This window comes from Methylocaldum gracile, assembly GCF_053646815.1.
Genome location: NZ_CM132196.1, coordinates 670116 through 785458 on the forward strand (window position 1 = coordinate 670116; position 115343 = coordinate 785458).

91 protein-coding genes and 1 tRNA gene (2 of these 92 cut by a window edge) are annotated in these 115343 nt (G+C 57.1%); 58 read left to right on the forward strand and 34 right to left on the reverse strand.

Annotated features, from left to right (window positions below; translation table 11 throughout):
* From ACWJJK_RS02960 to lpxC, 12 genes are all read left to right on the forward strand, one after another.
* Positions 1-275: the final stretch of a UDP-N-acetylmuramoyl-tripeptide--D-alanyl-D-alanine ligase gene (locus ACWJJK_RS02960; protein ID WP_434110199.1), read on the forward strand. The gene continues 1099 nt to the left of window position 1, outside the view; the window shows 275 of its 1374 coding nt (coding positions 1100-1374); its start codon lies off the left edge, out of view; it ends in the stop codon at positions 273-275.
* A complete protein-coding gene (gene mraY / locus ACWJJK_RS02965; protein ID WP_077728486.1) occupies positions 266-1348 on the forward strand; it encodes a phospho-N-acetylmuramoyl-pentapeptide-transferase in 1083 nt (360 codons plus the stop codon). The genes ACWJJK_RS02960 and mraY overlap by 10 nt, the downstream gene beginning before the upstream one ends.
* A 3-nt stretch (positions 1349-1351) precedes the next feature.
* Positions 1352-2737, forward strand: coding sequence for a UDP-N-acetylmuramoyl-L-alanine--D-glutamate ligase (gene murD / locus ACWJJK_RS02970; RefSeq protein ID WP_156880268.1), 1386 nt, complete (start codon positions 1352-1354; stop codon positions 2735-2737).
* Positions 2734-3933: a putative lipid II flippase FtsW gene (gene ftsW / locus ACWJJK_RS02975; protein ID WP_454128632.1), complete on the forward strand. Its 1200-nt coding sequence runs from the start codon at positions 2734-2736 to the stop codon at positions 3931-3933. Before murD ends, ftsW begins: the two co-directional genes overlap by 4 nt.
* Positions 3918-4994: an undecaprenyldiphospho-muramoylpentapeptide beta-N-acetylglucosaminyltransferase gene (gene murG / locus ACWJJK_RS02980; RefSeq protein WP_086135153.1), complete on the forward strand. Its 1077-nt coding sequence runs from the start codon at positions 3918-3920 to the stop codon at positions 4992-4994. Before ftsW ends, murG begins: the two co-directional genes overlap by 16 nt.
* Positions 4995-5016: 22 nt before the next feature.
* Positions 5017-6426, forward strand: coding sequence for a UDP-N-acetylmuramate--L-alanine ligase (murC, locus tag ACWJJK_RS02985; protein WP_454129031.1), 1410 nt, complete (start codon positions 5017-5019; stop codon positions 6424-6426).
* A 56-nt stretch (positions 6427-6482) separates the two neighbouring features.
* Positions 6483-7355 (forward strand): UDP-N-acetylmuramate dehydrogenase, encoded by an 873-nt coding sequence (murB, locus tag ACWJJK_RS02990; RefSeq protein WP_077728481.1) that lies wholly within the window; start codon positions 6483-6485, stop codon positions 7353-7355.
* Complete coding sequence (locus ACWJJK_RS02995) at positions 7356-8312, forward strand: D-alanine--D-alanine ligase (protein WP_077728480.1); 957 nt, start codon at positions 7356-7358, stop codon at positions 8310-8312.
* Positions 8299-9081: a cell division protein FtsQ/DivIB gene (locus ACWJJK_RS03000; protein WP_156880264.1), complete on the forward strand. Its 783-nt coding sequence runs from the start codon at positions 8299-8301 to the stop codon at positions 9079-9081. The genes ACWJJK_RS02995 and ACWJJK_RS03000 overlap by 14 nt, the downstream gene beginning before the upstream one ends.
* A 28-nt stretch (positions 9082-9109) precedes the next feature.
* Positions 9110-10345, forward strand: coding sequence for a cell division protein FtsA (gene ftsA, locus ACWJJK_RS03005; RefSeq protein ID WP_077728478.1), 1236 nt, complete (start codon positions 9110-9112; stop codon positions 10343-10345).
* A gap of 49 nt (positions 10346-10394) precedes the next feature.
* On the forward strand, positions 10395-11540 hold the full coding sequence (gene ftsZ, locus ACWJJK_RS03010) for a cell division protein FtsZ (RefSeq protein WP_077728477.1): 1146 nt from the start codon (positions 10395-10397) through the stop codon (positions 11538-11540).
* A 132-nt stretch (positions 11541-11672) separates the two neighbouring features.
* On the forward strand, positions 11673-12587 hold the full coding sequence (lpxC, locus tag ACWJJK_RS03015) for a UDP-3-O-acyl-N-acetylglucosamine deacetylase (protein WP_077728476.1): 915 nt from the start codon (positions 11673-11675) through the stop codon (positions 12585-12587).
* Positions 12588-12768: 181 nt separating this feature from the next.
* Here the strand turns inward: lpxC and ACWJJK_RS03020 are convergent, their stop codons facing one another.
* Positions 12769-13236: a DciA family protein gene (locus tag ACWJJK_RS03020; RefSeq protein ID WP_077728475.1), complete on the reverse strand. Its 468-nt coding sequence runs from the start codon at positions 13234-13236 to the stop codon at positions 12769-12771.
* A 177-nt stretch (positions 13237-13413) separates the two neighbouring features.
* Here ACWJJK_RS03020 and secA point away from each other — a divergent pair, with 177 nt between their 5' ends.
* The 8 genes from secA (at position 13414) to ACWJJK_RS03060 (ending at position 25937) form a co-directional block, all read left to right on the forward strand.
* Positions 13414-16137 carry a preprotein translocase subunit SecA gene (secA, locus tag ACWJJK_RS03025; protein ID WP_077728474.1) on the forward strand — a complete coding sequence of 908 codons (2724 nt, stop codon included), beginning with the start codon at positions 13414-13416 and terminating at the stop codon, positions 16135-16137.
* Positions 16138-16148: 11 nt separating this feature from the next.
* Entirely contained in the window at positions 16149-17360 is a 1212-nt protein-coding gene (gene argJ / locus ACWJJK_RS03030; RefSeq protein WP_454128633.1) for a bifunctional glutamate N-acetyltransferase/amino-acid acetyltransferase ArgJ, read from the forward strand.
* A gap of 20 nt (positions 17361-17380) precedes the next feature.
* Positions 17381-18328, forward strand: coding sequence for a Nudix family hydrolase (locus ACWJJK_RS03035; protein ID WP_077728473.1), 948 nt, complete (start codon positions 17381-17383; stop codon positions 18326-18328).
* 166 nt (positions 18329-18494) lie between these two features.
* On the forward strand, positions 18495-19904 hold the full coding sequence (gene glnA, locus ACWJJK_RS03040; protein WP_454128634.1) for a glutamate--ammonia ligase: 1410 nt from the start codon (positions 18495-18497) through the stop codon (positions 19902-19904).
* A 423-nt stretch (positions 19905-20327) separates the two neighbouring features.
* Positions 20328-21401, forward strand: a complete 1074-nt coding sequence (glnL, locus tag ACWJJK_RS03045; protein WP_133717633.1) for a nitrogen regulation protein NR(II) — start codon at positions 20328-20330, stop codon at positions 21399-21401.
* Complete coding sequence (gene ntrC, locus ACWJJK_RS03050) at positions 21394-22803, forward strand: nitrogen regulation protein NR(I) (protein WP_077728470.1); 1410 nt, start codon at positions 21394-21396, stop codon at positions 22801-22803. Before glnL ends, ntrC begins: the two co-directional genes overlap by 8 nt.
* Positions 22804-22950: 147 nt before the next feature.
* Entirely contained in the window at positions 22951-25455 is a 2505-nt protein-coding gene (locus tag ACWJJK_RS03055) for a glycogen/starch/alpha-glucan phosphorylase (protein WP_077728469.1), read from the forward strand.
* Positions 25456-25463: 8 nt separating this feature from the next.
* The gene (locus tag ACWJJK_RS03060; protein ID WP_077728468.1) at positions 25464-25937 is read left to right on the forward strand and encodes a tRNA (cytidine(34)-2'-O)-methyltransferase; all 474 of its coding nucleotides are present in this window, start codon (positions 25464-25466) and stop codon (positions 25935-25937) included.
* An 11-nt stretch (positions 25938-25948) separates the two neighbouring features.
* On the opposite strand, the gene ACWJJK_RS03065 is transcribed toward ACWJJK_RS03060, so the two are convergent.
* The 4 genes from ACWJJK_RS03065 to ACWJJK_RS03080 are packed head-to-tail and all read right to left on the reverse strand — an operon-like array spanning position 25949 to position 28269.
* Positions 25949-26953: an NAD(P)H-dependent glycerol-3-phosphate dehydrogenase gene (locus ACWJJK_RS03065; protein WP_156880256.1), complete on the reverse strand. Its 1005-nt coding sequence runs from the start codon at positions 26951-26953 to the stop codon at positions 25949-25951.
* A 23-nt stretch (positions 26954-26976) separates the two neighbouring features.
* Positions 26977-27438 carry a protein-export chaperone SecB gene (secB, locus tag ACWJJK_RS03070; protein ID WP_077728466.1) on the reverse strand — a complete coding sequence of 154 codons (462 nt, stop codon included), beginning with the start codon at positions 27436-27438 and terminating at the stop codon, positions 26977-26979.
* Between the two features lie 50 nt (positions 27439-27488).
* Positions 27489-27938 carry a rhodanese-like domain-containing protein gene (locus ACWJJK_RS03075; RefSeq protein WP_077728465.1) on the reverse strand — a complete coding sequence of 150 codons (450 nt, stop codon included), beginning with the start codon at positions 27936-27938 and terminating at the stop codon, positions 27489-27491.
* A 19-nt stretch (positions 27939-27957) separates the two neighbouring features.
* Positions 27958-28269 carry an ArsR/SmtB family transcription factor gene (locus ACWJJK_RS03080; RefSeq protein WP_077728464.1) on the reverse strand — a complete coding sequence of 104 codons (312 nt, stop codon included), beginning with the start codon at positions 28267-28269 and terminating at the stop codon, positions 27958-27960.
* 283 nt (positions 28270-28552) lie between these two features.
* Between ACWJJK_RS03080 and gpmI the strand changes: the two genes are divergently transcribed.
* The 3 genes from gpmI (at position 28553) to ACWJJK_RS03095 (ending at position 32642) form a co-directional block, all read left to right on the forward strand.
* Positions 28553-30094, forward strand: a complete 1542-nt coding sequence (gpmI, locus tag ACWJJK_RS03085; RefSeq protein WP_156880254.1) for a 2,3-bisphosphoglycerate-independent phosphoglycerate mutase — start codon at positions 28553-28555, stop codon at positions 30092-30094.
* A gap of 194 nt (positions 30095-30288) precedes the next feature.
* The gene (locus ACWJJK_RS03090; protein ID WP_454128635.1) at positions 30289-31260 is read left to right on the forward strand and encodes a murein hydrolase activator EnvC family protein; all 972 of its coding nucleotides are present in this window, start codon (positions 30289-30291) and stop codon (positions 31258-31260) included.
* Between the two features lie 59 nt (positions 31261-31319).
* On the forward strand, positions 31320-32642 hold the full coding sequence (locus ACWJJK_RS03095) for a S41 family peptidase (protein ID WP_077728461.1): 1323 nt from the start codon (positions 31320-31322) through the stop codon (positions 32640-32642).
* Between the two features lie 84 nt (positions 32643-32726).
* On the opposite strand, the gene ACWJJK_RS03100 is transcribed toward ACWJJK_RS03095, so the two are convergent.
* Together ACWJJK_RS03100 and ACWJJK_RS03105 are read right to left on the reverse strand one after the other, a co-directional pair.
* On the reverse strand, positions 32727-33209 hold the full coding sequence (locus tag ACWJJK_RS03100; RefSeq protein WP_077728460.1) for a DUF934 domain-containing protein: 483 nt from the start codon (positions 33207-33209) through the stop codon (positions 32727-32729).
* Complete coding sequence (locus ACWJJK_RS03105; RefSeq protein WP_086135162.1) at positions 33196-34845, reverse strand: nitrite/sulfite reductase; 1650 nt, start codon at positions 34843-34845, stop codon at positions 33196-33198. The genes ACWJJK_RS03100 and ACWJJK_RS03105 overlap by 14 nt, the downstream gene beginning before the upstream one ends.
* Before the next feature lie 314 nt (positions 34846-35159).
* Here ACWJJK_RS03105 and nhaD point away from each other — a divergent pair, with 314 nt between their 5' ends.
* Positions 35160-36518, forward strand: a complete 1359-nt coding sequence (gene nhaD, locus ACWJJK_RS03110; RefSeq protein WP_133717643.1) for a sodium:proton antiporter NhaD — start codon at positions 35160-35162, stop codon at positions 36516-36518.
* Positions 36519-36552: 34 nt separating this feature from the next.
* Here the strand turns inward: nhaD and ACWJJK_RS03115 are convergent, their stop codons facing one another.
* Positions 36553-37863: a dicarboxylate/amino acid:cation symporter gene (locus tag ACWJJK_RS03115; RefSeq protein WP_077728457.1), complete on the reverse strand. Its 1311-nt coding sequence runs from the start codon at positions 37861-37863 to the stop codon at positions 36553-36555.
* 296 nt (positions 37864-38159) lie between these two features.
* Between ACWJJK_RS03115 and ACWJJK_RS03120 the strand changes: the two genes are divergently transcribed.
* On the forward strand, positions 38160-38642 hold the full coding sequence (locus ACWJJK_RS03120) for a PepSY domain-containing protein (protein WP_133717645.1): 483 nt from the start codon (positions 38160-38162) through the stop codon (positions 38640-38642).
* 184 nt (positions 38643-38826) lie between these two features.
* Here ACWJJK_RS03120 and ACWJJK_RS03125 read toward each other — a convergent pair whose 3' ends face one another.
* Together ACWJJK_RS03125 and ACWJJK_RS03130 are read right to left on the reverse strand one after the other, a co-directional pair.
* Positions 38827-39804, reverse strand: a complete 978-nt coding sequence (locus ACWJJK_RS03125; protein ID WP_077728455.1) for an FAD-binding oxidoreductase — start codon at positions 39802-39804, stop codon at positions 38827-38829.
* Between the two features lie 29 nt (positions 39805-39833).
* Positions 39834-40202, reverse strand: coding sequence for a group I truncated hemoglobin (locus tag ACWJJK_RS03130; RefSeq protein ID WP_077728454.1), 369 nt, complete (start codon positions 40200-40202; stop codon positions 39834-39836).
* A gap of 349 nt (positions 40203-40551) precedes the next feature.
* Here ACWJJK_RS03130 and ACWJJK_RS03135 point away from each other — a divergent pair, with 349 nt between their 5' ends.
* Both ACWJJK_RS03135 and fdxA read left to right on the forward strand, forming a co-directional pair.
* The gene (locus ACWJJK_RS03135) at positions 40552-41052 is read left to right on the forward strand and encodes a cytochrome P460 family protein (protein ID WP_240502385.1); all 501 of its coding nucleotides are present in this window, start codon (positions 40552-40554) and stop codon (positions 41050-41052) included.
* Positions 41053-41270: 218 nt separating this feature from the next.
* Positions 41271-41594 carry a ferredoxin FdxA gene (gene fdxA / locus ACWJJK_RS03140; RefSeq protein WP_077728452.1) on the forward strand — a complete coding sequence of 108 codons (324 nt, stop codon included), beginning with the start codon at positions 41271-41273 and terminating at the stop codon, positions 41592-41594.
* A 333-nt stretch (positions 41595-41927) separates the two neighbouring features.
* Here the strand turns inward: fdxA and ACWJJK_RS03145 are convergent, their stop codons facing one another.
* Positions 41928-42179 (reverse strand): hypothetical protein, encoded by a 252-nt coding sequence (locus ACWJJK_RS03145; protein WP_139841142.1) that lies wholly within the window; start codon positions 42177-42179, stop codon positions 41928-41930.
* A gap of 291 nt (positions 42180-42470) precedes the next feature.
* On the opposite strand from ACWJJK_RS03145, the gene cysB reads away from it, so the two are divergent.
* A complete protein-coding gene (gene cysB / locus ACWJJK_RS03150; RefSeq protein ID WP_077728450.1) occupies positions 42471-43445 on the forward strand; it encodes an HTH-type transcriptional regulator CysB in 975 nt (324 codons plus the stop codon).
* A gap of 46 nt (positions 43446-43491) precedes the next feature.
* Here cysB and ACWJJK_RS03155 read toward each other — a convergent pair whose 3' ends face one another.
* The 13 genes from ACWJJK_RS03155 to ACWJJK_RS03215 form a co-directional block, all read right to left on the reverse strand.
* Entirely contained in the window at positions 43492-44229 is a 738-nt protein-coding gene (locus ACWJJK_RS03155; protein ID WP_077728449.1) for a phosphoadenylyl-sulfate reductase, read from the reverse strand.
* A 162-nt stretch (positions 44230-44391) separates the two neighbouring features.
* Complete coding sequence (gene groL, locus ACWJJK_RS03160) at positions 44392-46020, reverse strand: chaperonin GroEL (RefSeq protein WP_077728448.1); 1629 nt, start codon at positions 46018-46020, stop codon at positions 44392-44394.
* Positions 46021-46062: 42 nt separating this feature from the next.
* The gene (groES, locus tag ACWJJK_RS03165) at positions 46063-46353 is read right to left on the reverse strand and encodes a co-chaperone GroES (protein WP_077728447.1); all 291 of its coding nucleotides are present in this window, start codon (positions 46351-46353) and stop codon (positions 46063-46065) included.
* A 235-nt stretch (positions 46354-46588) separates the two neighbouring features.
* Positions 46589-47860: an NAD(P)/FAD-dependent oxidoreductase gene (locus ACWJJK_RS03170; protein ID WP_156880252.1), complete on the reverse strand. Its 1272-nt coding sequence runs from the start codon at positions 47858-47860 to the stop codon at positions 46589-46591.
* Between the two features lie 50 nt (positions 47861-47910).
* On the reverse strand, positions 47911-48231 hold the full coding sequence (locus ACWJJK_RS03175) for a c-type cytochrome (protein ID WP_077728445.1): 321 nt from the start codon (positions 48229-48231) through the stop codon (positions 47911-47913).
* A 355-nt stretch (positions 48232-48586) separates the two neighbouring features.
* The gene (locus ACWJJK_RS03180; protein WP_077728444.1) at positions 48587-48802 is read right to left on the reverse strand and encodes a DUF2905 domain-containing protein; all 216 of its coding nucleotides are present in this window, start codon (positions 48800-48802) and stop codon (positions 48587-48589) included.
* Positions 48803-48805: 3 nt separating this feature from the next.
* A complete protein-coding gene (locus ACWJJK_RS03185; protein ID WP_454128636.1) occupies positions 48806-49726 on the reverse strand; it encodes a vWA domain-containing protein in 921 nt (306 codons plus the stop codon).
* A gap of 2 nt (positions 49727-49728) precedes the next feature.
* Positions 49729-50289 carry an MxaK protein gene (locus tag ACWJJK_RS03190; protein ID WP_143735051.1) on the reverse strand — a complete coding sequence of 187 codons (561 nt, stop codon included), beginning with the start codon at positions 50287-50289 and terminating at the stop codon, positions 49729-49731.
* On the reverse strand, positions 50277-51260 hold the full coding sequence (locus ACWJJK_RS03195; RefSeq protein ID WP_156880250.1) for a vWA domain-containing protein: 984 nt from the start codon (positions 51258-51260) through the stop codon (positions 50277-50279). Before ACWJJK_RS03195 ends, ACWJJK_RS03190 begins: the two co-directional genes overlap by 13 nt.
* A complete protein-coding gene (locus ACWJJK_RS03200; RefSeq protein ID WP_156880248.1) occupies positions 51257-52168 on the reverse strand; it encodes a hypothetical protein in 912 nt (303 codons plus the stop codon). The genes ACWJJK_RS03195 and ACWJJK_RS03200 overlap by 4 nt, the downstream gene beginning before the upstream one ends.
* A gap of 12 nt (positions 52169-52180) precedes the next feature.
* A complete protein-coding gene (locus ACWJJK_RS03205) occupies positions 52181-53023 on the reverse strand; it encodes a DUF58 domain-containing protein (RefSeq protein ID WP_156880246.1) in 843 nt (280 codons plus the stop codon).
* Positions 53020-54048: an AAA family ATPase gene (locus ACWJJK_RS03210; RefSeq protein ID WP_077728438.1), complete on the reverse strand. Its 1029-nt coding sequence runs from the start codon at positions 54046-54048 to the stop codon at positions 53020-53022. Before ACWJJK_RS03210 ends, ACWJJK_RS03205 begins: the two co-directional genes overlap by 4 nt.
* Positions 54049-54218: 170 nt before the next feature.
* On the reverse strand, positions 54219-54560 hold the full coding sequence (locus tag ACWJJK_RS03215; protein WP_077728437.1) for a hypothetical protein: 342 nt from the start codon (positions 54558-54560) through the stop codon (positions 54219-54221).
* A gap of 413 nt (positions 54561-54973) precedes the next feature.
* Here ACWJJK_RS03215 and ACWJJK_RS03220 point away from each other — a divergent pair, with 413 nt between their 5' ends.
* Positions 54974-55807 carry a RibD family protein gene (locus tag ACWJJK_RS03220; RefSeq protein ID WP_077728435.1) on the forward strand — a complete coding sequence of 278 codons (834 nt, stop codon included), beginning with the start codon at positions 54974-54976 and terminating at the stop codon, positions 55805-55807.
* A 26-nt stretch (positions 55808-55833) separates the two neighbouring features.
* A complete protein-coding gene (locus ACWJJK_RS03225; protein WP_156880244.1) occupies positions 55834-56565 on the forward strand; it encodes a pteridine reductase in 732 nt (243 codons plus the stop codon).
* Here the strand turns inward: ACWJJK_RS03225 and folK are convergent.
* Together folK and folB are read right to left on the reverse strand one after the other, a co-directional pair.
* Entirely contained in the window at positions 56558-57055 is a 498-nt protein-coding gene (gene folK / locus ACWJJK_RS03230; protein WP_454128637.1) for a 2-amino-4-hydroxy-6-hydroxymethyldihydropteridine diphosphokinase, read from the reverse strand. The genes ACWJJK_RS03225 and folK overlap by 8 nt on opposite strands.
* The gene (gene folB / locus ACWJJK_RS03235; protein WP_077728432.1) at positions 57048-57413 is read right to left on the reverse strand and encodes a dihydroneopterin aldolase; all 366 of its coding nucleotides are present in this window, start codon (positions 57411-57413) and stop codon (positions 57048-57050) included. Before folB ends, folK begins: the two co-directional genes overlap by 8 nt.
* 83 nt (positions 57414-57496) lie before the next feature.
* On the opposite strand from folB, the gene plsY reads away from it, so the two are divergent.
* Positions 57497-58087 carry a glycerol-3-phosphate 1-O-acyltransferase PlsY gene (plsY, locus tag ACWJJK_RS03240; protein WP_077728431.1) on the forward strand — a complete coding sequence of 197 codons (591 nt, stop codon included), beginning with the start codon at positions 57497-57499 and terminating at the stop codon, positions 58085-58087.
* 22 nt (positions 58088-58109) lie between these two features.
* On the opposite strand, the gene tsaD is transcribed toward plsY, so the two are convergent.
* Positions 58110-59147 (reverse strand): tRNA (adenosine(37)-N6)-threonylcarbamoyltransferase complex transferase subunit TsaD, encoded by a 1038-nt coding sequence (tsaD, locus tag ACWJJK_RS03245; RefSeq protein WP_454128638.1) that lies wholly within the window; start codon positions 59145-59147, stop codon positions 58110-58112.
* A 114-nt stretch (positions 59148-59261) separates the two neighbouring features.
* On the opposite strand from tsaD, the gene rpsU reads away from it, so the two are divergent.
* From rpsU to ACWJJK_RS03340, 19 genes are all read left to right on the forward strand, one after another.
* On the forward strand, positions 59262-59495 hold the full coding sequence (gene rpsU, locus ACWJJK_RS03250; RefSeq protein WP_026609693.1) for a 30S ribosomal protein S21: 234 nt from the start codon (positions 59262-59264) through the stop codon (positions 59493-59495).
* A 12-nt stretch (positions 59496-59507) separates the two neighbouring features.
* Positions 59508-59957 (forward strand): GatB/YqeY domain-containing protein, encoded by a 450-nt coding sequence (locus ACWJJK_RS03255; RefSeq protein ID WP_077728429.1) that lies wholly within the window; start codon positions 59508-59510, stop codon positions 59955-59957.
* A 63-nt stretch (positions 59958-60020) separates the two neighbouring features.
* Positions 60021-61748, forward strand: a complete 1728-nt coding sequence (gene dnaG / locus ACWJJK_RS03260) for a DNA primase (RefSeq protein WP_077728428.1) — start codon at positions 60021-60023, stop codon at positions 61746-61748.
* Positions 61749-61832: 84 nt separating this feature from the next.
* Positions 61833-63626, forward strand: a complete 1794-nt coding sequence (rpoD, locus tag ACWJJK_RS03265) for an RNA polymerase sigma factor RpoD (RefSeq protein WP_077728427.1) — start codon at positions 61833-61835, stop codon at positions 63624-63626.
* A gap of 12 nt (positions 63627-63638) precedes the next feature.
* Positions 63639-63715, forward strand: a tRNA-Ile gene (locus ACWJJK_RS03270).
* 428 nt (positions 63716-64143) lie between these two features.
* Entirely contained in the window at positions 64144-64647 is a 504-nt protein-coding gene (locus ACWJJK_RS03275; protein WP_077728426.1) for an RNA polymerase sigma factor, read from the forward strand.
* A 234-nt stretch (positions 64648-64881) separates the two neighbouring features.
* Complete coding sequence (locus ACWJJK_RS03280) at positions 64882-65886, forward strand: FecR family protein (RefSeq protein ID WP_454128639.1); 1005 nt, start codon at positions 64882-64884, stop codon at positions 65884-65886.
* A gap of 367 nt (positions 65887-66253) precedes the next feature.
* Positions 66254-66499: an MbtH family protein gene (locus ACWJJK_RS03285; RefSeq protein WP_077728541.1), complete on the forward strand. Its 246-nt coding sequence runs from the start codon at positions 66254-66256 to the stop codon at positions 66497-66499.
* 54 nt (positions 66500-66553) lie between these two features.
* A complete protein-coding gene (locus ACWJJK_RS03290) occupies positions 66554-67540 on the forward strand; it encodes a 4'-phosphopantetheinyl transferase superfamily protein (protein ID WP_434110173.1) in 987 nt (328 codons plus the stop codon).
* Positions 67528-68508, forward strand: coding sequence for a cupin-like domain-containing protein (locus ACWJJK_RS03295; protein ID WP_454128640.1), 981 nt, complete (start codon positions 67528-67530; stop codon positions 68506-68508). Before ACWJJK_RS03290 ends, ACWJJK_RS03295 begins: the two co-directional genes overlap by 13 nt.
* 53 nt (positions 68509-68561) lie before the next feature.
* Positions 68562-78773, forward strand: a complete 10212-nt coding sequence (locus tag ACWJJK_RS03300; protein WP_454128641.1) for an amino acid adenylation domain-containing protein — start codon at positions 68562-68564, stop codon at positions 78771-78773.
* A gap of 203 nt (positions 78774-78976) precedes the next feature.
* Positions 78977-81643, forward strand: coding sequence for a TonB-dependent siderophore receptor (locus tag ACWJJK_RS03305; protein ID WP_454128642.1), 2667 nt, complete (start codon positions 78977-78979; stop codon positions 81641-81643).
* Positions 81644-81851: 208 nt separating this feature from the next.
* Complete coding sequence (locus ACWJJK_RS03310; protein WP_086135180.1) at positions 81852-83264, forward strand: cytochrome P450; 1413 nt, start codon at positions 81852-81854, stop codon at positions 83262-83264.
* A gap of 49 nt (positions 83265-83313) precedes the next feature.
* Positions 83314-84531 (forward strand): PepSY-associated TM helix domain-containing protein, encoded by a 1218-nt coding sequence (locus tag ACWJJK_RS03315; RefSeq protein WP_077728419.1) that lies wholly within the window; start codon positions 83314-83316, stop codon positions 84529-84531.
* A complete protein-coding gene (locus ACWJJK_RS03320; RefSeq protein ID WP_454128643.1) occupies positions 84528-90461 on the forward strand; it encodes an amino acid adenylation domain-containing protein in 5934 nt (1977 codons plus the stop codon). The genes ACWJJK_RS03315 and ACWJJK_RS03320 overlap by 4 nt, the downstream gene beginning before the upstream one ends.
* Before the next feature lie 46 nt (positions 90462-90507).
* Positions 90508-91533: a CapA family protein gene (locus ACWJJK_RS03325; RefSeq protein ID WP_454128644.1), complete on the forward strand. Its 1026-nt coding sequence runs from the start codon at positions 90508-90510 to the stop codon at positions 91531-91533.
* Between the two features lie 12 nt (positions 91534-91545).
* Positions 91546-93249, forward strand: coding sequence for a cyclic peptide export ABC transporter (locus ACWJJK_RS03330; protein WP_454128645.1), 1704 nt, complete (start codon positions 91546-91548; stop codon positions 93247-93249).
* Between the two features lies 1 nt (position 93250).
* Positions 93251-95707, forward strand: coding sequence for a penicillin acylase family protein (locus ACWJJK_RS03335; protein WP_454128646.1), 2457 nt, complete (start codon positions 93251-93253; stop codon positions 95705-95707).
* 127 nt (positions 95708-95834) lie between these two features.
* Positions 95835-97286 carry a diaminobutyrate--2-oxoglutarate transaminase gene (locus tag ACWJJK_RS03340; protein ID WP_077728414.1) on the forward strand — a complete coding sequence of 484 codons (1452 nt, stop codon included), beginning with the start codon at positions 95835-95837 and terminating at the stop codon, positions 97284-97286.
* An 85-nt stretch (positions 97287-97371) separates the two neighbouring features.
* Here ACWJJK_RS03340 and vapC read toward each other — a convergent pair whose 3' ends face one another.
* Positions 97372-97767 carry a type II toxin-antitoxin system VapC family toxin gene (vapC, locus tag ACWJJK_RS03345; RefSeq protein WP_077728413.1) on the reverse strand — a complete coding sequence of 132 codons (396 nt, stop codon included), beginning with the start codon at positions 97765-97767 and terminating at the stop codon, positions 97372-97374.
* Positions 97767-97976 carry a type II toxin-antitoxin system VapB family antitoxin gene (locus ACWJJK_RS03350; protein WP_156880216.1) on the reverse strand — a complete coding sequence of 70 codons (210 nt, stop codon included), beginning with the start codon at positions 97974-97976 and terminating at the stop codon, positions 97767-97769. The genes vapC and ACWJJK_RS03350 overlap by 1 nt, the downstream gene beginning before the upstream one ends.
* Before the next feature lie 245 nt (positions 97977-98221).
* Between ACWJJK_RS03350 and ACWJJK_RS03355 the strand changes: the two genes are divergently transcribed.
* The 4 genes from ACWJJK_RS03355 to dhaK all read left to right on the forward strand — a co-directional run bounded on the left by ACWJJK_RS03355 (position 98222) and on the right by dhaK (position 104561).
* Positions 98222-98569: a hypothetical protein gene (locus ACWJJK_RS03355; protein ID WP_434110159.1), complete on the forward strand. Its 348-nt coding sequence runs from the start codon at positions 98222-98224 to the stop codon at positions 98567-98569.
* Positions 98570-98755: 186 nt separating this feature from the next.
* Positions 98756-100030, forward strand: a complete 1275-nt coding sequence (locus ACWJJK_RS03360) for an efflux RND transporter periplasmic adaptor subunit (protein WP_240502382.1) — start codon at positions 98756-98758, stop codon at positions 100028-100030.
* Positions 100011-103385 carry an efflux RND transporter permease subunit gene (locus ACWJJK_RS03365; RefSeq protein ID WP_156880214.1) on the forward strand — a complete coding sequence of 1125 codons (3375 nt, stop codon included), beginning with the start codon at positions 100011-100013 and terminating at the stop codon, positions 103383-103385. Before ACWJJK_RS03360 ends, ACWJJK_RS03365 begins: the two co-directional genes overlap by 20 nt.
* A 186-nt stretch (positions 103386-103571) precedes the next feature.
* Positions 103572-104561 carry a dihydroxyacetone kinase subunit DhaK gene (gene dhaK / locus ACWJJK_RS03370; protein ID WP_086135188.1) on the forward strand — a complete coding sequence of 330 codons (990 nt, stop codon included), beginning with the start codon at positions 103572-103574 and terminating at the stop codon, positions 104559-104561.
* Positions 104562-105061: 500 nt separating this feature from the next.
* Here the strand turns inward: dhaK and dhaL are convergent, their stop codons facing one another.
* On the reverse strand, positions 105062-105700 hold the full coding sequence (gene dhaL, locus ACWJJK_RS03375; RefSeq protein WP_086135189.1) for a dihydroxyacetone kinase subunit DhaL: 639 nt from the start codon (positions 105698-105700) through the stop codon (positions 105062-105064).
* Between the two features lie 119 nt (positions 105701-105819).
* Here dhaL and ACWJJK_RS03380 point away from each other — a divergent pair, with 119 nt between their 5' ends.
* On the forward strand, positions 105820-106611 hold the full coding sequence (locus ACWJJK_RS03380; protein ID WP_077728404.1) for an HAD-IIA family hydrolase: 792 nt from the start codon (positions 105820-105822) through the stop codon (positions 106609-106611).
* Between the two features lie 149 nt (positions 106612-106760).
* Positions 106761-107399: a transaldolase family protein gene (locus ACWJJK_RS03385; protein WP_077728403.1), complete on the forward strand. Its 639-nt coding sequence runs from the start codon at positions 106761-106763 to the stop codon at positions 107397-107399.
* A gap of 24 nt (positions 107400-107423) precedes the next feature.
* Here ACWJJK_RS03385 and ACWJJK_RS03390 read toward each other — a convergent pair whose 3' ends face one another.
* Together ACWJJK_RS03390 and uvrB are read right to left on the reverse strand one after the other, a co-directional pair.
* Positions 107424-107612 carry a hypothetical protein gene (locus ACWJJK_RS03390; protein WP_143735050.1) on the reverse strand — a complete coding sequence of 63 codons (189 nt, stop codon included), beginning with the start codon at positions 107610-107612 and terminating at the stop codon, positions 107424-107426.
* 116 nt (positions 107613-107728) lie between these two features.
* Positions 107729-109783: an excinuclease ABC subunit UvrB gene (uvrB, locus tag ACWJJK_RS03395; protein ID WP_156880314.1), complete on the reverse strand. Its 2055-nt coding sequence runs from the start codon at positions 109781-109783 to the stop codon at positions 107729-107731.
* Between the two features lie 50 nt (positions 109784-109833).
* Here uvrB and ACWJJK_RS03400 point away from each other — a divergent pair, with 50 nt between their 5' ends.
* Both ACWJJK_RS03400 and ACWJJK_RS03405 read left to right on the forward strand, forming a co-directional pair.
* A complete protein-coding gene (locus tag ACWJJK_RS03400) occupies positions 109834-111018 on the forward strand; it encodes a pyridoxal phosphate-dependent aminotransferase (protein WP_454128647.1) in 1185 nt (394 codons plus the stop codon).
* Positions 111019-111274: 256 nt separating this feature from the next.
* Positions 111275-113641 carry a PAS domain S-box protein gene (locus ACWJJK_RS03405; RefSeq protein ID WP_454128648.1) on the forward strand — a complete coding sequence of 789 codons (2367 nt, stop codon included), beginning with the start codon at positions 111275-111277 and terminating at the stop codon, positions 113639-113641.
* Positions 113642-113662: 21 nt separating this feature from the next.
* On the opposite strand, the gene ACWJJK_RS03410 is transcribed toward ACWJJK_RS03405, so the two are convergent.
* Both ACWJJK_RS03410 and ACWJJK_RS03415 read right to left on the reverse strand, forming a co-directional pair.
* The gene (locus ACWJJK_RS03410) at positions 113663-114031 is read right to left on the reverse strand and encodes a hypothetical protein (RefSeq protein ID WP_454128649.1); all 369 of its coding nucleotides are present in this window, start codon (positions 114029-114031) and stop codon (positions 113663-113665) included.
* 193 nt (positions 114032-114224) lie between these two features.
* Positions 114225-115343, reverse strand: partial view of a spermine/spermidine synthase domain-containing protein gene (locus ACWJJK_RS03415; RefSeq protein ID WP_454128650.1) — the final stretch only. Its footprint extends 1359 nt past the window's final position; the window shows 1119 of its 2478 coding nt (coding positions 1360-2478); the start codon falls outside the window, past its right edge; its stop codon occupies positions 114225-114227.

The window sequence follows — 115343 nt, forward strand, 5'->3', positions numbered from 1 at the left end:
AACTGGGTGAGGCGAGCGCGGAGTTGCACGCCGAGATCGGCCGCCAAGCGAAAGCGATGGGCGTGGCTCGGTTATTTGCCGTGGGCCCGAATGCGGACCGGGCGGCGGAGTCTTTCGGCGAAGGTGCTCTGTATTGCCAAGAGCAGGACCAGTTGATTGAACAAATACGACAGCAGATTAACGAGAACGTTGTGTTATTGATTAAAGGTTCACGCAGTCAACATATGGAGCGGGTAGTAGAGGCATTGCGGGAGCGGAGCGATCTATGCTGCTGATACTGGCAGAGGCTCTCCAAAAGTACTTCGACGTTTTTCGCGTCTTTCAGTATCTGACGTTACGAGCCATTTTGGGCGTGTTAACCGCCCTGATCATTTCATTCATTGTCGGACCGGTGATGATCCGACACCTCAGTAAATATAAAGTCGGACAGAGTATCCGGAGCGACGGGCCGCAGAGCCATTTTTCCAAAGCAGGAACCCCGACCATGGGCGGGGCGCTCATTCTGGTGTCGATAGCGATCAGCACCCTGCTTTGGGCCGATCTCAGCAATCGCTATGTGTGGGTCATTTTGCTGGTCACGCTGGCATTCGGCCTGGTGGGTTTCGTCGACGATTACAAAAAGCTGGTACTGCGCAATAGCGACGGCTTGGCCGCACGACACAAGTACTTTTGGCAGTCCGTGGTCGGTATGGCGGCAGCGGTGTTTCTTTATGGCACTGCCACGGTCTCGACCGAGACTCAGTTCATTGTGCCGTTCTTCAAGCAGGTTGTGCTGAACTTGGGTTTCGCCTATCCAATTCTGGCCTATTTCGTGATCGTAGGTTCGAGCAATGCGGTGAACCTGACCGATGGCCTCGACGGCCTCGCCATCATGCCGACGGTGCTCGTGGGCGGTGCTCTCGGCATCTTTGCCTACGTCTCGGGCAACGTGAACTTTGCCGAATACCTAGGCATTCCGTTTATACCCAAGGCGGGCGAGTTGGTGGTATTTTGCGGCGCCTTGGTGGGGGCCGGGCTCGGATTTCTTTGGTTCAACGCTTATCCGGCTCAGGTCTTCATGGGCGATGTTGGTGCCCTGGCGCTGGGCGCCGCTCTCGGAACACTCGCTGTTTTGGTCCGGCAAGAGATCGTGCTGATGATCATGGGCGGCGTGTTCGTCATGGAGACCTTATCGGTGATGCTTCAGGTCATTTCATTCAAGCTCACCGGTCGCCGTATTTTTCGCATGGCACCTATTCATCATCATTTCGAGTTAAAGGGATGGCCGGAACCGCGCGTGATCGTACGCTTTTGGATCATCACCGTGATTCTGGTCTTGATTGGACTCGCGACCTTGAAGTTGAGGTGAAAGATGGCGGCAAACGCAGAGGTTTATCTTGATGCCGTAAATCCATTGGACAAACTCGGATTGGACCGCCGCTCCGCGCGTGTTCTGATTTTCGGGTTGGGCAAGACCGGTCTTTCGGTAGCGCGTTTTCTGGCAGGCCAAGGTATCGAATTTGCGGTGACCGATACTCGGGAATGGCCCCCGTGTCTGGCAGAATTGCGCGAGACTTGCCCCGACGCCGGAGTCTTTCTGGGCGGCCTTCACAGTGCGGCATTCTCGGCCGCTACCCATTTGATCGTTAGCCCGGGCGTGCCGTTGGACCAGCCGAAAATCAAGGAGGCTCAACGGCGGAAGATACCGGTATTCGGCGATCTCGATCTTTTCGCATGCATGGCGAAAGCGCCCATTCTGGCGATCACGGGAGCGAACGGCAAAAGTACCGTAACGACACTAGTCGGCCTGATGGCGGAAGCCGACGGCAGGAATGTGCGAGTGGGGGGGAATCTCGGTACACCGATGCTGGAGCTTCTGGACGACCGAGCGGAGCTTTACGTTCTAGAGCTGTCGAGCTTTCAGTTGGAGCGTTCCTCGCTTTTAAGGCCGGACGCAGCGACCGTTCTCAACATCAGCCCCGATCATATGGATCGCTATCCGGACATCCAGGCTTATGCCGATGCCAAGCGACGAATTTTTCGCGGGCAGGGCGTAATGGTGCTGAATCGCGACGATCCTATGGTTGCGGCGATGGTGGAACCGGATCGACGCTGTGTGTGGTTCGGCTTGCGAGAGTCGGGTGTCGATTACGGCATTTCGGTCGCCGACGGAGCGGAGTGGCTGACAAGTCACGGCGAGCCGCTGATCCGGACTGAGAAAATCGGTATTCAAGGACGCCATAATGTATCCAACGCCCTGGCTGCCGTCGCGCTGGGAGAAGCGATCGGCTTGTCGCAAGCGGCCATGATCAATGCGCTCGAAAAGTTTGAGGGGCTGGCGCATCGCATGCAAACGGTGGCGGAAATCGACGGCGTCACGTGGATTAACGACTCCAAAGCCACCAACGTCGGTGCGTGCATGGCGGCCTTGGCCGGGTTGCATTCCAAGGCAATACTGATTGCGGGGGGGGATGGTAAGGATGCAGAATTCTCCGTACTCAGACCCGTAGTCGCCGAAAAGGTGCGGGCGGCGGTGCTGATGGGCAAAGACGCCCCGTTGTTGGAAACGGCGTTGAGAGATGTCGTTCCCACGGTCCGCGTCGAGAATATGCGTCAGGCGGTCCGGGCTGCACGGTCCTTGGCGCAGCGTGGCGATTCGGTTCTGCTGGCTCCGGCATGTGCCAGCCTCGATCAATACAAGGACTATCAGGAAAGGGGACGGGTGTTCACGGAAGAAGTCATGGGGCTTTCGCCATGAGGGCGAAAGTGACGGTCCGCGGCCGCGGGTTGGTGCTGCATTGGGGGGACCGGCGCTTTTATTTGGACACTGTCTTATTGGTTGCGTCCTTAGGGCTTCTGCTCCTCGGTTTCGTAATGGTTGCCTCGGCCTCTCTGCACCTCGGGGAGAAACTCGCCGAGGACAGTTTTTATTTCCCCCGACACCAGCTAGTCCACATCGCTCTCGGTCTTTGCGCCGGTTGCGCCGTCGCCTCGGTCAAGTTAGAGTCATGGCAGAAATCGTCGTTGAGCTTGTTCCTGTTTGGGCTCATTCTACTGGTCGTGGTTTTGATGCCCGGCGTCGGCAAGGTCGTGAACGGGAGTTCGCGCTGGATCAACTTATTCGGCATACGGGTTCAGGTTTCCGAGGTATTCAAGCTCATCGCCGTCATTTATACGGCAAGCTATATCCACCGTCATCTCCACACGGTGCGCGACTCGGTTCAAGGAATGATCCGGCCTCTGGCGCTGCTATCCATAGGTGCATTACTGCTGCTCATGGAACCCGACTTCGGTGCGACTGCGGTAGTCATGGCGACGGCACTGGGCATGTTGTTTCTGGGTGGTGCGAGATTATGGCAGTTCGGCGTACTGCTCGGCCTAATGACATTTGCCGGGGTTGGGCTGATTTACAGCGCTGAATACCGTTTGAAGCGCGTACTCAGTTTTACCAATCCCTGGGAACATCCGCTCGATACCGGTTTTCAGCTTACCCAGGCCCTGATCGCGTTCGGTCGCGGCGAGTGGACCGGGGTGGGTTTGGGTTCGAGCGTGCAAAAGCTGTTTTATTTGCCGGAGGCGCATACCGACTTTCTCTTTTCCATCATTGGCGAAGAGTTGGGATTGGTCGGTACCACCGCTGTTATCTCGCTGTTTATGCTGATTGTTTGGCGTGCGCTCGTAATAGGTCAGCTGGCCGACCGGGCTGAGAACCGCTTTGGTGCGTTCGTTGCTTACGGCATCGGTATTTGGTTTGGACTTCAATCGTTTATCAATATGGGAGTGAATATGGGCATGTTGCCCACGAAAGGACTGACCTTGCCGCTGATGAGTTACGGCGGCGGAAGCATGATGGTTATGTGTGCGGCATTAGGACTTTTATTTCGGGTTCGGAGCGAAGCCCTCGAGGCTTATGCCGCGGCGCCCAGGGTTAGGGCCAAATGGGCGCACGTCTGATGATCATGGCCGGCGGTACCGGCGGTCATGTGTATCCGGCCTTGGCGGTCGCGCGGGAGCTTTTGGCGCGGGGGCACGAGGTAGTCTGGATGGGGACTCGGTCCGGGTTGGAGGCTCGAGTTGTGCCGGCGGCCGGTATCCCCGTGGAATGGTTGTCGGTGTCAGGTTTGCGCGGCAAGGGCTGGTTAGCCAAGTTGAGTTTTCCGTTCATGCTGACGAAAGCTTGCTTGCAGGCATTGTTCATTTTGCGTCGCGTCAAGCCGAGCGTGGTTCTCGGGATGGGGGGATTCGTCTCGGGGCCGGGGGGGCTTATGGCGCGTCTGCTGGGTATCCCCTTGGTGCTTCATGAGCAAAACCGCATTCCAGGAACTACCAATCGCTGGCTCGCCCGGAGGGCGCAAGCGGTATTGGAAGCTTTTCCCGATAGTTTCGCACCCAAGTTGGGAGCGCTCTGTACCGGAAATCCGGTACGGCAAGAAATTGTTTTTCTTAAACGAGAAATCGGGGCCGGATGGGACGAGCCCCTTAAGATTTTGGTTCTCGGAGGTAGCCAAGGCGCCAGGGCTTTGAACGAGATCGTGCCGGAGGCCCTCGCGAGGGTTGAGATGCCGATTCGCGTTTTTCATCAGACCGGAGAGGCGATGCGGGCAAAAACAGCGGTCCGGTACGCACAATTGAGACTGTCGGCGCGGATCGAAGCATTTGTCGAGGACATGGCCGAGGCTTACGCCTGGGCAGATTTGGTGGTTTGCCGTTCGGGAGCGATGACGATCAGTGAGCTGACCGCGGCGGGGTTGCCGTCGATCTTGGTTCCGTATCCATACGCCATAGACGATCATCAGACTCACAATGCCCGGTACCTCGTCGATAATGGAGCGGCCGTGCTGATTCCTCAGGCCGAGCTGTCCGCGGAGCGTCTTGCCGAAGAAATCACCGCCCTGATGCAGGAACCGGCCCGACTGAAGGCCATGGCGGAGCGCGCATCGGCCCTGGCGAAGCCGGATGCGGCCCAGGTGGTAGCCGAAATCTGCCTGAATGAGGTCGACCGTGAAGCTGCCTGAGCAAATCGCGGGACAATACGGCATGAACCGCATCCGTCGGATTCACTTCGTCGGGATCGGCGGCACCGGCATGTGCGGCATTGCCGAGGTTCTTCTAAATCTCGGGTATCAGGTCTCGGGCTCGGATCTTAATGAAAATGCCAATACACGGCGCTTGGCTGAACTCGGCGCGAAAATATTCTTCGGTCATGCGCCCGTGCATATCGCGGAATCCGAGGTCGTGGTCGTATCCAGTGCCGTCAATCGATCCAACGTGGAAGTCGATGCTGCACGTTCCCAGAAAATTCCGGTCATTTCGCGGGCGGAGATGCTCGCCGAACTGATGCGGTTCCGCTACGGCATCGCCGTAGCCGGCACCCACGGCAAGACCACGACGACCAGCCTGACATCCAGCGTACTTGCCGAAGCCGGACTCGATCCTACATTCGTTATCGGAGGGCGCCTCAACAGCGTAGGCACCAACGCTCAGCTCGGCAAAGGCTCCTATCTTGTCGCCGAGGCGGACGAGAGCGATGCCTCTTTCTTATATTTGCAGCCCATGATTGCCGTGGTCACCAATATCGACCGGGACCACATGGAGACCTATAGCGGTGATTTCAGCAGACTGAAGAGGGCCTTCGTCGAATTCTTGCATCATGTGCCGTTCTACGGTCTGGCCGTGCTGTGTCTGGACGATCCGGGCGTCAGGGATATTCTGCCGGAAATCAGTAAGCCGATGAAAACCTACGGTTTCAGTCCGGAAGCCGACATCCGGGCCGTGAATATCCGTCAAGACGGATTGCGTTCGCATTTTTCGGTGCTTAGGTCGGGGTGCGATGAACCGCTCGACGTGAGCCTAAATCTCCCGGGGCGGCATAACATATTGAATTCATTATCAGTAATTGCCATCGCTGGAGAATTGGGTATTTCCGACGAGATCATACAGCGTGCTTTGCTGGGATTTCGGGGTATTGGACGGCGTTTTCAGATCAATGCCGAGGTACCTTTCGGCGGCTCCTTCGTCACTTTTGTCGACGACTACGGGCATCACCCGCGAGAGATTGCGGCGACCCTCGACTCGGCGCGCCAAGCCTGGCCGGACCGGCGGCTGGTATTGGTGTTTCAGCCGCATCGCTATACGCGGACGCGCGATCTGTTCGAGGATTTTGTGCAGGTTCTGTCCAAAACCGACGTTCTGGTGCTACTCGATGTCTATGCCGCCGGCGAAGCGCCGGTAATCGGCGCGGACGGGCGGGCATTATCGAGGGCGATCCGGGTGCGAGGCCAGATCGATCCGGTTTTCGTCGAAAAGGTAAGCGACCTGGCTGAAATCCTTCCGGGCATAGTCGAGCCGGGCGATGTCGTTTTGACGCTCGGGGCCGGAAGCATCGGGCAAGTTGCTGTCGAATTGCCGTTGTGCTTGACCGACATGCCGGTCGGAGCAGTCCAGTGACTGCGGTCTGCGAAGATGGGATAAGCGCGGTCAGTTCGCTCGGTTTAAGGGGCGAGATGCGCTATAACGAGCCACTGGCGAACCACACCTCCTGGCGCGTCGGTGGACCGGCCGATCGCTTTTACTTGCCGGCCGACGCGGACGATTTGGTTCTGTTTTTGCGTTCGCTGCCTCCCAATGAACCGGTTTTCTGGCTGGGCCTGGGCAGTAATCTGCTGGTTCGGGACGGCGGAATCAGAGGTACGGTTATCTGTACCCGAAATCGTTTGAGAGTACTCCGGCGTTCAGGTTCCGGACGCATTTATGCCGAGGTGGGCGTGCCTTGCGCTCACGTGGCCAGATTTTGTTCGGAACAGGAACTGACCGGCGCCGAATTCCTGGCGGGAATTCCGGGCACCATGGGCGGCGCCCTTGCAATGAATGCCGGGGCATTCGGCGGCGAGACATGGCCCCTGGTGGCGCGGGTGGTGACGGTCGACCGTTCCGGTACGTTGCGGGACCGCAGCGGGGGCGACTTTCTCGTTGGCTACCGCAGCGTGAAGGGGCCAGAGAACGAATGGTTTTTGGCTTGTGAGCTCCGGCTTCAGTCTGGTGATGCGGTTGCCAGCCGCGAACGAATCCGGGCGTTGCTGGCTAAACGAAGCGCATCGCAGCCCATCAATCTGCCGAATTGCGGCTCGGTGTTCCGGAACCCGGTGGGCGATCATGCTGCGCGCCTTATCGAAGCCTGCGGGCTCAAGGGGTATCGCATGGGCGATGCATGCGTTTCCGAAAAACACGCCAATTTCATCATTAACACGGGTGCGGCCAGGGCGGCCGATATCGAGGCTCTGATAGGGTTCGTCCAGACGACCGTTGAGCAGACATTCGGGCAGCACTTGATTCCCGAAGTTCGGATCGTGGGCGAAAAATCGACGAGGAGAGATTGAATGAGCAAGCGAATCCTGAAATCGGCTGAATTTGGACGTGTTGCCGTGTTGATGGGCGGTGCCGCCGCGGAGCGCGAAATTTCTTTGAAGAGCGGTCAGGCGGTTTTGGCGGCCTTGTTGAAAAATAACATCGATGCGGTCGGCATAGATGTAACGAGAAATCCGATACAGCCGCTGCTCGAACAACATTTTGACCGCGTGTTCAACGTGATCCATGGAAGGGGTGGCGAAGACGGCGTTCTTCAAGGGGCTCTGGAAGCCTTGGGACTGCCCTACACCGGAAGCGGTGTCCTGCCGTCGGCCTTGAGCATGGACAAGCTCAGGACCAAGCTGTGCTGGCTCGGAGCGGGATTGCCGACGCCGCGCTGGATGAAACTTCAAGGGCCGGAGGACGTAGACCGGTGCGCCGATCTGCTGGGATTCCCGGTCATCGTGAAACCCGCTCAAGAGGGTTCCAGCATCGGAATGGGGCGGGCCGAAAATAAAATCGAATTAATGGAAGCATGGGAACGCGCTTCACACTATAATTGCGCGGTTTTTGCGGAGGCTTGGATTGTCGGTCGGGAATATACAGCCGGCGTGCTCGACGGCGAGCCGTTGCCGTTGATTCGCTTGGAAACGCCCCATTCTTTTTACGATTTCGATGCCAAATATCGCGCCGAGACCACTCGTTATCACTGTCCGGCCGGACTTCCCCGTGAAGAGGAGGCCGCTCTCCAGAAATTGGCTCTACAAGCTTGCGATACGCTCGGCGTGACCGGCTGGGCTCGGGTGGATCTTTTGGTCGATCAAGATAACCAGCCGTGGTTGATCGAGGTCAACACGGTTCCCGGCATGACCGACCACAGCTTGGTTCCGATGGCGGCGAAAGTGGCGGGCTTATCGTTCGAGGACTTGACGTGGCGAATATTGGAAACGAGCTTCCCGCGTCGCGGAGAGGGCGATGCCGAGGCCTAAAGCGGTGCCCGTCAGGGCATTGTTCTTTTTTGGGGTCGTGGCTCTCTGCGGTCTGGCTGCCATGAGTGTCGATCTCGGGCAGATCAAGGGTTTCATGCCCATACGTTATGTGCGCGTGGAGGGGGAGATTCGGAATCTCGATGCGGCAGAGTTCACGAGGACCTTGCTGCCGTTGACCCAGGTTGGATATTTTCTAGTGGATACGCATGGCATTGAGGAAGCCGCCAAATCATTTCCTTGGTTAGACAGCGTTCAGGTTGCTCGACTCTGGCCCGATACCTTGCTGCTGAAAGTCGTTGAACAAAAACCGGTTGCCCGCACCAGCGACGGCGGGCTGATCAACGATCGCGGGGGGCGGTTTTCGCCCGGAAACATCCAGTCCTATGTTAAGTTGCCGATCCTCGACGGCCCACCGGGACAGGAAAAGCAGCTTTTGAGCATGCTTTATCTATTGAACGGGAAGTTAAAGCAGAAAGGTATGCGAATCGATTCCTTGAAGCTCACGGGGCGGCGGGCGTGGAGCGCTCGTCTGGCCAGTGGCGTGGAAATCGAGTTCGGAAAACAAGATCCGGCTCTTGCGCTGGAACGTTTGCTGACGTTATTGCCGCGCTTGGGCGAAGCGCGAATTGCGGCGCTCCAGAAAGTGGACTTGCGCTATCCGAACGGGTTTGCAGTGATTTTCAGACCGCAATCCCAAGCGGATCTTGTTTCTCTGGCCCAACCCGATTGCATCGCGCGCGGCCGAATTCGGAGCAGGATATATACCTGACGTGAATTAAAAACAAAGATTCATTGCAATGGCTAGAAAATCAGATCGGAATCTCATCGTTGGCTTGGATATCGGTACCTCCAAGGTGGCTTGCATCGTCGGTGAGATAAACGAGGACGGTGAAATCGAGGTGGTCGGTATCGGTACCCATCCGTCCCGCGGCCTGAAAAAGGGTGTGGTGGTCAACCTGGAGACCACGGTTCAATCGATCCAGCGTGCCGTCGAGGAAGCCGAATTGATGGCGGGATGCCGGATTCAGTCGGTCTATGCGGGCATCGCGGGCAGCCATATCAGCAGCATGAATTCGCACGGCATCGTCGCCATCAAGGAGAAGGAGGTAACCCAGAGCGACGTGGATCGCGTAATCGATTCGGCGCGCGCGGTTGCTATCCCGGCGGATCAGAAAATTCTTCACATCCTGCCGCAGGAGTTCGTGATCGATAGGCAGGAGGGTATCAAGGAACCGGTCGGGATGTCGGGAATCCGTCTCGAAGCCCGGGTGCATATCGTAACCGGCGCGGTCAGTGCGGCGCAGAACATCATCAAATGTATTCGTCGGTGCGGCCTGGACGTCGAGGACATCATCCTGGAACAGCTTGCGTCTTGCACGGCGGTGCTGACCGAAGATGAGAAGGATCTCGGCGTATGCTTAGTAGACATCGGTGGAGGAACCACCGATGTGGCCGTATTCACCGACGGAGCCATTCGCCATACGGCCGTCATTCCTATTGCCGGAGATCAGGTAACCAACGACATCGCGGTGGCGCTTAGGACGCCGACCCAGTTCGCCGAAGAAATCAAGATCAAACACGCTTGTGCGTTAACCCAATTGGCCAAGCTGGAGGACACCATCGAGGTGCCCAGTATCGGCGACAGGCCGGCGCGCCAGATTTCCCGTTTGAATTTGGCTGAAATCGTCGAGCCTCGCTACGAGGAGCTGCTGTTGCTGGTGCAGCAAGAGCTGCGTCGGAGCGGTTTCGAGGACTTGATCGCGGCGGGAATTGTGCTGAGTGGCGGCAGCGCCAAGGTCGAGGGATTGGTGGAGTTGGCGGAAGAAATTTTCCACATGCCGGTACGCCTGGGTTTGCCGCAGTATGTCACCGGTCTGACGGATGTGGTTCGAAATCCGATTTACGCGACGGGCGTCGGACTGCTTCTATTCGGCAAGCAGCACCAGACGCTGGCGGGGAGGTATATGCCCTTGGGAACGGGCTTTAAAGGGTTGTGGGCAAGGATGAAGAGTTGGTTCACGGGTAATTTTTAGGATCGAAAATTCCCCGGAGTGGAAATGCAGTTAAGACGGGGTGGAAACAATGCAATTCGAACTAGTGGATTCTTATAGCCAAAACGCGGTTATCAAGGTAATTGGCGTCGGGGGCGGTGGTGGAAATGCTCTCAACCACATGGTCAACAGCCATGTCGAGGGCGTTGAATTCATATGCGCCAATACCGATGCGCAAGCTTTGAAGAACATTCGGGCCAAGTCGGTCATTCAGCTGGGAAATGCACTGACCAAGGGGCTTGGAGCGGGAGCGAATCCGGAAATCGGCCGACAGGCCGCCTTGGATGATCGCGATCGCATCATGGAAGTTCTGGAAGGTGCGGACATGGTGTTTATTACCGCCGGCATGGGCGGCGGAACCGGGACTGGAGCGGCTCCGGTGATTGCCGAGATTGCCAAGGAAGCGGGTATTCTTACGGTTGCCGTGGTCACCAAACCGTTTCCGTTCGAAGGCAAGAAACGGCGTAGCGTGGCGGAAAGAGGCATCGAGGAGCTCGGTCAATTCGTCGATTCGCTGATTACGATTCCGAACGAGAAGCTGTTGCCGGTATTGGGCAAAGACGTCAGCTTGATCAATGCCTTCGCTGCCGCGAACGATGTCCTGCTCGGCGCGGTGCAGGGCATCGCCGATCTCATTACCCGGCCGGGGCTCATCAACGTGGACTTCGCCGATGTGCGTACGGTAATGTCCGAGATGGGCATGGCGATGATGGGTACCGGTGTGGGTACCGGCGAGCACCGTGCCCGCCAGGCAGCCGAAAAAGCCATCGCCAGTCCCTTGCTCGAAGACATCAATCTTCAGGGCGCGCGTGGCGTTCTGGTCAACGTTACGGCCTGCCAAACTCTCTCGATCGGCGAGTTCAGCGAGGTGGGCGACGCCATAAGAGACTTCGCTTCGGATGACGCGGTCGTCGTGATCGGTACGGCCATCGATCCGGAGCTGGACGATGAAGTGCGCGTTACGGTGGTGGCGACGGGACTAAACAACCAGCGGCAGGCGAACGAAGCGACGATCAAGTTGGTGCATAAGCACACGGGTGAGATCGATTATGATCAATTGCAGCGTCCGACTGTAATTCGCAAGCAGCCCAAGCATGATGTTCGGGCGGAAGCGAAGAAGGATATGGATCTCGATTACTTAGATATTCCGGCGTTCTTGCGCCGTCAGGCCGATTGAGAAAGTAGCGAGGACGCTTCGGTCCGCCCCCACTGGTCTGAGCCCTGCGTAGTTCGTATGCTTGGGCGGTTTAAACTGTGCAGGGCTATATGAGGGATTTTTGGGGATAGTCAGACAAGATAGGTGAGTCGAATGATCAGGCAAAGAACACTAAAGAACGTTATTAGAGGTACCGGAGTCGGGTTGCACACCGGAGAGAAGGTCTATCTGACCCTCCGTCCGGCTGCTCCTAACGCGGGTATTGTATTCCGGCGCGTGGACTTGCCTGAACCCGTCATCATCGAGGCAAGGCCGGAAAATGTCGGCGAAACCACCCTATCGACAACCCTCGTCAAGGGGGACGTGAAGATTTCCACCGTCGAGCATCTCCTATCGGCGTTCGCCGGGCTCGGAATCGACAATGCCTATGTCGATGTGAGCGCGCCGGAGGTACCCATTATGGACGGCAGCGCCGGCCCATTCGTGTTTCTCATTCAGTCGGCGGGCGTGGAGGAGCAAAACGCACCGAAGCGTTTTATTCGGATAAAGCGCAAACTTAGGGTTGAAGACGGTGATAAGTGGGCTAGTTTTGAGCCTTATGACGGCTTTAAAGTTACCTTTACGATCGATTTCGAACATCCGGCTTTTCGCAAGGATGTGCAAACGGCCAGCATCGATTTTTCATCGACATCTTTTGTTAAGGAAGTGAGTCGAGCGAGGACCTTTGGCTTTATGCGCGATATCGAAGCCTTGCGCAAACGCAGGCTGGCCCTGGGAGGCAGCATGGATAATGCGATAGTGGTGGATAACTACCGCGTCTTGAACGAAGATGGGTTGCGTTACGCCGACGAGTTCGTAAAACACAAGATTCTGGATGCGATCGGGGACCTTTATCTCCTCGGACACAGTCTGATCGGTTCGTTTACCGGCCATAAATCCGGCCATGGTTTGAACAATCGACTGCTGATGGAGCTGCTCAAGCAAAGGGATGCCTGGGAATCGGTGACTTACATGGAAGACGACGTTCTGCCGATTTATTTCATGAGGGCGGCGCAGGCCGCTGGCTGATTCCTTTTCTCTCTGGACTGGTCAGGTCCAGGCGAACGATCGGTGTTAAATCCTTATCGAAATGCGGCAGGGAAGCCGATTCTTATCCAGCCGCCGGGTTGGACTTCTCTCGCGTGCCCGTAATTTGGGCATCAGTCCAGGGGCAAACGATCTCTGTCGGCTGAATTTTCGACGCTGTTTTTTATTGATTTTCTTTTCCGGGGTCGGCGTTCCTCAGTGCCTGCACTGTTGCGCTCAGCCGCAGCAGCGCTTCCTTAAGTTCCCCGGAAGATGTCGACAATGCGCTATTTTTCAGTACCTCGGCGGCGAAGCCGGATGGCAAGGCGAGAACTGGTTTGTCGAGAGGTCTTGCTGCGGCAGGCAGTGCGTTACGAATCAGTAAATCGTTGAACCGGTATCCGGTCGATTGCTGAACCTTGGATAAGAGGTGCAAGGCATAAAAGCGTATTTGTGAGGCCCAAGCCGGCGAGTCCACGTAAAGAATCAGGCGGTCCGGCTTGACCACGCAGTCTACACAATGGTCCGCAAGAAAGCCTGGCAGTGCTCTTTTTGCCACATCGAGTACGCGGCGGTGTTTTTCTACCTGGATCAGGAGCCCTTGGATCGCGGCGCCTTGAAATAGACCGGCAACGGATTCTGGTTGGCGCATCTTCGAAATCAGCCCTCCATGGTAGTCGCGGTTAGCCGAATCGAACCCAGCAAACCTGTTCGAATTTGCCTCAATTTCTCGCCAACGTCTGATATGGCCCTCGACTCATTATAAATACCATGGTTTTGCGGTATCATCGTTGGATTATTTTTCGTTTGGACTCGGAATTAAACCGCAATGCTAGGCAAGCTAGTAAAGAAAATCGTTGGCAGTCGCAACGAGCGAATCATCAATAGAAAAAGAAAACTCGTCAAGAAGATCAACGCGCTGGAACCTCAGTTCCAGAATCTATCCGATGAGGCGTTACGAGGGAAAACCCAAGAATTCAGAGACCGCCTGAACGAGGGTGAGATGCTCGATGCGTTACTCCCAGAGGCTTTCGCCGCCGTCAGGGAAGCATCTCGCCGCGTTCTGAACATGCGCCACTTCGATGTTCAGTTGATAGGCGGGATGGTGCTCCATGACGGGAAGATCTCGGAAATGAAAACCGGCGAGGGCAAGACGCTGGTCGCCACCCTGGCCGCTTATCTGAATGCACTGCCCGGTAAAGGCGTACATGTCGTCACCGTCAATGACTATTTGGCGCGCCGAGACTCCGAATGGATGGGCAAGCTCTATAACTTCCTCGGACTCTCCGTGGGCGTCATAGTCAGCAGTCTGAACGCGGAGCAGCGCCGGGAATCCTACGCGGCCGACATTACCTACGGTACCAATAACGAGTTCGGCTTCGATTACCTCCGGGACAATATGGCATTTTCCCGCGACCAGAGGGTGCAGAGGGAAAAATATTTTGCGATCGTCGACGAAGTCGACTCCATCTTGATCGACGAAGCCAGGACGCCTCTCATTATTTCGGGGCCGACCGAGGACCGCAGCGACCTTTACCATAAGATCAACGCCTTTATTCCTCATCTCAAGCGTCAGGAAAAAGAAGGCGCTCGCGGCGATTACAGCGTCGACGAAAAATCCCGGCAAGTCTACCTCACGGAGGAGGGGCACGAGCGCATCGAGCAGTTGCTGGTTCAGCAGGGATTGATCAATGCAGACGAAAGCCTGTACGACGCCGTCAACATCAGGCTCATGCATTTCATCAATGCCGGATTGCGGGCTCACGCGCTGTTCCAGCGGGATGTCGACTATATCGTTAGGGAAAATCAGGTCATCATCGTGGACGAGTTCACCGGCCGCGCGATGCCGGGACGTCGTTGGTCCGAAGGGCTGCATCAGGCGATCGAGGCTAAGGAGAACGTTCCGGTTCAAAACGAAAACCAGACGCTGGCCTCCATCACGTTTCAGAACTATTTCCGCCTGTATGAAAAACTGGCCGGCATGACCGGTACGGCCGATACCGAGGCCCCGGAGTTTCATCAGATTTACGGCCTCGAAGTTGTCGTCATCCCGCCCAATAGGCCCATGGTCCGCCAAGATCTCGGCGATCTCGTCTACCTCACCGTTCGTGAGAAATACGGCGCCATCATCGAGGATATCCGCGAGTGCGTGAAACGCGGCCAACCGGTGCTGGTGGGGACTACATCCATCGAAAACTCGGAACTCTTGGCGACTTTCCTCCGTAAGGAAGGCATTCCGCATCAGGTGCTGAACGCCAAGCATCACGAGCAGGAAGCTCATATCATTGCGCAAGCCGGTCAGCCCGGTGCGGTCACTATTGCGACCAACATGGCGGGCCGCGGCACCGACATCGTTCTCGGCGGCAGCCTGGAAGAGGATTTGGCGGCTATCGATCCCAGCGATCAGGGGTCCGTCGCTCGCTTGAAAGAGGAGTGGAAAGTCCGTCACGCTCAGGTTGTGGAAGCAGGCGGCTTGCACGTCATCGGATCGGAGCGGCATGAATCTCGGCGCATTGATAACCAGTTGCGGGGACGGTCCGGACGGCAGGGTGACCCCGGCTCATCACGGTTTTATTTGTCCTTGGAAGATCCCTTGATGCGGATTTTCGCTTCCGATCGGGTGGCCGTGCTCATGCAAAAGCTGGGAATGAAGGAAGGCGAGGCGATCGAACACCCATGGGTGACACGGGCGATCGAGAGCGCTCAACGCAAGGTTGAAGCGCGCAACTTCGACATCCGCAAGCAGTTGCTGGATTACGACAACGTCGCCAACGATCAGCGCAAGGTGGTTTATCACATGCGTGACGAACTGATGGAGGCGGACGATATTTCCGAGGCGATCACGAACATGCGTCGGGACGTTGTCGGCCAGATATTCACCCAGTTCATTCCGCCGCACACCCTGGAAGAGCAGTGGGACGTCAAGGGTCTGGAAGACACGCTATTGCGGGAACTCGGATCGAAGCTGCCGGCGCAACAATGGCTGGATGAAGATTCGCGGCTGGATGAGGACCGCCTGCTCCAGAAAATCATCGATCAGCTGGATGCGGTTTATCAGGCAAAGAGTGCCGTTATAGGCGAATCGGTCATGCGTCATTTCGAGAAAACGGTGATGCTGCAAGTTCTCGATAACGCCTGGAAAGAGCATTTGGCGGCCATGGACCATCTGCGCCAGGGCATCCATCTACGCGGTTATGCGCAGAAGGATCCGAAGCAGGAATACAAGCGCGAAGCGTTCGAGATGTTCACCTCCATGCTGGACGGGATTAAACACGAGGTGATCGGCATCGTATCCAAGGTTCAGGTGCACAGCGAAGAAGAAGTCAATGTCATGGAGGAACAGCGCCGCGCCGTACCTCAAGAAATGCATTTCGAACATGCCGAGGCACACGCACTGACTGCGGAACCTGAAGAGGCGGAGGTCGAGGAAAAGCCGGTTAAACCACGGCCCGCACAGCCTTATATCCGGGACGTCGCCAAAGTGGGCCGTAACGAGCCTTGCCCTTGCGGTTCCGGGAAGAAATTTAAGCACTGCCACGGCAAATTGGATTGAAATCGCCGCGTATGAGCGTCTTGAGCGAAGAGTTGACCCTGGCAACCGTAAAAGGCGTCCGGCTCGGTGCGGCCTGTGCCGGCATCAAGCGGAACGATCGTGACGATATCGTGGTGATCGAAGCAGCCAAAGGGTCTACCTGTGCGGCCGTTTTTACCCGAAATGCCTTTTGCGCCGCGCCGGTGATCGTGGCGAGAGATCATCTCGGACACCATCCACGCTGGCTCTTGGTCAATTCCGGGAATGCCAATGCCGGAACCGGCCAGCGAGGGCTGGACGATGCTCGTCGGACCTGCCGGACGCTCGGCCGGCTGACCGGCGCGGCGGCCGAGCAGGTGCTTCCTTTCTCGACCGGTGTAATCGGCGAATATCTTCCGGTGGAAAAGATCGAATCGGCTTTGCCCAAAGCCCTGAGCGCCTTGGACGAGGCGGGATGGACGCGCGCGGCAAGGGCCATCATGACGACCGATACGCGGCCTAAAGGTGCAAGCCGGACTGTCAATCTGGCTGGAGTATCGGTGACCGTCACTGGCATCGCCAAAGGCGCCGGCATGATTCACCCCGATATGGCCACCATGCTGGCCTTCATTGCCACCGACGCGAAGGTTGAACCGGCTAGTTTGCAGGCTTGCTTGAGCGACGCCGCCGACGGTTCTTTTAATTTGATCACGGTGGACGGCGATACCTCGACTAACGACGCCTGCGTTCTGTTCGCAACGGGCGGAGCCGGTAATCCCGAACTTAGCCGGCAAAGCGTGGATTTCCCTCTCCTGGCCCGAGCGGTTCGGGAGGTTTGTGAAGACTTGGCTGAAGCCATCGTGCGGGACGGCGAAGGCGCCACCAAGGTGATGCGGATAGAGGTCCAAGAGGCCAGGGATGAAACCGAAGCGCGGAATGTGGCCAAGACTATCGCCCATTCGCCTCTGGTCAAAACCGCTTTTTTCGCCAGCGATCCGAACTGGGGCCGGATTTTGGCTGCGATCGGTCGTTCAGGCTGCGCCGATCTCGATATATCGGGCGTTTCTATATGGTTGGGGAACGTGCTGATCGTGGAAAATGGAGGACGCGCCATGGGCTACACCGAGGAGGCCGGGAGAGCCGTGATGTCTGAGAATGACATCCTGATTCGCGTTGTGCTGGGGAGGGGGAGCGCGCATCAGCGTGTCCTGACGTGTGATCTCTCTTACGATTACGTCCGCATCAACGCGGAATATCGAACCTAGTCGAGGCTGAACGTATCCCGGTGAGCGGTTGCTCCGAGTTGCATGTAGCCGCCGGTGTCATCCGGAACGGACTCGGCCAAATTCTCATTGCGCGGCGCCTCGCCCACGTCCATCAAGGGGATCTTTGGGAGTTTCCGGGAGGCAAGCTGGAAGCCGGCGAAACCGCAAAGGAAGCTTTATCCAGAGAAATCCGCGAGGAGCTTAACCTCGAAGTGATAGAGGCATCGCCCTTGATTCGGATTCGTCACGCTTATCCGGAGCGTTGCGTACTGCTGGATGTGTGGCGGGTGGACCGGTTCGAGGGGACGCCAATCGGCATGCAGGGACAGCCGATTCGTTGGGTTTCGCCAGACGAATTGCCCGGCTTCGCATTTCCGGCCGCGAATCGCCCCATCGTAACGGCTGCCAGACTTCCCGATCAGTATGCGATTCTGGACGATGAATCGGGCGATGAGGCGCTTTTGCGCGAGCGTTTGCACCATCTGGTGTCGCGCAGAGCCGGTTTGATCCAATTACGGGCGCGCCGATTGGGTGTGCACCAATACGAGGCGTTGGCGCATTATGCTGTGGAGTACTGCCGGGAACGGGGCGCGATCCTACTTCTGAATGCGGATCCGTGCTGGGTGGTCGGGACGTCCGCCGCGGGGCTTCATCTTACGGCACAAAGACTGATGAGCTTGAGTGAACGGCCATTGGAGAAAGCCCGGTGGGTTGCCGCATCTTGTCACAATCTCGGTGAACTGAAGCACGCGGAGCGAATCGGCGTCGATCTGGCCGTTCTTGCCCCTGTGCTGTCCACGCCCACCCACCCCCATGCCGTGCCGCTAGGATGGATAACTTTTGCCGAGTTGGTGGATCAGGTAAATATTCCGGTCTTCGCTTTGGGGGGGGTGTCTCCAGCGGATGTGGACGTTGCAAAGTCCCATGGGGCTCAGGGCGTGGCGGGAATTCGCGGATTTCTTCCGTAAACGGCACTGAAATGGGTCGTATGCACATTAATGGTGCGTTTTTGTTTTGCGAACAAGTTGTTGCACTATTGTAATTCCGGGAGATAACAGCGTTTTTCTATTGGTACAATTTTTGTTTAATTACCCGCTTGAGATTTTTACAACCCTAATATTCGGGAGATAAAGAATGACGCCACAAGATGTACTTCAGCTGATGAAGGAAAAGGAGGTCAAATACGTTGATTTGCGGTTTGCCGACACTCGGGGCAAGGAACAGCATGTTTCCATTCCGGCGCACAGTGTGGACGAGGACATGTTCGAAGACGGCAAGATGTTCGACGGTTCGTCTATTGCGGGCTGGAAGAGCATCAACGAGTCGGACATGATCCTGATGCCTGATCCGACGACGGCGGTTATCGATCCGTTTTTCGACGATCCAACCCTGATTTTGCGCTGCGATATCGTCGAGCCCTCTACCATGCAGGGTTATGAGCGCGATCCTCGCTCCATCGCCAAACGTGCTGAAGCTTACATGAGATCCACGGGCATCGCGGATACCGCGCTGTTCGGGCCAGAAAACGAATTCTTCGTATTCGACGATGTGCGCTGGGGCGTTTCCATGCAGGGTTCGTTCTATAAAGTCGATTCCGAAGAAGCCAGTTGGAACACCGAAAAAGTTTACGAAGACGGCAACATCGGCCATCGTCCCGGCATCAAAGGCGGCTATTTTCCGGTGCCGCCCGTTGACTCCATGCAGGACTTGCGCGCGGCCATGTGCAATACGCTGGAAGAAATGGGGCTGATCGTCGAGGTTCATCACCACGAGGTGGCGACCGCCGGACAGTGCGAAATCGGCGTCAAGTTCGGTACGTTGGTCCGGAAGGCGGATGAGGTGCTTACCCTCAAATACGTGGTACACAATGTCGCTCACGCTTACGGCAAGACCGCGACCTTCATGCCGAAGCCGCTGGTCGGCGACAACGGCAACGGCATGCATGTTCATCAATCACTGTCCAAGGGTGGCGTGAACTTGTTTACCGGTGATTTGTATGGCGGCCTTTCTGAGTTGGCGCTGTTTTACATCGGCGGCATTATCAAGCATGCGAGAGCTTTGAATGCCTTCTGCAACCCGTCCACCAACAGCTACAAACGCTTGGTGCCGGGGTTCGAGGCGCCGGTCATGTTGGCTTATTCCGCCCGCAACCGATCGGCATCGATCCGCGTTCCGTATGTCACTAATCCGAAAGCGCGCCGCATCGAGGTTCGTTTCCCCGATTCCACCGCCAATCCATATTTTGCTTTCGCAGCCATGCTGATGGCCGGTCTCGACGGTATCCAAAACAAGATTCACCCGGGCGACGCCATGGACAAGGATCTTTACGATTTGCCGCCGGAAGAGGAGAAGAGCATTCCGCAGGTTTGTCATGCGTTTGATATGGCGCTGGATGCATTGAACGCGGATCGCGAATTCCTGACCCGCGGCGGCGTCTTCACGAATGATGCGATCGATGCGTACATCGACCTCAAGATGCAGGAAGTCACCCGTCTGCGCATGAGCACGCATCCGGTTGAATACGATATGTATTACAGCCTCTAAACGGCTATTCGGCCCGAATCTGAAAACGCCCCTTTATGGGGCGTTTTTTTTTGTTCGGGTATTTTCCAAATCCGAGACGCTATAGAGAGCTCGCGTAAAGAGTAGTCTGGCGATTCATTCGGCTAAACAAGGCTGTCTATCCCAGTGACAAGTCCGAAAGGGCGAATGTGAAGCTCAAAAGTGACTGGCTCGGGCAGTAGCGCCTTTGTCGAGTGTTGGATTATCTATATTGGTCAATTCCGAAATAACTTCAAATGGAACAGATGTTTCAGCAAATCGGTCTAATATGCACCAAAATGGTGCGCATTGCCTGAGGTTCTGTGGCCGCGAGTGTCCGCTGCTGAGTTCTATAGGTCTTGAGGCACCTACAATCAAGCGCAGCTTGCATGGACAATTGGCCTCCATCTTGCTTTTCAAATCGTAATGAATAACCCAGATCCCATTCCACTATATCAACGCATCCTCGATCATTTAACGGACGCCGTGTTGGTTTTCGATCCCGCGTACCGCCTGATTTATATCAATGTGGCCGGGGAAATGTTGTTCGCAGTGAGTGCACGACAGGTTCTGGGTTCGGGGGCCAAAGAGCTTTTCTTTCTATACGATCAGAACATCGAGAAAGATTTGAAACGAACCTTGCAACAGGGTGAATCGTTGACCAAGCGAAATTTGTCGTTGGGTCTTCCGTCTCAAGCTATTACGGTCAATTTCACGATCACGCCGATGCTGGAGCAGGATAAACCGGTCGCCGCATTGGTGCAGATTGAACAGGTGGATCGGCATTTGCGCATCTCCATGGAAGAGCAGCTTCTGGCGCAGCAGAACGCCGCTCGCATGCTTTTGCGGGGATTGGCCCACGAAATAAAGAACCCTTTGGGCGGTCTGCGCGGTGCGGCGCAGTTGCTCGACAGGGAGTTGGTCGAAGAAGAGATGCGGGAGTATACGAAAATCATCATGGAGGAATCCGACCGCCTGCAATCGCTGGTCGACCGGATGCTTGAGCCCAACAAACCGCCGCGGAAAAGCCGGCTCAATATCCACCGGGTACTGGAGAGAGTGCGTCAGTTGGTGCAGGTGGAGGCTCCTCCAAGCGTCGTCATCGAAAGAGACTACGACCCGAGTTTGCCGTTGGTGAATGGCGATAGCGATCAGCTGATTCAAGCGATCTTGAACATCGTGCGCAACGCGGCGCAGGCGGTAGGGAAGAAAGGGCACATCCTGATTCGCACGCGCATCCATCGCCAGGTGACCATTGGTCATAGGCGCAACCCGATGGCCGTCAAGATCGACATCATCGACGATGGTCCGGGTATCAAGCCGGAGTTGCTCGGTCAGATTTTTTACCCGATGGTAACCGGGCGCGCTGACGGTACCGGTTTAGGCCTGTCGATCGCACAGTCCTTGATCAATCAGCATGGTGGATTGGTCGAGTGCTCGAGTTCCCCGGGCAACACGGTTTTTTCTATTTTCCTGCCTTTGGAGAAGGACCATGAGTAGTTCAGCCCAAGTATGGGTGGTTGATGATGATCGCTCGATCCGCTGGGTCTTGGAAAAGGCCTTGCAAAAGGCATCGATACACGCGCGCTGTTTTTCGAACGCCGGCGGATTGCTCGATGCTCTCGATCAGGGCAAGCCCGATGCCATATTGACCGATATTCGGATGCCGGGCATGGACGGGCTGGAGCTTTTGCGGCAGCTGCAGATCAAGCATCCGCAACTTCCCATCATCATCATGACGGCGCACTCGGATCTGGAGAGCGCGGTCTCGGCATTCCACGGCGGCGCGTTCGAATATCTGCCGAAGCCGTTCGATGTGGACGATGCCGTTGATCTGGTGCAGCGTGCATGCGCACAAAGTCAGCGCGCGCGGCAAGAGCAAGGTCCGCCCGAGGTGGCCGAGGAAACGCCCGAAATCATCGGGGAGGCGCCGGCCATGCAAGAGGTTTTTCGCGCCATCGCGCGACTCGCCCGCTCCCACATCACCGTTCTGATCAACGGCGAATCGGGGACCGGGAAAGAGTTGGTTGCGCGGGCGCTGCACCGCCATAGTCCACGGGCCGACAAGCCTTTTATCGCCCTCAATATGGCGGCGATCCCCCGCGATCTGCTGGAATCCGAATTGTTCGGCCACGAACGCGGTGCGTTTACCGGCGCGCAGGCTCGCCGCGCCGGGCGTTTCGAACAAGCCGACGGAGGCACGTTGTTCTTGGACGAGATCGGCGATATGCCCGCGGATTTGCAGACCCGTTTGTTGCGCGTGTTGGCCGACGGCGAGTTTTTTCCCGTTGGTGCGCACGCACCGGTCAAGGTGGACGTCCGCATTATTGCCGCCACTCATCAAAATCTGGATACGCTTGTCGCCGAAGGCCGTTTCCGGGAGGACTTGTTCCACAGATTAAACGTCATCCGCATTCACCTCCCGCCCTTGCGGGAGCGTCGCCAGGATATTCCTTTATTGCTGAACCATTTCCTCAAGGAGGCCAGTCAAGAGCTGAAGGTGGAAACAAAAGTCTTGTTGCCGGATGTGGAGGACTATCTTTGTCGGCTCGATTGGCCGGGCAACGTGCGTCAGTTGGAGAATACCTGTCGCTGGATCACGGTTATGGCGGCGGGCAAGGAGGTTCATCTGGACGATCTGCCGCCGGAATTACTGAGTGTTAAGGCGAGTACCTCTACTGTCGTCGACAGTTGGGAAGATTGTTTCCGGCAATGGGTCGATAAGCGCTTGAGGCGTGGGGATAGAAATGTCGCAAAGGAAGCTATAGATTCAGCCGAAGGGATTTTGATCGCCACGGCGTTACAATTCACCCGCGGGCGTCGCCAGGAAGCAGCAAAGTTATTAGGTTACGGCCGCAATACATTGACACGAAAGATCAGCGAGCTGAGTCTGGACGTGTAGGAAATCGAGTACCGGCAAGCTTATCGTCAACAGCTCCGGCTTTGATGCGATAATCGCCCCTTTCCGGCTTTGTCGTCTGCGGACAGCCGCAGAGGAACGACGAGCTTTTCGTGCCCAATCTGAAATTGCCAAATAAGCGGACCGACTATGCCAAACCGAAGTCTTGTGAATAGTAAGCGAAAACCGTGGTTGACCGAGCTGCCTGCCTTGGGGTTGAAGGCCAAGGATTTGGCCGTGGACATCCGCCGTCATTTCAGCTACACGCTCGGCCGCGACAAGTACTGCGCATCCGCGCACTATGCCTACACGGCGGTCGCTTTGACGGTCCGCGACCGCTTGATGGAGCGGTGGAAGAATACGCATTACGCCTATGAGGAAGCGGACTGCAAGCGTGCTTACTATTTATCCATGGAATTCTTGATGGGGCGGACCTTGAGTAACGCCACGCTCAATCTCGGGATCGACGATCCTCTGCACGAAACTTTACACGACCTGGGGCTGGATCTAGAGGAGATCGTCGAGAGCGAGCAAGATGCCGGATTGGGTAACGGCGGGCTGGGTCGGCTGGCTGCTTGTTTCGTAGATAGCTGTGCGACGCTGCAGTTGCCGGTGATGGGCTACGGCATCCGTTACGAATATGGCATGTTTCGGCAAAACATCGAGGATGGCCATCAGGTCGAGGAGCCCGATCATTGGCTGCGGAACGGCCACGTCTGGGAGCTGGAGCGTCCGGAACTGACGGTGCGGATACGTTTCGGCGGGCGGACGGACACTTATGGCGGCGACGAATCCCACCCGAGGAGGCGCTGGGTGGATACCCACGATGTGCTCGCAGTTCCGTACGACATCCCGATTCCCGGTTACAAGAACGGTACGGTTAACACGCTGCGCCTGTGGAAAGCGGCTGCCACGGATGAATTCGACCTACAAGACTTCAATGCCGGAGATTACACCGAAGCGGTCCGTTCCAAGAACATGGCGGAAAACATCACCATGGTGTTGTATCCCAATGATGCAAGCGAGAACGGAAAGGAGTTGAGACTACGCCAGCAATACTTTTTGGCTTCGGCCAGTCTTCAGGACGTCATCCGCAAATGGGTGCTGGTGCATGGCGAGGACTTCAGTCGGTTTGCGGAAAAGAATTGTTTTCAGCTCAACGACACCCATCCGAGTATCGCCGTGGCCGAGCTGATGCGCCTTTTGATGGATGAGCATGGGTTGCATTGGGATGAGGCTTGGGCCATCACCTCGCGTACCATGGCTTATACCAATCACACACTGCTTCCGGAAGCCTTGGAGAAATGGCCGGTGCGCCTGTTCCGGCAATTGTTGCCGCGGTTGCTGGAAATCATTTTCGACATCAACGCGCGATTCTTGGGTGAGGTCGCCAACCGCTGGCCGGGCGATCTGGACCGATTGGCGCGGATGTCCCTGATCGAGGAAGGCTGGGAGCAACAGGTTCGCATGGCTTACCTGGCCATCGTCGGGAGCTTTTCGGTCAACGGGGTGGCGGAGCTTCACTCCAATCTGCTCATGCAAGGGCTGTTTCGCGATTTTTACGAACTGTGGCCGAATAAGTTCAACAACAAGACCAACGGTATTACGCCTCGCCGCTGGCTGGCCGGGTGTAATCCCAAGCTTGCCTCGTTGATCACGGAAACGATAGGCGAGGGTTGGTTGACCGATCTGTCCCAACTCGGCAAGCTGGCCGCATATGCCGATGATTCTGCGTTTCGCCAACGCTGGAGGGAAATCAAGCGCCATAACAAGGAGCGTCTCTTACGCTATAAGAAAGCGGAGCTGGGCGTGGATATCGAACTGGATGCGCTGTTCGACGTTCAGGTTAAACGGATACACGAATACAAGCGCCAGTTGCTCAACGTACTTCATGTCATTCACCTCTATGACCGCATTAAGCGCGGCGATACGGCCAATTGGACGCCGAGGTGCGTCCTATTCGGCGGCAAGGCGGCACCGGGCTATGCCATGGCGAAGCGAATCATCAAATTGATCAGTAATGTGTCCAATGTGATCGATCGCGATGCTGCGGCCGGCGAGCTGCTCAAGGTGGCCTTCCTGCCCAATTACCGGGTGACTGCGATGGAATACATTTGTCCCGGCACCGATCTTTCCGAACAGATTTCGACCGCGGGTAAGGAAGCGTCCGGTACCGGCAACATGAAGTTCATGCTGAATGGGGCGCTGACTATCGGTACTCTCGATGGCGCCAATATCGAGATTCGTCAGGAAGTGGGGGCCGAGAATTTCTTCCTGTTCGGCCTCACCGCCGAGGAGGTGGAGGCGAAGCGAGGCCAATACGATCCCGAGTCCGTCATAAACGGCAATGACGACCTGCGCCGGGTGATGCATCTCTTGGAAAGCGGGCACTTCAACCAATTCGAACCGGGAATTTTCGATCCCATCATCCATGCCATAAAAAGCCCGCACGATCCTTGGATGACGGCTGCCGACTTTCAAAGTTACGTAGAAGCCCAGAGGCGCGCGGCCGCTGCTTACCTCGATCAAGAGCAGTGGGCAAGAATGAGCATCCTAAACTGCGCTGCTGGCGGCAAGTTTTCCACCGACCGCACGATTTCGGAGTACAACCGCGACATTTGGAAACTGGAGCCGATCCGCCCTCGGTGTGAATAAGTCCTAACGTGTTCCACATCGTCCTTTACGAGCCGGAAATACCGCCGAACACAGGGAATATCATCCGTCTCTGCGCCAACACGGGCGCTTGGCTGCATCTCATCCATCCCTTGGGCTTCCGGCTTGATGACGCCAGGTTGCGGCGCGCCGGCCTCGATTATCGGGAATGGGCAGATGTGCGGGAATACGGGGGACTGGATGAATTCTTGGAACGGGTTCGGCCGGAGCGGCTGTTCGCGCTCAGCACCAAAGGGCGGTGCTGCTACGCGGATGCCGACTTCCGCCCGAATGACGCCTTGCTGTTCGGTCCGGAGTCCAGGGGATTGCCGGAAACCTTGCTGGCTTCCTTGCCGAAGCCGCGCCTTCTTTACGTGCCTATGAAACCGGAAAGCCGCAGCCTGAATCTGTCCAATACCGTAGCGTTGGTGCTTTACGAAGCATGGCGGCAGAACGGCTTTTCGGGAGCGATTGAACGGGTTTGACCGAAGCAGGCTCAACCGGCCAAGGCTTCCGGCTTCTGTTCTCTCAGGAGTAGATTGTTGACGGCCTCTAAAGGCGCGAGCCCTTCGTAAAGGATTTTGTAGGTCTGTTCGGTAATCGGCATCTCGATCCCGAGACTTTGCGCCAGCTGGTAAATAACCTTCGTAGTAAGAATCCCTTCGATTTCTTGGCCGATTTCGGCCGCGACTTGCTCTCGCGGGAGCCCTTTGCCGAGCCCGAGGCCGAAGCGCCGGTTTCGAGATTGATTGTCGGTGCAGGTCAAAATGAGATCGCCGACACCGGCAAGTCCCATGAAGGTTTCCGGTTTGCCACCCAATGCCAAACCCAAGCGCATCATCTCTGCGAGTCCGCGGGTTATCAGCGCCGCACGGGAGTTGGCGCCGAAGCCCAGGCCGTCGGCGACCCCGGCGGCGATAGCCAGTACGTTCTTGGTCGCCCCGCCCAACTGAACGCCGATGATGTCTTCGGTGGTGTATGCGCGGAATCGGTTGTTATGAAGCAGCCCCGCCAGCATTTTGGCGAATTCGATCTCCCGTGACGCTACCGTAATGGCGGTCGGGAGATTGGCGGCCAAGTCGCGGGCGAAGCTTGGGCCGGACAGCACGGCGGCGGGAATGTCGGGTCCCAGAACGTCCTCCGTGACTTGGTGCAAAAGCTTTCCGCTTTGCAGTTCCAGACCTTTCGTGGCCCATGCGATCTTGGATTCCGGGGTGAGATGCGGTGCCAGGTCCATCAGGAGGTTTCTAAATGCATGGCTGGGCACCGCAACTACGAGAATTTCCGCGGTCTTAACGGCTTCTTCCAGATTCGCGACGACCCGGAGGTTGTCGGGAAAGCGCGCACCGGGTAAATAGCGCTCGTTGCACCGGGCGGCGTTGAGTTTGGCCAAATGTTCGGGGCGATGCCCCCAAAGCACAGTGGGATGGCCGTTGCGGGCTATCAAAAGGGCTAGGGCTGTGCCCCATGAGCCCGCGCCGAGAACTGATACAGCTGTCATGTGGGCGATTGCGGACTATCCCGTTAATGGCTTGTGGGGGCGGAGCCCTGCTGCTGTTGCATCTGCTGCATGTACAAGGCGTCGAAATTGATGGGGGCAAGGAGCATGGGCGGGAAACCGCCCTTGGTCACGAGATCGGAAACGGCCTCGCGCGCATACGGAAAGAGAACGTTCGGACAGTAGCTACCGATCAGAGGGCCGAGTTCTTGGTCGTCGAAGCCCGCCATCGCGAAAATCCCCGCTTGGCAGACTTCCACCAAATAAGCGGTTTTTTCGCCGAGTTTAACGGTTACCGTCGTGGTGAGACTGACCTCGTACAGATTTTCCTGAAGCTTTTGCGCATTGCTCGACAGGTTGAATTCGACCTTCGGTTCCCATTTGAGCGTGAATACCTCCGGCGAATTCGGCGTCTCGAAAGAGACGTCCTTAACGTAAATCTTTTGCAGGACGAACTGTCTTTCTGGCTGAGTGGTTTCTTCGGCCATGGATAATCCTTATTTGTTTCGTAAGCTTGGAAAAATCGGGAGAGGGCGAATTACTTGTTATTCCGCTTCTTAACGACAGGGTATTTTTGGTCTTCCCATGCGAGCATGCCGCCTTTCATTTCAAACACTCGGGTGAAGCCTAAACCGGTCAGTTTCTTGCAGGCCTGGGGAGATCGCGTGCCGGACTGGCAGGTTACGATAACGGGATTTTGTTTGTATGCCTCCAATTCCTGTGCTCGTTCCTCGAGTTTGCCCAAGGGAATGAATTTCGCATTTTCGATATGGCCGTTGGCATGTTCGTGCGGTTCGCGGACATCGATAATGATGGTGTTTTCATCATTCATCAGGTTTACGGCTTCCGTCGGCGAGATTACTTTGTGTTTACGGAAGGCGCTGTCGATAAAATCCTGAATCAGCAAAATCGTAACAATGAGCAAACCGCTGGCCATGATCCAGTGATTGCCCAGGAATTCCAACAGGCGGTCGGGTGTGACAGTCATAGAGAAAATTCGGCTCCAACTAATGATGACAAAATACTTCTTTCATCAGCTTGATCAGCTGCAGTGTGCGCTCGTCGTCAACGTAATAGTACACGCGGTTAGCGTCTTTCTTACAGGCGAGAATACCTTTATCGCGCAGAATGCCCAGATGCTGAGAGATATTGCTCTGAGTCGTGCCGACCTGCTCGACGATGTCCTGAACGCTGACTTTATTGTTCCCCAAAGTGCATAAAATCTTGAGTCGCAGCGGATGGGACATGGCTTTCAGGCAATAGGCAGCCTGCGCGATATCGGCATCTTCCGTAATCAGTATCTCGTTTGGTTTGGTCATCGGAGGCTTCGCATTGTAAGAGTTTGTGCGCTCTTTAGCCGCGATTGCTCGAGCAACACGGGGTTGCAAAAAAAAGTTAAAATACTACTCCGTTTTTCCCTTTGCCTAAGCCCATGGCGCCTCATTCTCAAATTCATATTTATCCGGCGATATTGAGTTCGAGGTCTTTTCCTTTCCGCGAAAGCGGCCGCTTGGCCATTGGGACATACTGATTTTTTCTGCGGGAAGCAACAAAGCCTTTATTGCCAGGCAAACGCGCAAAAACCGAGAGGGAGATTATACTTTGAAGTTGAATCGTCCTAAACCTGTTGTCCTCATCATTCTGGACGGTTTTGGTTACAGCGAAACCAAAGACCATAACGCTATCGCTCTTGCAAGAACCCCGACATGGACGAAGCTGTGGAATACTTGCGCGCATACGTTGCTCGATTGCTCCGGTGAAGTCGTCGGCTTGCCCGACGATCAAATGGGCAATTCCGAGGTGGGACATTTGCATTTAGGGGCGGGTCGACTTATCAATCAGGATTTTACGTTGATCAGTAAAGCGGCTAGGGACCGTTCGTTTTACACCAATCCCGTTCTGCGCGAAGCCGTGGACAAGGCCCTTCGGAACGATAAGGCACTCCATATTTTAGGACTGCTGTCGCCCGGCGGCGTTCACAGCCACGAAATTCACATTCATGCAATGGCGGAGCTCGCGGTTAGGAAGGGGCTGAGAAAGGTCTATGTGCATGCCTTTCTGGATGGGCGAGATACCCCACCCAAGAGCGCAGGCGACCCGATACGCAGAATGGATTCGAAGTTCGAAGAACTGGGGGCAGGGCGGATTGCATCCATTATTGGCCGTTTTTACGCGATGGATCGCGATAATCGCTGGGACCGTATCCAGCAGGCATATGACCTTATCGTGCAAGGAAAAGCCGATTACCGCACGGAAACGGCGATCGAGGGCTTGACGCTGGCTTACGAGCGGGGTGAGTCCGACGAGTTCGTCAAAGCGACTTCAATCGTTCCGGACGGTGAAGCGCCGATTACTCTCAAGGACGGCGATGTCGTGATATTCATGAATTTTCGGGCCGATCGCGCCCGAGAGCTGACGCGCGCACTCAACGAGGCCGATTTCGTGGGGTTTCGACGCGAGGTCGTTCCGAAGCTGGGTGGGTTTGTTACATTGACGGAATATCACCAAGACTTTACGTTTCCCGTCGCTTATCCGCCGCAAGACGTGACCAACAGCCTGGGCGAAGTCTTGTCGAAGCATGGTCTAAGGCAGTTGCGGTTGGCCGAGACTGAAAAGTACGCTCACGTTACGTTTTTCTTCAACGGCGGAGTAGAAACGCCCTTTCCCGGAGAAACGCGCATCTTGGTGCCGTCGCCCAAGGTCAAGACCTACGATCAGAAGCCGGAAATGAGTGCTCCTGAAGTGACGGATGAATTGGTCAAGGCGATCGAGTCCGGCGAGTACGACGTCATCATCTGTAACTACGCCAATGGGGATATGGTTGGTCATACTGGTAACCTGGACGCATCGATTCGGGCGGTGGAGGCTTTGGATGAGGCATTGGGTCGAGTCGTCGAGGCTCTCGACAAGGTCGGAGGCGAAATGCTGATTACGGCAGATCATGGCAATGTCGAGCAAATGATCGATCCTTCGACCGGCGAAGTTCAGACCGCGCACTCGGTTAATCCCGTGCCGCTCGTGTATAAAGGCAAAGCCGGTAGGTTAAGCGACGGAGGCGGTCTGGCCGATGTCGCGCCGACATTGCTCGCGATTATCGGGCTTGAAAAGCCGGCGGATATGACGGGGCGATCGTTGCTGATTTGAGGTTTGCCGTTTTGTCCTGTCACCGAGTCGCGCGAGTTTTCTGTCTGGCTCTGGCATTCAAAATGCCTTTCGCGGCGGCGGTCTCGGAACCAAAGGATCGTTTGGATGAACTAACTACGGTTCGGGAGCGTATTAAGACGGTCCAGAAGTCCAGGGACGCTCTAGAGTCGCGCAGACGAGCTCTGGTCGGGCAATTGAGCGGTATCGAGCGGGACTACGGACGTCTGGCAAAACGGCTTAAAGAGCTCGAGATTCAAGCGCAAGCCCAATTGCGGCATTTGAACGATTTGGAACGCCAATGCAGTGAGTTGCGGGCGGCAGTGAAAGCGCAATATAAAACATTGACAGGACAAGCTCGTGCGGCCTATGCCGCCGGCCGGCAAGATTGGCTGAAGCTGGTGTTGGATCAGGAAGACCCACGCCAGCTCAGTCGCGTGCTGGCTTATTACAATTATCTGAGTCAAGCTCGATTCTCGCTGCTGAGGGAGATGCAAAAGGATTTAACAACCGTTTCGCAATTGCAGCAGCAAGCGTCGGCCGAAGCGGCGAAGCTTCAATCCACTCGTGAGCAGGTAGCAAAAGATCGCCTCGAGTTGGATAAGTTCCGACAATCCCGACGCGAGGTTTTGGCCGACTTGGAACATAGCCTTCAGGATAAGGACACCCAGCTGAGGCGGCTCCAGGAGGATGAAGAGCGCCTGCAAGATCTGGTTGCCGCCATTCGGCCTTTGTCGGACGACTCGGCGCGAGATCGGTCAGTCAGCAAAGGACCCTTTTCCGCCCTTTATGGTCAGTTAACATATCCGACGAAGGGTTCACTGCTTGAGTCGTTCGGCAGTCCGCGAGCGAGTGGCCGTTGGGATGGTGTCGTTATACGAGCACCGGAGGGCGCGCCGGTGCATGCCGTTGCGGCGGGGAGGGTGGCATACTCCGATTGGTTGCGGGGCTATGGCTTGTTGACCATTATCGATCACGGCGAGGGATATATGAGTCTCTACGCTTTCAATCAGAGTTTGTATAAGAATGTCGGGGACTCGGTGAACGGCGGTGATATCATCGCTACAGTCGGTGCCAGCGGCGGTCGTGCGGAGTCCGGACTTTATTTTGGCATTCGCGAAAAAGGAAGACCGGTGAATCCTATGTTATGGTGCAGTCACAAAGACTGACTTTTTACGGATTGATTTATGAGGCCTTATCCAGGGCGTTTTTGGTTGTAGGAAAATCTATGTTGCGACAAAGAAATTTTCTGGTTCTTATCTTTGGCGTTCTGCTCGGCATTTTGATCAGTACGGGCAGTAGCGTCCTCGCCGAGCGGGAGGCCAGTGGCGATACAAATGCAATCCCCTTCGAAGGATTGAAAACCTTTTCGGAGGTTTATGGACGCATACGCCAGGATTACGTAGAGCCGGTAACGGACCAGAAATTGTTGGAAGACGCCATTCGCGGAATGCTCGCTGGTCTCGATCCGCATTCAGCGTATTTGGATCAGGAGCAGTATAACGAGCTGAAGGTCGGTACTACCGGACAGTTCGGCGGCTTGGGTATCGAGGTCGGAATGGAAAACGGTTTCGTGAAGGTCATCGCGCCTATCGACGATACCCCCGCGCAGAAGGCTGGCATAAAAGCCGGCGACCTCATTATCCGGTTGGACGACAAGCCGGTAAAAGGCATGAGCCTGAACGACGCGGTTAAAATGATGCGTGGCGAGCCGGGTAGCGAGATCGTGTTGACCATAGTTCGCGAGGGTGTCGAGCAGCCGCTGAAGGTTAAAATCGTACGCGACGTCATCAAGGTCAAAAGCGTAAAGAGCCGGCTTCTTGAGGAAGGATACGGCTATGTTCGCATTACGAGCTTTCAGTCCAAGACTGGAGACAATGTCATCGAAGCCATCAGCGAGCTCAAAAAGAAAGGCGACTTGAAGGGCGTTGTGCTGGATCTTCGCAATAACCCCGGCGGAGTTCTCAATGCGGCGGTGGCGGTTAGCGATGCCTTCTTGGAGAGTGGCCTGATCGTTTATACCGATGGTCGTGTCGAAGACGCCAAGATGAGGTTCAGTGCGACTCCGAATGACGTTCTGAACGGTGCTCCAATCGTAGTGCTGATAAACTCCGGCTCCGCTTCGGCCTCGGAGATTGTGGCCGGTGCTTTGCAGGATCATGGACGCGCCATCATCATGGGCGAAAAGACCTTCGGCAAAGGTTCGGTGCAGACAATCTTACCGACCAGCAATGGCGGCGCGGTCAAACTGACCACGGCGCGCTATTACACGCCTTCCGGACGCTCCATTCAAGCGGAGGGCATCGCGCCGGACGTACCGATCTCGAAGGTGAAGTTGGAAATGGCCGCCCAATCGGAGTTTTCTCCGATCAAGGAAGCCGATTTGGTAAACCATCTCGAGAATGGAGCCGAGAAACCGCTCAAGAAGGACGAAACCAAAGCAGGGGATAAGAGTGAAGAGGCCTTGGCCCTGCAGGATTATCCGCTGAACGAAGCCCTTAATCTTCTAAAGGGTATCAATATCATGAGATACGGCCATAAAAAGAACTAGGCCGTGTCGGAGAATTGAAGCACACCCCCGGCTTGACCGGGGGTATTGTTTGTCGAGCGTATTTGAGTTGCCCGAGCTTCCCAGCTATTTACGCCGCCGATAAAGTGGTTCTTTAACGTCTACGGCGGCTTGATATTTCACCGTGAACTCCTGCAATGCGGGCAGCAGTTCTTGCGCATTCGCGGAGCCGTTCGGTTCGAAGGCGTTTACGCCTACCCGACTCAGAAAAAACATTTGATCCCTGAGAAAATCGCCGCGGGCGCGAAGCTCGCCGTTAAAACCGTAACGTTCCCGCAAAAGCCGAGCCAGAGAAAAGCTTCGGCCGTCTGTGAACTGGCGAAATTCCAAGACGATTATCGAGAAGTACTTAAGATCATCTGCAATTTCTTCGAGACTGTCGTCGCTGTTTAGGCGCAGCCCCAAGGGGACGCTGCAAGCGAGCAGGCGATCCCTTTCGTTCTTCCAGCGGAGCAGCGAAACCGTTACAGCCTGTTCCGGCAAGGCTTCGTCGTCGCTCAAGTGCCGCCAGTCGTTTGCGACGATATGGCCGTCTTTAATTATCTCCATAAACTCGCCCCTGGAATGGTCGCATACCGATACGTCTAACCGTTTCAAGAAATGCCTCGTCTTCCAGTCGATGCTCTCGGTAAGTTTGGAAGATGGCTTCTATCGCATGGCAAACCTGGTCCTTGGCTACGGAGGGACCTAGGCGTTCACCGAGGGAAGCATCCTTTCCGGATGAGCCGCCCAGGGTAATCTGGTACCACTCTTCCCCTTTTTTATCGACGCCCAGAATGCCGATATGACCGACGGTATGATGTCCGCAACCGTTCATGCAACCCGAGACATTGATCCGGATATCGCCTAGATCGTAGAGATAGTCCAAATTGTCGAAGATCTGCTGAATGCCGTTAGCGATAGGAATCGATGTCGCATTTGCCAATGAGCAAAAGTCGAGGCCGGGGCAGCAGATGATATCCGTCGCCGTGCCGATATTGGGTGTCGCCAGTTCAAGAGATTTAAGGCGCTGCCATAAGTCGTGCAAATCCGCCTGTTTAACGTCGGCCAGAACGAGATTCTGGGTGTGGGTGACTCGAATTTCGCCAAAACTGTAATGGTCGGCTAAATCGGCAATTACATCCATTTGGCTTGCGCTGAGATCTCCTGGAGGTTTTCCCGGTGTTTTCAGGGACACGAAGACAACCCGATAACCCGGCATTTTATGAGGGAAGGTATTATGGCGGAACCAAGCGGCAAACTGGCTGTCGTGGGCCGTTTTTTCCGCTAACAAGGGATTGTCGGCTAGCGTCTCGTAGGGCGCGGGTTGGAAGAACGTCTTGATCCGCTCGATTTCTTCGAGATCCAGGAGCAGGTCGTCCTTTATTGCAGCCCACTCGGCTTCGACCATTTCGGTAAACTTTTCCTTTCCCAGCTCTTTCACCAGGATCTTGATTCGCGCCTTGAATTTGTTGTCGCGACGTCCGAAGCGGTTGTAAACGCGGAGAATCGCTTCCAGATAAGACAGCAGGTGCTTTTTCTCGAGAAACGGGCGGATTGTCACGCCGATGATCGGTGTGCGCCCGAGGCCGCCGCCTACCAGAACTTCGAAACCTATCTCGTCCCGATCGTTCTTGACGAGCTGCAAACCGATGTCGTGTAGCTGGGTTGCGGCTCTATCCTTTGCCGCACCATTGACGGCAATCTTGAACTTGCGCGGCAGAAAGCTGAATTCCGGATGGAGGGTGGACCACTGCCGGATAATTTCGCAATAAGGGCGTGGGTCCTCGAGTTCGTCTCCGCCGACTCCCGCAAGATGATCGCTGGTGACGTTGCGGATGCAGTTGCCGCTCGTCTGGATCGCATGCATCTGTACCGTAGCGAGTTCGCTCAGAACATCCGGCACGTCCTCGAGTTTCGGCCAATTGAACTGAATGTTCTGTCGCGTCGTGAAGTGGCCGTAACCCTTGTCATAGGTTCGCGCGATATGAGCCAACATCCGCAGTTGGCGCGACGAGAGCAGGCCATAAGGAATGGCAATGCGCAGCATCGGCGCGTGTTTTTGGATGTATAAACCATTCATCAAGCGAAGAGGCCGGTACTGATCTTCGCTGAGTTCTCCCTTCAAGAACCGCTCTGTTTGACCCCTGAATTGAGCGGCGCGCTCATTCACTAAGGTCTGGTCGTAATTGTCGTACTGGTACATATATGGAAGAAATCCGTCTGCCTAGGCGAGAGAAAAGCCTGAGTAATTCAGTAGGGAAAAACTATAACATGGAGCCGTTAATAGGAAAAAATAATAAAACTGGATATATCTATGAATTTACTTCATATCGACTCTGCCTGTAAACGCCGTTCTTCCGTCACAAGTGCACCTGAACCGAAGTGCGGAAAAAGTGCTTGGTTATTCATTCGCTAGCCCTTCTATATATATAATGCAGGGCTGTTTTGACTGGGGGGTCGTGCTGCTTGACGGCAGTGGCACAGACGTTTTTCAAAAACACCGAAGAGGGCTTAGCTTTGTTACGCGCATTCGTTTTACTTTCGCTGCTATTTCTTGTGCCCGGTTTGGCATCGGCCGAAGGATCGGAGGTCTTGGGGCTGACCGGTACCCAACGGGGCCTTTATTGCGTCTTGGTCTTCATCATCGCGTACGGGTTCGTGATGACCGAAGAGTTTACCCATTTGCGAAAATCCAAGCCGGTCATTCTTGCCGCCGGCATCATTTGGGCGCATGTGGCTTATCTGGCCGCCAGCAACAGCGTTCCATCGGAGAAGGTGCACAAGGCCTTCGAGCACGATCTCCGCGAGTATGCCGAGCTGTTTCTGTTCTTGTTGGTCGCTATGACCTACATCAATGCCATGGCCGACCGAAATGTGTTCGAGGCCCTGCGTTCCTGGCTGGTGAGCCGTAAATTCGGTTATCGCAAGCTTTTCTGGATCACCGGGGTGATCACTTTCTTCCTGTCCTCGGTAGCTGACAACCTGACTTCCGCGCTGTTGGTGGGTGCTGTGGTGATGGCTGTCGGTGCAAATAGCCCACGCTTCGTAGCTTTGGGTTTTGTCAATTTGGTGAGCGCGGCTAATGCGGGCGGCGCGTTCAGCCCCTTCGGCGATATCACCACGCTAATGGTCTGGCAGGCCGGCAAGGCGGAGTTCTTCGACTTTTTCGAGCTGTTCATTCCGTCGGTGGTAAACTTCGCTGTGCCCGCCGCCTTCATGCACTTCGCCATACCGGACGAAGCACCCAGTTTCCCCGATGAGGAGCAGGTCAAGATGAAGGACGGCGCCCTAATCGTTTGCGGCTTGTTCGCTCTCACCATCGTGACCGCCGTTAGCTTCAAGCAATTTCTGCATCTTCCGCCGTTCCTGGGCATGATGGTGGGACTTTCCTTTCTGATGTTCTATGGATACCGCTTGAAACTGTTGTACAGCGCCGAGAATGGGAGGTTCGATGTATTCGCCAATGTTCGCGATGCGGAATGGGATACCCTGCTGTTTTTCTTCGGCGTGGTATTCGCTGTGGGCGGTTTGGGCTACATCGGTTATTTGGAACTGGTTTCCGAGGCGATGTACGATGGACTCGGGGCGACGACGGCAAATATTCTGATCGGCGTGCTTTCGGCCATCGTCGACAACATTCCGGTCATGTTCGCGGTGCTGAGCATGAATCCCGATATGGACCTTTATCAGTGGATGCTCGTGACCTTGACCGCCGGCGTGGGCGGAACCATGCTGTCCATCGGTTCGGCGGCGGGTGTGGCCCTCATGGGGACGTCGCGCGGCATGTATACCTTTTTCAGCCATCTGCGCTGGACGCCGGCCATTATCGCCGGCTATGCCGCGAGCATTTTGACCCACTATTGGATCAACGGCTAACGCCGCTTCGGCTCATTTAAACAAGGCGTAGCCGTTATCCGCGGCTACGCTTTTTTTCGCGGTCTGATCCGCGTCCTTCCCAAGCATCGAGCAAGATCGCCACGAGCATATCGGCGAGCACGTTTACCCCGGACCGGAGTCTCGCGAGGATCCAGTCGACCGGCGCGATCAGAGGTATCGCTGCGGCTACGATTGTCTCCGGCAAACCTGACGCACTCAGCACCAGTGGAAGGATAATCAATCCCGCTTCCGGAATTCCGGCGACGCCGATAGCCGCCATAAGCGCCGAGAGCACAATAATGGCTTGTTGTCCGGCTCCAAGCCCGTAACCCAATGCCTGTGCCAGGAACAGTGCCGCCATAGCCTCGTACAGCGTGATGCCGTCGTTATTAAGATTTGTTCCGGCGCAAACCGCGATGCGCGCAGATGAGTCCGAGACGCCGATGGTCCTCAGGCACCGCAAGGTAACGGGCATGGCCGCCAAACTGCTGTTTGCCGATAAGCCGGTCATGATGGCATCCGCGCCTTGCTTCAGATAAATGTGCGGTGGCTTTCCACCCGCCAGCCATGCCGCCAAGGGATAATAAACGAGGCCGTGCAAAGCCAGGCCAAGGCTTATAACACCGAGAAACCCGCCTAAATCGGCGAAGATTTCCAGACCGGTTTTTCCGACGACTTGAGCTACGAGGCCGAAGACTGCGAACGGAACGGCTTCGACAACCCAAGAAAGCACCTTGGCTAGAATCTGATAGGCCGAGGATACAAATCCTTCCAACGGTCGAATGTCTGCGATATCGCTCTCGCCTTGGCGATCTTTAAGCCAGCGTAGGGCGGCGCCGAATAGCAAGGCGAGCAGAACTACCGAGATCACGTTATTGCCGGCAAGCGGTTCGATCAGGCTTTGAGGGATATAGGCGCCGAGGTTCTTCAATGGGTTGAGGGTTGCCGCCGGGACCGCGTTTGAGCTCGCCAGAGCGGAATTTCCGGAAAGTTGGGCGGTGAGTTGCTCGATCCTGTCCTGCCATGCCAGCCCGGGTTCTATCGCATTCATCAGCAGCAAGCCGATCATGCAAGCGACCGAAACGTTGATGAGGCAAATCGTCACCAGCCGTCCTCCGCTTCTTGCGGATATATGGGTTCGCGCAAATGCATCGAGAATCGCAAATAGAATGAGCGGCACGGCAAGCGCTTTCAAGAGTCGGATCACGAGCATTCCGAGCTGCCCGAGATGGTCGTTTCGAAGGCCCCAAAGATAAGCTTCATCGCCACCGACGACGCCGAGTAACGCTCCCAGCGCGACGCCTATCAGTACGCGTATCGACAGGGGCCATCGTTTTGCTTTCATGTTCAGTTTCTGTTGATCGAAAGAGAGGATGTTATCGCATCGTTCAAGACTAAGGCGGTCGGCGTAGCTTAAGGCGACATTTCCGATAGTCCAGGGGGCCTGGGACTAGTGCCCATTTCGGCATGGCGCGGTCTTCAGGCGTGGTTTCGGCCGTTCTGCGTTAGGGATTTGTCCCAATTGACGGTACTCGCGCTTGTTGCTTACATCACTCGAACGAGAGGCTGCTCACTGCCCAAATAGCCAAGGCGATGAGCGGCGCATTTCTATTCATCGGACGGACAAGGAGGGTTCGAATCATGAGATTTATCACCTTCGGTTTATTGTGTCTCGTCAGTCTTACCGGTTGTGACGGCTCCGGGAGTTCAGGCGAGAAGAAGGTTCCTTTGGATCAAGTGCCGCCAGCCGTAAGAGCAACGGCAGACAAGGCGGTGCCTGGAGTCCAATGGGAGAAAGCTGAGACGGAAACGGAAAAGGGCCAGGCCATTTACGAACTGAAGGGACGTGATTCATCGAATCGTAAAGTAGAGGTTGAGGTGACGCCCGAAGGGACATTGGTCGAGGCCGAGACCGAGATTCCGTTGGAGGAGGTCCCCATCGTCGCGCGTGAAGCATTGAAAGCGAGGCTGCCCAATTTCAAACCGGACGAGGTCGAATCGGTCACTAAGGGAATTGGCCCCGCCGGATACGAGTTCGAGGGACGGGACGAAAGGAACAAGAAGATCGAGGTTTTTGTTTCGGCGGATGGCACTCAGGTGACCATCGAGGAAGATGATGACTGAGGAAGGTATTTTTTACGCTCGGTCGGTTTCGCACCACCCTGAGCAACATCTACTCGACGGGAGCGGCCTGAAGGTAGCCTCCACATCTCACGTCTCCGTCGATATCAGGGGCAGGGATGGTCGCGGCGGTTCACGTTCCTGCCGACGCCAAACCCGGGACCCGCTAGGCTCCGAGTTTTTTCGATCAGCTGGGAATCACACGTGACGTGAACGCGTCGCACACGATGTCTTTCATGGATGCGCCTGCCAGGAAGGCTTTCTTTTGAGCGGCTTTCACCATTTCCGGGTGTCCGCACAGAAAAACTCGCCATCCTGTCAAGTTGGGCACCTCATTCAACGCGATCTGGTGAACCCTTCCGCTTGCGAATTCTTTCGAAACGTGGCTGCCCGAAAGACAGGCTGTGTACTCGAAATTGGAGTAGGCTCTGGTAAGTTCTCGCAGTTTATCGGTTAGGTAGAGACCGTTCGGAGTCCGGCTGCCGTGAAAGAGCCTGATCGGTCCGATATGGCCCTGGGCGAGAGCGTCACGAACGACGCCGTACAGCGGCGCCAGTCCGCTGCCCGTGCCGATCAGCAGCAGGCCTTGTTCGGGCGATCCGGGTAGGTAATAGCAATCGCCGCCTGGACCTTGAATGTCGATCGTGTCGCCCGGGCGCAAGGCGTCGTGCACCCAATTGCTCACTTTCCCTTGTGGTACTCGCCGTACGTGGATATGAATATGAGGATCTTCGGTCGGTAGGCTGGCGACGGAATAGCTTCGCGCCAGATTCTCGCCCTGATACAGGTTGATGAATTGACCGGCCCGATACTCGATCTGTTCGTGGGCTTTCAGGCTGACCTGCATGATCTCGGCGTTTAGAAGCTCCATGCCCACAATCGTCGCGGGGGTCCTGGAAAGCTCGTTGCCAGGCAACGAGACTGAAAGGGTTTCTTCCGGATTGCAAATACACGCCAGAAAGTAATTCTTGGCTTTTAGCGTCGGCTTCAGTCCTTTTTGCGAAGCTTCCGGTGGACGCCCGACCTCCGCCCGCATCAGACAGGCTTGGCAAATACCGGCGCGACAACCGAACGGCACGGATGCGCCGTGCTCGGTCAAACACTCAAGAACGGACTGACCGTCGCGTAGCGAATAGATTTGTCCATCGTAGCGGATATTCGGCATCGAGACCCTTCCCCAGAATAAACCGCGGGTTATCGACCGAGAACGTCGTTCCGAGTACTTTCGGCGATGGCCGCAGCTTCGGCAATAAGTTCTTCCGGAACTTTGAGTTCCTGCATGGTCGCGGCCAGGTTTTCCATCACCGCATCAAAATGAGCGTCGTTCAATCCGTTCTTGACAAGATGAGCGTGGCCTCGCCGCATGTCGAGACCGGAGTAGTGATGGGGACCCCCGAATGCCATGGTCAAGAATGCTTTCTGCTTGGCCGCTTGTGCCTCCATGTCGACGCTTTCGAAGAAATGGGCGATTCGGTCGTCGCTCAAGACCTTGCGGTAAAAAATATCGACGGCAGCGTCTACGGCAGCTTCGCCCCCCAGCTTTTCAAAAAGACTTTGGCTCATTTAGAGTTCTCCAAAACTATGGGTTTCTGTCAATCATGTAGCATTAATGCATCTTTACGCGCATAAAAAAACGCGTAAATCGCGTTTATTGCACTTAATATGCGTGCTCGATGAATATTAAGAGACGGTACGCTACTCTGTCAATCGGCCTAGGTTTGCGGATTGCAGGCTTGGACAAAAAGACCGAAAATCGGCTGCCTTTGTCCCCGGCATCCGCTAGACGCAACACCTTGGCAAGGTTCGACGATCGGTAGCGCTGGATTTACCTTATTCGAGTGAAGTGCCGGTGATAACGTGTGTTCGTCTTCGCTAGGGGGCAAGTTTTACGACTCTCAGAGGAGATTTTGCAGTGAAAAGAATTATGATGATCTTGGGGGCCGCGGTCATCGCGACGTTTGCTTGGGCGGAACAGTCCAATGTAGCACCGGCTCCGAATGGGATTACGATCCCGCAGAATTATAAAGATTGGCGGCTAATCGCTGTTTCTCAGCGTCCGGAAACCAGTACGCTCCGTGCCATTTTAGGTAATGATGTCGCTATTGCTGCGGCGAGAGCCGGAAATACCAATCCTTGGCCAGATGGAGCGGTGCTGGCCAAGCTGGTGGTAAAGCAAAAAAACCATCCCAAATATCCCACGGCCATGGTGCCGGGTGAATTCGTCCATGCCGAGTTCATGATCAAGGATTCAGCCAAGTATGCTTCAACGGGCGGCTGGGGTTTTGCCCGCTGGCTGGGAGAGAAGCAGGAACCTTATGGCAAGGACGCGAATTTTGCACAGGAATGCGTCGGCTGCCACACGACTGTTCAACAGAACGATTGGGTATTCACGGGACCGATCAATTTGCCTTGAACCGGAAAAGACGATATCGGCGGGGGTTGCTTGGGAATTGCCCCAGGTGCATGTAAAATGCGCCTCTTAATTTCAAGAGGCTGCCCGTCACTGCTGCTTGCAAGATAGATTGGAACGGGTTTGGCGGGGCGGTGAAACTGCACGCATAGAGCCGAGTCCAATAACGAGCGAAACAGGCTGTTATCTGGTAACCCATACAGCTTACAGGAAAATTTGAAATGACTTTCGTAGTAACCGAAAACTGCATCAAGTGCAAATTTACCGATTGCGTCGATGTTTGCCCGGTCGACTGCTTTCACGAGGGGCCGAATTTTCTAGTCATCGATCCTGATGAATGTATCGACTGCACTTTATGCGAGCCCGAATGCCCCGCGAACGCGATTTATTCCGAAGATGAAGTTCCGGAGGGCCAGGAACAATTCATCCAATTGAACGCGGAGCTTTCGAAAGTGTGGCCAAGCATCACGGAAGTCAAGCCAGCTTTGGAAGATGCGGACGAGTGGAACGGCAAACCGGACAAGATGCAATATCTCGAAAAATAATCGGAAGGTCGTGGCTAGCGATGAGTTATACGGCGGGGAGTTCAATCGGGTTCGATAATTCGTCTTTTCGTCGCCTCAACTGAAAAGTCTCAATCTCCGCTGTCGAGGGCGCTGTTGAAGTCAGCAGCGCCTTTTTGTCGTGAACAGTCGGTCTTGAACCGAACACGTTTCAGCAGCTGCCGCTGCTGTTTTCACAATCGCTCAAGATTTGTCGTCCGCTCTTGGAAAACTGAACTGGGCGGCGCGTGCCGGGATGTGCGCACCAGGCTGCGGGGTCTTGTAAGATATACGGCTCGATCCCGATGAAATCGTCTTCATAAGGATCTTCGGTAATCATGCGGAAGTGCGTTCGCACGCCGCGATCCGCTCCCCGCGTGGAAAGATGTATCCGTCCTCGTCGCGAAACTTTTCGTAGGTGCCGCGGTAAATGACCGCATGGCCGCGGTCGATGTACTCCTTGCCTTCGCCTTTTACGGTGGTTACGGTCACCGATCGGAATTCGATGCTCCGATGGCCTGCCACGGCATCGTATCCCACTTGTCCAGCTTCACCGCAACGGAGGTCCGACTCGACCCATGCTTTCAAGAATTCCTGTTCCTGAGGCACCCGAAATACAAGCGCTCCGCAGTTTCGAGTCGGTTTTGAGGTGGAGCGGGAACCGGTTCGTCGGAAACGATACCGGCAACGGCGACAGGCGTTTAGCAGTCCTCGCAGATCTTACCTAGAGATAGAGTATTTGCCGAAATTCGGGGCTGCTCGAGGTTGGTAGCTTTTCGCGATTAATTCAGCCTTAGGGTTGAGCTTTGCGAAATGATGCTATTGAAAAGAGTATAATTTTTGTTTCCCTCGTTCACTCGGGATGACGCCGAAGACGCCATGAAATTGCAGCAATTACGCTATATCTGGGAAGTTGCGCAGCACGAATTGAATGTTTCTGCGACGGCGGACAGCCTCTACACGTCGCAGCCCGGAATTAGCAAGCAAGTCCGGCTTTTGGAGGATGAACTGGGGCTTCCGATTTTCGCGCGGAACGGCAAGCACCTGACGGAGATTACCGCAGCCGGCAAGCAGATTGTGGCGATTGCCGGAGAAATTTTGGGCAAGGTCCAGGATATAAAGAATATCGCGCAGGAACACCGCGACAATAAGGTCGGTTCGCTGTCCATCGCCACTACGCACACGCAGGCGCGCTATGCGCTTCCTCCCGCCATAAAGGAGTTCATGCGTCGTTACCCCGGGATCAAGCTCAATATCAACCAGGGCACGCCGATGCAGATTTCCGAATTGGCGTCGCGCGGGGTTGTCGATATGGCGATTGCCACCGAAGCGATGGAGCTCTTCGAGAATCTCGTCATGCTGCCGTGTTACCAGTGGAATCGCTGTGTCTTGGTACAGCAGGGGCATCCATTGACGGAAAAGGCGGAGCTAACTTTGCAGGATGTCGCCGAGTATCCCATCGTGACTTACGTCTTCGGATTTACCGGACGTTCGCAGCTGGATCAGGCGTTCGAGAAGGCAAATCTGCATCCCCAGTTAGCTTTGACTGCGGTGGATGCGGACGTGATCAAGACCTATGTAAGGCTCGGTTTGGGAGTCGGAATCGTTGCCAAGATGGCTTACGACCCTGTCGCGGACGCCGATCTGATTCCGCTCGATGCCAGTCATATGTTCGGTTTGAGCACGACGAAGATCGGGCTGCGGCGGGATATGTTCATCCGCGGATTCATTTACGAGTTCATCCGCTTATTCGCGCCGCATCTGACGCGGGAATTGGTGGAACAAGCCATGACCCAGCGGGAACAAAAAGACGTCGATGCCTTGTTCGAGAATATCGCGCTGCCGGTGCGCTAGTTTTCGCATGCCCGGCTTGGTGATGCGCCAAGGCCGGTGTTGATCCTCAAGCTTTTTCAGCTGTTTTCAGATTCCCGGCATGTAGGCCGCATTCCTTCTTCCCGGCATCTTCCCACCACCACCGGCCTTCGCGCTCATGCTGATTGGGCAGAATCGGCCGAGTGCAAGGTTCGCAGCCTATGCTGACGAAACCTTTACGATGCAGTTCGTTGAAGGGCACGTCGTAGGCTTCGATGTAATCCCACACCTGCGCCGACGACCAGTTCGCGAGCGGATTGAATTTGATCAGGCGATGGTCGGGCGTGGAAAAAGCTTCGTCAAGCTCGATCTCGGCCAAATTTTCCCGAGTCGGGTTTTGGTCGCGTCGCTGACCGGTAATCCAGGCGTCCAGCTGACTAAGCTTCCGGCGAAGCGGCTCGACCTTGCGGATGCTGCAACATTCGTGATGGCCGTCTTTGTAGAAGCTGAATAAGCCTTTTTCTCTGACTAAAGTTTCCAGTTGCACGCGATCCGGCGAAAGAACGTCCAGCCGAATGGGGTAGCGCTCCCGAACGGTCTCGATCAATCTGTAGGTTTCGGGATGCAAGCGACCGGTATCCAAGGTGAAGACCTGAATGCCCGGCTTGAGCTTGCTGGCTAGGTCGATCAATACCACGTCTTCGGCGCCGCTGAAGGAAATGGCGATGTTGTCGAACCATGTCAGCGCCGCCTTGAGAATCGCGCGGGGATTTTTTCCGGCCAATTCGCCTTTAAGCTGATCGAGATCGAAGAATTGAGTACTCATGTCGTATCGGGGTAGAAACCGTGACGGATAAGGTAACACACGAGATTCAATCCTAAAAATTCTAAAAACAACTTTTGATATAGAAAAACGGGATAAGATCAGACGAAAAAGCCCCGCCGTTTTCGGCGGGGCTTTGGTGTTCTCGGTCGTGGAAGCAACCGATTACATCATGTCTTCCATTCCGGCACCGGGCATGCCGGCTCCTTTTTCTTTCTTCGGCTGTTCGGCCACCATGGCTTCCGTGGTGAGCATCAGACCGGCCACGGACGCGGCGTTCTGCAGCGCGGAACGGGTGACCTTGGTCGGGTCCAGGATACCCATCTGAATCATGTCGCCGTATTCACCGGTCGCAGCGTTGTAGCCGAAGGTGCCTTCGCCTCCCTGAACCCGGTTCAGGACGACCGAAGCTTCTTCGCCCGCGTTGGTCACGATTTGACGCAGCGGCTCCTCGATCGAACGGCGCAGGATGGCGATACCCACGGTCTGGTCGTGGTTCTTGCCCTGCAGATCCTTCAGCGCGTTTTGAGCACGGATGAAAGCGACGCCGCCGCCCGGAACGATGCCTTCTTCAACCGCAGCGCGGGTTGCGTGCAGCGCGTCTTCCACGCGGGCTTTCTTTTCTTTCATCTCGACTTCGGTGGCTGCGCCGACTTTGATCACGGCAACGCCGCCGGCCAGCTTGGCCACGCGCTCTTGCAGTTTCTCGCGATCGTAGTCCGAGGTGGTGTCTTCGATCTGCTTGCGGATCTGCTCGACGCGAGCCTTGATGTCTTCCGCTTTGCCGGCGCCGTCGACGATGGTGGTGTTTTCCTTGTTGATCTGGATCTTCTTCGCACTGCCGAGATCGCCCAGGTCGACTTTTTCGAGGCTCAGGCCCAGTTCTTCGGAAATGACGCGGCCACCGGTCAGGATGGCGATGTCTTCCAGCATGGCCTTGCGGCGATCGCCGAAGCCCGGCGCCTTAACGGCGCAAACCTTGATGATGCCGCGCATGGTGTTGACTACCAGGGTCGCCAACGCTTCGCCTTCGACATCCTCGGCGACGATCAACAGCGAACGACCGGATTTCGCCACTTTTTCGAGCAGCGGCAGCAAGTCGCGGATGTTGGAGATCTTCTTGTCGTGCAGCAGGATGTACGGGTTTTCGAGCTCGACGCTCATGGTTTCTTGGCTGTTGATGAAATAGGGCGAGAGATAGCCGCGGTCGAACTGCATACCCTCGACAACATCCAGTTCGTTGTCCAAACCGGAACCTTCCTCAACGGTAATCACGCCTTCCTTGCCCACCTTGTCCATCGCGTCGGCGATGATTTTGCCGATGCTCTCGTCGGAGTTGGCGGAGATGGTGCCGACCTGGGCGATGGCTTTACTGTCGGTGCAGGGCTTGGAGAGTTTCTTCAGCTCTTCGATGACCACGCCGACCGCCTGATCGATGCCGCGTTTGATATCCATCGGGTTTGCACCCGCCGCTACGGATTTCAAGCCTTCGCGGACAATGGCCTGAGCCAGGACGGTTGCCGTGGTGGTGCCGTCGCCGGCGACGTCGGACGTCTTCGAGGCGACTTCCTTCACCATCTGAGCGCCCATGTTCTCGAACTTGTCTTTCAGTTCGATCTCTTTTGCGACCGAAACGCCGTCTTTGGTGACGGTCGGTGCGCCGAAGCTCTTTTCCAGCACGACGTTACGGCCTTTCGGGCCCAGGGTCTGCTTCACTGCGTCGGCCAGAACGTTAACCCCGGCCAGCATGCGCTGACGGGCGTCATCGGAAAAACGGACTTCTTTAGCTGCCATCAGTTAATTCCTCCAAAATCAGTCTGAACGTTAGGTCGTGGATCAGGCTTCGAATACGCCCATGATGTCGTCTTCGCGCAGCATCAGATATTCGGTGCCGTCGATTTTGACTTCGGTACCGGCATACTTGCCGAACAAGACTTTGTCACCGACTTTTACATCCAGTGCGCGCACTTGACCGTTATCCAGGGCTTTTCCGTTTCCTACAGCAACCACTTCGCCTTTGATCGGCTTTTCCTTTGCGGTGTCGGGAATGACGATTCCGCCCGGGGATGTTTTTTCTTCTTCCCAGCGTTTTACGACGATACGGTCATGCAAGGGACGAATTTTCATGATGACTGTTTTCTCCTTGAAGAAGTTTGAACCTCAAAAAAACACTGTAGTGTTAGCACTCTCTGTCGAGAGCTGCTAACAATATAGCGATGCGGATTTAGTTTTCAAGGGGCGCAATATGAAATTTTGATTACCGAATCGAGCTAGCATTTCAGAAAGGATGAAGGCCAGCGTTAGGCTGGCCTTCGGTTTTATGGCCTCGCGTGGCCGGTCTTGTGGAAAGCGGGTCGCCGCCCTACCTAAACGAATCGGCGAAGATGTTGTCGGCCCAATGGAACATGTGCTCGTAATTTTCCGACGACGGCTCCGCCGCTTCGCCGAACGAATCCTCGACGCGCTTCATGCTGTGCGTTGTCGGATCGTATTGGTAAACCGCAGTCAACCACGACGCTTCGGTCTCGGTGATGGGGCTGAAGCAGGCCGAATTGGTCGTCGGCTGCGGGTCCGGTGTTTCGCCGACGAACGCGCGGATGATCGAGTCGACGCAAACTTTGGCCTGGGAGTTCGCCATGTGGCCGGACTTCGGTTGTGCCGTTGCCTGAGAATCGCCGATCACATAGATGTTTTCGTAGACGGTTGAACCGTAAGTCAGCGGATCGACCGTCGCCCATCGGCCCGTCGGATCGTTGACCACGCCGGCGTCGAAGACGATCTGTCCGGCTTTCTGGTTGGGAATCATGTTGAGCACGTCCGCCGACAACGCGCCGATCGTGGTGTCTATTGTCTTGAGCGATGAATTGACTTGGGTAATGCCTACGTTGGCGTGGTATTCGAGCGTTCCTGCATAGGTCTGGCTGAATGCCGTGCCGAATGTATGCGGCTCGGCCACGATGTCTGGGTTCGCATCCAGCACGATGATCTTCGAACGTCGCTTCTTGCGCTTCAGATAAGCGGCGACGATACATGCACGCTCATATGGGCCGGGTGGGCAGCGATAGGGCGCTTTGGGGACGTTCATGACGAACACGCCACCGTCCGGCATGGCCGCCAATTGATTCTTGAGCAGGGTAGTCTGGGGCCCGGCTTTCCAGGCGTGGGGCGTCAGGTTCGGGTCGTACAGACGTTCGGCTCCGGCCGGATTCGGGTTGATGAAGTCGATGCCGGGCGCAAGGATCAGATGCTCGTAGTCTAGTGTGGCGCCATTCGACAGACCCACCTTGCTACCGACCGGGTCGATGGCGGTAGCCAGGGCTTGGACGATCTTGACGCCTCGATTTCTTAAACCGTCGTAGCTTAGGTTGATCCGGTTCATCGAGATGGCGCCGGTGATGACCAGGTTGGACAAAATACAGGCGTAGTGTGTGGCGTTGGGCTCAACCAGGGTGACATCGATGGTATTGTCCCAATGTTTGAGGTATTTGGCCGCCGTCGCGCCAGCGAAGCCTCCGCCGATGATGACGACTCGATTCGAGAGCGGTGTCGCGGCGCTCAAACTTCTGGGCATGGCCGCAACAAGCGAGGTTGCGCCGGCGAGTTTTAGAAATTGCCGTCTGTTGAAAGCAGTCATGTTTAGTCTCTCCTGTCGGGAGTTGGCGTCATTGGTCCTGCGGTAGGAGGCTAGTCGTCCGAGGACGAGGCTCGCGGAAGCGAGCCAAGGTAGTCGGCGATCAACCGTAGTTGATCATCGGTATAACCGCGGGCTTGCCTGTCCATGATGTCCTCGACCGGGCGGTACTTTCTTTCGATCAGCTCGTCATACAACTCGTCGGCAGACTCCCCTGCCAGCGACTCATAGCCCGATCCGTCGGTTCCGTGACATTGCGCGCATTGCGCGGCAAGGAGACGTCCGGCGGGAGGCTCGGAAAAGGCGCTTAGTGGAGTGGCCGTGGCAGTAATCAATACGAAACACGTTCTTAGGGGGTAAAACGATTTACGCATGTGTTACCTCGCTCGGTGACGTTAATGAGGTTTGGCCAATTCGTTTGCCGTCGCGCGGTCACTTAAGTTTCCCCGCGCGACGGGACGTTTCTCTGTCGCCCTTGGTGGGGGGGCAGGTTTCGGGTGTGTTTCGGTAACCCTACGGGATGTACTGAAATTTCCATGCCGCGGCCGCTTTCTGGGCGGATTCTTGTTCCCGAATACCGGGTTAACGTACCGGGTCGTGACCAAAGGAGTTACAGAATATGCTAATAAAACAATAAGTTGATATGGCATTAGCGGAAACCCGTGCTGGTGTTCACGCGGCTAGATGAAGCTGCGACGATGGACGCGAGCTCGGCGGTTGTGACGCCGGCTAGCGACGAAAGAACAGGTTGATCAGCAGAGTCAGCGCGAGGCTGATGATGATCATGGAGGTGATGGGGATGAATATGTACCGATTCTCGTCCTGAATCCGGATATCACCGGGAAGCTTTCCGAACCAGCCGAACAGTCCCGGGGCGTAGGATAGGACCAATCCGAGCAGAAACAGGCCGATACCGACGTAGATGAGAATTTTCCCGAAAGACATCGCTCAAGTCCTCTTTGACGCTTCGCCACCATCAATCAAGTAGACCGTCGCGAACAGCAAGAGTGCTGCGATGCCTAGCAGCCACCGAATGTCGGTTTTGGTCGTGCGGCGCTCGACGAATTCCGGGGCGCGTAATGCGTCCATGAGACCTTCCGGCGTTTCCAGGCGATGATAGCGGAGGCCGGTTGTCGCGCTCAGTTCACGTAGATGGTTTTCGTCCAGCCAGGAAAGATAATAGCCTTTGCGCGGCGGTCGGGGTACGGTCTCGGTTGTTTCGTAGGCTGTGCTGGATTCCGGCATTTGCGCGATATCGGTGTTTTCCCAATAACCGATGAGCCGGTTTTCGCGATCGTATTTCGGCACTGTGGTCGGATGCAATCCGCCCACACCCACAATCAAGCCAGCGATTTCTCCCGGTTTTCCGGAAAATGTCGGTCGTATTGTTTGCGGCGGTGCTTCCTGGCCGTCGGTGAAGAGCGCCAGCCGAATGCCGGGATCTCGGTTTTTTACGTCCCGGATAGCGGCATAAACGCCTTGAGCGACAAAGCTGTTGGCTGCCCAGGCCATGCGCCAGTCGACATGGGCGAGCACATCGTCGATCACGCGCAGGTGTTCGCACACTTCTATGGGTTCGAACAGTAATTGAACGCTCTGAGTGGTGAAAAGTCCGAGCCCGACTTCCGAGCCGCACGGAAGATCATGCACCGCCTGCCGGATCGATTCCTTGACGAAATTGAGCCGGTCCGCCGGCATGTTTGCGACATGGTAATCGCGGACATTCATGCTTTGCGTGATGTCGATGACGAAGGCATAGCGGTAGACCCGAAGCGGCAGCGGGAGTTTCGGATCGGCAAAGGTCAGCGCCACGAGCACGGTGGCAACGAACAGCGCCGTCGTGCGCCAGTCCCGGCGAACGAGCCGCATCCTCACGGCGCACCACCCGGAATCGTGGGCACGGTAGCGAATACACTGGGTTTCGCTCCGTGCCAATCCGCCTTTTCCCGCTCCTTGGCCGGCGGGGTAATCCTATGTGCGTATTCGAGATTGAAACGGGCATCCCAGTTAGCCGGATTCAACCGAAGAGTCTTCTGCAACTGTTCCTTGGCCAGGGCGACCAGCGTGTTGACACGGACATATTCCAATACGCCTTTGGCGTTCCACAGTTGGGCGGCCTCTCGAAGATACAGTGTTCCAAGATTGTAATGAACCTGCTCGCGAAGGTGCTCGTCGCCGCGTTCGAGAATGGTGGTGTAAAGGCGCAGGGCTTCCTGCGTCTCGCCCGATCGTTCGAGCCGATGGGCTTTGGCGAGTACCAGAACGGGCGGTGTTTTGTCGTCGACCTCGACCCTTTCCGGCTGGGAGATTAGAGTGTTTTGGCGGGCGATTCGGAAAACGGCATAACTTTCGTAAACGACTCCGGCCAGGAGGGCTGCCAGAAGACCCCAGATCAGCATCGGCGAGCGCCACATTCGCATCAAACGGGCCACGACTTCACCTCCAATGCTTTGGCGCTCAGGAGCAGTGCCAGAAATGCGAGAGCAGCGGCATAGCAGTAGCCGGAGATGTCCCTTCGCGGCAGTTTTTCCAGGTAGTGCAGCGGAAGATTTTCCAACTGCTCGACCTCTAGAATTGCGCGCTGCAGCGCTTCCGGATTTTCCGCCTCGAAAGCCCGATAGGGGACGCCAAGGTTTTGGAAATATTGATGTAGAAAATATTCCGGCGTCGTGCTTTCGCCCGGATTGACCGGCTTCTCCGAAAGGCGTCCGCTCCTTGGATTTCGGAGGTAAATCCAGTAAAGGGTCGCCTGCGTTTCCTGAAACCATTGCCGTAGCTGGTCGCGGGTTTCCTCTTCGATGCGCGCCGCTCCGTCCGAGACCAGCAGAACGATTCGGGACCCGGTGAACGGCTTTCCGCTGTAAAAATCGAGCGCCATCGCCAATCCGGGCGCGATGTTGGTTACTCCGTGACCGCGACCGCTGGTCGCTTCGATAGCCGCTAAGATCGCCGGCCGATCTTGAGTGAAAGGCATGACGTAGATTGGTGCAGCCGAAAAATCGATCATGGCGAACAGATCGTGCTCCCGTCGGGCGACGAATTCGGCCAGCAGCTTGCGGGCTATGGCGCCTTTGGTTTCCTGCGCGCGACCGCCCATATAGCTGCCGGAGAAATTCTCGTTCATGCTGCTGCTCCTATCGAGCAGAAGCACGATGTGGGCCCCGGTCCCGACTCTTTCCACCCATTGCTCATGCAAGTAAGGACCCGCGATGCCCAGGCTGAGACTAAGCGCTGCAGCGGCGGCGCTAGACCGCAGCAGTCGATCGAGCATCGTCGACAGCGGATCGCTCGGGAGCATCGAGATGGAGGGATAGGAAATCGCGGTTTGCCCGCGTTTTAATAAAGGAATCAGGGCGGTAATGCCGAGAATCAGTGCCCAAGGTGCGGAAAGCCCGATGTTCAAACACTCCTCCGTTCAGCAAGGACACACTGGCGGCATAAGGCTTCAAGCCGGGAAAACAGGGAATCCGCTGGTATCGGTGCATCGGGGGCGGTGAAAAAGACTTGCCGGGACAGGGCGAAGAAATGGTTAAGCTCGTCTCGAAGCTCGGCGAAGGCCGGATGGTCTGCCAGGAAGGATTCCAATTCCCCGGCAAACAGACGAAAACCGGCGGTGTCGTCCAAGGCTCGGTGCAGGAGCTTGATCGCGGTCCGGTACGCATCGGCATCGGCCGGTTTACGGCTGAGCTTCTTGAGATCGCGCATGGTGCGCGCAAACGGCGGGGCTGTCTTTGTAAAGAACGGCAGCTTGCCGTAACGCCATGCGAGAAGCGGCAGTACGGCCAGGGTTCCGGCGAGATAGGCGATAAGCCTCAGGCGGTGTGACAGGATCGGAAGCGGCTCCGGTACCACGGATTCGCGGATTTCGACTTTTTCGTCTGCAATGTCGGGCGGAATGATCGGTGCGATCGTGATATACCACGGCGGCGTTCGCGCTTCTAGCGGGGCTTGTCCCTGAAAACGGACCGGCAGTGACGGGATGGTCAATTTTTCCGGTTGCCGTACGCCTTTGAACACCTGATAGGTCAGCCGCAGTCGGTAATGGGCTACGTCTTTCGCGTTAGTCTTGGTCCAACTGACGGTGCGGAGATCCAGCCATTCATCGAGCGCGCCGGGCTTGGGCAGATATTCGGTCTCCAAAGCATAGCTTTCGGGTACCGTGATGAGGACGTGATAATCGATCAGGTCTCCCATGACATAGCCGAAATTCCGCGGTATCGACGGCTCGATGCGAGGCGTCAATTCGGCGGAGCAGGCGAGGGCAGGGGCCAGTAGAAGCGCCGGGCTCAAGCCGAAAAGCAGTTTAAACATCGGGCGCATCGTTCAGGTTCGATAAAAATAACGGGTTAGCTCGTCCGGGTCGAAACGGTCGATCAGGAAGAACGGCTCTCGACCATGAAGCGCGAATATCTGCCCCAGTTCGTCGCGCCGCTTCTCGAACGACGCCCGGATCTTCTCTCGTAGCGCGGGCCGCATGAGCAATCGCCGCCGGGCACCGGTCTCGGGGTCTTCGAAATTAACGAGACTCCACGAAGGTAGCCGATCGAATTCGGCGCTGTTCCATAAAACCACCGGCACCACATCATGGCGGACCAGGGCCTTGAGCAGTGTATCGAGGCGATCCAGGGTTAAATGAAAATCCGAAACGAGAAATACTAAGGCTTTCCGTTTCCCGAGATACGGTACGACCTCGTTCAGCCCGTCGGAGGATCTGCCCCGAGGGCGGAGGTTCTTGAGGTTCTCCAACAGTTCCGGCGCGGCGCCTTTATGCCAGCGCAGCGGCAGGAGCATGTCCTGGAGTATCGTGCTGTCGCAGCCGATAAAGCCGAAGAAGTCGCCGGTGCGGTAGGCGGTATAGGCCACCGAAGCGGTGAATTCGGCCAACAGTTCGGTCTTCGATCTCGTGCCCCGGAAACCCATCGATGCCGAAAGGTCGGCGACTACATAAACGGGAATCGCGCTCCTTTGGCGAAAAGTTCGCACCATGAGCTGCTCGAAAGGATCGTGCAGTGTGGCGCGTATATCCAGATTTCGCGGGTCCGGATTGGATGTTAATAGCGTATGACCGGCGAATTCGTAGCCGCCGCCCTGCCGTGCACTACGGTGGTGGCCGGGATGGACACCCGGTGAGCGCCAATTAACGTGATAGTGAAACTCGGGGATCAAGGCGCCGCGACGCGTTGCAGAATACCGCTCATGAGTTCACCGACCAGATCGCTTCGGCGAAGTTCATAAACCGGATTGAAGAAGACCCGGTGAGCGGTGGTGTCTACGAAGACCTGCCGAATGTCCTCGGGGATCAGGCTGGTCCGATCATTCAGCCAAGCCGAGACCCGGGCCGCCCGCATCATCATGCTCATTCCCCTGGGGCTGGCGCCGGCCAGGACCAATTGCCGCATGTCCACGCCGTCCATTTTGATGCCGTAATCCTGAGGTCGCCGAGTCGCCTGCCAGAGATCGAGCGCGTATTGTTGCAATGCGTCGCTGGCCTTGATCTCGACTTGAATGACACGGGCGATATCCGCAATGTCGCGGTAGGGCAGAACGCCTGGCTGTACGTCCTCTATCAGCCGATCGGTGTCGTGAAACCGGGGGTCAAACATCAAGGCACGCTGCATAGCCGGGTCCTGTGGCGTTTCGATGTGCAGTTCCATCAGGAAACGATCGCGTGCCGCCGAGGGAATTTCGAAGGTTTCTTCCTTCTCGACCCGATTGCGATCGGCGAAAACCAGGAGGTGCGGGAAAAAATACTCTCGGTTGAAGGCCGTTATGCTGCGTTCGGCCATGACCCGCAACAGTAATGAATGCACTTGAGGGCGGGCCCGGTTCACCTCGTTGAAGAAGAAAACGGAAAGCTGCTCGCCGTTCTTGAGGATGGGGCCCGGATCGACCTGCGGCCTGCCTACCTCGTTGATATAGGTATGGTAAATGAGATCGTTGGGCATCAGGTCGATGGTGCCCTCGATTCGTTCGTAAGCGCCGCCCAGTCCCCTAGCGACTGCTCTAAGTAAAGTCGTTTTACCCACTCCGACGTCGCCTTCCAGCATGACGTGGCCGCGGGAGAAAATCGCTAGCGTGATTTGGCGGATGGCGTGATCGAGGCCGATTACGGCGTTTCCGATTTCTTGCTGGAAGCTCAGGGCGCGCTGCCGCCAATCTGAGAGCAAGGTATCTTTGTCGTATCGAGACATAGCGCAGAAACGGGTCAACGGAGTAGAGAGAGGTACAGCAGCTGACCCAATAGGTTACAGCATCGGAAGGTGCAAAGGAAAAACCCCGCATTGCGGGGTTTTTGTCAGGGTTGGTTGCCGGTCGATCGCTTGCTAGAAATGCATGGCGTAATCGTACGAACCGACGTTCCTTAAGCGGTACCGGTCTCGGTCTGCTTTCCCGAATCGATGAGCGGATCGAAGCGCTGAATTTGGCTGTATCCGAAAGAGATCAGTTGCACGCCGATGTCGACGACGAGTCTGTAAAGTTCCGGCATGCGCGAAACGAGATAACCGATGTAGCCCAAGGCCGAGATACCGAGTCCGGCGGCGAGAACGGTCGGCAGGCCAATGCCGTGGAAAATTCGAACAATCTGGGTCAGTATGTCCAGCGGCAACAGCAGCATGACGCCGAAGTAGACGAGCGTCATAAAGGTAAACAACACGAATACGACGAACTTGAACGTCTTCGCCAATATAAGATCTATTTTCATGCGTATTTTTTCCTTCCCAAGCTAAAGCTAAAAACCTCTTCTTCGGGCCGGACCGATGGGAGTTGTGATTGCCGCCCAAGCCTCCGCGGTAGATCGGGAGCCCCTTCAAAAAACAAAAGCCGCGAAATACCGGCTTGAATTAATATGACTGTGATAATTTTCGCGGCATTTTAGCATATCAATCCTCCTCGGCCAGCTTTAATCGGGGCGAAGGATCTTGACTCAAAGCGGACGGATACCGCAGCAATCCAGTATTGCCGAGTGCGACGGGCCGGTCGGCTTTATCCGAAGGATAGCGATACTTTCGATCGTCATGAAATTCGACATGTGGAAATTCCGGACGTTTTGTATCGAGCATGCGAAAATTGCTTCCGTTTCAGTGCGAGGCATCTATACACGGCACCTTTCTTTAAATGACCAAGAAAGTTTTTCGTCTGTTTCCCCCACCCTTTGAAGAAGTCGTTCTAGAAGGACTTTATCTACAACTGAATCTGCACCGGCAGGGCACGCCCGACTCGCCGTTCGTCTATGCCAATTTCCTTACCAGCCTGGACGGGCGGATCGCGCTGGAGGATTCGAGCGGTCAGACTTACCTTCCGAAAAGCCTGACCACGCCGGATGATTTTCGGTTGTTTCTGGAGCTGGAGTGCCAGGCGGATTGCCTAATCACTCACGGCGGGTATCTCCGTTCACTGGCGCAGAAGCGCTTGGGAAACATTCTGCAAGTCGGTTTGACGGATACGACTCGCGATCTCGCGAAGTGGCGCGAGGAGCAGGGGCTGAGCCCTCAGCCGGCGATCATTATCGCGAGCGCCAGTCTGGATTTTCCGATGCCGGCATCCATCAAAGAACATCGTCAAGCCTGTTATATCGCTACGGGAGAACAGGCGGACCCCGCAAAGCTGGACTATTGGCGCAAGCAAGGTTACGAGGTGATTCTGGCGGGAAAGGGCAGAATGGTGGAGGGCGACGTGCTAACGCGCAGGCTGGGCGAGCTAGGTTACCGAACCATTTACCTTATCGCCGGACCCCATATGTTGGATACGATGGTGCGGAACGGACGTCTGGCGCGCCTGTTTCAAACCATCACCCATCAGTTGATGGGTGGGGAGGCGTTCCGTACTTTGCTGCCGGGACCGGAATTGGGGCCGTTTGGACACTTGAAGCTGGTGTCCTTGTATTACGATCCGACCTCGCCGTTGGGGGCGGGGCAGTGGTTCGCGCAATTCGAAAGCAATCACTCGTAGAGGCTGTGGGAGTCAAGGGGAATTGTATGGTGAAATCGGCGCTCGTCACTGGCGCGGCTCGCCGCATCGGCGCTGAAATCGTGCGTCGGCTGCATGCGGCCGGATACAACATCGTGCTGCATTATCACCGATCGGCGACCGATGCCGAGGCTTTAGCCAACGAGCTCAATGCCGTGCGAGCGAACTCGGTTCGTTTGTTGCAGGGCGATCTGCTTGAAACGGGAAGACTGACCGAACTCGTTCGGCAGGCGGCGGCGTTTTGGGGTGGTTTGGACGTGTTGGTGAATAACGCTTCCGGTTTCTATCCTACGCCGTTTGGAGCGATCACTGAGGTTCAATGGAACGACCTCTTGGGCAGCAACCTCAAGGCGCCGTTTTTCCTGGCTCAGTCGGCCGTTCCCTATCTACGCGACCGTAAGGGTTGCATCATCAACATCGGCGACATTTACGCCGATCATCCTATCGAGAAATATTCGGTCTACAGTCTCGCCAAGGCCGGATTGGCGACGATGACCCGCGCTCTTGCCAAAGAGTTGGCGCCGGAAATTCGAGTCAATGGCGTCGCGCCGGGCGCCATTCTATGGCCCGAGCACGACGCCGATCCCGCGAAGAAAGCTGAAATCTTGGCGCGTATTCCTATGAAACGCGCCGGGGAGGCTTCGGATATCGCGAAAGCGGTATTGTTTCTGGTCGATGATGCGCCGTACGTGACCGGGCAGATGCTGGTCGTGGATGGCGGGAGGAGTTTATTCAGCTGATATCCGAAACCGAGCCCACCCGCCACTGGTTGACGCTAGTCTTGTCGAATTTGGCCCACAGCTCGGCGTAGGTCTCGCCGATCACCGGATGCTTTCGATTCGGCGCGATCTCCGCGAGCGGCTCCAATACGAAGGCGTAACGGGTGATGTCCTCGCGCGGCAATGTAAGCTTTCCTTCTTGGAGCACCTCGTCGCCGTAAAGAATCAAATCGATATCGAGGGTACGCGAGGAGAACTTTTTGCAATCTCGTGTACGCCCATGATTGTTTTCGATCTCGCTCAGGATCTTTGCGATCTCGGATACCGGGAGTTCGGTGGAAAAGGCCGCTACCAAGTTGTAAAAGCGAGCGCCTTCGAAGCCTACCGCTTCGCTTTCGTAAACGCCGGAGACAGTCAACGAGCCGACACGCTCTTCCAGCTCTTTCAAAGCGGAAGGAATGTGCTTTTCTCTTTCGATATTGCTGCCGATGCTCAGGAAAACATCAGGCATATTTTCGTTTATCTCCTCTTTCGATAATGATTCCGACATCGCTGGCTTTACGGATCGCGCCCTTCTTGTTTAGCGTCAACCTAAGCCACGGCACATCAAATTCATCGATAACGATTTGAGCGACCTTCTCGGCTAGAGTTTCCACGAGAAAGAAGTCGCTTTCTTCCACGAAAGAAATGATGCGTTTGGACACCGCTTTGTAGTCGAGCGTGTGTTCGATATTGTCCGATGCCGCCGCCTCGCGGATGTCGGTACCCATTTCCAAATCGATCAGGATGGTTTGCTTGATCTTTCTCTCCCAATCGTAGATGCCGATCACCGTCTCGATCTCAAGGCCGCGTAGAAATATAATGTCCATCGTCAATCCGACCGGTTTTCGCTATTTCGCGAATTGGTAACATAAAAATTACAAAACTGGCAACCAGGATACATAATAAGCGCATGGCGGTGTGGTTTTTAGTTCCTTTGGCCTATTTCCTAGGCTCGCTATCCAGTGCGGTAATCGTAAGCCGATTGTTTCGCCTTCCCGATCCCCGAGAACAGGGCTCGAAAAACCCCGGTGCGACCAATGTGCTGCGGTTGGGTGGTAAAAAAGCAGCCGCGATTACCTTGTTAGGAGATGCCGCCAAGGGGTTGGTTCCGATCTTGTTGGCCAAGGCTTTTGACGCTGACCTGCTTGTGATCGCTTTGGTGGGGTTGGCGGCATTTTTTGGCCATCTTTACCCGGTATTTTTCCAGTTTAAGGGCGGCAAAGGCGTTGCTACAGCCTTGGGGGTGCTCTTGGGATTTTCATGGATGGTAGGCTTGGCTGCTCTATTGACGTGGATTGCGATTGCTTTCGTCTCGCGTATCTCGTCGCTTGCGGCTTTGGCTGCGTCCGTTCTGGCACCCGTCTACGTTTGGCTTTTGACCGGTTCCGAGGCGTTGATTGGCGCCTCGGTCGTGATGGTCTTGTTTCTGATTTGGCGGCATCGGGGAAATATCGAGCGTTTGCGTCATGGACAGGAAGCGCGGATCGGGCGTAAAGCCTGACGGTTTCAGAATTGCCGCTTGTTTAGGCTGTTGACTCTTGCGATAGGGCGAGCGGTGCTAACTTGCTTAAGGGCCACCGCGGAAGAGCGTTGATCTCGGGGGGCTCCGTTTGGCCGGCGAGCAGTCTCTGGCAGCCGGCAAATGCGATCATGGCGCCGTTATCGCCGCAAAATTCGAGTCGCGGAAAATAAACCCGGCAGTTTTCTTCGCTAGCCATGTGCTGAAGTTTGTCGCGCATAGATCGGTTGGCGCTGACTCCGCCCGCGACCACTAAGCGGGTGAGCCCGCTTTCCTTGAGCGCCCGCCGGCATTTGATCGCCAGTGTATCGACCACCGCATCCTGGAATGCCTTGGCAATGTCCGCTTTATCCTGTCGAGTTTTGGCGGTGGATGCGAATGTTTGTAACGTATGCGTTTTAAGGCCGCTGAAGCTGAAATCGAGACCTGGCCGATCGGTCATGGGGCGAGGGAATTCAAACCGATGGTCGTCGCCTTCCTCGGCCAATTCTGCGATCGCGGGACCTCCTGGATAGCCCAGATCAAGCATCTTGGCGGTTTTGTCGAAGGCTTCCCCGGCGGCATCGTCCACCGATTCTCCCAAAATGTGATACAGGCCGATGCCTTCTACCTCGACGAGCTGGGTGTGGCCACCGGAAACGAGGAGCGCGATAAACGGAAAATCGGGTGGGTCGGACTCCATTAAGGGCGCGAGCAAATGGCCTTCCATGTGATGTACCCCTATCGATGGAATTTCCCATGCCCATGCTAGGCTGCGGGCGACGGAAGCGCCTACCAGGAGCGCGCCGATCAATCCCGGGCCGGCTGTATAAGCGATTCCGTCGATTTGCCGTTTGGAAATGCGGGCGTCTGCGATTACTTGCCGAATCAGCGGAACCAGTTTTTTGATGTGATCACGGGAGGCCAGTTCGGGTACTACGCCTCCATACTCCGCATGAGTTTTTACCTGACTATACAGGCGATGGGCCAAAAGTCCCTTGGTGGCGTGATAGATCGCCACGCCCGTTTCATCGCAGGATGTTTCAATGCCGAGTACGTACATACAAATTGACTTTTACCTTGCGCTCTGTAGTGAGTATAATTAGCACTTTTAAGTTGGCGGGGTAATCCTGCCTCGGGAATTTCGTCATTTTAGTCATCAATCTTGGGAAGCTACATGCCGTCGATTAAGCTTAGAGAAAACGAGCCCTTTGAAATTGCTATCCGTCGTTTTAAACGTGCCTGCGAGAAGGCCGGTATTCTTTCCGAAGTGCGCCGCCGCGAATTCTACGAGAAACCGACCGAGGAACGTAAGCGCAAAGCGGCTGCAGCAGTGAAGCGGCATCTGAAAAAGCTTTCCCGCGAACGGTTTGCTCTGCAGAATTTGCGCAAAGGGCGCCCGCAAACCTGATAGCCCCTTTCGATGAGCGTATTGAAAGAACGTCTCCAGGCGGATATGAAAGCCGCCATGAAAGCCGGAGAAAAAGATCGGCTGGGCGTCATTCGGCTGATAATGGCCGCCATCAAGCAGCGCGAGGTGGACGAGCGGATTCAGTTGGATGATGCGCAAGTCCTTGCCGTTCTGGACAAGATGGTCAAGCAGCGGCGTGAATCCATCACGCAATTTCAATCGGCAGGGCGGGATGATTTGGTTGCTGCGGAACAGGCGGAGCTTGGCGTTATTCAGGAATACTTGCCGCAAGCATTGAGCGAAGAGGAAGTGGAGTCTCTGATCAAGGAGGCTTTGGCGGAATCGGGTGCTTCCGGAGTCGGCGATATGGGCAAAGTTATGGCCGTGCTGAAGCCAAAAATGCAGGGGCGAGCCGATATGTCGATGGTTAGCTTGCGGGTCAAAAGCCTGTTAAGCGGCTAGGACACGGTAGTCTTGATGTTTTTTAGGAACGGCGTAGCGTGAACTGAGCTGCCGGTATAAACGATGGCCGGCAAGATTCCCCGTCAATTCATTCAAGAACTGATCGCTCGTATCGATCTGGTCGATCTGGTTGATGCGCGCGTGCCGCTTAAGCAAGCCGGCAGCAACTTTACTGCTCGTTGTCCTTTTCATAGTGAAAAAACACCCAGCTTTACCGTAAGTCGCGATAAGCAGTTTTACCATTGCTTTGGTTGCGGCGCACACGGTAATGCCATTGATTTTCTGATGGGCTATGACCATCTGAGTTTTGTCGAAGCGGTGGAAAGTCTCGCTGCGTCGGCGGGGTTGAAAATTCCGGTAGACGCCCAGAGTGCGACGGTAGATCCGCAGTCTAAGATGGCGAAGGCCATTTACGAACTGCAGGATGCTGTTTCCCGATTCTATGCACACCAGTTTAAAGTCCATCCCGAAACGTCGCGAGCTATCACATATTTGAAACGCAGAGGGGTCAGCGGCGAACTCGCTCAGCGATATCGCTTGGGTTATGCTCCTCCGGGGTGGCAAAATCTACCGTCGGAGTTTTCGCGGGAGCTGCTGGAGGCGGCGGGTCTTATGATCATGAAAGACGATAAGGCTTATGACAGATTCAGGGATCGTATTATCTTTCCCATTCGGGATCGCCGAGGCAGGGTGGTGGGCTTTGGCGGACGGGTGATGGGCGACGAAACGCCGAAATATCTCAATTCGCCCGAGACTATCGTTTTCAAAAAGCACAAGGAAGTATATGGACTATACGAGCTGTTAAAGCAGTCTCCGAGGCCGGAGCGCATCGTCGTGGTCGAGGGCTATATGGATGTGATCGCCTTGGCTCAAAACGGCATTTCCAATTCGGTTGCAACGCTTGGAACTGCTACGTCCGCTGATCATGTCGAGCTGCTTTTCCGTTATACGGATGAACTGGTTTTTTGTTTCGACGGAGATTCTGCGGGACAGAAGGCTGCCTGGAAAGCGCTCGAAGCAAGCCTTTCGTTCTTACGGGACGGACGGCAAATCCGATTTCTGGTTTTGCCGGAGGGGCAAGATCCTGATTCCTTGGTCCGATCGGAGGGTGCGGATGCTTTCCTAAACCGTCTCGATACCGCGTTACCTTTCTCTGACTATTTCTTCAGGTGTTTGGTGCGTCGGCTTGATTTAGGCACCTTAGAGGGACGCGCCGCTTTGATTAACAAAGCCAAACCATTGATTGGTAAGTTACCTGCTGGTGTTTTTCGTGAGATGATCGACAAACGTCTGGAGGAACTTGCGGGGCATGGGGTAGTCGAACCATCCGATAAATCGGCTAAGCTTGTAGGACCGTCGGAATCAAGGGTTGCATCCGTAAGAGGCCGAGTGCAGCCCTCTGCATCACGTATCCTTTTGGCGCTTCTGGTCCAGAATCCAGAACTTGCGGCCATGGTTGGGGCTGACCTGCGTAGTAAGCTGCGTACGGTTAATAAGAATGGATACTTAATCGAAAAGGTGCTCCGGATTCTGGATGAAAATCCGGGTTCGACTAGCGGCGGTATCCTGGAGCATTTTCGCGGTGCGCCGGAGGAAAATTTTATCGCCAACCTCATAGAGTGGGATACTTTGTTGCCCAAGGAAGGTATACGAGCTGAGTTCTCAGATGCTTTAATGCGTTTCAGTCATCAGCTCAAGCGGGAGCGTTTGGATGAGCTCATCAAGAAATCGAAAAAAATGCAGCTCAGTTCCGAAGAGCGGGAGGAAATGCGAGTGCTCATGAGTCAATGAGGCCGGTAATTTAAGTTTCCTGTTTTCTCAAACTTTTAATATACTGTATTGTTTTGCGGGCATACAGCAGTCGCGGGTCAGTTGATGAATCTGGAACAACAGCAATCTCAGCTTAAAGAGCTTATCGCCAAAGGTAAAATGCAAGGTTACCTCACTTTTTCCGAGGTGAATGACCACTTACCCAGCGATATCGTCGATCCGGAGCAGATGGAAGACATCATCTGCATGATCAATGATATGGGAATTGAGGTGCACGAGGATGTGCCGGATGCAGATTTGATTCCCGAACCTGCCGTTGTTACCGAGGAAGATGAGGACGAAGCGGCGGAAGTCGCTGCGGCACTTGCTTCCTCCGTTGATGCCGAATTGGGCAGGACCACAGATCCCGTACGTATGTACATGCGTGAGATGGGAACGGTCGAGCTGCTGACCCGCGAAGGTGAGCTGAGCATCGCCAAGCGCATCGAGGAAGGACTGAACCAAGCGGCGAATGAGTTGGTTCGTTTTCCAGCTGCGATGGATCATTTTATCAGGGCCTTCGATGCTGTCGAAAAAGGAGAGGCTCGGTTGTCGGACTTGATTTCCGACTTTTTCGATCCGGCAGCCCAGTCGGAAGAGGTCTTGCTGGATGAAGAGGCCGACACCGAAATTCTCGATGAAACCGAGAGTGGGCCTGACCCGGAACTCGTTAGAGAGAAGCTCGAGCTTTTCAACAAGCAGCACAAAGCTGCTGTCAATGCACATCACAAGCACGGTTATCACCATGAACGTACGCAGAAAGCGTTCGACTCTCTTGCGGAAAGTTTCATGGAGTTCAAGAAAACGCCCCAGTTTTTCAAGGAGTTGACCGATCTGTTGCACAGTGCGGTCGAGAAGATTCGGGAGCAGGAGCGGATTATTCAGGATATCTGCGTCGTCAAAGCAAAAATGCCGCGCGCAGAATTCATCGCCTCTTTCGCCGGTAACGAAAGCAATCCCGATTGGTTTCAGAAACTGTTGGGGGCGCGCTATGGTGAGATATTGGCTTCTTATGCCGACGAGGTGAGGCGTGCGCAAAGCAAACTGGCGCAGATAGAAAAAGATAATCAACTGTCGATCGCCGACATTAAAGAAATCAATCGGCGCGTCTCTGTTGGCGAGAGCCAGGCACGTCTCGCCAAAAAGGAGATGATCGAAGCCAATTTGCGTTTGGTCATTTCCATTGCCAAAAAATATACCAATCGGGGATTGCAGTTCCTCGATTTGATCCAGGAAGGAAACATCGGCCTCATGAAGGCGGTCGATAAATTCGAATATCGACGCGGTTACAAGTTTTCCACCTATGCAACGTGGTGGATTCGCCAGGCGATTACGCGTTCGATTGCCGATCAGGCGCGCACCATCCGAATTCCGGTGCACATGATCGAGACGATCAATAAACTGAACCGTATCTCGCGTCAGATGTTGCAGGAAATGGGACGGGAAGCGACGCCGGAAGAACTGGCGGTCCGCATGGATATGCCCGAAGATAAGGTTCGCAAGGTTCTAAAGATCGCCAAGGAACCCATTTCCATGGAAACCCCCATCGGCGATGATGAGGACTCGCATTTGGGTGATTTCATCGAGGATTCTCGGGTGATGTCTCCGATCGAGCATGCGACCGTCGCAAGCTTGCGCGAAACGACTCAGCAAGTGTTGGCCGGATTGACGGCTAGAGAAGCGAAAGTCTTGCGGATGCGTTTCGGAATTGATATGAATACCGACCACACCTTGGAAGAAGTGGGCAAGCAGTTCGACGTGACCCGCGAGCGTATTCGTCAGATCGAAGCCAAGGCATTGCGCAAACTCCGTCATCCTTCGCGTTCCGAGCAACTACGCAGTTTCCTTGACATGGATTAACGACCAGTTCTCGGGCCCTTAGCTCAGTTGGTTAGAGCAGGGGACTCATAATCCCTTGGTCCAAGGTTCAAGTCCTTGAGGGCCCACCAAGTAAAACAAAGGCTTGCAGCGATGCAGGCCTTTTTCATTTTGAGCGAATGCCCAATTTCTGCTCAAGACTGGACTTTCGCTCCCGCCTGATTCTAACGACCATTCTCTTTGGTTGTTCCTTATCCGATAAACGTTTAACCGAGGCTAATCCCTCACTGCTATCCCAAAGATGCTCGGAGGCGGCTGCAAGGCACCGTAAAGCTTGAGAAGCGAAGCGCCGGGCATGGTAGAGCTGTGTGATATGCCGCATATAGTGAGTCATAAGCCCTAGTTTGCGAGGCTACATCTAGATTCCCACTCGAATCAGGCGCGGAAATGCGCTCGGCACAGACCTTGCTCGGATAGTTCAGCCACGATCTTCCTCTCGAGGCTTGAAAACTGTACTTGCTCCCCGATGGCGCCAAGACCCGTTAAGGAACAACAATAAATGAAATCGTCCGTTGCGCTTATTCAGTCGACTTACCTGGAAACTCGAAAACCCTTGCTGCAATTGCTCAAGCGCCGTCTCGGTTGCAGCGATACTGCGGAGGATGTAGTCCAGGAGGCCTATTTGCGGGTTATTCAGCAAAACTCCGTCGACGAAATAGTTAATCTGCCTGCTTACCTGTTTCGTATCGCGAGCAATTTGGTGGTCGATTACGGGCGGCAGGCCGTGGCGTCGGCGCAGGCTCATCACGAGCCGCTGGAAGAAGACCTGATCTGTCCGAAACCGCTTCCCGACAAGATCACGGAAGCAGGCCAAGAGTTGGACCTCCTTGGCCAATCGATCGCTGAACTGCCTCCGCAATGCCGCCGTATCTTTCTGCTGCACAAGGTCCAGCACCTCAGTCATGCCGAAATAGCCGAGCGATTGAATATCTCCCCTCGTACTGTGGAAAAACAGGTCGGTAAAGCGTTGAAGATTCTGCGCGATAGAATGCGGACTAGATAGCGCCGACGTTCTACTGCGAAAGAATAGGGTGCGGCAAATCCCGCTCTGACGTGTCCATCCTTGATGGTGCCCAGTAAGACCAACTTGCGTTCAAACTGGCAAAGTACTTTTCAGCGTTATTTTCCCAACGAACTCGTTATCATTTGACAAGGAGGAGTTGACCGGCTGTAATCGAAAAAGCTGGCAAGTGCCACGCCAGTTCGTCGCGCAGACAACAAGATAAAAAGAGCGGTTATGCATCCAAACCCCGTGGAGACGACGATCTCCGACGAGGCGATCGAGTGGTTCTCGAAACTCCACTCCGGCCGGGTTACGCCCGAGGATCGCAATCGTTTCGAGGACTGGCGAAAGCGTAGCTCCCTGCATGCCAAGGCTTATGCGGATGTCGAAATGTTTTGGGCGCTGCTGGACGAGCCGGCCCGACGGGTCTTCGAACGAGAAGAGACTTTGGCGTCGGAACAGACGGATGCGACCCCTCTCATCCGTAAAGCTGGGCAAAGGGTCGCTAGGCGACCGGCGCGCCGTGCCTTCGTGGGCTTATCTCTGGCTGCTGCGCTTGTCATGTACCTTTGGTTGCCGGGAGCTTTTCGCTTTTGGACCAGTGATTATCATACGGAGTGGGGCGAACGGCAGGAGATTACGCTGGAGGACGGCTCCCGAGTTTCCCTCAATACCCACTCAGCCTTATCGGTCGAGTTCTCCCCGGAACGACGCGTGATCAAACTCCTGGAAGGCGAAGCTTATTTCCAGGTGAGCCACGATCCAGACCGTCCCTTCATCGTCCTTACCGCTCATGGCGTGGCCAAAGTCACGGGCACCGCGTTCAACGTATACGAGCGGGATGACCGTATGACCGTCACCGTGTCCGAGGGGCGGGTGCGCGTCTACACCGAGGGGGCCGAGGATCGGGCGATAGAACTGAGCGCCGGATTGCAGGCGACCGGCAGCATCGACGGCATAGGCCCTGTTCTCCGCGTGGATGCCCGGCAGGCGTCGGCCTGGCGCGAGGGACTCTTGGCGTTCAACATGCAGCCGCTCGCCGCCGTGGTCGACGAGATAAATCGTTATTTCCCCGGCAAGATCATCATCGCCGATCCGCGCATCCGCGAGCGGGTCGTCAGTGGCGCCTTCGACCTGACCCGGCCCCGCGATATTCTTACCGCCATCGAGAAAACCTTAGGACTAAGCTCGGTAAATCTTTCCGGCGCTCTGACCCTGCTTTATCAGCCCACCCTCTGAGCTCTCAGCCGCCGCATCCGGCCGAGGGCTGGCGCACCTTCCCTCGCCGCCTGAATTCCTTTCTCACGCCTATCCCAAAGCCGTAGTCGTAGGTCGGCAATCCTTTGCCGACAAATCCACTTGCCGAACTGGGGTGTCGGCAAAGGATTCCCGACCTACTGAGGGTACTACACCAAACCTGACAACGCTCCAGCAGCACAGCGCATCCATTCCTCGGACACACCTCGCTTCGAATCGCCCTCAAAAATTTTCGTCCCGGAGTACGGGGTCGGTTTTGTGTTTTCGTCAATACGGATATCCGGGGCAAAAAACCTTGGCGACGAAAACCGATCCTGGTTGCTTGAACTCGAATCTGGAGGACGAAAACATGGCTTGGGATGAAGACGATACGACGATTTACCACGTGGTCGTCAACCATGAGGAGCAGTATTCGATTTGGCCGGAATACAAGGAAGTGCCTATAGGATGGCGAACGGTCGGCAAGAGCGGTCCGAAGCAGGAGTGTCTGGACTATATCAGGGATGTGTGGACGGACATGCGGCCTCTGAGTTTACGCAGACACATGGAGGAGGCGTCCCTTCAGGAAGCCGCGTCGGCAGGGAAGGAGGCTTGATGCGCGTGGGAATTCTCCGGTTCGGAGGATGCTCTTTCTGAGAAGGCGATACGGATGTCTCGGCCAGTGATTTCTACGCCTAATTTCCCTCGGCTGTCGCCGGCCGAAGTGCATGTCTGGTGTGTGCCGCTGATTTCTGATCTCGGCAATGCCGCAGACCACAGCGCCGTCGCTTACGAATCCTATTCCTGGTACTTCGCAGATTTGTCTAATGACGAACGGGAAAGAGCCGGCCGCTTCGCGTTCGAGCGAGACCGGGCTCAATACGCCGCGGCCAGAGGAATTCTCCGCCGGCTGCTCGCCGGATATCTGAACATCGACCCTTCTGAAATCCGTTTCGCCTATGGCGCTTTTGGCAAACCGGAATTGCGAAGTCCCTCCGTGGACTCCGTCCCGACGGGCCGCTGCGCGTCCCATTTCGCTCCCGGCGAAATGGTGGCGGGCCGCCCGGTCGAGCGGCTCCGGTTCAATCTTTCCCATGCCGGGGGCTGGGCGGCATACGCCATTTCCTGCGATAGCGAGGTCGGCATCGATATCGAGCCCGTGAGAAACGATGTCCCCTGGCAAGAACTGGCGCCTTTGGTCTTTTCGCCGAACGAGCAGGCCGAATTCAGCGAAATTTCCTTGTCCGAAAAGACGGCGGCATTTCTTCGGGGCTGGACCAGAAAGGAGGCCTATGTCAAAGGCCGTGGCGACGGCTTGTCGTTTTCTCTCGATGCCTTCGACATACCCTTGGGACCGCTCGAAACCCGATCCGCCGTCGAGATTCAAGACGCGCTGGGGCAGCCGTCCGGCTGGTGGCTTTACCCTCTCGACCTGATTCACGGTTTCGTTTCGGCTCTCGCGGTAGAGGGAGAGCCGGTCCGAGTCACGGTTCGCCACTGGGTGGAAAGCACGACAACGACCAAGCCGGCGACCGCCGTTCCTTCCCGTGAATCCGACTCGATAGCGTTTTCTAGTACGACCGGAAGCATGCCGGGAAATGCTGGTTTGAAGGGTACGGAACTACGCAGGCATTCGGAGGGAGCATGGCAAATTTGATGCTTCGGAAGCCGGCGATCGAAACGGCGACAGACGCGCAACCGGGGAATCCGGCTGCAGGTAAGGAATACCCTCCAATCGAGCGCAGAGCAAAACTCTCATCCGCCGATTTTTTCTCCGGGTACGTGGCCAAAGGCGTTCCGGTAGTCGTGAGCGGGGCGCTCAACCGTTGCCCGGCACTCGCTCGCTGGACATTCGACCATCTGCGCCGAGTCTCCGGCCAACGCTTCGTCAAGCTCAAGCAAGGGCTGGCCGATGAAGGCGTCGCCGGTTTGAGGACGGTCGACGCCAGATTGAGCGAGTACCTGGATCAACTGGAGGCCTACCAACCCCGGCTTGAATCGGACGAAATGGCAGCCAAGGATAGGCCGCCCTATTTTCACGACGTGCCGCTACTCGGCGTCTTACCCGATGCGGCCAACGACCTCCGCGGCTTTCCGTCCCACTATTTTCCGGGCTGGTACCGCCCTTATTGGTTGCAGTTCGCCCAGTTCTTCCTGGGGCCGAAACATAGTCTGACGCCGCTCCATTTCGATTGCCTGCTCACCCATAACCTGTTCTTCCAGGTGGCGGGGCGGAAGCGTTTCATCCTGCTGGATCACGATCAGCTTCCGTACTGTTACCGCTATCGGTGGCGCTGGTGCGAAGTGGACGCCGAAAACCCGAATTTCGTGCGTCATCCGCTTTTTCGGGAGGCGCAGGTTCGAGAGTGCACCGTGGAACCGGGAGACATGCTTTACATGCCTCCGGGAATGCTTCACCACGTCCGCAGTCTCGACTGCGCCATCTCCTTCAATGTGGACTGGCATACCCGCGAAAGCTCTGTTCGGGGAATCTTGGCATTGGGACGAGGGATGCCGCTCAAGAACGTGTACTACAACACGGTGATCGCCCTCGGGCTATGCACCGGCGTTTCCGCCAAGCGGGTACTCCCCTGGTACCGCTCATATCTGAATTACGTCTCATAAAGGAGGCCGCAGTGCGCAACTTCGAGGAGTCCGGAGTGACGGGAAATGTTGGGATGACTTGCTCCAATCTGGTCGAGCTGCTGGGCGCAAGAGCCAACGAGAATGCCTTGGGAAAAGGATACGTTTTTCTCGGCGACGGCGAAATCGAAAACGGCCGGCTGACGTTCGCCGATCTAGACCGGCGGGCCCGCGCCATCGCCGCCCGCCTTCAGGCCCTGGGTATGGTCGGGGAGCGAGCGGTGCTGCTGTATCCGCCGGGGCTTGAATATATCGAGGCCTTTTTCGGCTGCCTGTATGCCGGAGCCATCGCGGTGCCGGCTTATCCTCCGACCCGCCAGCATCTGCCGCGCCTCCAGGCCGTGATGCGCGATGCCGCACCCGCCGCCATCATGACCACGGCGGAACTCGCCGCAAAATTCCGGGATGAATTCGTGGGAGGCGCGCTGCGCGCCGCGTCGAACTGGCTCGCTACCGATACCGTGGCTTCGGACGAAGCCGGGTGTTGGCAGGCGCCCGTACTCGCGCCGGAAAACATCGCCTTCCTGCAATACACCTCGGGTTCCACCGGCGACCCCAAGGGCGTGATGGTGAGCCACGGCAATCTGCTCGCCAACCAGAAGGCCATCCGACAAAGCTTCGGACACACCGAGCGCTCGACCGTGGTCGGCTGGCTGCCCCTGTATCACGACATGGGCTTGATCGGAAACATCCTCCAGCCGCTTTATGTCGGCTCTACCGCCGTCCTGATGTCGCCCATGGCCTTTCTGGAGAAGCCGGTACGCTGGCTGAAGGCCATTTCCGAATATCGGGCCGCGACTTCCGGCGGTCCCAACTTCGCTTACGATCTCTGCGTTCGCAAGGTGACGGCCGAACAAAAGCGCGACCTGGATCTCAGCGCCTGGACGTTGGCCTTCAACGGCTCCGAACCGGTGCGCCATGCGACGCTGGAGCGTTTCGCCGGTGCCTTCGCGGAATGCGGCTTTCGCCGCGAAAGTTTCTTTCCTTGTTACGGTCTGGCCGAGGCCACGCTGTTTGTAACAGGAGCGAGGCTAGAGACCGGAGGCTTGAGGCTGGAGGAAACAAAGGCCAAACCCAAGATCGGCGATTCCTCAAGCCTCAAGTCTCCAGCCTCCAGCCTCGTTTCCTGCGGCTTGCCCGCGGATCGCCATATTGTCCAAATTGTCGATCCCCATACGGGAAAACCGTGGCTGCCGGGCCGGGAAGGCGAAATCTGGGTCTCGGGTCCCAGCGTGGCGCAGGGCTACTGGAACCGCGCCGAGGAATCCGAGAACACCTTCAGGGCGAGGCTAGAGGCTCTAGACCATAGACTTCGGACTAGCGGAATCCGGCCTATGGACTCTGGCCTAAAGCCTGAAGCCTCATTTCTCCGCACCGGCGACCTGGGATTACTCGACGACGGCCGGTTATACGTTACCGGGCGTATCAAGGACCTGATCATCATCCGAGGGCGGAACTATTACCCGCAGGACATCGAGCACGCACTGACTGACAGTGTGGATGTCCTGCGTCCCGGAGGCTGCGCCGCATTCTCTGTGACCTGTCAGGACGAGGAAAAGCCGATCGTGGTCGCGGAACTGACCCGCGAAGCCATACGGAAGGCCGATTACGAAGCGATTTTCGCATCCTTGCGGAGCACCCTGGCCGAGGCTTGTGAATTGACGGCCGCCGAACTGGTTCTCGTCCAGCCCGGCGGCGTTCCCAAGACCTCCAGCGGCAAACTGCGCCGCCAAGCCTGTAAGCAAGCGTACCTGGAGGGTGCTCTACCGGTGTTGGCGCGGTCGGACGACCCGAAGGAAGGGGGCGCGCAGCTTGCCGGGCAGGACAGCCCGGCTACTTCGGGTGGAATGAGGAAGGCGAGCGAACGCAAGGCGACGCCGCAGGAATTCCAACTCCAACTTCTGCAGGAAGCCTTGTCCGTCGTTCCTCACCCGCAGCGCGCCGCGCTGATCGCTCGTTTCCTCCGGACCAAGATCGCCCATCTGCTGAAGATCGAGGAATTCGCCGTATCCATGGAATCGCCGCTGCGAGCGTCGGGCCTCGATTCCCTGAAGGCCGTCGAACTCAAGCACACGGTGGACGAATTATTGGGCATCGAGGCCCCGTTGACGCTATTCCTGTCCGACCGGTCGGTGGTGGAAGTGGCTGAAGCTCTTGCCTGTCAGGCTGAAGGTTTGAGGCTGGAGGCTGTAGGAAATGACAAGGAACAGGCAATAGTCTCCGTTTCCTCAAGTCTCGAGTCTCTAGCCTCGAGCCTTTCTTCGACCCAGTTTTCCATGTGGACGATGCAACACATGGAACCGAACAGCATCGTTTACAACCTGCATCTAGCCTTGCGCATCGAGAACGGCGCCGACGCGGAAGCCTTGCGGCGATCCTTCTACCGCCTGGCGGAGCGGCACGAAATGCTGCGCACGGTTTATCGCAACGAGGGCGACGAGGTCTTTCAGTCGGTATTGCCGCTGGCCGACCTGCCCGACTTCTTTACTGCCGTCGACGCCTCGGTTTGGTCGGAATCCGAACTTCAAGACGACATGGCGCGGCGCATCCGCGAACCCTTCGACTTGGCGCACGGACCGGTCTTGCGGGTGGTCCTCTATCGACATGGAACCAAGGCTCCAGACTTCAGGCTCAAGACTTCGGATGTCCAGGAACCTGTAGCCCATAGCCTAGGGCCTCAAGCCTCTCCGCATACCCTCCTGCTTTGCGCCCACCACATCGCCCTGGACCTTTGGTCGGTGCTCGTGCTCGTCGACGAGTTGAGAAAAATCCGTTCGGAATTGGGTGAGACGGTTCCAGGGCCGAGCTTGTCCCCACCGGCTTCCAGCTATGCTGAATTCGCGGCCTGGCAACGGAACTATCTGGAAAGTCCGGCCGGCAATGCCGACTGGGATTACTGGCGGCAACGGCTTTCCGGAGAACTCCCGATCCTCGCCCTGCCCACTGACCGTGCGCGGCCTGCGGTACCGAACTACCGCGGCGCTTCGGTAGCGGTTCGCCTGAGCCGGGAGGAAACCGACAGGCTAAAGGATTTCGCGGCGCGTAGCGGCGTCACCCTGTTCACTCTGTTGCTTGCGGCATACAAGGTCCTGCTCCATCGCTACACCCGTCAAACCGACCTGATCGTAGGCGTTCCTGCGGCCGGGCGCTGTCAAGCCCGTTTTGCATCGGTTGTGGGCAACTTCGTCAATCCGGTGCCGCTGCGCAGCCAGCCCGCCGCCGACAAGCCTTTTTCAGTTTATCTGGCGGAGATACACGACGCTTTATTGGGTGCTCTAGAACATCAGGACTATCCGTTTTCCCTCATGGTGGAACGCCTGCATGTCGAGCGCAACGCCGATCACTGGCCGGTCTATCAAACCCTATTCGTGCTGCAGCAGGCGCAAGCGAATATCGGAAGCGAACTGGCGCAGCTCGCTCTGGGGGAAAACGGCGAGATGTCGGTCGGGAACGATTGGCCAGTGCGCCCGCTGGCCATCAGGCAGCGCATAGAGCGGTTCGATCTCAAACTGATGGCGGCCGAAGATGGAGCCAGCCTCCTGCTGTCCTTCCAATACCGCACCGATCTTTTCACGGAACGGACGGTTTCCCGGATTGCCGATCATTTCCGCAATCTCTTAGAGGCTGTGGCGGCGAATCCCGCAACAAGTATCGGCGGCTTGAGGCTGTTCGGCGAGCAGGAGCGAATCCAGCTGCTGGATCAGGCCATCGGGCCGGAGACGCCGCTTCCGGAAGAACCGTGCATTCATCGGCTGTTCGAGCTGCAGGCGGCCAACACCCCCGATCTTCCGGCCGTGGCCTGCAAGGACCAACGCCTGACCTACCGCGAATTGAACGCCGTCGCCAACCGCTGGGCGCATCATCTGATAGCGCTCGGAGTCGGGCCTGGCAGCCGGGTCGGCATTTGCGTCGAGCGCTCCGCGAATTTCGTGACGGCCATCCTGTCCGTGCTCAAGGCCGGCGCCGCCTACGTTCCCCTCGACCCCGCTTATCCGGAAGACCGGGTGGCCCGCGTGCTGGCCGACGCCGGCGTCGGCCTATTGCTGACGCAAACCGGCTTGAACGCTTCCAGCCATTTTCCCGCCATCGTCCGGCTCGATATGGATCTATGGCCGGAAGGACCGGAACCGGCGCACGACAATCCGCACCCTGCGATGACGCCGGACCATCCCGCCTATGTGATCTACACATCGGGGTCGACCGGACAATCCAAAGGCGTCGTGGTTTCTCACCGGAGCCTCGCTAATTACACCCAGCTTATTGCCGGGCAGATTTCCGCGCTCGCCGGATTTCGTTACGCAATGGTATCTACGCCCGCGGCGGATCTCGGCAATACGGTCCTGTTCGCTTCCCTCGTTTCCGGCGGATGTCTGCATGTATTCGACCAGGATGCCGCCACGGATGGGCGCGTGTTCGCCGACTACATCGAACGCCAGCCGATCGACGTGCTGAAGATCGTGCCCTCTCATCTCGCGGCCCTCCTGGATTCGGCCGAAGGCAGGACCATCGCGCCTCGACGGGCGTTGATTTGCGGCGGCGACGTGCTCACCTACGATCTGGTCGGCCGGATCATCGCCCAGCGTCCGGAATGCCTTATCTTCAATCACTACGGCCCCACGGAGACCACGGTCGGATCGCTGATTCTTCCGATTGAACCGGACGTGCGGGAGAGCGGGGCAAGGGAATCGGTACCGATCGGCCGCCCGATCGCCAACAGCCGGGCCTATGTTCTCGACGGCAATCTCGAACCGGTGCCGAACGGTGTCGCCGGCGAGTTGTACATCGGCGGCGCGGGGCTGGCCCAAGGGTATCTGAATCGTCCGGACCTGACCGCCGAACGCTTCGTTCCCGATCCGTTCGGTGCAGGCCCCGGCGAGCGCCTGTACCGGACCGGCGACCTCGTGCGTCGGAGAGCCGACGGCCTCGTCGAATTCCTGGGGCGCGCTGACCATCAGCTCAAGATTCGAGGCTTTCGTATCGAGCCGGGCGAGATCGAGGCCCGCCTGCGGACCCATCCCGAAGTGCGGGATGCCGTGGTGACGGCCTGGGAAGACGAACGCGGAGTCAAACGTCTTGCCGCGTACATCGTATCCAGCGGCGACGAACCGGACCCGGAAGCCCTGCGTGTCCATGTCCAAATCGCTCTGCCGGACTACATGGTTCCGGCGGCCTTCGTGTTCCTGGACGGTTTGCCGCTGACTCCCAACGGCAAGCTGGATCGGAGGTCCCTGCCTAAGCCCGATCCTTCCCGTCAATTGACGCGCCGATACGCCGCACCCCGAAACGACGCGGAAGCCCGGCTGGCTGCCATTTGGGCCGAGGTGCTGCGCATCGACAGGGTCGGCATCCACGATAACTTCTTTTCGCTGGGAGGGGATTCCATCCTCAGCATACAGGTGGCGAGCCGCGCTCGGCGGATCGGCTTGAACCTGGCGCCGCGGCAGATTTTTCAGCACCAGACAGTGGCGGAATTGGCGCTGGCGGCGGAAAGCGCGGCTCCGTTCGAGGCCGAGCAAGGCATTATCGAAGGACCGGCTCCTCTAACGCCGGTCCAGCAGAAATTCTTCGCCCAGGATCTCGCGAATCCGCATCACTGGAATCAATCCCTGCTGTTGGACATGCTGCATCCGTTCGACCCCGGCCTGATGGAGCGCGCCGTGGAGCAACTGGTGTTCCATCATGACGTCTTGCGGCTGCGGTTTTCCCGCGACGCGGCGGCTTGGCGGGCCTGTTACGTCGGGAAAGAGCGGCAGCCCATGTTTCATCGGGAAGATCTGTCCGCTATCCCTGACGCGGCGTTCGAGGCCTTTCTTGCCGGACGCGCGGAGTATTGGCAGCGACAGATCGATCTCGGCGAGGGGCCCACGCTCCGGGCGGTCTGGTTCGAACTCGGGCGGGGACGCGGCGCGCGGCTGTTGCTGGTCATCCATCACCTGGCCATGGATATCGCGAGCTGGCGCATCCTGCTGGACGATCTCGTGCTCATCCACGACCAATTGGCCTCCGGCCACGCCGTGACCTTGCCGGCCAAAACGACCTCTTACCGGCAATGGGCTGGGCGGCTTCAGGACTATGCCGGAACCCTGGCGGGGGAGGGGAGAGCGCCATCCTGGTGGCACTCGCGGGAGGCTGCTGAAACGGCTTTGCCGGTCGATCGCGACGAAGGCACGAACACCGAAGCCGATGCCGCCGAGTATACGGTCAAGCTCTCCGAAAAACTCACTCGGGCGCTCATTCAGGAAGCCGGAGCGGCCTATCGGACCAGCGTTCAGGAATTGTTGCTCATCGCCGTCGTCAAGGGTCTTTCGGACTGGTCCGGCCTGCACCGGTTGCGGGTGGAGGTCGAAGCGCACAGCCGCGACAACGGCCCGTTCAGGGATTTGGATTTTACGCGGACGATAGGACGGTTCACGACCTCCTACCCGGTGACCTTCGATATCGATCCGGCGAACGCCACCGGAGGCATCATCAAGGACCTCAAGGAGCAGTTCCGCCGCCAGTCCGCACGGGGATTCGACTACACCGTCTGGCGCTGGCTCGGCGAAGGGCGGGAAAAAGGCTGTTCGGCGGATGCGCCCATCCTGTTCAATTATCTCGGCCACCTGGACCTCGGAACCGACGCCCACGCGTATTTCCGGCAATGCGCGCTGGCATCGGGCATCGCCCGCGCCTCGGCGAACCGCCGGACGCACGAATTGGCGGTCAACGCCGCGGTCAGCGGCGGGCATCTCCAACTGACCTGGATTTACAGCGCGGCGCGTTATGGCGGCTCGACCATCGCCCGCCTCGGCGACGCCGTGATCCAGGCATTGGAGACGCTGATCTCCCACTGTCTCGAACCCGGCGTGTCCGGGCTAACGCCCTCCGATTTTCCGCTGGCCAAGCTGTCCGCGCAGGAGCTCGACAGACTGCCTTATCCGCCGGGAAACATCGAGGATGTCTATCCGCTGGGGCCCATGCAGGAAGGCATGCTGTTCTATTCCCTGATGTATCCGGGATCGGGCATCTATCACATGATCGATCGCTACGAAATCGACGGGGATGTCGAAATCGAGGCTTTCAAGGCGGCCTGGCAGGAGGTCTTGGACCGTCACCCCATCCTCCGCACGTCCTTTCTTTGGAAAGACTATTCGAGTCCGCACCAGTGCGTGCAGAAGCACCTGGCGCTGCCGTTCGATTATCAGGACTGGAGAGAAATGGACCCAGTCGAACAGGAACGGCGGTTCGAGGCGTTGATCGAAACCGAGCTGAAAACGGGTTTCGATTTCACGGTGGCGCCTTTGATGCGGATACGCCTGGTCCGGTTCGGCGACCGACGTTACCGCTTCATCCGCAGCCATCACCACATTCTCATGGATGCCTGGTGCAAGTCCCCGGTTTTGTTGGAGTTCCGGGCGAACTATGAGGCCAAGGTAAAAGGAGAGCCCTGCCCGCCCAGGGAGGCTGCGATACCCTATCGGGACTATATCGGCTGGCTTGCGGAGCAGAACCGGGAGGCTGCTGAAAATTTCTGGCGCCGGTATCTTACCGGATTCGGCGAACCCACGCCGCTGGTCGTGGACAAGCCGGTTCCGCCGGAAACAAAAGGCACGAGCCAAGTCCGGGATCGGGTGGCGCCGTTGTCCGAGGAAGACACCAAGGCGCTTCATGCTTTGGCGCAGCGTTGCCAAGTGACGCCGAACAGCGTCTTGCAGGCCGCCTGGGCGCTGATGCTGGCCCATTATTCGCGGTGCGACGAAGTCGTGTTCGGAGTGACTGTGGCCGGACGCCCGACCGATTTGCCCGGGGTGGAAACGGCGCTGGGATTGTTCATCAACAGCCTGCCGTTGCGGGTCAAGGTCAAGCCGGATCAGCCGGCCCTGGAATTCCTGCGCGAACTGCTGTACCACAATCTGGAGCTCCGCCAATACGAATACATGCCTCTGGTACAGATACAAGCTTTGAGCGAGCTTCCCAGAGGCCAGGCGCTCTTCCAGCACCTGTTCGTGTTCGAAAACGCGCCGGTCGATCCGACCTTGCGGGGTTCCAAGGACGTTTTGAACATCGTCGACGACAAGCACCGCACCCATTCCAATTATCCGATCAACGCGGTGCTGGTTCCTTCCCCGCGTTTCCACCTGCAAATTACCTATGACGTAAACCGTTTCGAACCGGCCGCCGTGGAACGGATGCTCGGGCATTTCAAGACCTTGCTGGAAAGCCTCATCCGCCATCCCGGCGCCCGCCTGGGCTCGCTCCCGATGCTGACCGAAAGCGAGCGCGGCGCAATCCTGGAGCAATGGAACCGGACCGATCATCCCTATCCCGAACCTCGGGACATCGTGGCCCGTTTCGAAGCGCAGACGGCGCTGGCGCCCGAGGCGGTCGCCGTCGCCTGCTGCGGCGAGGCATTGACCTATCGTGAACTCAACGCCCGCGTCAATCGCCTGGCTCACGCCTTGCGCGCCGCTGGGGTGGGCCCCGAGACGCTGGTCGCCCTGTTGAACGATCGCGGCATCGATTTCCTGGTGATGATGTTGGGCGTGTTCAAAGCCGGCGGCGCCTATCTGCCGCTCGATCCCGGCCATCCCGACGCACGCCTGACGCAGGTGCTGGAGGAAGCCCGCGCCGCTCGGCTGCTGGTTGGCAAGTCCTTCCGGGAACGGGCCGAATCAGTGTGCCGGACGGTCTCCCGGCGGCCGGCGCTGCTGGTACTGGACGAACCCGTGGCGCAAAGCTATCCGGCCACCGATCCCGAACGCCTGCACGGCCCCGGCAGCCTGGCCTTCACGATCTTCACGTCCGGCTCCACCGGAACGCCCAAGGGCGCCATGGTCGAGCACCGGGGCATGTTCAACAACCTGATCACCAAGGTTCCGACTTTGGGTTTGAGCGAAGCCGACGCCATCGCCCAAACCGCGGGACAGTGTTTCGACATTTCCGTCTGGCAGCACCTGACGGCTCTCGCATGCGGCGCTCGGGTCGAGATTTTCCCGGACGACATCGTGCGCGATCCCGGCCTGCTTCTCCGCCAAATCGCCGAACGCGAAGTCACCGTTCTGGAGGCGGTTCCGTCGATGATCCAGGCCCTGCTGGAAATGGCCGGGGGTATCGAGCTGCCGCGGCTGCGCTGGCTGATCGCCTGCGGCGAGGCGTTTCCGCCGGACCTCTGCCGGCGCTGGATGAAACGCTTCCCGCACGTGCGGGTGCTCAATGCCTACGGTCCCGCCGAATGCTCGGACGACGTTTCCTACTACGAGGTACCGGAAACGCCCGCAGAAACCGAAACGATCGTGCCGGTCGGGCGCCCCGTGGACAACACCCGGCTGTATCTTCTGGATGCCTGGCTCACCCCGGTTCCCGTGGGCGTGCCCGGAGAAATCTGCGTGGCCGGTATCCAGGTCGGGCGAGGTTACCTGCACCGGCCGGAAACGACGGCGGAAAAGTTCGTTCCGGACCCGTTCGGCCCTGTCGGCGGGCGCTTGTACCGCACCGGCGACCTCGGCCGTTACCGGGAGGACGGCGCCATCGAGTTCCTCGGACGCATCGACCACCAGCTCAAGATTCGCGGGGCGCGGATCGAACCGGGCGAAATCGAGGCGCAGCTTCTCCTGCATCCGGCCGTGGAGCAAGCCGTGGTGGTGGCCCGAGACGACGGAGGCGCGGGCGGCAAACGTCTGGTGGCCTATGTCACGGAACGCTTGCCGTTTTCTCCCTCTCCCTCCGGCAACGGGCCGGATGCGCAACCCGGAGAAAATTTGGAGAGCAAGCCGAGTATCGCGGCTCGCGAGGAAACCGCGGACGGTCTTTCCCTGATCGACCAGTTGCGCGCCTATCTCTCGGCACGGCTTCCGAACTTCATGGTGCCATCGGTCTTCGTTCGCCTCGACGCCATGCCTCTCGGTAGCAACGGCAAAATCGACCGCAAGGCCTTGCCGGCGCCGGACGTCGCCGCTCAAAGGGAAGCGCGCTACGTGGCCCCGCGCACCCCTGCGGAAGAAATTCTCGCCGACATCTGGAAAGACGTATTGGGCCTGGATAGGGTCGGCGTCGAGGACAACTTTTTCGATCTCGGCGGGCACTCCCTCATCGCCGTACAAGTGCTGTCTCGGGTACGGACCGCTTTCGATGTCGAGGTTCCCCTGAGACGCGTCTTCGAGGCCTCCACCATCACACAGCTCGCCTTGGTGATCGAGGAATGCCTGATCGAACAACTCGAATCCCTTTCGGAAGAGGAAGCCTTGGCGTTACTGGAGGACGGATCATGAACTGAAGAAACACTGTAAGAAACCTTCCCGTGTGGGTAAAGGCATCTACTGAAGTCGTCGCCCCGGCATGGATTGCCGGGGTCCAGAAGCCAAGGACGGCAAAGGCCTCTTAACTCCTGTGCTCTGAATTCCGGCACGAATTCGCCCGGAGCGGAGTGATTCTGAGGTGTCATTCGACCAGCCTGCAGAAAGAAAAAATAACGATGAAAACGACCGATAACTTGAAATTTACTGGGGAAGACGTCCTGTCGATTAACAAGGATCGACAACAAGAAGCTGTCGCTCATCAAGGAGGGAATGGTGTTGAGACAGGTTCGAAGAATGGCCTGTGCCCAGGTGCCCTTACCCGCAAGAGTACGGCCATTGCCGCGGCTTTTGCGGCCTATGTTCCGCTTGCTTCCGTCGGCGCCGAGCCGCAGCCCGTCGGCAAGGCCACGACGACCGCTCAAGCGCCGATCCAATTCGACATTCCGGCGCAAGATTTGCCCCGCGCCCTGTCCGCTTTCACCGTGCAGAGCCGCGTCCAGGTTCTTTACGAAGGCGATGTCGCCGAGGGGCTGCGCAACGCCCCCCTCAAAGGCGCCTATACACCGGAAAAGGCGTTGAAAGTGCTGCTGAGCGCGGCTCCCGTTCAAGCCCGTTTCACCGGCCAACGGACGGTGACCCTGGAGCGCAAGCCAATCGCCGTTCAATCCGGCGGCGATGCAGCCGACGCCATCGCGCTCGGGAAAGTGACTGTCAGTGCGGGAGCGGAGGCCGATCCGAACGATCCCTACAACGAGGACTACGCCGTTTCCAAATCCTTCCCAGCCACCAAGACCGACACGCCGATCATCGAGACGCCGGTATCGATTCAAGTAGTGCCGAGAGCGGTGATGGAGGATCAGAAAACTACCAGGATTACGGATGCTCTGGAGAACGTGAGCGGCGTTCGAGCGCAATCCTCCCTCGGAGCGGGCACCGGCTTCATCGTTCGCGGATTTCGCAATCCCTTGATCTACCGCAACGGCCTAATGGCAGTCCCGAGCGGTTTCCGTTCCGAATTCGATACGGCCGATCTGCAAAGCGTCGAAGTGCTCAAGGGGCCGGCGTCGGTTCTGTTCGGACGCGCGGAGCCCGGCGGCTTGATCCATGTCACGACCAAGAGGGCGCTCGACATTCCTTATTACTCCCTGGAACAACGGTTCGGCTCGTACGACTTCTATCGCACCGAATGGGACGCTACCGGCCCGATCACCGACGACAAATCCTTGTTGTATCGCTTCACCGGCTCCTACCAGAACAACGAGTCGTTCCGGGATTTCATCTCCAATGACAGGATCATGGTTTATCCCAGCGTCACGTGGCGACCGACCGAGGCAACCGATATAACGATCAACATCGAGGGGCTCAATCAGGACTACCAGGCCGATTATGGCATCCCTGTCATCGGCAAGCGCCCGGCGAATATCCCCGTGAGACGTGCCCTCGGCGATCCCAACGATCCGTTGGACAATATTTCCAGGGTGTTGCTGGGTACCGAAATCAACCATCGGTTCAACGAAGACTGGGCCATCCATAACCGGTTCCTCGCCAACTTCGGCCATGGCGACGAAACCTTTCTCAACCCTGCACCGGCGTTCGGGAACGCATTGAATCCCGTTACCGGCATCCTTCAGCGCAACGTCTTTTTCCAGCGTTATGACAGCGAGGGCTACACTACCAACCTCGATTTGACCGGCAAGTTCCGGATCGGTCCAACCGACCACGACGTCCTGGTGGGATACGACTATTTCCGGTCCTTCACCAAATACCGCACCCAGGGTTTTTTCGACACCCCCGACCCGGCGCTGGCGATCAACATATTCAATCCTTCGCCCAGTTATGGAATCGACAAGGCCGTATTCGACAGTGCCGTATTAGAGACGGAATTTCAGAACAACCGCTCGGTGATCAAAGACGAGTGGCACGGCGTTTATTTCCAGGACCACATCACCTTGTGGGACAAGCTGCATATCATGGGGGGAGGCCGTTACGACTGGATCGAAACGGGTAGAGGTCGGGGCAGCTCCTTCTCGGCTGCCGACAAAAACCTGCCGGACACCATCCGGAAAGACGACGGATTCAGTCCGCGCGTGGGCATTCTCTACCAGCCTTGGCAGTGGCTGGGAGTTTACGGTAATTGGACGACCTCGCTCGGCGCCAACAATGGGATATCGGCAACCGGGAGATCCTTTGATCCTCAAATCGGCGAGCAATTCGAAGCCGGAATCAAGACCTCTTTGTTCGAAGATCGTTTGCTCGCTACCTTGGCTTATTACCACATCACCAAGGACAACCTGCTCACCCCCGACCTGACGACGCCCGATCCCAACGACAGCGTGGCGATCGGCCAGCAGCGCAGCCAGGGAATCGAACTGGACGTAGCGGGGCGTATTACCGACAACTTGAGCATCATCAGCAGCTATGCCTTCACCGATGCCCGGATTACCAAGGACAACCGAGCCCTGAATGGCCAGATTAAGGGGTACGAGGGCAAGCGACTGAACAATGTGCCCGAGCATGCGGCAAGCCTATGGCTCAGATACGACCTCAACGGGTACGAAGCGCCGGACGGTTGGAGTTTCGGTCTAGGCGGCGTACTGGCGGGGCAACGGGAAGGCGATGTCGAGAATACCTTCCAATTACCCGGCTATGTGCGGATGGACGCCTTCGCGGCATACCGATTGAAGGTAGGGCCGACGCGCGTCACGGCTCAATTCAATATCCGCAACCTGCTCGACAAGACGTATTACGAGTCCACCGATCCGGATATCAATGTATCGCCGCGCCTGGGCGTTTATCCCGGCGCACCGCTGACGGCCATCGGTTCGGTGCGGGTGGAATTTTGATGTTCAAGTATTTGGATAGCTAAGACGACCCGAACACGCAATGCCGATGAGCCTCCTTGCAAACGTCCTTGAAAGAGAAGCTGGGCTTCAGAGCGGTGCGCGACGTCTCGGTCGCTCAAGGCGCGTGCAGGGTCTGGCTTAAGGTACACCGGTGGATCTGGGGTGAACCAGCAGAGGCGATTCAATCGGCCGGGAAAAGAGGATTGTGATGTGTAGTATCAAAACCATTTCTGCGCTCCCCGGCCATCCGGACCCGGTGGTATTGGAGCCTGACTTCAACCGGGTTCATGAAATCTTCGAGAAGCTAGCGGACCGGTACGGAAAACTTTTCACGGTTCAATTTGCGAACCGGCCGCTAGTAGTCGTCGCGAATGCCAATCAGATCAATTTCATTCTTCGCAAAAGGCCGGACCTTTTCGGCCCATATAGCAGGAAAAACAGAGTTCTCGAAACCATGAAAGTGGACGGAATCGAGGCTGCCGACGACCACGGCTGGAAACGTCAACGGGAAGTTATAGCGGCATCCATGGAATCCCGCCATATGGCCCAATATTTCGAATATATCAAGGCGGCTACCGGAGATTTGAAAAACCATTGGATCACTCATGGCGAAAACCTTTCGAAAATTGATTTGGAAGCGGAGATTTTGGGCTTCTCGATATCGGTATTTACATCGATGGTATTCGGCGATCTGGCCGATATGCCAGTGGGCGAGCAAGAGGTCACGAAGAATATCTTACATAACCTGGTCCCTATTTTGGGCAGGCGCATCGATGCCTTACTGCCGCAAATGCATTTGGAAAGCTTCTCCGAAGACAATTATTTTGACGAGGACATAAGGGAAATCTTCAGAGCCGTTAAAAATGTCATTGCACGTAAAGGATCCCTTTTAAATGACACAAATGGGGCTGGCAACGCGGTGAGCATGGTCCGGCTTCTTATAGAAGCCATGAAAGAAAAGGGTTCTGATATTCGCAATATAAAACTCATCGAAAATATTCTGTTGATAGTCCTGGCCTCCGAACCCACTACAGCGAATACCCTGCTCCGGGTGCTCTTCTGCATTGCCAAAGACCCCCAGGTCCAAAGGGACATTCAGGACGAAGTCGATGCTGTACTAGGCAATGGCGGCATTATCGAGGACATTGAAGATATCAAGAAGCTCAAATGTATCGACGCCGTTATTTTAGAGACGATGAGAACGTCGTCGGTATCCCGCCTCGCGATCGTGGAGGCCAAGGCGGATTTGGTAATGGACGATGTCGAGATACCCGCTGGAACTCCGTTGGTATTGCTGATCGCGCGTTGCGCTCTGGACGATGAAAATTTTCATCAGGCTAGGGTATTTGATCACCGGCGATGGCGCAGCGAAACCAAAGTGGAATCTTCCAAACATAACGGCAAAGCCTTTTTGGGTTTCGGCTCGGGGCCGCGTTCATGTCCGGGAAGAGGTTTGGCCATGCTGGTTATCAAAAGCGCCTTGGCGATGATTTGCGGAAATTTCCAAATCCGACTGTCACCCGAAAAACAGCCTGGCGATAAAACCGGTTTCAACGATAAGCCGCTGTCCTTTGGTCTTACTATCGAAATTCGCGATAGGCGTCATGACGTCGCGCTTTAGAAAAGATTAAACCTATTGCTGTACGAAAAAGTATTCCACGAACGCGAATATGGAACGAAACCCGGGACACCTTACTCTTCGACGGCGTTTTCGCGCTTTCTGGCTCAAGGTGCATTTATTTATCGCCTTGGCGGCAGGGTTTGTTTTCGTCGTTCTCGGACTGACGGGGTCGGTTAATGTTTTCTTCCGAGAATTGGAAGAACTCGGTTTGCCGACGCAAACCCATCACGAATCCGATGTGCAACCACATTCATTGGACGAAATCATGCAAACCCTCACGGCGGCACATCCACAAAGAAAGGGGCAATGGATCTTGGTATTGCCTGGGTATGGGAAAACCTATTTGTGGGCAATATATCCGAACCCCGAGGAAACGATGGATGAATTTTACGCACCGTTGCGGGTTTTGGTGGATGTTTACAGTGGTGAAATTCTTAAGGAGAGCTTTTGGGGGCAATCCTTATCGACCCTGATTTACGAGATTCACGCCAGCTTTCTTTTGGGCAAGCTCGGTTCGAAACCCGGCAAACTGGGTTTTGACATAGTCTGTTTCTCCGGCCTGCTCCTGCTGCTTTCCGCGTTGAGCGGCTTGTACCTGTGGTGGCCGCGTTGGAACAAAATGAAAACCGCGATCACTTTCAAACGAAGGGCGAGTCCGGAACGGTTTTATTTCGATTTGCATAAAGTAACCGGCTTTTACGCAGCAACGGTTCTCGTCACACTGGCTTTTACCGGGTTTTCGTTCAGTTACGATGATTATCTAAAGCCGTTGATACGATGTTTTTCGCCTATCGGCGCCGAGCATTTAAAGGACCCCGAACTTAAATCGGAATCAGCCGCCGGTGGGCGCCGGATTTCGATAGCCGACGCCGTGGCAATAGCCGACTCCGTTTTTCCCGGCGCAGAACTGCGTGGAGTACAGACGCCGGACGGTCCCGATGGCGTCTATGTCATCGAGAAAAGGCAATCCGGAGAAGCTAACCGGCTCAGGCCGCGCACCAAGATCTGGATCGACCAGTACACCGGCAAGGTGCTGGCGGTTCAGGACCCGAATCAATTTACCGCCGGCGAGACATTCCTCAACCTCATGTGGCCCCTGCATAGCGGAGAAGCGATTGGCCTTCCGGGCCGCATCGCATGGTGTGTCATCGGTTTCACGCCCTTGATCCTTTACGTCAGCGGAATCGTGCGCTGGCTACAGAAGCGAAAGGCGGCAAGGCGGAGCGAGGCCGGGTTCAAGAAACGTCTGGAAAGGACAATGGGATGAAAAACGAGATCGAATTATCCGAATCCAAGTCTGCATTATCCGCAAGCAAACGAGCGCTTTTGCAAGAACGCCTGCAAGGGCGGCTGATTCCCCGTCGGCTTGGACCATCCACGATGCCCAAGCGGCCTCAGGGACCATCGCCTCTGTCTTTCTCCCAACAGCAGTTGTTCTTCCTCGATCAATTGGAATCGGACAGCGCCGCCTATAACTTTTCCATTGCGGTTCGGCTTAGGGGAACGCTAGTCGTTGACGCATTGGAAAAAGCCATCAACGAGATCATCCGTCGGCACGAGTCCTTGCGGACCGAATTTGTCATCGCGAACTCCGAGCCGATCCAGCGAGTGCTGCCGGAACTTAGCTTGTCCGTCAGTGTGGAGGATCTGAGCGGACAATCTCCGTCGGAACGCCGCGACTACCTTGGAAAACTGCTTAACCGGGAATCGAGAACGCCTTTTGATTTATCCGAATGCCCGCTGCTGCGCGTCAGGCTCTTTCGCTTGGCCGAGGGCACCCAAGACGAACAGGAGCATGTTCTCCTCATCACCATGCCCCACATTATCACCGACGGCTGGTCGGCGGCTGTTCTATACCGGGAGCTGGCCACGCTGTACGAAGCTTATGTCCTAGGCCGCCCGTCACCGTTACCCGAGTTGCCCATCCAATACGCCGACTTCGCTTATTGGCAGCGGCAGCGGTTGCAACCGGATGTCCTCGCGAAAATGTTTTCGTTCTGGGAGCGTCATTTATCCGGTTCCGATTCCGGTTTCGAGTTGCCGACCGATCGGACGAGGCCGGCGGTGCAGACGTATCGCGGGAGCGACTACCACTTTTTTCTGGCCAAGGAACTCACCGTAAAGCTGAACCAGTTATGCCGCCGGCGGAACGTGACTTTGTTCGCGCTCTTGTTTTCCGCCTTCAATGTGCTCCTGCATCGCTATACCGGTGAGCAACATATTTGCGTAGGGACCCCGGTAGCCAACCGCAACCATGCGGAGCTCGAAGGGCTGATCGGTTTTTTCGTCAATGTATTGGCACTGCAAACCGATCTTTCGGGCAATCCGAAATTCACCGCCTTGCTGGGCCGAACCCGCGAAACGATGTTGGATACCCAGCCGCATCAGGAGTATCCCTTCGAGTTATTGGTTAAAAAGCTCAAGCCGATTCGAGATGCGAGTTCCAATCCGTTATTCCAGGTCATGTTCGTACTGCACAACGTGCCGTTCGACTCGATACGGGTAACCGGACTGGATATCACGCCATTCTCGGTCGAGAACCATGTTTCAAAGTTCGACTTGACCCTGCACGTTACCGAAGAGCCGGACGGTCTGCGCACATCCCTGGAATACAACGTCGATTTGTTCGACGAGAGCACGATCGCCCGCATGGCGAGTCACTTCCGGGTATTACTGGAGCACATCGCAGACGCTCCGGACACGCGGATCAGCGAATTGCGGCTGCTGACGCCGGAGGAAAACCGGCAACTGACCGAGGAGTGGAGCACTGTAACCGCCTACGTGTTATCGGATGGCGGTCCGGAGAGTGCGAATGGCCTGCCCGCGCGCTCGGGAGAAACGTCGGCGGACGGATTCATCCACGCACTGTTCGAGGATCAGGCGCGGCGTGTGCCGTCAGCAATCGCCCTGTGCGGCAACGGATCGACTTTGACTTACGCGGAGCTTAACGCCAGGGCCAATCAACTGGCGCACTACCTCCGTAGCAAAGGGGTAGGACCCGGAATCACGGTCGCACTATGTATCGGTCGCTTGCCGGAAATGGTGGTCGGGATACTCGGCGTTCTGAAAGCCGGCGGAGCCTATGTGCCGATCGATCCGAAATACCCCAAGGACGAGATTGCGTATCTGCTGGACGATTCCGGCGCAGCGCTGCTTCTGACTCGGGAATCGGTGCTGGCGGCGTTGCCGAATCTATCGATAACGCCGACATGCGTCGACTGTGATTGGGAAGCGATTGCCGAACAACCCGTCGCGGATCCGCGGGTGACGATCGATTCCGGCGACCTGGCCTACGTTATTTACACCTCCGGGTCCACGGGAAAACCCAAGGGCGTAGCCATTACTCATCGCAATGTCCTGCACTCGACCCAGGCCCGGTTTGCCTATTACCGCAACCCGGTGGAAAGCTTTTTATTGCTTTCTTCCTTTGCCTTCGACAGTTCCTTGGCGGGCATATTCTGGACCTTGAGCCAAGGCGGAAAACTGTGCATTCCCGATGATTCGACTCATACCGTTCCGGCGTTTCTGGTCGATTGGATCAGGAAAGAGCGGATTACCCATTTGTTAGGCCTGCCGTCTTTTTACAATATCCTCCTCGAGCAAGCGGATGCGGGGCAACTCGATAGCTTGCGGGCGGTTATCGTCGCCGGAGAAGCTTGCTCGGCGGGAGTGGCCGAACGCCACTACGCACAACTGCCGGGAGCGGATCTCTATAACGAATACGGCCCCACCGAAGGCACCGTCTGGTGCACCGCATATAAAATCCCGCCGAAATTTTCCGAGGACTCGATACCCATCGGCCGCCCCATTCCCGGTGCGCGGATATATCTATTGGATGCCTATTTGAATCCGGTGCCCGTTGGCGTACCCGGCGAGCTTTATATCGGCGGCGAAGGTCTTGCCGCCCGCTATTTGAATCAGCCGGCATTGACCGCCGAACGTTTTTTGCCCAACCCTTTCGATAATGCCTCCGGGGCTCGTCTTTACCGGACGGGAGACCGTGCGCATTTCCGCGCCGACGGCAATATCGTGTTCTTGGGGAGGGCCGATCACCAAGTCAAGATTAGGGGGTTTCGAGTAGAGTTGAGCGAGATCGAGGTCAAGTTGCTGAAGCACCCGGATATCGAAGCAGCGGTCGTGACCGATCACGAAACCCCTTCGGGAAGCAAGCGCCTGATTGCGTACCTCGTGCCAAGGCAAGGCGAACGCGCGGCCGACGCCGACGGGTTACGCGCGTTTCTGCAAAACATGTTGCCCAGCTACATGATTCCGTCGGCCTTTGTATTTCTCGATCGTCTCCCGCTGACGCCCAACGGCAAACTGGACCGCAAGGCATTACCTTCAGTGGACGTCCGGGATCAATCGGAGGACCGCTACGTCGCACCGCGCACCAAGATCGAGGCCGTGTTGTGCGCTATCTGGGGGCAGGTATTGGGTCTGGAGAAAGTCGGCATCCAGGATAACTTTTTCGAGATCGGCGGCGATTCCATATTAAGCATGCAGATGGTGAATCGGGCGAAGCAGGCCGGCTTGACCATTCATCCCCGGCAGGTCTTCGAATACCAAACCATCGAAGCATTGGCGAAAGCAAAGGACCGCGACACGGACGTGCAGGCGGAACAGGGCATCATTACGGGAGAAGTTCCCTTGACGCCCATCCAGCGGTGGTTTTTCGAACAGTCCTTCCCTAACCCGAATCATTGGAACCAATCGGTTCTGCTGGAGGCAAAACAGCCGATCGTCCCCGCGGTACTGACAGACGTCATACGGCACCTGCTGCACCACCACGATGTTTTGCGCACCCGTTTTCGCGAGTGCGGCGGTCTTTGGACGCAGGTGCTGGCGGAGGATGTCGAGGGCGCAGTCGAAATCGTTTCGGTCGATTTTTCGGGTCTCGCCGAGGATCGCCGGCAAGCCGCGCTGACCGAACAGGCTTCGCGGTGGCAGCGCAGCCTCGATTTGCGTCACGGGCCTTTAATTCGGGTGGTGTGGTTCGATTGCGGAGGCGATTCGAGCAGCCGTTTGTTGATCATCATCCACCACCTGGTGGTGGACGGAGTAAGTTGGCGCATTCTTTTGGAAGACATGAGCGCCCTTTACCGGCAGGCTCTCGCGGCGCGAGAGATGAGGTTGCCGAAAAAAACCACCGCCTTCAAGCAATGGGCGGAACGCCTCGCGGATCATGCGCAAACGGCAATGCCGGAGCGCAACGTCGCCTATTGGCTGAACACCGATTGGAGCCGGATCGCTGCACTGCCGATGGATTTCGCCGGGGGCGTCGATTCCGAGGCAACCGGCGAGACCGTGACCATTTCGCTGGACCCGACGAAAACGTCCGTTTTGCTGCAAAACGCCCCGCTGGCCTATGGCGCGCGGATCAACGAGGTTCTTCTCGCGGCGGTAGTGGCCGTGCTGGCCGAATGGGCGCAAAGCGACTCGGTATTTTTGGAAATGGAAAGCCATGGCCGTGAATACCTTTTTGACGATGTAGACATCTCGCGCACCGTAGGCTGGTTTACCGCCTTATTTCCGGTTTTGTTCGAAATTTCGCCCGATCGGGCTTTTCCGGAAATAGTCCAAGCGGTGAAGGAGCAACTGGCCGTCATCCCGAACCACGGCATCGATTACGGCGTCGTGCGCTATCTGAATCGGAATCCCGATCTTGTCAGCCGGCTGGAAGCCGTTCCGGAACCTCAAATCGGGTTTAACTACCTTGGCCGAATCGATCAAGGAACCGCGGTCGACGCTTGGTTTTCTCTCGCTCCGGAACCCGCCTGCCGCCTGAACGATCCAGCGGGAGTGCGGCCGCGCAGCCTGTCGATCGATGCCTCGGTCGTGGCGGGTGAATTGCGCGTTCATTGGAGCTACAGCCATGCCTGTCATTCGCGGGAAACCATCGAGCGACTTGCCGGCAGGCTTTTAGGGATACTCGAAGATGCCGCCGCGGCTTGTTCGGCAGCAGCATCGCTCGGCGATGCCGTGAATTCGGAGCAACAAGAACCATCAACTTCCATTGTGAATCTGGCCGCGGAAGCGATTCTGGATTCGTCCATCACGCCTGCTTTCCGCCCAGGGAAACCGAACGGACTTCCTCGCAATGTGTTGTTGACTGGAATTACCGGGTTCGTGGGCCCTTTTTTACTGGACGAACTATTGGCGCAAACTCAAGGAAAGATTTTTTGCCTGGTGCGTTCCGGTTCGGCTGAGGACGCAGCCAATAAAATCGAAGAAACCCTCGATCGCTATGCCATCCATAACCCTTTGGCAAAACAGCGGATCGTGCCTTTGCCCGGTGATTTGGCAAAACCGTTTCTCGGACTGCCGGCGGCGCGGTTTCGGGAGTTGGGCGATGAAGTCGACGTGATCTATCACAACGGATCGTCGACCAACCTGATCTTATCTTATCCGGCTTTGAAACCCGCCAACGTGTCGGGTACGCGGGAGATCCTTCGCCTTGCCTGCACCGGCACGGTCAAGCCGGTTCATTACGTATCGACGTTGTCTATTTTCGACGACGGAACCGAGCCCGAGCCGCCAGGATTTTCGGAGGACGATCTGCCCAGCCTGAATACCCGTTTGACCATGGGGTATTCGCAGAGCAAGTTGGTGGCCGAGCATCTGATTCGAATCGCGCGCGACCGCGGCTTGCCGGTTACCGTTTACCGATTGGGCACCGTGACGGGACATGGCGGCACCGGCGCTTGGAATCCGAATGATTTCCACTGCCGGTTTCTTAAGGTGTGCCTCGATCTCGGGATATTTCCCACGAATAGGACGTCATTCGTGCTGACACCCGTCGATTTCGTCAGCCGCGCCATCGTGGGGCTGTCCGCCCTCGATTCCTCGCCGGGGCGTACCTATCACGTTTTCAATCCTCATCCGACACCGGTATCGGATCTTATTGCCTGGCTCGACAGGTATGGGTATCGGATTGAAAAGGCTTCACCCCCGGAATGGATGAGCGCCTTTTCCACGCTCGCCTCTCGGTCGCCCGATCAGCCTTTGCACACCATGGCCGGAATGGTGGAGTCCTTTGTAGAACATCATCACGATGGTTCAGTGCCTTATCGATGCGGCACGACGGCTGAAGCATTGAGGCAAGCCGGAATCGCCTTGCCGACGGTCGATGAGGGCGTGTTTGCCAAATCGCTCGATTATCTGGTCGACGCGGGCGTTCTGGAACGGCCCTTTCGTTGAGCGACTTGCAAGCATCCACCCTGAAACAACACGCCGGATTAGTTCGATGGACCTGCTCAAACGCAAAGTAGCAGTAAGGTGCCCCGGTTGGGATAACGATAAGCCGCCCCGATATTTTTCCCAGCCTTATAGCCTCGTCGAGGGATTGGAGTGGATTTACCACGTCCTGATCAATCCGCCGCGAAGCCACGGCCCATTCGAAGAATTCGTTCCCGATAACAGCGTGATAAATACCGTTATGCCTCGGATAAAGCTGGGTTTTATCGGAGATATCATGATCCTCGAAGGAATGGATTTAAGAATCGGGGAGGATATCAGGCGCTTTTTCTCTGATACGGATTTCCTGGTCGGTAATTTCGAAGGGACTATTGTTACCGGCCACCGCAAGCAGGTGTTTATGGCCCAGGCTCACACCGAGGAGATTTTGGACCATCTGTCCAAGCTTTTTCCACCTGAGCGCACGGTTCTGTCCTGTGCCAATAATCACACGGGCGATTATGGCTGGGATGGGTTTTGCGAATCCTACCGGCGGCTGCAAGATTATGGCTTTATAACCGTGGGAAGGCGGGATGAACCGTCTGTGCTCATTGACGGTAAGGTAAATATTGTCGGTTGTACCCGTTGGTCGAATCAAAAATGCGAATTCGTAGCGACGATAGATGAGGTCGATGATTATTTTGCTGGCGATGCCGAATTCAATATTTTGTATCCGCACTGGGGATACGAAATGCAATTGCGTCCTAAATATCATCAGGTGCTGCACGGCCGCAGCTTATTAAATATGTGGGATATGATCATCGGCCATCATTCGCATTGTCCGCAACCAGTCGAGCTTTGTGAAACTAATCGCAATACAAGATTATTAGCTTATTCATTGGGAAATTTTTGCTCCTCTGAAAATAGGGGAGATACCCCTATCGGGATTATTATGAAAGCCGATATCGGGCCGGATAGCAACGGTGTCTGGGGTGTCGGCAGAATGAACTGGGAGTTTATATATGCGTTCTTGCACAAGAAACAGCGATGCGTCGAGCTCGAAATACGCCGCACTGAACCTGCTCGGTCTCGATAATGTGACAACCCGATGAGTGATTTATTCGGCTTTCTTCCGTTTCGGTCATGGATCGCGCTCTTGATCGCTGCCCTAACGGGCATGGTTAGTGGGCTTAGCGGGGTCGCACTGCTCGCCGTGATCAATGGCGCACTGCAGCCCCCTGCTTCTATAGACGAGTATTGGCCGATATTCGTCGGACTGTGTGGCAGTTTTATCGCGGCCAGGCTCGTATCGGAATACGTCGTCATATTCCTAGGACAAAATACGATTCGTGATTTACGAATCAGGCTGTGTCGAGAAATTCTCGAATTACCGCTGGCTGAATTTCAGAAAATGGGCCCCGGCAAGGCCTTGGCAAATCTCACAGAAGATGTGGCGGCAGTCTCCGAGGCGTTCACCCGAATTCCTTCCATTTGCGTCAATATCGCCGTGGTGTTCGGCGGCCTGGGTTATCTCGGCTGGTTATCGAGGGATATCCTCTGGATCGTGTTAGGGGCCATGGCCGTCGGCGTCCTCAGTTTTAGGACGATTCAATACTGGGCCTATCGATGGCTGGTGGTCGCCCGCGAGCACGAGGATTCGGTATATAGATACATTCGGAACATGACCGATGGAATCAAGGAGCTAAAGCTCAATCAGCCGCGTCGCCGGGCGTTTTTGTCGGACTGCGTGGAAGCTTCGATTATCAATTGCCGTCGGAATAGGCTATTGGCAATGCTGTGGTATGCGGTCGCCATCAACTGGGGAAACGGATTGTTTTACGCAGTGATCGGTACGATTCTTTTCATTCTGCCTCAGTGGCAGGAAATTCCGTCCGAGATCGCGCGAGGCTATTGTTTGATCATTTTATACATGGCTATGCCGCTCCAGCTTCTGCTCGAAGTTATTCCTATCCTGTCGAAAGCCAGGGTGTCGGCCGGAAAGATTCACGCTCTGGAGAAAGGGCTTTCCGGCAAAAATCAGGATTACGGGCTGCTTCCAAGAAGAGATCCCGAAGCGCGTACGCCGATTTTGGAGCTTTCGAAAGTCCAGCATTGTTATCGTGGAGAAGACGGGCGCGTGGAGTTCTTACTCGGCCCTATCGACCTAACTCTATACCCCGGTGAAATCGTTTTTATTATTGGAGGAAACGGCAGCGGGAAATCCACGTTAGCTTTTTTATTGGTTGGATTATATCGGCCGGAAAGCGGAGAAATACAGTTGGATGGCGAACCGATAAACGATGGAAATCTCGAATATTATCGACAGCACTTCTCGGCCATTTTTTTCGACTTTTTCCTGTTCGAAAACCTATTGGGCTTCGACAATCTGGAATCCAACAGCAAAATATGGGAATACCTGAAGCATCTGGACCTCGCTCACAAGGTCACCGTCAAGGACGGTAAGTTTTCTACGGTCAATTTATCGCAAGGGCAGCGAAAACGGCTCGCACTTCTGGTTGCTTATCTGGAAGATCGTCCGTTCTATGTGTTCGATGAATGGGCTGCGGATCAGGATCCGATATTCAAGAGGATTTTCTACCGAGAGATTCTCGGTTCCCTAAAATCCCGCGGAAAGACGGTTATCGTGATTACTCACGACGATGCGTATTTTTCATTGGCGGATCGTTGTCTCAAGCTGCGGGACGGAAAGCTTTTCGAGGTGCCGGTGGCCGAGGCGAGCGATAGCCATGGGAGAGCCGAAAATTTCGCCGCCCCTACTACGACAATGTTAGAGGTCGGCCATGGAGCCTGAAATGGGTTGCTCGAGCCCTGGAGACAAGGAAGAAAAATCGGCGGTTTCGGCAGAGCTATCGAACCGAATGTCGTCACGGCGGTGGAACCGAACGAGCACGAAAGTAACGCATCGCCTGTTTTTCGGCGCCGTCATTTTGATCGGTGCCGGCTGCTTGGCGGGGTATTGCTCGCTACGACTATCGTTGCCCCCCGAGCAGGGGACTTACCGGCTTACTGAGCTTGCATCGGGCGTCGTGGTGGAATTCGACAGCCAGGGAATTCCCTCGATTTCGGCAAAATCCCGCGAGGACGCCTTTTATGCGTTAGGTTTTGTGACCGCTCGCGACCGCCTGTTTCAACTCGATCTGCTGAGGAGGCAAATGGCGGGACGGCTGGCCGAGGTCATGGGAGAAGATTTGGTGGAGTCGGACCATCGGCATCGGGTAATGGGTTTCGAACATGTGGCCGGAGCTATTGTGAAACGCCTTCCGGAGGATCAGTTGCGGGTGTTGGAGGCTTATGCCGCGGGGATCAACCAGGGAATGGCGTCCATGCCGGTCGTACCGTTCGAATTCTTGCTGTTGGGATATCGGCCTTCCGCTTGGCGGCCCGAGGACAGCCTGCTGGTGGTGCTGGCCATGGAAGAGGACTTGGGATGGACGGGGGAAGCGGAGCGCATGGCCACGGTCATGGAGGCCGCCCTGCCGAAAGCGGTAAATGCGTTTTTCTCTCCGGCCGTCGATCGCTACACCAACCAACTTCTAAGCGGCAAAGCCTCTCGGACTCGGCTCCCTCCGATTCCCAAGGAGGACTTGTCTGCCTTGCTGAGGAATGCTGGAGAACACTACGCCGGTTTGGCAACGGACGGTCCTGCCCCCAAGGGATCGAACGGTTGGGTGGTCGGTCCTTCGAAAACTTGGGACGGACGAGCCATCCTCGCAAATGATATGCACTTGTCGCTACGTGTCCCCAACATATGGTACCGGGTGCAAATTCGCTACGAGGACGTGCAGCTCACCGGTCTTGGCTTGCCGGGAATCCCTCTGGTCGTGGTGGGTTCCAACGGTAAGGTGGCCTGGGGCTTTACCAACATAGAGGGCGATTTCGTCGATTTGGTGGAACTGGAACTCGATCCGGACGATCCCGGACGCTATCGCACGCCTCAGGGATTTGCCCGCTTCGGCGAACGCATCGAAACGGTGCCGGTACGGGACGGAACCGAGCGCACGTTCAAAGTACTGGAAACCATCTGGGGACCCGCTCTGCCCGAACCCCTACTGGGCAAGCGGGTGGCCGTACACTGGACCGCCCTGGATCCGGAGGCTACCGACCTGCATCTTCTCAACCTGGATGCGGTGGAGGATGTCGCTGCCGCCCAGGCCGTGTTCAACCGGGGCGGCGGTCCGCCCTTGAATGCCATGGCGGCGGATAGCCGAGGCAACATCGGTTGGACTTACACGGGGAAAATCCCGAGACGCTTCGGTTTCGACGGATCGGTTACCCGCTCTTGGGCAGATGGCTCGCGCGGCTGGAAAGGTTACATTCCGCCCGAAGAGCTGCCACGCTCGGTGAATCCGTCAGCCGGTTTCATCGTCAACGCCAATCAGCGGATGCTCAATGACGATTATCCCTATGTCATCGGCCATGATTTCGACCACGGGCACCGCGCCCACCGAATCGCCGAAAAACTCTCCATGGCCAATAATCTCGACGAGCGGGATATGCTTACCCTGCAACTCGACACGCGGGTGGAGTTCTATCGGTTTTATCAACGGCTTGCCCTGTCTCTTCCGCCCGGCGATGCGCGCGAGGCGGGGGAACGTTGGCGGGAGAGCTTGGAAAGGTGGGACGGTTCCGCGGAAAAAGGGTCGGTAGGATTTGCGCTGCTGGTGGAATTTCGCCGCTTGTTGCTCGACGAGGTTATTTCTCCCTACCTGACGAGGTGTCGTAGCCTAGATCCCGGCTTCCGGCTTCAGAGAGCGACCATCGATGAGCCCTTGCAGCAACTTCTAGAGGCGAAATTGCCGGAATTGTTGCCTCACAAAGAACGCTATCCGGATTGGGATGCTTTTCTCCGCGATCTCCTGATACGGTCGGAGCGTAACATCTCTGCTAAGTATGGAGGCGAGTCCGCGGAATCGCTGACTTGGGGCGCGGTCAATCGCGTGTCTATCGCCCATCCGTTTTCATCCGCGCTTCCATTGCTCGGCACCTTCCTGGACATGCCGCCGGTTCCCGTGTCGGGATGCCGCGAATGCGTCCGCGTTTACTCGCCCGGCTATGGAGCCAGCGAGCGTATGGTGGTCGCGCCGGGTCATGAACTCAACGGCCTTTTCCATATGCCGGGAGGCCAATCCGGGCATCCGCTGTCGGCACATTATGACGACCAACACTCGGCTTGGGTGGAAGGAACTCCTACGCCTTTTTTAGTCGATGATCTCGTTCATCGGCTTTATCTGGTGCCAGTGGAGGACTGAATTCAGTGGGATTGGAAGAGAGGGGGCAAGGATTTGCGGAAATGCCCGGTGCCGCATGGCAGTGGGACCAGATGCCCGGAAGTGCTTCGGGCAACGAATCGCATAAAACTGAAACGGAGTTGTCATCATGACGCACATTGTTGCGGAGCCGAAAATTGACCTTCCCTCGCAGGAACCCTTAGCCGGGGCCGACGGATTATCGTTGGCGTCATCGAATCGAACGAGGCGGAACGATATTTCGGGCAACGCGTATTATCTGGATCGGCAGACGGCGTTCGAATCCAACGCCCGGACCTATCCGCGCAAGCTGCCCATCGCCATTCGCCGGGCCGAAGGCATTCATGTCGAGGATACCGACGGACGGCGCTATATCGATTGCCTGGCTGGGGCGGGGGCCTTGACGCTCGGGCACTATCATCCGGTGGTGGTGGAAGCGGTGCAACGCGCGGTGGCCGATGGCGTGCCCTGGCAAACCCTGGATTTGACGACGCCGGTCAAGGACGCTTTTGTCGAGGAGCTTTTCTCTACGCTGCCGAACGAATTCGCCGGCCACGCCCGTATCCAGTTCTGCGGGCCGTCCGGGGCGGATGCCATCGAAGCGGCGCTCAAGCTGGTCAAGACCGCCACTCGTCGGCGTTCGGTCCTTGCTTTTCATGGGGCCTACCACGGCATGACCCACGGCGCGCTGGGCTTGACCGGCGAGACCGGGCCCAAGCTGGCGATCGGGGGACTCATGCCCGAGGTGCATTTCCTGCCTTATCCCTACGCCTATCGCTGCCCGTTCAATCTCGGCGGCGAGGCGACCTGGCGCGCATCCATCGCCTACATCGAGAGGCTGTTGGACGACACCAACAGCGGCATCGCGCCGCCCGCCGGCATGATCCTGGAAGCCGTGCAAGGGGAGGGCGGGGTGATTCCGGCGCCGGACGAGTGGCTTCGGGAAATACGGCGCATCACCCGCGAACGGGAGATTCCCTTGATCGTCGACGAAGTACAGACCGGCGTAGGTCGCACGGGAGCGATGTATGCCTTCGAGCATGCCGGCATCCTGCCGGATGTGTTGGTGCTTTCGAAAGCGGTGGGCGGCGGACTGCCGCTTAGCGTGGCGGTCTACCACGAAAGTCTGGACCGCTGGGAGCCCGGCGCCCATGCCGGCACGTTTCGAGGCAACCAATTGGCCATGGCGGCGGGCGCCGCGACTCTGCGATTCGTCAAGGAGCAGACGCTCGACCGCCATGCGGACGCGATGGGCGAGCGTTTAATGGCCCATCTGCGCCGTATCCAACGGGAGTCGCCTCATGTGGGCGACGTGCGGGGACGGGGCCTGATGATCGGCGCCGAGATCGTGGATGCGCGAGCCGAGCCCGATCGTCTCGGCGCTCGTCCGCCTTGCCGCGAACTGGCGCGCCGGATTCAAAAGGAATGTCTCAATCGCGGCTTGATTCTCGAATTGGGCGGGCGTCAGGGAAGCGTGGCCCGCTTCCTGCCGCCTCTGATCGTGACCGCGGGCGACATCGACCGGATCGCCGGAATCTTCGAGGAGGCTGTGAGGGGGGCTGGTAAGAGGCCGAAGACTTAAGGCAATAGGAGGAACGGAGCGGCTGCGATTGTCGACTCTATTAAGCCTCTGGCTTGGTCTCGTTCAGTATTTTGCGTCGCGTTTTTCAGATCGCGATCAAGCGCAAGGGAAAACATTGGCTGATAGCTTGGAAATCGCGATCTTTGCAGAGTAGTGGCAGGTTGTCGCGCAGGCAGAGTCGCGCGATCACACAATCGATCGTCGATCGAATGGTATAGCCCTTGGCGCGGCAAGCCCGGTAAATCCTTGCGGCCTCGATATAATCCGACTGCGCAGGCTCTTTGACGTAGTCGAACGCTTCCAACAAACCGGAAATTTTGACCGCTTCGGATTCGGTGCGCAGGCCGAGCAGGATTTCCGTCCATACTACACCCGGAAGCGCGATAGGTTCGGCATCGGCTAGCGCCTGCGACAGCCGATCCGCTTCCGCTGAGGCATGGCCGTTGAAATAGTCGATCCAAACCGAGGTATCGACGAGCATCAGTCTTCTTCGAGGTTCGGTCTGGCGCGTAACTGATCGAGGTCACCCTGCCACGGGATCTGACCGCGCAAGGCCAGCAGTTGCCGGCGTTTGAGCGTTTTGACGAACTCGGTCAGAGCGGCTTGGATAGCGGCTTTTTTGGTCGGGAAGCGGCCCAACTGCACTACCTGATCAAGCAGGTTTTCATCCAAATCGACATGCGTTCTCATGGGATTAAAATCCTATTTTCAATGCACATAATTTTGTCAGCACTATGTGCATAATTCAACGAACGGATTCCCGCGCTTCTGCGGCCCGCGTAAAGCGGAACACACGGACTCACTATTTGCCGTACCAATAAAAATGAGTGACCGGAGTACGGGTTTTGGGGCGGTCAAACGTCTTATATGGAATGGCTGCGGCAAATTGCCTTTGGCCGAGTCTTTGGTTTTGCTATTCCCTTCAGGAGTAATCCGTGAAACGACGCACACTGACTGCCGCCCTTGTCATGCTGATTGTTGCGCTGGAGATCCATGCCGGTACTCTCGCCGACGGCAAATGGAGTCCGGCAAGTTGCGGAACGCGGCCGGCCGCGCCGGAGATCGATTCCCGCAGCGTCGACGCCTACAACCGCAGTCTCAAGGCGGCGAGAGACTGGCAGCAAAAGGCGCAAGCCTACAACGACTGCATCGTCAAGGAAGCCAATGCAGACAACTCGGTCATCGCCGAGACGGCAAACGCTGAACAGGCACGCTTCCGCGCCGAGGTCGAACAGATCGGTGCCGTGGCGACGGCCGCCAAGGCCAAGCTGGATAGCCGATGACACGGATGGCTGAAACGCCGCCCGGCGCTTTGGGTACAGATACACGCCGGACCGGTCTTGCGATGGCCGGTTTTTTGATTGTGATGGGCCCGTCTCGGCCGGGCTTTGGCCCACGCACCAAACGGGGCAGGTGAACTGCCGGTGAGTCTTGGAGAGGCATGAGGCTGGTGACTTTGGACGTTGGACTTGAGGCCGAACCGAGAGCGTGCGCCGGGTGCCCGCCCGAGCAGCGAGATAGGCGTCGAAGCTTGGGGCTTTCCCTCCGGCGTAGTTAACGTCCAGATGAAAATCCTCCTCCCCATTCTCGTGTTGCTGACCGGCGCGGTCGGCGCTTATGCCATCGTATCCCACCGGCCGGCGCTGGAAACCCAGCCCGCCAAAGCGGAACCGCCGCTGGTCTCGGTCGTTCGTGCCGAGCCGCAGACCGTTCGGTTGAACGTGCGTTCACAAGGTGTCGTCATGCCCCGCAACGAAATCGACTGGGTCGCGGAGGTGGCGGGCAAGGTGATCCGGTTGAATCCCGATTTCGTCGCCGGCGGGTTCTTCGAGATGGGCGAGGAACTCGTGGGCCTCGACCCCCGCGACTACGATCAGGCCGTCCTCGCCGCCGAAGCCCAGCTTGCGGAGGCTAAGCGTCGGCTCGCCCAGGAGGAAGCCGAAGCGGAACAGGCTCGAAGCGAATGGCAGGCTCTCGGCGAAGGACAGCCCTCGCCGCTCATCCTGCACGAGCCGCAACTGGCCGAAGCGCGGGCCAAGCTGAAAGCCGCCGAAGCCGATTTGGTCAAGGCTCGCGTGCAGCGGAGCCGGTGTGAACTGCACGCGCCGTTCGCAGGTCGGGTATTGGCCAAGTACGTGGGACTCGGCCAATACGTGCAGCCCGGCGAAAAACTGGCGCGGGTCTATGCCACCGATGTGGCCGAGGTGCGCTTGCCGGTTTCGACCGATCAACTGGCATACCTCGATCTGGACCTGGGCCGGCGCAACGGCCATCGCGACGAAGGCCCCAGGGTTATTTTGACGGCGGATCTCGGGAACGTCGAACAGCGCTGGGAGGGGCGCATCGTGCGCAGCGAGGCGCAAGTCGACGACGCGACCGGCCTCTTGCATCTCGTGGCGGAAGTTCGGGAGCCGTATGCGCAAAAACATCCCCAACCCTTGCTGACCGGTTTGTTCGTCAAGGCTGAGATCGATGGCAGGGAACAGTCCGGGGTTTTCGTGCTGCCGCCCGGCGCCGTCAATGCGGCTCAGGAAGCGCTGGTGGTGGACGCCGAGCGGCACCTCCATATCCGCCGCCTCGCGGTGCTGCGCACCGAAGCCGATCGGGTCTTGATCGGCGGCGGACTGGCTGCCGGGGAGAAGGTGGTCATCGGCGGCGTGCAGGTGCCCGTGGAGGGAATGCTCGTGAGACTCGAGGCTGGAGACTTGGGGCCGGAGGAAAGGAATGACCGTGCCTCCAATTGATAGCTCTCAAGCCTACAGCCTCAAGTCTCAAACCTTTTCCTCGGGTCTCGTCGGTTGGTTCGCTTCCAACCCGGTCGCCGCCAATCTCTTGATGCTGCTGATCCTGTTCGGCGGAATCGGCAGCCTGATCGTCATGGACAAGGAGGTGTTTCCACGCTTTCTCCCCCACCAAATCGAAATCAAGGCGATCTATCCTGGTGCCGGGCCCTTGGAGATCGAGGAATCGGTGTGCATCCGCATCGAAGAGGCGGTTTACGATCTGCCGGGCGTCAAGCGGCTCAAGTCGGAGATCAGCGAGGGCGAATGTAGGGTGAATGTGGTGGTTCTGCCGGGTCACGACAAAGACCGGGTGATGAACGCCGTGCGCGGGCGGGTCCAGTCCATTCAGCGACTGCCGAAGACTCTCGAAAAGATCGAGGTGCAGCCGGCTTACCGGGAGGGCGACGACGGCGTCATCTGGGTGGCGCTGCACGGTCCCACCGATCCGCTCATCCTCAAGCGGCTCGGCGAACGTATCCAGGGCGATCTGGCGCGGTTACCCGGCGTCACCCGCGCCCTCAATTACTACGACGTGCCTTACGAAATCGCCATCGAGGTTTCTTCGGAACGGCTGCGGCAACACCGGTTGTCCCTGCACGATGTTGCCGACGCGGTCCGACGGACTTCGGTGGACCTGCCCGGCGGCATGGTGAAGAGCCCGGCCGGTGAACTGTTGCTGCGGGTCAAGGGCAAAGCCCGAGAGGGAGCTTCGATCGGGGATCTGGTGCTCAAAACCCATCCGGACGGCAGCCGGGTGCTGCTCCGCGACGTAGCCACCGTCACTGACGGCCTGGAAGAACGCCTCTCGGCATGGCGCCACAACGGCGAGACGGCTCAGGGCTGGGAAATCCACGCCGAGCATGACACGGTCGAGGTCGCCCGCCGGGTCAAGGCCTATGTGGAGGAGATGAGTGCCCGGCTGCCGGAACGGCTCTCGATGATTACCTGGTGGGACGATTCCCAAGCCTACGACGAGCGCATCCGGACTCTCATCGAGGACGGCCTCTGCGGTTTCGTTCTGGTGTGCGCCGTGCTGAGCCTATTTCTGCGATTCAAGGTGGCTTTGTGGGCCGGCGCGGGGATTCTCACCTCGGTGTTCGGCGCGCTCTGGCTGATGCCGATGCTGGGCATCTCGCTCAATATGCTGTCCCTGTTCGGTTTTCTGCTCGCCATGGGTATTCTGGTGGACGACGCCATCATCGTCGGGGATGCGGTGCATAAGGAACAGACTCTAGACTCTAGGCCAGAGTCCCTAGGCCATGGGCTGAAGGCTCAAGGAGAGGCGCTAGGCTCTAGACCTCAGGCGCTGGAAAATCAAGACCTTGAGTCTAGAGCCTATAGCCTCGCCTGTGCCATTCGCGGCGCGGAAAGCGTCGCCCAGCCGGTGATTCTGGCGGTGTTGACCACCCTGGTTGCCTTCCTGCCCGGCCTGTTCCTGCCCGGCTGGGCGGGGGAGATGATGCGGCCGATCTGCCTGGTGATGATTCTCACGCTGGTATTTTCTTTAATCGAGGCGCTATTGATCTTGCCTGCGCATTTGGCCGCTCCCTCAAGACCCGGCCCATATGTCTCTCGCTTGGAGAGATTGCGTATCAGGCTCAACCGCGGTTTGGAGGATTTCGTCCGGCGGATTTACGGACCCTTTCTGGAAAAAGCCTTGGCATGGCGCTATCTCACCGTTGCCGCTTTCGCCGTATTGCTGATGCTGGGCGCCGCGCTGGTGGCCGGCGGCCATATCCGGTTGTCGCTGCAGGCGGACGTCACCAAGGACAGTTTCTGGGTCAATCTGAAGTTACCGCAGGATGCGCCCTATAGTGAAACCCTCCGGGCGGCGGAAAAAGTGGAGCGGGCTTTGCTGGAGTTGCGGGATGAACTGGATCAGGCTGGAGGAAAAGGCAGAGAGAAAACAGCAGCACTATCTTCCTCAAGTCTCCAGCCTCAGGTCTCAAGCCTGGAGCCAGCCTCGGTAATCGTCGGTCTGGAGACGCTGGTGTGGGAGCACGGCGCCGGATTCTGGACCGAGCTTTCGCCGGAAGGACGGCAACACATCGTGGTCGAGGATTTCATCCAGGAATGGCGCCGGCGCATCGGCGACATCGGGCGCGCGAAAATCGATTTTCTCTACAAGGAAGGCGATGTTCCCTACGATATCGAGCTCGACCTCGGGGCGCCCGATCCGTCGCTGCTGACCGCGGCGGCCGAACAGCTCAAGCGCAAACTGGCCGCATATCCCGGCGTGTACGACGTGGTGGACTCCGCCGAACCCGGCAAACCCGAGATCCGCCTTCGCCTGAAGCCTGAAGCGGAACGCTTGGGGCTGCGGCTGGAAGACGTCGCCGAGCAGACGCGGCACGGCTACTACGGCGACGAAGTTCATCGGCTGCAACGAGGGCGCAGCGAAGTCAAAGTCATGGCGCGCCTGCCCCGGAGCGAGCGGCAGTCCTTGGACGATCTGCATAATCTGCCGATCCGCCTGCCCAACGGAGCACAAGCGCCGCTTCGGACCCTCGCCGAGATCGACCTCGTGCCCGGCTACGCCAAGCTGGCCCGGCAGGATCGGCAGCGTGTGCTGAAAGTGCAAGCGCGGGTCGATCCCAAGTCGGCGGACCTCAATGCGATCTATGCCGATCTGGAAGCAGCGGAAATTCCCCGTTTGAAACAGCAGTTCCCGGGGCTGGACGTAGGCCTGGGCGAGGAGCGAATCGAGCAGGAGGCGTCCGTTCATGCTCTCGCTTTCTACACCCTGATCGCCCTGGTGGTGATCTACGCCCTGATCGCCGTGCCGTTCCGCTCCTATGTCATTCCGCTGATTTTTCTGCTGGCCGCGCCCGTCGCCTGGTGCGGCGCGGTTTTCGCCCACTGGCTGGCGGGTTTGCCTTTATCCATGGAATCCCTGGTGGGCATGATCGCCGCCAGCGGCGTGGTAGTGAACGACAGTTTGGTGCTGCTCGACTACATCAAGGAACATGAGGCTACAGGCCCTAGGCTCGAGGCTTTAGAAGAGGACAGCGAGCAAGATTCGCCAATCGCTGCTTCCTGTAGCCTAGAGCCCAAAGCCCATAGCCTGGTCTTAGAAGCCTGCACCGTCCGCTTCCGCCCGATTCTGCTGGCGTTTCTCACGACCTTCGCCGGTTTTTTGCCGACCCTGTTGGAGACCAGCCAGCAAGCCCAATTTCTGGTCCCGATGACCTTGTCGCTGGCCGCCGGGCTGTTGTTCGGCATGGGGGCCAGCCTGATACTCACGCCGGTCTGTTACGCCATTTTGGGGCAGTCGCGGCAGGTTGCGGCCTCTAGCGCGGTTCCTACCGGGGTATAGCTGTGTCGGCAAAGGATTGCCGACCTACGAAAGGGCGTCGCTAAGTAGGTCGGCAATCCTTTGCCGACATGCACCCGTTCGGACAAAGCTTGACCCGAAGAGGGCCCGATGGTTTGCTTTCAGGCACGCTATCCAGGCCCGCGGGCCGCTTCAGTTAACGAGTTATCGAACGTCTTAAGGAATCCCATGAAGAAATTCATCAACACTGTCGAGAGTTTGCTGGATGAAAGCGGGCGCGGCTTTGCGCTGGCGCATGCCGATATCGTTCGCTTCAATCCGGAACCCCGCTATATGGTCCGCATCGCGCCGCGCGTACCGGGCAAGGTGGCGCTGATTTCGGGCGGCGGTTCCGGGCACGAGCCCTTGCACACCGGTTTCGTCGGTTTAGGCATGCTGGACGCGGCCTGTCCGGGACAGGTATTCACCTCGCCCACGCCCGATCAGATGCTCGCCGCCGCGGAGGCCACGGAAAACGGCGGCGGCGTATTGTTCATCGTCAAGAATTACGCCGGCGATGTCATGAATTTCGAGATCGCGGCGGAAATGCTCGACTGCCCCCACGAGACCGTACTGGTGCACGACGATGTGTCCATCCCCGAGCACCAGGGCATGGGCCGGCGCGGAGTGGCGGGCACGACTATCGTCGAAAAGATCGTCGGCGCGGCGGCGGAAGCCGGCATGGACCTGGCCGGCTGCAAGGCGCTGGGCGAGCGCGTGGTGCGGGCCACCGCATCCATGGGCGTCGCGCTGACCAGTTGTACCGTTCCGGCCCTGGGCAAGCCCACCTTCGAGATCGCCGACAATGAAATGGAAATGGGCGTGGGCATACACGGGGAGAAGGGCAGGGAGCGCATGGCTCTGGCGAGCGCTTCGGAAATCGTCGAGCACCTGACGCAAGCCATCGACGGCGAGCTGAAACCCGCCAAAGGCCAGCCGGCCCTGCTGCACGTCAACGGCTTCGGCGCGACGCCGCTGATGGAGCTTTATCTGGTCTACGATCTCGCTCGCCAGTTCTGGGATCAGCGCGGAGTGAGCATCGTCCGTTCGCTGGTCGGCAATTTCACCACGTCGCTGGACATGGCGGGCTGCTCCGTCACGCTGACTCTGCTGGACGAAGAGATGATCAGGTTGTGGGATGCGCCGGTACATACGGCGGCGTTGAGGTGGGGATGTTGAGAACGTTTTACTCCAAATCGCTTTCAATAAGGCATTCATTTTGTAGGAGGGGTAGAGCGAAGCGAAACCCATCGATGGTGGGGTAGGCCGCGAGGCCGTAACCCACCGAGCGGCCTCGAATCGGTGGGTTACGCTTCGCTAACCCACCCTACGATGAGTGTTCACTCGAATGCCGAATGGAATTAGGTCCTAATTGTGAAAAACGGCATCAAAATTACTGTATTGAGTTGGGATGCAAACCGATCATGGACAGATTGGGATGGTAAAGCACGCTACCAATTGGTGCCCCGGCTTGTGGAGTTTGGGCAGCAACCACGACTTGAAGCGAAGCGTCTGGCTCGCCGCATAATGGCCAGAGAGCTTGTATCTTTAACTCTTCCTTCTGACAAGGGCGTTGAGGGAATCCGGCACGTGCTCGAATCCCTGGGGGCAGAGGTAGAAATCAAGTGGCTATAAGCTGTAAGAAGGTTCCCGGGATACCTAACAAGCCGCGGAGGGGTCTACTGTGAGCTCTTCGCCAGCACGTCCCCGATCGCCCCGATGATCAACTGACTGGTCCTCGCCCCTGCATCGATATGGCCGCGGGCGCGTTCGCCGAGGAACGAGGCTCGTCCCTTGGTGGCGATCATGTCGCGGGTCGATTCGCAGCCTGCCCCGGCTACGCGGTTGACCGTTTCCAAAGCTTGCGGCAATTCCCAAGACTCTCGCGCTGCCTGTCGCAAAGCGTTCGCCACTGGTATCAAGACGTCGAGCATGGTTTTTTCGCCCAAATCGGCCTTGCCCCGCTGTTTGACCGATTCGACGCCCTGGCTGAAGGCTTCGGCCAGATTGGGTAGGTTCATGTCCTTGTCCCGCATGGCCTTGCTCATGGACAGAAAGAACGTGCCGTAGAGCGAACCGGAAGCCCCGCCCACGCTGCTCATGAGGCTCATGCCGATTTTCTGGAAGGCGGCGGACCAATCCATTCGCCCGAGCTCTTCCGCCAACGCGTCCAATGCGGCCAGGCCCCGCTGCAGGTTCGCGATATGATCGCCATCGCCGATCGCCTGGTCGAGTTCGGTGACTTCTTCGGCGTGTTCGCGGATGACGGCATCGGCAGCCTGGATGTAGGCCTTGATTTGAGTGGTGCTTGCTGACATGGGACTACTCTTCGGGGTTGTTTACGGTTTTTGAAAAGCGGCCAAGTATCGACGAGCCGGCCATCAAAGGGTAATTTAGGCGCGCTTCGATCGGCAATCCATAATCGAGAATCGATCTCATGACACTCAACGACATTCGCGCCCTGATCATCGATATGGACGGCGTGCTCTGGGAGGGCGATCGCCCGATGCCCGGACTGGTGGAGTTTTTCGAGACCCTGCGGGCCCGTGACATCCGTTTCGTATTGGCCACAAACAACGCCAGCAACACGCCGGAGCAGTACGTCGCCAAGCTCGCCCGCATGGGCGTTGGCGTCGACCGGGAGCAGGTGATCGGTTCCGGCCTCGCCGCCGCGCTGTATCTCAAGCAGCACGCGCCGGCCGGTGCCAAGGTGTTCCCCATCGGCGAGGACGGCGTGTGCCGGGCTTTGCTCGAAAACGGCTTCCGCCTGGCGGAACTCTACGAAAAGGATGCCGATTACGTGGTCTGCGGCCTGGACCGAACCCTGTCGTGGGACAAGCTGGCCACCGCCACCCTGAACCTTCGCGCCGGAGCGAAGTTTATCGGCACCAATCCCGACACTTCTCTTCCGACCGAGCATGGCATGACCCACGGCAACGGCGCGGTCTTGGCGGCCTTGCAAGCCGCCACGGGTATCGAACCCACCATCATCGGCAAGCCTGAGCCGATCATGTATCAACTGGCGATGGAGCGCTTGCAGGTGCCGCCCGAAGAAACCGTTGCCTTGGGCGATCGCCTGGACACCGACATCCTCGGTGCCGTGCGCGCAGGCATTCGGAGCATTTTGGTGCTTTCGGGCATTTCCACGCGGGCGCACTTGGCCGACCTCGATTATGCGCCGACCTGGGTGATGGAAGACATCCGCGAAGTCATCGGCGCGATTCAATAGAAAGCCAATCAGCACAGGCCGATGGCTGCGGTAGGTCGGCAATCCTTTGCCGACGAACCCTACGTCGGGAAAGGATTCCTGACCTACAACGGCCCAGCCATGGGAAGGCAATCCTTTGCCGATAGATTTAACCTTATGAGGAGAACACGATGTCCCTGTTTCTGGATTCAGCTTTCCCCGCCGACGCACGCCAGGCGATGACGCTCGGCTTCGTCGCCGGGATAACGACCAATCCGACCTTGATGGCGAAAGTCGACCGCAAGCCGGAGGATGTGATCGCCGAACTGGCCGACATTTGCCCCGGTCCGGTTTTTTATCAGCTGACCGCGCCGACCGTGTCCGAACGCGAGGCCGAAGCGCGGCGTTTCCTGGCCTTGAGGTCCAACGTGGCGCTGAAGATCGGGATGACCACCGAAAATCTGGTGCTGGCCGCGAAGTTCGCCAAAGAAGGCGTCAAGGTCGGCATGACTGCCAGCTACAGTGCCGCGCAGACGTATCTCACCTGCGAGGCGGGCGTGGCGTATTCGATCGCCTATGTGAACCGCAGCACGCGTCTTCAAGGCGACGGCGCGGCGCTGGTTTCGGAGATGCGTGAGGTGGTCGATGCCTGCGACACGCCGACCACGATTCTGGTCGCGAGTCTGAAATCCGCGAGCGAAGTGGTGCAGGCTGTGGTCGCGGGCGCTCATCACGTCACCATTCCTTTGCCCCTGTTACTCGAGATGGGCGATCATCCCCTGTCCGTTCAAGCCATCGAGGAATTCGGACGTGCGGTTCGCAATGCTTGAGGTCGCCGGCTTTCCGATATTCGATTACTCGGGGCGGCGGTCCCGGTTCTCCGGCGGAGCAGTCAGCGATTTCGCCAGCCGTTTGCAAGCCTTCAGTGCGACCTGGCGTAAGGCATAGGTCCTGGCGTAAGCGACCTTTCCGCTCGACCAGACCACGACACGGTATCCATCCAGAGTCCAATATAGCTCGATCGAGATGCTCGATTTGACCATGGAAATCAGCAACCAGAGTGCTGAGACGAAAGATAATGCCGGAAACTATGATTTGGATCGAATAACCCGAAACGCGTTTCTTTCTTACTGTCTTTGAGCGGCTTTTGAGCGTACGCCTATGCCCCGGAAAACACTTCCGCCTGAATCCGCCGAATTTCGTCGCGCAATCGTGCCGCTTCCTCGAATTCGAGTTCGCGGGCGTGGGTGTACATCTTTTCTTCGAGCTGCTTGATCAGCTTGGCGGCTTCCGCCGGTTTTACCGCGTGGTAGTCGGCGCCTTTCTCGGCCACTTTGGCCAGCTTCTTTTTCCCGGAACCCGTTTGTAAAGCGCCCGGTATCGGGACTTCCAGGATGTCCGTCACGCGCTTCGAGATACCGGTCGGGGTGAGGCCCGTTCGCTTGTTGTAGTCGATCTGCTTGGCACGGCGGCGTTCGGTTTCTTCGATCGCCCGCTGGATCGAGCCGGTGACCGTGTCCGCATAGAGGATTGCCTTCCCGCGAAGGTTGCGGGCGGCGCGGCCGATGGTCTGAATGAGCGAAACGGTAGACCGCAGGAAACCTTCCTTGTCGGCGTCGAGGATGGCGACCAGCGAGACTTCGGGGATGTCCAGACCTTCCCGCAGCAGATTGATGCCCACGAGCACGTCGAACCGACCGAGCCGGAGGTCGCGGATGATCTCGACGCGCTCCACGGTTTCGACGTCGGAATGGAGGTAACGCACGGCGATGTCGTGCTCGAACAGATATTCGGTCAAATCTTCCGCCATGCGCTTGGTCAGCGTGGTGACCAGCACCCGTTCGCTGCGGGCGATGCGCTCGCGAATTTCCGAAAGCAGGTCTTCCACCTGGCTCAGGGCAGGGCGTATTTCAACCTCGGGGTCCACCAGGCCGGTAGGCCGCACCACCTGCTCGATGACGGCTCCGGAATGCTTGAGTTCGTACGGTCCCGGCGTCGCCGAAATGTAGATGCGCTGCGGCGAACGGGCCTCGAACTCCTCGAACTTGAGCGGCCGGTTATCCAGGGCGGAGGGTAGGCGGAAACCGTACTCCACCAGCGTTTCCTTGCGCGAGCGGTCGCCCCGGTACATGGCGCCGAGCTGCGGAATGGTGACGTGGCTCTCGTCGATCACCAGCAAGGCATCGGCCGGCAGGTAATCGAACAGGGTGGGCGGGGGTTCGCCCGGCGCGCGGCCGGAGAGATAGCGCGAATAGTTCTCGATGCCCGAGCAATAGCCGACTTCCAGCATGATTTCGAGATCGAACAGCGTGCGCTGCTCCAGCCGCTGGGCTTCCACCAGCTTGTTCAAAGACCGCAGCTCCTCCAGCCGTACCTTGAGATCGGCCTTGATCTGATCCACGGCTTCCATGATTTTTTCCCGCGGCGTGACGTAATGGGTCTTGGGATAGACCGTGTAGCGGGCGATGCGGGAAATGATCTCCCCAGTCAGGGGATCGAACAGCGATAGCCGTTCGATCTCGTCGTCGAACAACTCGATGCGCAGCGCCTCCCTTTCGGATTCCGCCGGAAACACGTCTATCACATCGCCCCGCACCCGGTAGGTGGCGCGGCGCAGCTCGGTTTCGTTGCGGGTGTATTGCAATTCGGCCAGGCGGCGCAGGATCGTCCGCTGATCGATCATGTCCCCGCGCACCAGATGCAGCACCATGCTGAAATAGGAGGCCGGCTCGCCCAAGCCGTAGATTGAGGACACGGTCGCCACGATGATCGTGTCGCGCCGCTCGATCAGCGCCTTGGTGGCCGACAGGCGCATCTGCTCGATATGCTCGTTGAGCGAGGCGTCCTTCTGGATATAGGTATCGGAAGCCGGGACGTACGCTTCTGGCTGATAGTAGTCGTAATAGGAAACGAAGTATTCCACGGAGTTTTCCGGGAAAAATTCCTTCATTTCCCCGTAAAGCTGGGCGGCCAGCGTCTTGTTCGGCGCCAGGATCAGCGTCGGGCGCTGCACGGCCTGAATGACATTGGCGACGGTGAAGGTTTTTCCGGAACCGGTGACGCCCAAGAGAGTCTGGTGTAACAAGCCGTCGCCGAGACCTTCGATCAGTTGCCGGATCGCTTCCGGTTGATCGCCGGACGGCTTGAATTGGCTATGAAGATCGAAACTTTTTCCCCTGGTGGGATTCAGGGGCAAGGTTTCATCGAGTATCATTTTTTGGGGCATAAAGCCTGACCTATTTGATCAATCTTTAACTCGACACAATGAACATCAAACTTTCCGACCGCGTACAGTCGATCAAACCCTCTCCTACCTTGGCCGTGACCGCGAGAGCGGCCGCCATGCGCGCCGCCGGCAAAGACATCGTGGGCCTCGGAGCCGGCGAGCCGGATTTCGATACCCCCGAGCATATCAAACAGGCCGCCATCAAGGCCATTCAGGACGGTTTCACCAAATATACGGCGGTCGACGGTACGCCCGGCCTGAAGAAGGCGGTGGTTGCAAAGTTCAAGCGGGAAAACGGCTTCGACTACGACGTCAGGCAAGTGTTGGTATCCTGCGGCGGCAAGCAGAGCTTTTACAATCTGGCGCAAGCGCTTTTGAATCCGGGCGACGAAGTCATCATTCCCGCGCCGTACTGGGTGTCCTACCCGGACATGGTGCTCTTGGCAGGCGCCGTCCCCGTCATTATCGACGCGCCGCAGTCGCAGAAGTTCAAAATCACGCCCGCCCAACTCAAGGCGGCGCTGACGCCGAAAACCCGGTTGTTCGTGATCAACAGCCCGTCCAACCCGACCGGCATGGCGTACAGCGAAGCGGAGCTCAAAGCCCTCGGCGAGGTGTTGAAAGACTATCCGGGCGTGGTCGTCGCCACCGACGACATGTACGAGCACATCGTCTGGAAGGCCGGCAGCTTCTGCAATATTCTCAATGTCTGCCCGGAGCTGTACGACCGCACCGTGGTCTTGAACGGCGTATCCAAAGCCTATTCCATGACCGGCTGGCGCATCGGCTATGCGGCGGGACCCGCGAAGCTGATCGAGGCGATGACCAATATCCAGTCGCAAAGCACATCCAACCCCACGTCCATCTCCCAGGTGGCCGCAGAAATCGCTTTGACCGGCGATCAGTCCTTTATCGGCGAGATGGTCAAGGCCTTCAAGGAACGGCACGATTACGTGGTGAGCGAGTTGAACAGCATTCCCGGCGTATCCTGTCTCGAAACCGACGGGACCTTCTATGTCCTTCCCAATGTGCAAGGCGTGATCGATCGCATGCCGGGAATTTTCGACGACTTGGGTCTATCGGAGCATCTCATCGAGCACGGCGGCGTCGCCGTGGTTCCGGGCTCCGCTTTCGGCGCTCCGGGTCATGTGCGCCTCTCCATCGCCACCAGCATGGCCAATCTTCAGAAGGCCATGGAGCGGCTGAAGATCGGTTTGACTTAAATCTTGGCTTTCGTGCCTTGGCCGCGGCAAGGATGCTGTTTCCAAGGCGCTAAACGTTCATTTTCTTGAACTCGGCGGATAGGCGGCTTAGTCGACTATCCAGGGTTCACTGGCGGGCGATGAGTGATGCGAGCGATTCGCCGGCCGAACCGTGTTAACATCGGGCCGACGATGCGGATTGCCCGGCATGGCCGCTGCCCGGGTGCGATATCCGCTAACCGGAATCTCGCCGTTTGATGGAGACAGGATTCTCGTCATGGTTCACTCCAAGCTCTCGTTCGTATCGGCGTATGCCCTATCGTTCGGCGCGACGGTTGCCGTAGCGCTGGCCATATTGCTCCTGCGCCAATCGTATCAAGGCGCGCCCATAGTGATGCCCTTTCTGCTGCCGGTGCTAATAGGCGCTCTTTACGGCGGATTCGGCCCAGGTCTGCTGGCCACGTTATTGGGCGCCGTGCTGGGTACTTATCTCACGGTAACTCCGGTCGGTTCGCCGAGGGGCGAGGGGACTGGCGAATGGATTCCGCTAGGCGTTTTTGTCGTAGTGGGACTTGCCATCGTCCTATTGGTCCGTTTATGGCGAACCGCGCTCGTGCGGCGCGAGTCGCAGGTGCGACAGCGATTGGAAGACGAGATTTTCAGACGCCAGCAGGCCGAAGAACAGCTCCGCGTCGAGCGCGATCGTTTTGTCGTGACCTTGACCAGCATCGGCGATGCGGCCGTCGTCACCGATACCGGGGGTCTTATAGAACTGTTCAATCCGACTGCGGAATCGCTGACCGGATGGACTCAGGATGAAGCGCGCGGCCAGCCACTGGAGAACGTGTTTCGCGTCGTTAACGAGGAGACACTCAAACCGATCGAGAACCCCGTCGAAAAGGTACTGAGAACCGGCACCGTCGTCGGTCTCGCGAATCATACGGTGCTGATTGCGAGAGACGGACGGAAAATTCCGATCAGCGACAGCGCTGCGCCCATACGAGGCATGGATGGCCGGTTATTGGGCGTGATTCTGATTTTTCGGGATGTCACTGAAAGCCGCCGCGCGGAGGCTGCTCTCGCCGAATCGGAGGCGCTCTATCGTGCGATCGGCGAGTCGATCCCTTTCGGAGCCTGGATCTGCGAGCCTAACGGCGATATCCGCTACTTGAGCGATTCGTTCTTGAAAATGACCGGGATGACGCTGGACGAGTGCATACACGTCGGTTGGACCTCGCGTGTGCATCCGGAGGATCTGCAGCCCATCCTGGATCATTGGAGGCACTGCGTCAAAGCCGGCTGCTTCTGGGATTACGAATATCGTATCCGGAGCGCGGAAGGCTCTTACCGCCGCATTTTGAGTCGCGGCGTCCCGATCCGGAACGCCGAAGACAAGGTGACAGCCTGGGCGGGCATGAATCTCGACATCACCGAAATGAAAAAGCTACAGGATGAGCTGATCCGTAAGACCGAAGAGTTGACTGCCGCGGACCGGCAAAAGGATGAATTCTTGGCCACGCTAGCGCACGAAATGCGCAACCCGCTGGCGCCGATCATGAGCGCCGTACAGATCCTGCATCGGACCAGCGGCGACGGACCGCAGTACGCTTGGGCCAGAGATGTCATCGAGCGGCAGACGAAGCATCTCACCCGACTGGTCGACGATTTGTTGGACGTGTCCCGCATCAGCCGCGGAAAGGTCACCTTGAACAAGCAGCCGCTGGAACTGGCCACCATCGTCAACCACGCCATGGAAACGAGCCGGCCGCTGATTCAGGCTCACGGCCACAGCATCAGCCTATCCCTGCCTTCCGAGCCGGTCTGGATCGAAGGCGACCTGATCCGAATCGCGCAAGTCGTATCGAATTTGCTCAACAATGCCGCCAAATATTCCGAGCCGAACAGACAGATTTGGCTGACGGCGACAACGGAGAACGAACAGGCCGTCATCCGGGTGCGGGATGCAGGTGTCGGGATCAGTCCGGAGGTGTTGCCCCGCATTTTTGACCTTTTCGCCCAAGCCGACCGTTCTTTGGATCGTGCGAAAGGTGGGTTGGGCATCGGGCTCAGTCTCGTGAAACAACTGGTCGACTTGCACGGCGGCAGTGTCGAGGCAAAGAGCGAGGGTATCGGCAAGGGTTCCGAATTTGTCGTCCGGTTGCCGTTGCTATCCGACAAGCCGGCGGAGCAGTCGACAGCGAAGCCAGCGGACGATACCGATGCGGAAAAACGCGCCGCGCTGCGCGTGCTGGTGGTTGACGACAATGCGGATGCCGTCGAGGGATTATCTTTGCTGCTCGAGCTGGAAGGGTGCGAGGTCGAGCGGGCGCCGGATGGTCCTACAGCTCTCGCGATTGCGCAGAGATTCGCTCCGGATGTGGTCTTGCTGGATATCGGGCTGCCCGTGATGGACGGCTGCGAAGTGGCGCAAAAGTTGCGCGCCATGCCTCAGAACCGGCAGGCCCTGTTGATCGCCATCAGTGGCTACGGCCAGGATCAGGACCGTTACCGCTGCCTCACGGCCGGTTTCGACCACCACTTCATCAAGCCGGTGAGGCTGGAGGACATTACCCGCGTGATTGCCGAGCATCGGCTGAGGAAGCCGGATACCGGGTCACAGATCAAGACTTCGAGTTGCCAGTGATCGGATCATGGACGACATCGGTCATGGCAGATATTTGATCAGCCGAGCCTGGATTCGCGTCATGGGAACCGTGTTGATCCCTCCCGCCTGATGTCCGCCGATGTTGCCGCCGGCAAACAATATGACCACATCGCCGTAATGGTAGGGCGGTCCGAAGAGGACGGCATCGGCACCGGCCGCTTTGGCTCGATCGACGATTGCGTCCACGGTCTCCCGGTCGGCACGGGCCGTAATCTCCGCGATTTCGATGAACGCCCTGTCTTCGGGCCAGGAATCCAGAATATCGATCTCGGCCGTGGGGGGATAGATCCGGCTGGTCAAGGGCTCCTCGCGTAATATCGGTGCGCAGCCGGCCAGCAATGACATGGCGATGACAAGCGGATACTTCATGACAGAACCTCGCGTCCTTGCGAAGCTTGGGCTTCGTATCGGCAAAACATGAATTCAATGAAAAAAACCGCCTCTCATCCTTGAAGCAAAGCGGCGGATACATTCCTATCCGAATCTTAGACGTGACGGAAAGACTTGGGTTCCTGAGCGTGGCCCGGACCGGCCGAAACGCCAGAAAGCCGGTGCGTCGATCTCAACCCCGGTGGGGCGCCGCAAAACCCGCCAGTCCGTAAAGCGACAAGGCGGCGACCAATAACCAGAACTGACCGACGTGAATGGCCAATACCGTGGCCAGAATGGCGGCGATGACCGATGCGCAGCCGTTGATTCCGAAAGCCCAGGGAATCAGCCGCTCCGCCTCGACCGCCAGCCGCGAAAGCCCAAGCGGAAAAGGCATACCCATAAAAAACGCCAACGGCGCGATCAAGGCGAGGACGACCGTCACTTTGATAGGGGCGGGAAGGGCAATGGATGCATCAAACAGCGATGGTAGCGTTAAGAAATAAACCGCGGAGACGGCAATAATCGCTTTGGTAGCCCGAGAAATATGCATTCCGGCCTGTTGGGGCGTAATCCTCGCCGCATATCGGCTTCCCAGTCCAGCGAAGATCAGAAATCCTGCGAGGACCCCCGCCACGGCATAGAGCGGATGGCCAAGGTAAAGAATGAATTTCTGTATGTAAACGATTTCCGTAAACATGAATGCCAAGCCGATCGCGAAGAAATAGCCGAAAACCGGGGATCGCCGGCTATTCTTCGCCCCGCCGTCGCTCCGATGCATCAAGACCCCGAGCGGGGCCAGGATCAGCAAGGTACTGATGATCACCGATTGGAGCAGCGTTGCCAGCAGGATCGGATAGCCCATGTCGAGCAGCGAAAGTCCTCCCGACCCTTTCAGCTTGAAGGCTTCCGCTAAAAGCGGCCATTTGAAGAAGTGAAAGAAATACGGCCGACTGTCGGTGGCTGGACGGACATCGAACTTGTAGCGCTCTGTAAACGATTCCCGTTCGGGACTCAGCAAGGCCGTCGCCGCTTCGAAGAAATAAGGTTCTTTCAACTGGTTGTGGACATTGGCTTGCTGCGCTTCGATTCCGGGGTAGTAAGCAAGGTCGAATGAGCGTTCGTCGCAGAACTGCCGCAGCGCGGCGATCTGCGGATCGGAAATTTCGCCGTTCTTGATCAACAGGGTGCTGGTCTGCCAGCCGCGGATCCAGATCAAGCGCCGTTCCGGCGCGCTCACGCCGGGACGCGCCAAGGCATCGGCAGCGGTCGCGAACAGCTTGATCTCGTCCCGGGGCGGCAGGCGGACCCA

Bases quoted from the DNA above. Each gene is read 5' to 3' on its own strand.
- mraY (WP_077728486.1), top strand. From the start codon at position 266: ATGCTGCTGATACTGGCAGAGGCTCTCCAAAAGTACTTCGACGTTTTT.
- murD (WP_156880268.1), top strand. From the start codon at position 1,352: ATGGCGGCAAACGCAGAGGTTTATCTTGATGCCGTAAATCCATTGGAC.
- ftsW (WP_454128632.1), top strand. From the start codon at position 2,734: ATGAGGGCGAAAGTGACGGTCCGCGGCCGCGGGTTGGTGCTGCATTGG.
- murG (WP_086135153.1), top strand. From the start codon at position 3,918: ATGGGCGCACGTCTGATGATCATGGCCGGCGGTACCGGCGGTCATGTG.
- murC (WP_454129031.1), top strand. From the start codon at position 5,017: ATGAACCGCATCCGTCGGATTCACTTCGTCGGGATCGGCGGCACCGGC.
- murB (WP_077728481.1), top strand. From the start codon at position 6,483: ATGCGCTATAACGAGCCACTGGCGAACCACACCTCCTGGCGCGTCGGT.
- ACWJJK_RS02995 (WP_077728480.1), top strand. From the start codon at position 7,356: ATGAGCAAGCGAATCCTGAAATCGGCTGAATTTGGACGTGTTGCCGTG.
- ACWJJK_RS03000 (WP_156880264.1), top strand. From the start codon at position 8,299: ATGCCGAGGCCTAAAGCGGTGCCCGTCAGGGCATTGTTCTTTTTTGGG.
- ftsA (WP_077728478.1), top strand. From the start codon at position 9,110: ATGGCTAGAAAATCAGATCGGAATCTCATCGTTGGCTTGGATATCGGT.
- ftsZ (WP_077728477.1), top strand. From the start codon at position 10,395: ATGCAATTCGAACTAGTGGATTCTTATAGCCAAAACGCGGTTATCAAG.
- lpxC (WP_077728476.1), top strand. From the start codon at position 11,673: ATGATCAGGCAAAGAACACTAAAGAACGTTATTAGAGGTACCGGAGTC.
- ACWJJK_RS03020 (WP_077728475.1), bottom strand. From the start codon at position 13,236: ATGCGCCAACCAGAATCCGTTGCCGGTCTATTTCAAGGCGCCGCGATC.
- secA (WP_077728474.1), top strand. From the start codon at position 13,414: ATGCTAGGCAAGCTAGTAAAGAAAATCGTTGGCAGTCGCAACGAGCGA.
- argJ (WP_454128633.1), top strand. From the start codon at position 16,149: ATGAGCGTCTTGAGCGAAGAGTTGACCCTGGCAACCGTAAAAGGCGTC.
- glnA (WP_454128634.1), top strand. From the start codon at position 18,495: ATGACGCCACAAGATGTACTTCAGCTGATGAAGGAAAAGGAGGTCAAA.
- glnL (WP_133717633.1), top strand. From the start codon at position 20,328: ATGAATAACCCAGATCCCATTCCACTATATCAACGCATCCTCGATCAT.
- ntrC (WP_077728470.1), top strand. From the start codon at position 21,394: ATGAGTAGTTCAGCCCAAGTATGGGTGGTTGATGATGATCGCTCGATC.
- ACWJJK_RS03055 (WP_077728469.1), top strand. From the start codon at position 22,951: ATGCCAAACCGAAGTCTTGTGAATAGTAAGCGAAAACCGTGGTTGACC.
- ACWJJK_RS03065 (WP_156880256.1), bottom strand. From the start codon at position 26,953: ATGACAGCTGTATCAGTTCTCGGCGCGGGCTCATGGGGCACAGCCCTA.
- secB (WP_077728466.1), bottom strand. From the start codon at position 27,438: ATGGCCGAAGAAACCACTCAGCCAGAAAGACAGTTCGTCCTGCAAAAG.
- ACWJJK_RS03075 (WP_077728465.1), bottom strand. From the start codon at position 27,938: ATGACTGTCACACCCGACCGCCTGTTGGAATTCCTGGGCAATCACTGG.
- ACWJJK_RS03080 (WP_077728464.1), bottom strand. From the start codon at position 28,269: ATGACCAAACCAAACGAGATACTGATTACGGAAGATGCCGATATCGCG.
- ACWJJK_RS03095 (WP_077728461.1), top strand. From the start codon at position 31,320: ATGTTGCGACAAAGAAATTTTCTGGTTCTTATCTTTGGCGTTCTGCTC.
- ACWJJK_RS03100 (WP_077728460.1), bottom strand. From the start codon at position 33,209: ATGGAGATAATTAAAGACGGCCATATCGTCGCAAACGACTGGCGGCAC.
- ACWJJK_RS03105 (WP_086135162.1), bottom strand. From the start codon at position 34,845: ATGTACCAGTACGACAATTACGACCAGACCTTAGTGAATGAGCGCGCC.
- ACWJJK_RS03115 (WP_077728457.1), bottom strand. From the start codon at position 37,863: ATGAAAGCAAAACGATGGCCCCTGTCGATACGCGTACTGATAGGCGTC.
- ACWJJK_RS03120 (WP_133717645.1), top strand. From the start codon at position 38,160: ATGAGATTTATCACCTTCGGTTTATTGTGTCTCGTCAGTCTTACCGGT.
- ACWJJK_RS03125 (WP_077728455.1), bottom strand. From the start codon at position 39,804: ATGCCGAATATCCGCTACGATGGACAAATCTATTCGCTACGCGACGGT.
- ACWJJK_RS03130 (WP_077728454.1), bottom strand. From the start codon at position 40,202: ATGAGCCAAAGTCTTTTTGAAAAGCTGGGGGGCGAAGCTGCCGTAGAC.
- fdxA (WP_077728452.1), top strand. From the start codon at position 41,271: ATGACTTTCGTAGTAACCGAAAACTGCATCAAGTGCAAATTTACCGAT.
- cysB (WP_077728450.1), top strand. From the start codon at position 42,471: ATGAAATTGCAGCAATTACGCTATATCTGGGAAGTTGCGCAGCACGAA.
- ACWJJK_RS03155 (WP_077728449.1), bottom strand. From the start codon at position 44,229: ATGAGTACTCAATTCTTCGATCTCGATCAGCTTAAAGGCGAATTGGCC.
- groL (WP_077728448.1), bottom strand. From the start codon at position 46,020: ATGGCAGCTAAAGAAGTCCGTTTTTCCGATGACGCCCGTCAGCGCATG.
- groES (WP_077728447.1), bottom strand. From the start codon at position 46,353: ATGAAAATTCGTCCCTTGCATGACCGTATCGTCGTAAAACGCTGGGAA.
- ACWJJK_RS03170 (WP_156880252.1), bottom strand. From the start codon at position 47,860: ATGACTGCTTTCAACAGACGGCAATTTCTAAAACTCGCCGGCGCAACC.
- ACWJJK_RS03175 (WP_077728445.1), bottom strand. From the start codon at position 48,231: ATGCGTAAATCGTTTTACCCCCTAAGAACGTGTTTCGTATTGATTACT.
- ACWJJK_RS03180 (WP_077728444.1), bottom strand. From the start codon at position 48,802: ATGTCTTTCGGGAAAATTCTCATCTACGTCGGTATCGGCCTGTTTCTG.
- ACWJJK_RS03185 (WP_454128636.1), bottom strand. From the start codon at position 49,726: ATGCGGCTCGTTCGCCGGGACTGGCGCACGACGGCGCTGTTCGTTGCC.
- ACWJJK_RS03200 (WP_156880248.1), bottom strand. From the start codon at position 52,168: ATGTTTAAACTGCTTTTCGGCTTGAGCCCGGCGCTTCTACTGGCCCCT.
- ACWJJK_RS03210 (WP_077728438.1), bottom strand. From the start codon at position 54,048: ATGTCTCGATACGACAAAGATACCTTGCTCTCAGATTGGCGGCAGCGC.
- ACWJJK_RS03215 (WP_077728437.1), bottom strand. From the start codon at position 54,560: ATGAAAATAGATCTTATATTGGCGAAGACGTTCAAGTTCGTCGTATTC.
- ACWJJK_RS03220 (WP_077728435.1), top strand. From the start codon at position 54,974: ATGACCAAGAAAGTTTTTCGTCTGTTTCCCCCACCCTTTGAAGAAGTC.
- ACWJJK_RS03225 (WP_156880244.1), top strand. From the start codon at position 55,834: ATGGTGAAATCGGCGCTCGTCACTGGCGCGGCTCGCCGCATCGGCGCT.
- folK (WP_454128637.1), bottom strand. From the start codon at position 57,055: ATGCCTGATGTTTTCCTGAGCATCGGCAGCAATATCGAAAGAGAAAAG.
- folB (WP_077728432.1), bottom strand. From the start codon at position 57,413: ATGGACATTATATTTCTACGCGGCCTTGAGATCGAGACGGTGATCGGC.
- plsY (WP_077728431.1), top strand. From the start codon at position 57,497: ATGGCGGTGTGGTTTTTAGTTCCTTTGGCCTATTTCCTAGGCTCGCTA.
- tsaD (WP_454128638.1), bottom strand. From the start codon at position 59,147: ATGTACGTACTCGGCATTGAAACATCCTGCGATGAAACGGGCGTGGCG.
- rpsU (WP_026609693.1), top strand. From the start codon at position 59,262: ATGCCGTCGATTAAGCTTAGAGAAAACGAGCCCTTTGAAATTGCTATC.
- ACWJJK_RS03255 (WP_077728429.1), top strand. From the start codon at position 59,508: ATGAGCGTATTGAAAGAACGTCTCCAGGCGGATATGAAAGCCGCCATG.
- dnaG (WP_077728428.1), top strand. From the start codon at position 60,021: ATGGCCGGCAAGATTCCCCGTCAATTCATTCAAGAACTGATCGCTCGT.
- rpoD (WP_077728427.1), top strand. From the start codon at position 61,833: ATGAATCTGGAACAACAGCAATCTCAGCTTAAAGAGCTTATCGCCAAA.
- ACWJJK_RS03275 (WP_077728426.1), top strand. From the start codon at position 64,144: ATGAAATCGTCCGTTGCGCTTATTCAGTCGACTTACCTGGAAACTCGA.
- ACWJJK_RS03280 (WP_454128639.1), top strand. From the start codon at position 64,882: ATGCATCCAAACCCCGTGGAGACGACGATCTCCGACGAGGCGATCGAG.
- ACWJJK_RS03285 (WP_077728541.1), top strand. From the start codon at position 66,254: ATGGCTTGGGATGAAGACGATACGACGATTTACCACGTGGTCGTCAAC.
- ACWJJK_RS03290 (WP_434110173.1), top strand. From the start codon at position 66,554: ATGTCTCGGCCAGTGATTTCTACGCCTAATTTCCCTCGGCTGTCGCCG.
- ACWJJK_RS03295 (WP_454128640.1), top strand. From the start codon at position 67,528: ATGGCAAATTTGATGCTTCGGAAGCCGGCGATCGAAACGGCGACAGAC.
- ACWJJK_RS03300 (WP_454128641.1), top strand. From the start codon at position 68,562: ATGACTTGCTCCAATCTGGTCGAGCTGCTGGGCGCAAGAGCCAACGAG.
- ACWJJK_RS03305 (WP_454128642.1), top strand. From the start codon at position 78,977: ATGAAAACGACCGATAACTTGAAATTTACTGGGGAAGACGTCCTGTCG.
- ACWJJK_RS03310 (WP_086135180.1), top strand. From the start codon at position 81,852: ATGTGTAGTATCAAAACCATTTCTGCGCTCCCCGGCCATCCGGACCCG.
- ACWJJK_RS03315 (WP_077728419.1), top strand. From the start codon at position 83,314: ATGGAACGAAACCCGGGACACCTTACTCTTCGACGGCGTTTTCGCGCT.
- ACWJJK_RS03320 (WP_454128643.1), top strand. From the start codon at position 84,528: ATGAAAAACGAGATCGAATTATCCGAATCCAAGTCTGCATTATCCGCA.
- ACWJJK_RS03325 (WP_454128644.1), top strand. From the start codon at position 90,508: ATGGACCTGCTCAAACGCAAAGTAGCAGTAAGGTGCCCCGGTTGGGAT.
- ACWJJK_RS03330 (WP_454128645.1), top strand. From the start codon at position 91,546: ATGAGTGATTTATTCGGCTTTCTTCCGTTTCGGTCATGGATCGCGCTC.
- ACWJJK_RS03335 (WP_454128646.1), top strand. From the start codon at position 93,251: ATGGGTTGCTCGAGCCCTGGAGACAAGGAAGAAAAATCGGCGGTTTCG.
- ACWJJK_RS03340 (WP_077728414.1), top strand. From the start codon at position 95,835: ATGACGCACATTGTTGCGGAGCCGAAAATTGACCTTCCCTCGCAGGAA.
- vapC (WP_077728413.1), bottom strand. From the start codon at position 97,767: ATGCTCGTCGATACCTCGGTTTGGATCGACTATTTCAACGGCCATGCC.
- ACWJJK_RS03350 (WP_156880216.1), bottom strand. From the start codon at position 97,976: ATGAGAACGCATGTCGATTTGGATGAAAACCTGCTTGATCAGGTAGTG.
- ACWJJK_RS03365 (WP_156880214.1), top strand. From the start codon at position 100,011: ATGACCGTGCCTCCAATTGATAGCTCTCAAGCCTACAGCCTCAAGTCT.
- dhaK (WP_086135188.1), top strand. From the start codon at position 103,572: ATGAAGAAATTCATCAACACTGTCGAGAGTTTGCTGGATGAAAGCGGG.
- dhaL (WP_086135189.1), bottom strand. From the start codon at position 105,700: ATGTCAGCAAGCACCACTCAAATCAAGGCCTACATCCAGGCTGCCGAT.
- ACWJJK_RS03380 (WP_077728404.1), top strand. From the start codon at position 105,820: ATGACACTCAACGACATTCGCGCCCTGATCATCGATATGGACGGCGTG.
- ACWJJK_RS03385 (WP_077728403.1), top strand. From the start codon at position 106,761: ATGTCCCTGTTTCTGGATTCAGCTTTCCCCGCCGACGCACGCCAGGCG.
- ACWJJK_RS03390 (WP_143735050.1), bottom strand. From the start codon at position 107,612: ATGGTCAAATCGAGCATCTCGATCGAGCTATATTGGACTCTGGATGGA.
- uvrB (WP_156880314.1), bottom strand. From the start codon at position 109,783: ATGATACTCGATGAAACCTTGCCCCTGAATCCCACCAGGGGAAAAAGT.
- ACWJJK_RS03400 (WP_454128647.1), top strand. From the start codon at position 109,834: ATGAACATCAAACTTTCCGACCGCGTACAGTCGATCAAACCCTCTCCT.
- ACWJJK_RS03405 (WP_454128648.1), top strand. From the start codon at position 111,275: ATGGTTCACTCCAAGCTCTCGTTCGTATCGGCGTATGCCCTATCGTTC.
- ACWJJK_RS03410 (WP_454128649.1), bottom strand. From the start codon at position 114,031: ATGAAGTATCCGCTTGTCATCGCCATGTCATTGCTGGCCGGCTGCGCA.